This window comes from Hyphobacterium vulgare (genome assembly GCF_042643335.1).
Taxonomy (GTDB): Bacteria; Pseudomonadota; Alphaproteobacteria; order Caulobacterales; family Maricaulaceae; genus Hyphobacterium; species Hyphobacterium vulgare.
Genome location: NZ_JBHRSV010000001.1, coordinates 1 through 113,996, shown reverse-complemented (window position 1 = coordinate 113,996; position 113,996 = coordinate 1). Strand labels below are relative to the sequence as shown.

The window sequence follows — 113,996 nt, the reverse complement described above, 5'->3', positions numbered from 1 at the left end:
CCGCTGCTGGGCGTGTTCGACGGCGCGGACGGGCTGAAGACCGGCCACACATCGGAAAGCGGCTACGGCCTGGTGGGGTCGGCGGTGCGCGACGGTCAGCGCCGGATCATCGTGTTCAACGGCATGGGATCGGAACGCGCCCGCGCCAGCGAAGCCGAGCGGCTGATGCGGGCATCCTTCGCCGAATTCGCCGTCTACGACCTGTTCGAGGCCGGGGCCGAAGTCGGCCGGGCCGAGCTGTTCATGGGGCGCGAAGCCGATGTCGCCCTGGTCACGTCCGAGCCGATCTCGGTCGGCCTGTCTCGCGCCGCGCGGCGCGAGATGAGTGTCGCCGTGGTCTATGAGGGCCCGGTGCCGGCGCCGGTCGCGGAAGGCGATGTGATCGCCCATCTGGTTGTCGAGGCCCCGGGCTATGACACGCAGCGTTTTCCGCTGGTCGCCGCGGCGGGCGTCGATCGCAAGGGCATGTTCGGCCGCGCCGCCGATGCGCTCGTCCATCTGATCCGCGGCTGAATAATGTCGACAGGACTATTTATAACACTTGAAGGAGGAGAGGGGGCCGGTAAATCCACCCTCGCTCGAGCGCTCGCTCACCACTTCGCGAGGTATAATATTCGTGTCGATTTAACACGAGAGCCTGGCGGAACTTTAGATGCCGAACAAATTCGAAATTTATTGGTAAGTGGAGAAACCGGTCGTTGGTCGGTAATGGAAGAAACATTATTGTTATATGCTGCGCGCTCCAATCATGTGCGTAACCGCATATTACCAAATTTGAGGAATGGAACGTGGGTCATTTGTGATCGGTTTTTTGATTCTTCGATTGCATACCAAGCAAAGATTAAAACTAATGGTGAATATTGGAGTGAGTTTTTTCAGCTCCACAACATCGTTATGAGTGGTTTTGAGCCGCATGTTACGTTAATTTTAGATATCGATCCGCGTTTAGGGCTAAATCGCGCGCATTTTCGTGGCGAGACTCAAAGTAGGTTCGAAAAATTTTCGCTCGATTATCACGATCAAGTTCGTCAGGCGTTTCTTGAGGTCGCACAAACCTATCCACACCGGTGTCGGGTTCTAGACGCTAGCCGTCCTCAGCACGAAGTTTTTGTGGATGCTCTCAATCAAATTTATTCGCTTTACCCTGCAACTCGATCGCTCGAGTTTCAGAAATGAGTGAAACCGACCTTCCAGACGAACCCGATCGCCGGCCCGGATGCCCGCATCCGCGCGAGCGCTACGATCTCGCCGGGCATGAGGCGGCCGAAGCCGAGCTGGCGTCTGCGATCACGTCGGGCCGCCTGCATCACGGCTGGCTGATCACCGGTCCGTCGGGCGTGGGCAAGGCGACTTTGGCCTATCGCGCAGCACGGCGAATGCTCGGCGCGGCACCGGACGGTGAGGGGCTGTCAGCGAACCCGTCCGACCCGAATTGCCGCCGGATCGAGGCGCAATCCCATCCCGGTCTTCTGGTGATCCGTCGGCCGTGGGATGACAAGACCAAGAAGTTCAAGTCGGTGATCACCGTCGACGAGCTGCGCCGGGTCGGTGAATTCTTCTCGCTCAGTGCCGGGGCCGATGGCTGGCGGATCGCGATCGTCGACAGCGTCGACGAGATGAACCCCAATGCCGCCAATGCGCTTTTGAAATCATTGGAAGAACCGCCACGGCGGACGATCCTTTTCCTCCTGACCCACACGCCTGGAAAGCTGTTGCCGACCATCCGGTCGCGCTGCCGCCGCCTGACGCTGCGCGCGCCGGGCATCGACGCCACGGCGGCTTGGCTGACACGGCAAAGCGGTGTGTCCGATCCGCTGGACTGGGCGCGGCGCGGCAAGGGATTGCCGGGCGAGGCGCTGGCGATGGCGCGCTCGCCGGTGCACGACATTGCCGAGACCCTGGACGGTCTGCTGTCCGGCCTGCCTCGACTCGATGCGTCCCGGTCGCGTGCCCTGGCCAACCGGATGAACGGCAAGGACAAGGATGCCGCCCGCGACGCGTTCAATAGCCACATTCTGGCCTGGACGATGGAACGCGCACGCGCCTCCGGCCGGGCCGGGCAGGACCCCGAACCCTGGACCGCCGCCTGGCGCGACCTGAGGGCGCTTGCCGGGGCGGGCGAGGGGCTCTATCTCGACCCGAAACAGGTGGCGCTGAGCGCGCTTCACCGCTTGCAGGAAGCCGCCCGGACCGCCGATGCTGGTCGATAGTCACGTCAATCTGCATGGCGAAAGCTTCGCCGGGGACCTCGACGCCGTGATCGAGCGTGCGCGTGCCGCCGGCGTCGCGCGTATGGTGACGATCTGCTGCGAACTGAAGGATTTTCCTGCGGTTTCCGCGATCGCCGAACGATACGACGATATCTGGTGCACTATTGGTGCGCATCCGCACCACGCCAAGGACCGGCCGGACATCACGGCCGGCGAACTGGCCGAACTGGCGCAGCATCCGCGCGTGGTCGGAATTGGTGAGACCGGGCTCGACTTCCATTATGGCTATAGCCCCGAGGCCAACCAGGTCGCGAGCTTTCTGGCCCATGTCGAGGCGGCGCGCCGCACCGATCTGCCGCTGGTGATCCATACGCGCGAAGCCGACGCGATGATGGCGGACATCCTCGATGACGAGATGGGGAAGGGGGCATTCCGCCCGCTTTTGCACTGCTATACCAGCGGCGCGGATCTCGCGCGGCGCGGCGCCAGGCTCGGTGCCTACTTCTCCGCGTCCGGAATTCTTACCTTCAAGAAGGCGGAGGACGTGCGCGCCGTGTTCCGCGACATCGTTCCGGACGACAAGGTCATGATCGAGACCGACTGTCCGTATCTGGCCCCGGTGCCGCATCGCGGCCAGCGCAACGAGCCGTCTTTCCTGCCGGCGGTCGCCGACGGTCTCGCGGCGGTGAAGAACTGGTCGCGCGAAGAGTGCGAACAGCGCACGACGGACGCGTTTTTCGCGCTGTTCGACAAGGTTCCGAGGCCGTGATTATCCGCGCGACGATCCTGGGATGCGGGTCGTCCGGCGGCGTGCCGCGTCTCAATGGCGACTGGGGCGCGTGCGATCCTGCGAATCCGAAAAACTATAGAAGACGTTGTAGTTTGCTGGTGGAAGCTGCGGCAACGTCTGAGGCTTTTGGCGCGGGTGCAACCACGAATATCCTGGTCGATACTTCACCGGATCTGCGCGTCCAGATGCTGATGACGCGCACGACGCGGCTCGACGCGGTGCTGATCACGCATGACCATGCCGACCAGACGCATGGCATCGATGATCTGAGGCCCTTTGTCTACACGGCGCGTCGCCGCATGCCGGTCTGGATGACGGATTTAACGCGGCGCTCGCTCGAAACGCGCTTTGAATATGCGTTCAAGGGCAAGGGGCCGCATTACCATTCGATCCTTGAAGCCGTCGAATTGCCGCACTGGGGCGAGAGTTTCATGATCAGCGGTCCGGGCGGCAAGGTGCCGGTCACGGCGTTCGAGCTCGAGCACGGCAAGATCATGTCGGCCGGATTCCGCTTTGGCGCGATCACGTATTCGCCGGACGTGAACGGCGTGCCGGATGCGGCGTTCGACAGTCTGCGCGGCGCTCAGGTCTGGATCGTCGACGCGCTGCGCGAAACGCCACATCCGACCCATGCGTCTGTCAGTGACGCGCTCGGTTGGCTGGAGCGGTCCGGTATTCCCGAAGGCGTTCTGACGAACCTTCACATCGATCTCGATTACGATACGCTCGCCAGCAAGCTTCCAGAGGCTGTGCGGCCGGCCTATGACGGTCTCAGCGTTATGTGGAATGGCGAGAAACCACGCTATTCCACCCATCCATATGTCTCATAATATTCATTATGCGCCTTTGATGTCGGTGCGCATCGGAGCCATTGTTTGAATTGACGGCCCGCTCCCCTGCGGTTCCAATCGCTATTCCAGCGGTTTTCCGGGGGGCACATGCGTATCATCATCCTGCTCGCCATAATTGGCTGCGCCACCAGCGCGTGCGCGCATCCGCGTTCAGAAGTCTCAGGTGCACCAGCGGATCAGCCCTGGCCGCGACTGACGCAGTTCGGGTCAGACGAGGCTTTTGCCACTTGGGTGACCGAGGTTGAAAAAAACAGGCTAGCTGACGGTTATTGGTCGACACGCTTCAGGCCGATCCCGGACTTCCCGGACACGAAACAGGAAGTCTATCAACCGCCCTGCGATCCGCTGTACGAAAACTGCGATGACGTGAGATCCGAAGATTCGGTGATCGTCACGGGAAGCCGAATTGCCGGACCGATGACGTCGATCACCAACAATCAACACGCTGCGGTCGACGAAGGCGATGTCGTCAAGCGGATCGGAGACCACCTGATCGTGCTGCAGGATGGCCGCCTGTTTGCTGCCGCGATCCGGGAGGATGGTGAAGCCACCCTCTCCTTTGCCGACCGGATCGACGTCTATGACGATCCCGGGATCGACACCTGGTATGACGAGATGCTGGTGTTCGGCCGGCGCATTCTGGTGACCGGCTACTCATATGACCGCGCTGCCGCCGTGTACGAAATCGTCCGTCTCGACGAGGATGGCCGGTTCGAACACGAAGCGCGGTACCTGCTGGAGGGTAACGACTACTACAGCGGTGAGAACTACGCTTCCCGCATCGTCGGCAACCGCTTTGTTACCTACATGCGATTCGACTTCTGGCTTTTTCGCAACAGCGAATTGTCGCCGCTCCCGATAATCCGTAACGAAAATGAGAGCGCCAACCGGTCGTCCCATCCTTCCTATGCCGACATCTACATGCCGCTTCAGCATATCGAAGAGCCGACCATCTATATGATTTCGGTGTGCGACCTTTCTCGGGTCGAACTGGAAGGATTCGACTGTGAAACGACCTCAGTCGTCGCAGGCAATCATGCCGAATTTTACGTCACCGAAACCGATGCCTATCTCTGGACCGCGCGGTCCGACTGGGACATCGCCAACGAATTCGCCGCGCGCTCTCCGTTTGAGCTCGGTCTGGAGGCAAGGCGGTCGGATCTCACGCATCCGGTATATCGGCTGAATTTCGCGACCGGTGAATTGGCCGTTGCCCGCGTCGAGGGTACGCCGCCCAACCAGCTGGCGATCGATGGGACGGACGCCGACTTCCGTGCGCTGACAATCGTCGAATACCCCATTCAGGACGAGGAAACGGGGCGTATCAGAGACGAATTTCGGGTCGGGTATCTTTCGTTTGATTTGTCCGAATTCGACAGAGAGTTTCGTCCGGTACCGTTAGCTGCCTACACGCGGCTTCCCGACGTAGAGCATGGCTATCCCTATCTCGAGACCCGTTTCGTGGGGGATTGGCTGGTTTACGGTGAAGTCGATTCGTGGTCGCCGCCCCAGGACGATGATGAGCCATTGAACGGTTCGGTCATTTTTGTTCCGACGTCCGTACCGGCGGAGTTTATCCGGCTCCCGTTGGGCTTCTCTCCGCTTCGCGTTGACCAGGTCGACGGTCACCCCGTCGTTACCGGTTATCGCGATCAGGCCGGGCTGCGCGTGGGCTGGTTCGATCTCGACCCCCTTCCCTCGCTCGTATCTTCCGCACTGCTGGATGATCGCTACGAAAGCGAAAACCGGTCGCATGCCTTCAACGGAATCGGAGTGGAGGACAGCGCCATTCTCGGAATCCCGACGGTCCGCCGGCCGGAGGATGCCGGGCGCTGGTGGTGGGAGAGCGATGCCTCCGATCTCAGCTTCCTGACCTTCACGGAAAGTGCCGGGCTCGCAGACGCCGGCGAAATTGCCGGTTCGGAGAACAATGTCGCGCCGGACTATGCGTGCGAGGTGTCGTGCATCGACTGGTATGGCAATTCGCGGCCGATCTTCACGGATGGCCGCATTTTCGCGCTGTCCGGCGCGGAGATTGCCGAAGCGGAACTGGTGGACGGACAGATCCGCGAAATCCGCCGTGTGAACCTCACCGGAGCGACAGTGCGCTGACCGCGGCGTTTACACCGGGCGGTTGCTGGTCTAGCCGGAGACCTCCGCTTCGCAAGGCTTTCCCATGTCCGATACGCACGCCCTCGCCGACCTTCTTGCCGTCATGGCGAGACTGCGTGACCCGGAGACCGGATGTCCATGGGATGTGGAACAGACGTTCGAGACGATCGCGCCCTACACGATCGAGGAAGCCTATGAGGTCGAGGACGCGATCCGGCGCGGCGATCCGGCCGAGATCAAGGACGAACTGGGCGACCTTCTCCTGCAGGTCGTCTTTCATGCCCGCATGGCCGAAGAAGCCGGCCTGTTCGATTTCAACGATGTCGCGGCGTCGATCCGCGACAAGATGATCCGCCGCCATCCGCACGTCTTCGGCGACGCGTCCTACGCCAATTCGACCGAGCAGACGCAGGCCTGGGAGGAGATCAAGGCGGCCGAACGCAAGGACACAAAGGGCGCGGAAAGCCTGCTCGACGATGTACCGCTCGGCCTCCCTGCCCTGAAGCGCGCGCAAAAGTTGCAGAAGCGCGCCGCGACGGTCGGGTTCGACTGGCCGGATGCGGAACGGGTCTGGGACAAGGTCGAGGAAGAACTGGCCGAAGTGCGCGAGGCCGCAGCCAGTGGTGATGCCGATAAGACCGCCGAGGAAATCGGCGATCTGCTTTTTGTTATCGTGAATTACGCGCGAAAGCTGAAGCTTGACGCGGAATCCTCTGCGCGGGATGCGAACGCGAAGTTCGAGCGCCGTTTCCGGCATATCGAACAGCGCCTGTCGGAAGCCGGACGCAAGCCGGAAGACACGACGCTCGACGAGATGGAAGCGCTCTGGGTCGAGGCCAAGAGGCTCGAACGCTGACGCTCAGAATTCCCGGCCAAGCTCCGGGAAGGCCACGGCGAACCGGCCCGCATCTTCCGGGGTCAGCCGCACCGTCATCGAGATCGCACCGGTTTCGCTGTTCGACGTCTCGCGCAGCACTGCGCCATGTCTGTGCAGCCAGGCATGGGCCTTGCCCTCTCCCGGCCCGAGTTCGACGGTCAGCACGCGCGCCCGTTCGAGCAGCGCCCGCTCGATCGCGGCCATGAAGCGTTCCGTGCCCTCGCCGGTCAGGGCCGACATGGCGATGGTCTCGAACACGCCCTCGCCCTTTTTCGGCGGGGCCTCGTCGAGGTCGTCGTCCCAGAGATCGATCTTGTTGAAGACCTCGATCACCGTCTGGCCGTGATTCACGCCGGCTTCGAGATCATCGAGGATTGTCTCGACCGCCGTGCGGTGAAGGTCGAAATCGGCCGCTGAAACGTCCATGACATGGATCAGGACATCGGCATCCCTCACCTCCTCCAGCGTGGCGCGGAAGGCGGCAATCAGTTCGGTCGGCAGGTCGATGATGAAACCGACCGTGTCGGACATCAGCGCCTTGATCCCGTTCGGCGTCTCGAACGCCCGGACCGTGGTGTCGAGCGTGGCGAAGGGCATGTCCTTGGCCAGAACGCTGGCGCCCGTGATCCGGTTGAACAGGGTCGACTTGCCGGCATTGGTGTAGCCGACGAGCGCAACGAGCGGATACGGCACGTCCTGGCGCTGCTTGCGGTGCAGCGCGCGGGTCCGGCGGACGTCATCCAGTTCGCGGCGCAACTTGGCCATCTTGTCGTCCAGCAGGCGCCGGTCGGTCTCGATCTGGGTTTCGCCCGGACCGGCGAGGAATCCGCCGCCGCCGCGCTGGCGTTCGAGGTGGGTCCAAGTGCGCACCAGGCGCGAACGTTCATAGGCGAGCCGGGCCAGTTCGACCTGAAGCCGCCCTTCCTTGGTCCGGGCGCGCCGTCCGAAGATTTCAAGGATCAGTCCTGTCCGGTCGACGACCTTGACGTTCCATGTCTTCTCGAGATTGCGCTGCTGGACCGGGGAGAGCTTGGCATCGACGACGCAGACCGCGGCGTGCTCCTCCTCCAGTTTCAGGCGGATCTGTTCCGCCTTGCCGGATCCGAAGAAGCGCCCGGGATCAATGGCGCGGACATGGGTGACATCGCCGCCGGCGAGTTCAAGGTCGAGCGCTTCAGCGAGACCGCACGCCTCCTCGAGGCGTGCCTGGACGTCATAGGTCCGCCCGCTGATCTGCGGATGGATGACGTAAACCCGGTCGGCCGGCGTTTCGGTTTCGATCAAGCCTCGCCGTCCTGATCACCGTCATCGCGCTCGCCCTCGAACAGAGAGACGGGTTGTGACGGCATGATGGTCGAAATCGCGTGCTTGTAGACCAGTTGGGACTGGCCATCGCGGCGCAGCAGCAGGCAGAAATTGTCAAACCAGGTGACGATGCCCTGCAGCTTCACACCGTTGACCAGAAAGATGGTCAGCGGGGTCTTCGATTTCCGGACCGCGTTCAGAAACACGTCCTGCAAATTTTGTTTTTTTTCCTGGGACATGCCTTCTCTCCCCGCGACTCGCGCGGCTCACACTCTCAATGGCGTCAAGGTATACGCCGCTTCGCCTTGCGCGCAACCAGTGGACCGGCCGCTCGATGGTGCAGCGCAACAGAATTTTGCCGCGCTGCGGAAAGATAGGCCTTTCGCAGGCCCATGGCCACCGGACCCGGCTTGCCGTCTCCGACCTTGAGCCCGTCGATGGTGACAACGGACGTCACATGCGCCGAGGCGGAGGTGACAAAAGCCTCCTTCGCCGCCAGTGCTTCGTCGCGGGTGAAGGCGCGTTCCTCGAAGGCGAGCTTCTCGCCGCTGGCTGCATCGATGACGGCCAGCCTGGTGATCCCGTTGAGGATCGAATTCGACGCCGCGCGCGTGACGAGCACATGGTCCGGAGTCACGATCCAGGCGTTCGAGGACGAGCCTTCGGTGATCGTTCCGTCCGGATCGATCATCCATGCCTCGCCGGCACCGGCCTCCTTCGCGGCCTGCTTGGCGAGGGCGTTCGGCAACAGCGACACAGTCTTGATGTCCCGCCGGCCCCACCGGATGTCCGGCAGGGTGATGACGCCGATTCCCCTGGCGGCCTTGGCCTCGGCGGCCGCCAGATCAGTGCGCTTGGCCGTGATGATCACGGTGGGCAAGGCGGCGGGCGTTGGAAAGGCGTGGTCGCGCGGGGCCACGCCGCGCGAGATCTGCAGATAGATCAGACCGTTGCGCAACCGGTTGCAGCGGACAATCTCGTGCAGGACGAGGGTCAGCGCGGCATCGCTCATCGGCACCGCGATGCGAAGTTCACCGAGCGAGCGGCGCAGGCGTTTCAGGTGTCCTGGCAGATCGAGCAGCCCCCCTGCCCGCACCGCCCAGACCTCATAGACCGCGTCGGCGAACTGGTTGCCCCGATCCTCGATATGAATGGCGGCGTCGGCATGCGGCAGATAGGCACCGTCGACATAGGCAATGCGGGGCATGAGACGTCAGTCCTTTCGCAGGATGGCAAGCAGCGCCGCGGCACCGGCCATGATTTCCAGCCGCCCGAGCACCATCACGACGATGAACAGAATCTGGTTTGGCGTCGAGAAGACGGCCCAGCTTTGCCCGCCCTCGGCGCGATCGAACAAGGGGCCCGCATTTGCTATCGCGGCCATCGAGGCGGTCCAGCCCTGTTCGAAGCCGTCGCCGAGCGCGGACCCGATCACCGTCGAGATCGTCACGGTCGCGACGAAGGCCAGGACCGTGGTCCAGAGCGCGGTGAAGCCGCCGCTGCGCGCATCCTTGTTGCGATAACGCATGTTGAGCACGCTCGATGGGTGCGACAGCCGGCCGAGATCGGTAAAGATCTGGCGCCATAGCAGAACAAAGCGCGAGACCTTGATCCCGCCCGTGGTCGAGGCAGCGGATCCACCCACGAGCGCGACAAACAAGGCGGCGACGGGCAGGAAGCCGCTTTCGGCGCTGGCGGTGAACCCCGTCGTGGTGATGGCGAAGATGGCCTCGGCCAGCGTCGAGAACGGGTGCGCGGCATCGACTGACACCATCGAGATACCCCAAAGCGCGAACAGGAGTCCGAAGAAGCCGATCATTTCGGGGTCGGGCCGCCAGTCATGGCCGCGATTGAAGGTCCACACGACCGCGATGTTGATCGACGCCACGAGGCAGGCCCCGCACAGCACGACAGTGGCCATCGCCGGATAGTGGACCGTCAATGGCCCGCCCACCGGGCTGTAGCCTCCGGTCGAGAGTACCGAAAGCGACAGGCAGAGCGCATCAAATGCCGGCACGCCGGTGATCAGCAGCAAGACGAAGCAGCCGAGTGTCAGAAGCGCGTAGACCGCGAATATGCGCCCCGCCGCCACGTGCAGGTGGGAAAAGACGTTCTCCGGGTCGATGGTCAGGAGGATGGTCTTGCGGAGCTGCTGGGCCCCGCGATCGAGCACGGCCAGGAGGCCTGCGGCAAACACCAGTGTTGCGAACCCGCCGGTGAAGCTCATCACGCAGCGCCACAGGACGATTTCGCGGCCGGCGTCATCCGGCGCGAGCAGGATCGCTCCGGTCGTCGTCAGTGCGGAATAGGATTCGAACACCGCGTCCATCGCGGTGAATTCCGGGACCAGCAGCGCGAATGCCGGAGCGGCGAACAGTGGCGAGATCGCCCAGGCAAGCGCGACGAACGCGGATACGTCGGCGCTTCTTGTGCGCGTTCCCGACTGGCTGGTGGCGAGCGCGACAACCCCGCCGACCAGAAGCGGAACAAGCGCCGTCACGGCATAGGCCACCGCAGCCGCCATCAGCGAAAACACCAGTGCCAGGAGACTGGCGGCGATCATGAAGATGCCGAGAGCGATCCAGCTGAGCCCCAGGGGCCGGAGAAAGGCGAGGCTGTCCACGCCGGAACGTCAGAAGTATTCGAGGCTGACCCGGAACAGCTGCTCGACCTTGGTCACGAGCGCTGTTTCCGCGAACAGGAGGACGCGGTCGTTTTCCCGGATGGTCTCCCCGTCGCCCGGCATCAGAACCTTGTCGCCCCGGACCACCGCGCCGAGGGCGACCCCGTCGGGCAGGTCCATTTCGTCGATCGACTTGCCGACGAGCGGAGACGTTGCCAACGCCACGCCCTCGAGGGCCTCGGCCTTGCCGCCGCCAAGAGACTGCAGGCCGGTGATCCGGCCGCGGCGGATATGCTGGAGGATGGTCGAGACGGTCGTCGAGCGCGGGTCGATGAAGGCATCGATCTCGAGCGGTTCACGCAGGTCGGCGAAGGCCTGTTCATTGACCAGGCAGATGGTTCGGGCCGCCCCTTCCCGCTTGGCCATGACAGCGCTCATCAGATTGACCTTGTCGTCATTCGTGACGCAGACGACCAGTTCGGCCCGGTCGGCTGCCGCCTCACGCAGCAATCCCGGCGAGAGGCCGTCGCCATGAAGCACCACGGTCTTGCGCAACTGGTCCGCAGCGGCCTCGGCCTTTTTCTTGTCGGCCTCGATCAACCGGACCTTCAACCCGCCCAGGCGTTCCAGCGAGCGGGCCACGTAGACGCCGATATTGCCTGCGCCGACGATGACAACGCGCCGCACCTTTTCGCTGGCACGGCCGAAGATGTCGAGCACGCGATCGAGCCGGGCAGGCTCGATGACCAGATAGGCCTCATCTCCCGCCAGGATCGGGTCGGAGCGGTCGGGAATGAACAGCTTTCCGTCGCGGTCGATGCCGACAAGCGTCAGGCGCAAATCCGGGAAAAGTTCACGCAACTGGTCCGGCGAGGATCCGGCGACCGGCGAATTCTCGTCGACCTGAAGTCCGAGAAGCTGGATCCGGCCGCCTGCGAAGAGGGCCGTCGTGAAGGCACCGGGTGTCTCGACGCGCTGCAGGATGGCGCGGCCAACCTCCAGTTCCGGCGAGATCACCACATCGATCGGCAGATGCCCCGTGGTGAACAGATCGCGCCAGGCCGGCTCCAGATAGCTCTGCGCCCTTACGCGGGCGATCCGCATCGGCGTATTGAACAGCGAGTGGGCCACCTGGCAGGCGATCATGTTGGTTTCGTCGGAATAGGTCACGGCGACGAGCAATTCCGCATCGGCGGCCCCGGCGCGTTCCAGCGCGTCGGGGTGCGAGCCGTGCCCGACGATGCCGCGCACATCGAGGTCGGTGGTGACCTTGTTGATCAGCTCGGCCGACCAGTCGACCACGGTCACCGAATTGCCTTCACGCGACAGGGCGCGGGCGATCCCGTATCCAACGCGGCCCGCGCCGCAAACGACAGCTTTCATCGGAAATCTCCCGCGATCTCTACTCGATCATATCGTCGAGATCGGCTCGTGCCGAGGCGGGCGTCACACCCAGTGATTTGAGCTTCCGGTGCAATGCCGAACGTTCCATGCCGATGAAGGCCGCGGTGCGCGAGATATTGCCGCCAAACCGGCTGATCTGGGCCTTCAGATATTCGCGTTCGAAATTCTCCCGTGCTTCGCGCAGCGGCAGTGCGATCATGCGCTCGGCGTCGAAACCGGCGTCGCTGGTTTCCCGGCCTGCAACTTCCGACGGAAGAGAGTCGAGCGTGATCGGCTGGTCGTCGTCCCCCGCTGCGAGAATCAGCAGGCGTTCGACATTGTTGCGAAGCTGGCGGACATTGCCGGGCCAGTCGTGAGCCTGCAGTGCCGCCATCGCATCATCGCCGATCTGGCGTCGCGACAGGCCCGACATCGAGGTGATGCGCGTGATGAAATGATCGACCAGCAGGGGGATGTCCTCGCGGCGATCGGCCAGTGCCGGAATCTGGACGGGAACCACGGCGAGGCGGTGATAGAGGTCTTCGCGGAACCGCCCCTGCCCGATCAGATCGCGCAAATCCTTGGACGAGCTCGAAACGACGCGGACATTCACCTGAACGTCGGTCGTCCCGCCGAGCCGGTGGAAGCGCTGGTCGATCAGCATGCGCAGTAGCTTGTTCTGCGACGCCGTCGGCATGTCGCCGATTTCGTCGAGAAACAGCGTGCCGCCATGCGCCCGTTCAAGCAGGCCGACCCGGGTGACGCTTCCGTCCTCGCCCTCCTGGCCGAACAATTCCTGCTCGACCATCTCGGGCACCATACCCGCGGCATTGACCGCAACGAAGCCGGCGTCGGCGCGCGGCGAGCGGGCATGAATGAGGCGCGCGACCAGCTCCTTGCCGCACCCCGCCGGCCCGGAAATCAGGACGCGGGAATTGGTCGGCGCGACGCGGTCGACGAGATGCCGCAGCTGAGCGATCAGGGGCGACTTGCCGACCAGTTCGGTTTCGAGGTCGACCTTGGTGCGCAGTTCGGCGTTCTCGCGGCGCAGCCGGGAGGTTTCGAGCGCGCGTTCGACCGTCACGAGCAGCTTGTCGCTCTTGAAGGGCTTTTCGAGGAAGTCGTAGGCCCCTTTCCGGATCGCCGCGACCGCCGTTTCGATCGTGCCGTGACCCGAAATGACGATGACGGGCAGGTCCGGGTCGGTCTTGCGGATCAGGTCGAGCAGTTCGATTCCGTCGAGCCGGCTCCCCTGCAGCCACACATCGAGAACGATCAGTGACGGCTTGCGCGACCGGATCGCCTGCAGCGCCCCATCGGCATCAGCCGCCTCGCGGGCCTGATAACCCTCGTCTTCAAGAAGTCCCGAGATGAGGTCGCGAATATCGTCCTCGTCATCGACGATCAGGATGTCTTTCGCCATGACGCACTACTCTCCTGTACCGGCAGTTTCGCCATAGGCGTCTGCCGCTTCGGTCAGCGGGAAGTAAAGACGGACAACCGCTCCAGGTCCGGCATCGGGAACGTCGAGTTCCAGACGGCCCTGGTGGTCCTCCATGACGCGTTTCACGATCGCAAGACCGAGGCCGGTCCCCTTTTCACGCGTCGTCATATAGGGTTCGGTCAGGCGTTCACGGTCGGGTGTCGGCCAGCCCAGCCCGTTGTCGCACACCTCGATCACGGCAAATCCGCGATTGGAAACCAGGGTGACGGCGATGCGGCCCGGAACCGTCTTGCCACCATCGCGGTCGCAGCGGGCGGTGACGCTTTCCGCGGCGTTCTTCAGGATGTTGGCCAGTGCCTGGACCGCAAGTCGCTCATCGCACAGGGCGCGCACCGGTTCGCCGGACGCCGCGAACTCGACCTTCAATTCGGGACTGGCGACGCGCTGGGCGAAGACCGCGCTCTGGACCATCGACGTCATGTCTGTCGCTTCGACTCGCGGCGTCGGCATGCGGGCGAAGGACGAGAACTCATCGACCATGCGGCCGATATCGCTGACCTGGCGCACGATCGTATCGGTGCAGCGGTCGAAGGTCTCGACATCGTGATCCTCGACATGCTTGCGGTATTTCCGGCGCAGGCGTTCCGCCGACAACTGGATCGGGGTCAGCGGGTTCTTGATCTCGTGCGCGATCCGGCGCGCGACATCGCGCCAGGCGGCGTTCCGCTGAGCGGCGACGAGACGGGAAATATCGTCGAAGGTCAGGACCAGGCCGGCATCGGAGGTCACCGCCGCCCGGACATTCACGGTCAGGGCGGTCTCGTCCGAGGATTCAATGTCGGTCTGAAGTTCGGCAACTTCGCCCGGACGCCGCCGCGCAGCCTCGACCGCTCCAAGCAGGGCCGGGGCGACTTCGCCGATCGAATGACCGACCAGCTCCCCCTCCTCGCGCTCCAGAAGGGCGCAGGCCGACCGGTTGACCAGGGTGACGCAATTGTCCTCGTCGAGGCCGATGACGCCCGCCGTCACACCCGCCAGCACGGCCTCGGTAAAGGCCCGGCGGCGTTCCGACTGGGCGTGCGACGCCACGAGCTCGCGGCGCTGGCCGCGGAGCTGGCGCGTCATGCGGTTGAAGGCCAGGCCGAGGGTCGCGATCTCGTCATCCTCGCGTTTGACCTCGACTCTGGCATCCAGGTCGCCGCGGCGGACGCGTTCCGCCGCTCCCACGAGGTTGGAGACGGGCCGGACGATCCGGGTCGCCGCGCCGAGCGCCAGCGAGATTGCCGCCAGCACGATCAGGAGCGCCGTCTCGAGATAGACGAGGATATAGATCGGGCCGAGCTGGGCTTCGCGCTGACCGGCGTTGCGCAGTTCGACGATCGCCGTCTCGGCGCGCTGCAGCACCGACAGGTCGATGTTGAGGAAGACGTAGAGATACACGTCCTCATAGGCCGTCATCTGCATCAGGGCCCGCATCGATGCATCGCCCACACTCGCCTGCTCCGGCGTCGAAACGCCGATATCGCCATCGCGAGCCAGTTCGTACAGACGCGGGGATGGCGGAATGAAGTCGGGACTGTCGGGCGTTTCGGCCCGCGCCAGAACGGTGCCCTGCCCGTCAACGATATAGGAGGCCCGGAAGCCGCGCACGATCGTCTGTTGACGAAGATATTGCGTGTACTGGATCCGGGCGTTGGAGAAGGCCGTGACCGCATCGGGCTGGCTGAGGTCGAGCGCCATCAGCCGCATCTGTTCGGAGGCCTCGTCTGCCTCACGCTCCACCACCTCGCGCGCCGCACTGGCAGCCCCCTCGACCACGGCGCTGACGCGTTCACCGAACCAGTATTCGACACCGCGGGTGAGCACGCCGCCGAGAAACACCGCGACCAGGATGGTCGGGATCGCGGCGGCGACGGTGAACATCGTGATGAAGCGCAGATGCAGGCGCGGTGCCGGTTCGCCAAAACGGCGGCCTGTCAGACGACGGGCGACGCGCCAGCCAACGACCACGGCCAGACCTGCGATGATGACGATATTGACGTAAAGCAGAACGCGAAGCGGCGAGGACCCGCCCGACCCCGCTTCATTTCCCAGAATGAGCTGAAACGCCGCCGCCGCGAGAATGACGATCGCCATCGCAAAGCCGCCGCCTACCAGGCTCGAATAGAGGCTGGGAGGCGTGATGGCGCGGCGCGCGGCGCGGGAAGACGATGCTGAACTTGCGGTCACGAAGGGAGAGTAAACCCGCCTGTTGCCCGGAATCAACAGTCATGTGTTGTTCTCGCAACAGGGCGTCAGGCTGCAGCTTTCGACGGGGCTGGCACCAGGCAGGCATCCAGCGCGTGCAGGGCTTCTGTTTCGGTCGAGGCGCGGCATAGCGCCGAACGCAGAACCGGTTGGTCGGTCGCCGGAAATTCCGCCTCGACGAAAGAAGCGAAATGCTTGCGCATCATCCGGATGCCGATGTGTTCTTCATAGAGTGCGATCGAGTCGCGGAGTTGTTGCGCCAGCGCCTCGATCTTTCGGTCAAGCGTTATCCGGACGGTCTTGCCCGCCAGTTCAGCGGATATCTGCCCGGGCAGCCAGGGCAGGCCCTGCGCAGCGCGGCCAATCATCACCATGTCGGCACCGGACGCCGCCAGGGCGTCCCGGGCGGCCTCGGTCGTGCCGATATCGCCATTGACGACGAGCGGAATAGTGATGGACTCCCGAACTGCCCGAACGGCAGCCCAGTCCGCGCTTCCCTTGTAGAATTGTTGCCGGGTTCGGCCATGGACGGTGACCATGTGAATCCCGGCATCCTGGGCACGACGGGCGAGTTCCGGCGCATTGATCGAGTCGTGATCCCAGCCGAGGCGCATTTTCAGGGTGACGGGCACGCCGGCTGCGCCGACCGTGGCCTCGATCAGGGTCATGGCATGATCGAGATCGCGCATCAGGGCGGACCCCGACAGGCCGCGTGTCACCTGCTTGGCGGGGCAGCCCATATTGATGTCGATGATGTCGGCCCCGGCCGCGGCAGCGAGTTCGGCCCCGACCGCCATCCATTTCGCTTCGCGGCCGGCGAGCTGGACGATGTGCGGGCCACCGCCCGTATCGTCGCGCGCCATGCGCCGGATCACATCGTCGCGCCCCTGCGCGAGGCTTTCGCTGGCGACCATTTCGCTGAACACGAGTCCGGCGCCGAAGGCCCAGGCCTGTTTGCGGAACGGCAGGTCGGTGACGCCGGACATCGGCGCCAGAAGCACGGGCGCGCGCACGACATGGTTTCCGATCTTCACCGTCATGGGCTGGACTCTGGGCCGTTCCTGTCTGAAATCGGCGCGGACCCTATTGAAACCTGCCCGGAGCCGCAATGCCCCGCACCGCCGCCATCATTGTTGCCGCAGGACGCGGTGAACGCGCCGGAGGCGGTATACCCAAGCAATACCGGATGCTCGGCGGCGTCGCGGTGTTGCGCCGGACGGCGGAGGTTCTCGACCGGCATCCGGGTGTGGACTCGCTCGTCGTCGTCATCAATCCGGACGACGCGCGACTGGCCCATGAGGCTCTCGGTGACATCGAAGCCGTCCTCGTTCCTGGCGGGGCAACACGAACCGCGTCTGTCCGGGCCGGACTGGCCGCTCTTCCCGGCAACGCCGAACTGGTTCTGATCCATGACGCAGCGCGGCCTTTCGTGTCTGCAGCCCTCATCGACCGTGTGATCGACGCGCTGGCGCGGTGCGAAAGCGCCCTGCCCGTCCTGCCGGTTTCCGACGCGCTGTGGCGGGGTTCAGAGGGATTGGCCGAAACCGCCATCGACCGGTCGGGCCTGTTCCGGGCGCAGACGCCTCAAGGTTTCCGCCTCGATGCGCTCTTGGCCGCCTATGATCGCCTGCCCGACGATACGGCGATGGCCGACGATGCCGAAGTGGCGCGTGCGGCGGGGCTGAGTGTGGCGACGGTCGCGGGCGCGGAGGAGAATTTCAAGCTGACACTCGCAAGCGATTTCGAACGGGCGGAGCAGATCTTGACCAGCGGCGATTGCGTGACGGGAAGCGGGTTCGACGTTCACCGACTGGAGCCGGCCGACCACATGATGCTGTGCGGCGTCCGCGTCGAGGAAGGTCTCGGCCTCGTGGGGCATTCAGATGCCGATGCCGGGTTGCACGCGATCACCGACGCGCTGCTCGGTGCGATCGCCGCCGGCGATATCGGACAGCATTTCCCGCCCAGTGATCCGCAATGGCGAGGTGCGTCTTCTGACCGCTTTCTGCAGCACGCGGCCGGGCTGGCCCGGTCCGCAGGCGCGGATATCCGCCATGTTGATGTGACACTGATCTGCGAACGCCCGAAGGTCTCGAAATACCGGGACGCGATGCGGGCGCGGATCGCGGATATCCTCGATATTCCGCTGGCGCGCGTCAGCGTTAAGGCCACGACCACCGAAGGGCTGGGCTTCACCGGGCGCCGCGAGGGTCTGGCTGCACAGGCCAGCGTCACCGTTCGGCGCGGTATCGGCACCCTGCCCGCGCCGTCATTGCGCGAACTCGCCAACGAAGTACTGGAGCGCGCCCGGAATGCAGGCGTGAAAATCGCGACTGCGGAAAGCTGCACAGGCGGCCTCATTGCCGCCAGCCTGACAGAGATCGCGGGAAGCTCTGACGTCGTCGATCGCGGTTTCGTGACGTATTCGAACGACGCGAAGAACGAGATGCTGAGTGTGCCGTCCGAGCTTTATGGCAACGGTGGTCCCGGGGCGGTCTCGGAAGACGTTGCCCGCGCAATGGCCTCCGGTGTGTTGAAAAACTCGAAGGCGAAATTCGCCGTGGCCGTCACCGGTGTTGCCGGTCCGGGGGCGTCGGAGAACAAACCGGAAGGTCTCGTCTGGTTTGCACTGGCGGGGCCGGAGGGCGTGATGGCTTACAAGAAGGAATTCGGGGCACTCGGCCGCTCGCAGGTCCGGACCGAAACGGTGCGCTTCGCGCTTCAGCTACTGCGCGACGCGGTCGGCTGACCAGTCATAGCTCTCGGAACCGACGGTTTGGTAGCGCCGGCCGGCCTCGGCGCGAAAGGCGTTGATGATGAAGTGCACCGCGCGTTCCTTGTTCGCGGCCAGCAGCGTCTGAAGCAGCGGATTCGAGAATTCGAAGTCGATCATGAAATCGACGAGGGTCGAGCCGTCGCCGAGCCTGTGAAAGACCCACGCATTCTCCAGCGTGTTGAACGGCCCTTCGATCAGCTTCACCTCGACACCGAGCGCGTCACGGTCGAGCGTCACCGCGGTGACAAAGCGTTCGGTGACGAAACGGTAGCGGGCGACCGCTTCGGTCTCGAGAAACGTGACCGAACCCTCGCTGCGCTCCTTGCGCACGCGCAACGCACTCAGATACTTGATGAATTGCGGGTAGCGGCGCACGTCGGAGACGAGTTCGAACACGTCTTCCGGCCGATGCCGGATACGCATGCGTTCGTCCAACCGGCTGCTCACGCCTTCGCGAGCTCCGCCTCGCGCGCGGCGCGGAGCCGCTTGAAATCGTCGCCGGCGTGATAGCTGGACCGGGTCAGCGGCGTCGCCGAGACCATCAGGAAGCCCTTGGCCCGGGCGATGGTTTCATAGGCGCGGAATTCTTCCGGCGTGACAAAGCGATCGACCGGGGCGTGCTTGCGCGTCGGCTGCAGGTACTGGCCGATGGTCAGGAAGTCGATACCGGCGGACCGCATGTCGTCCATGACCTGCATCACCTCTTCCTTGGTCTCGCCGAGGCCGACCATGATGCCGGACTTGGTGAACTGGGAGGGGTCACGTTCCTTCACCCGCTCGAGTAGGCGCAGGGAGTGATAATAGCGCGCGCCCGGCCGGATCGAGAGATAGAGCCGCGGCACGGTTTCGAGATTATGGTTGAACACGTCGGCGCGCGCATCGACGACCTGTTCGAGCGCCCCGGCCTTGCGCAGGAAGTCCGGCGTCAGGATCTCGATCGTCGTCTTCGGCGAGGCATTGCGGATCGCGTTGATCACGTCCTCGAAATGCTGCGCACCGCCATCGTCGAGATCGTCCCGGTCGACCGAGGTGATCACCACGTGTTCCAGACCCATGGTGACGACGGCCTCGCCGATCCGGCGCGCTTCGTCGTGATCGACCGGCGCGGGCATGCCCGTCTTCACATTGCAGAAGCTGCAGGCGCGGGTGCAGGTGTCGCCGAGGATCATGAAGGTCGCGTGCTTCTGCGACCAGCATTCGCCGATATTCGGGCAGCCGGCCTCCTCGCACACGGTGACAAGACCATTGTCCTTCACCAGCTTCTTCGTCTCGGAAAACACTTCGCCCACAGGCGCCCGCACCCGAATCCAGTCCGGCTTGCGCTGGATGGGCGAGTCGGGACGCTTCTGCTTTTCCGGGTGACGGGCAGCACGCGCCTTGGCGGCTTCGGAGAGATTATCGATCAGGGTCGCCATATCGCGGCGGAAAATGGCGCTGTTGCGCGCTCACTTCAAGCCGGGTCAGCGGTCGGGGAAGTCGACCCTGCCCGAACCGCGCCGTCCGGGCACCTGAAGAATCGTCCGGACCGTTTCGCCGCGGATCACATTCGTCATGTTCGCCTGATCCGGAAAGGCGTCGATCAACAAGCGATTGTCGATAGTTACGCCATCATATTCATCCGGCATCGGCGTCACGTAGTAGATCCAGGCGAACTGCCCATCGACCTCCGCTCCGACATAGTCGAGTTGCAGGCTTGCGCCATCGATCCCGATCGCAAAGCGGTCGCGGACATAGCGATCGGCGGAATCAAGCCAGATTTCGCCGAGCGGCGGCGCCTCGTCGTCCATGCCGGATTCGATCAGGGCCACTTCCAGATCGTGGAAAAAGACGCGGTGGACAATCTCCAGTTCGCCGGTGTTTTCATTGGGGCGAACCTCGGTCAATGCGGAATGAATGCGATGCGCTGATGCGGAGGGTGCGGCGGCGAGCGCAAGGCCCGCCGCCAGACCGCAACAAAGGGCGCGAATCCGCATCATTCCTCGTCGTCACCACCGCGCTCGGGGCGGGTGTCGAGACTGTCTTCCGTGACTGTCAGGTCCATGTCCTGAAGCGTGTTGCTGGACTGGGACGACCGGAACAGCTCGATGCGCGAGCGGCGGATTTCCGGCGGGAAGACGTTGTCCGACCGGTCGGCGTCGGCAATCTCGTGCAACGGGTCGATCTCCAGGCGGACCAGTTCGCGGTCGGTGGCGAATTGCCAGGTGACCTCGTTCGCATTGCGCCGCCAGATCTGCGCCGGGATGCGGATGTGCTCCGTGGTCCCGTCGGAGAAGCTGAGATCGAGGATGATCGGCATCACCACCCCACCGTCATTGCGGAAGGTCATCAGATAGATGTTGGTGCCGCTGTCGAGGAATTCGCGCTCCCAGTCCTCGAGCCCCTCGAGATAGCGCTCATAGGTACGGCGCTGGGCATTTGTGACGATGTGCTCGTCATTGAGGCTGTAGAAATCGACGACTTCCGGGTTGCGCTGCGCATAGGTCTGCAGCCCGGCTTCGCGGTTGTTGCGCTGAGTCAGCGATTCCGGCAGCGCGTCCTCTTCCGCTCGAGCCAGCGCGTTCTCGATCTCCGGATTGCCTGTATCGACCTGAGCCAGAACGATCGACTCGAGGCCAATGTCGACGTGCTCGGTGGAATAGAACCAGCCGCGCCAGAACCAGTCGAGATCATGACCTGACACCTCTTCCATCGTGCGGAAGAAGTCGTAGGGCGTTGGCCGCTTGAAACGCCAGCGCCGGGCATAGGTGCGGAAGGCCTCGTCGAACAATTCGCGGCCGAGAATCGTCTCGCGCAGTATGACCAGCGCCGTCGCGGGCTTGGAATAGGCGTTCGGGCCCAGCGCCGTCACGGCATCGGACTGCGTCATGATCGGCTGCTGGTTGGACGAGGTCATGTAGCCGATGATGTTGTCAGGCTCGGCCTCGTTGGTTGGATAGTCCTCTTCCCACAGGCGCTGGGTCATGAAGTCGAGGAAGGAATTGATACCCTCGTCCATCCAGGTCCACTGGCGCTCGTCGGAATTCACCGTCATCGGGAAGTAGATGTGACCGATTTCGTGCGCCACGACCCCGATCAGGAAGGTCTTGGTGCCGCGCGAATAGGTGATGTTTCCATCCTCGTCTCGGACCGTGCGCGGCCCGTTGAAGGTGATCATCGGGTATTCCATCCCGCCCACCGGCCCGGACACGGACTGCGCCGTGGGATAGGGATAGGGGAAGGAGAAGCTGGAATAGACATCCAGCGTGTGCTCGATCACCCGCGTCGAATAGGCCGACCAGATCGGCTCGTTCTCGTTCGGGTAGAAAGACATGGCGAGCACGGTGTCGGGATATTCCCCCTCACCGTCCTGCTGAACACCGAGCGCGTCCCAGATGAATTTGCGCGAACCGGCCCAGGCGAAGTCGCGGACATTCTCCGCGCGAAATTGCCAGGTGGCCGTGTCGTCCGTGCCTTCGCGCTCATTGGCCAGCGCTTCCTCGCGCGTGACGACGAAGACGGGCTCCTCGGCTGTCAACGCCTGTTCCAGGCGGTCGCGCTGGGCCTGCGTCAGCACGTTGTCCGGGTTCTGCAATTCCCCGGTCGCGGCGACGATGAAATCGGCGGGAACGGTGATCGCGACCTCGTAATTGCCGAATTCCAGCGTGAATTCGCCGCTGCCGAGGAATGGCAGGTTGTGCCAGCCCTCATAGTCGGTGAATGCGGCGGCGCGCGGGAACCATTGCGCCACGAGATAGATGCAGTCGCCGTTCTCGGTCTCTTCCTCGAAACATTCGTAGCCGGCACGGGCGCCAACCACGTTCTCCTCGGGCAGATTGTATTCCCACGAGATGGTGAGGGAGACCTGTTCGCCCGGTTGCAGCGCGTCGGGCAGGTCGATTCGCATCAGCGTGTCGACGAGGCGCGTCTGAAGCGCGCGGCCTTCGGAATCCGTCACCGTGCCGACATCGAAGCCGCCTTCCCATTCCTGCATGCGCATCATGCGGCGGGCAGCGGTCGACGAGATCTGATCGGTGCTCGACACCGTGCGGGTGAGATTGTCCCAGCTGTCGCGGCGGAAACGGTTCTGGTCCATCAGGAACCAGAGATAGTCGAGCGCAAAGGGCGAGTTGTTGTGATAGGTGATCTCGGCAATGCCGCTGATGCGCCGGGCGTCCTCATCGAGGCGGACATCGATCCAGTAATCGACCTGCTGTTGCCAGTATTCCGGACCCGGCGCGCCGTGGGCCGGCCGAATCTCGTTCGGCGTCGGCCAGTCCTCGTTCTCGAGCTGACGGAATGCGTCGCGATAATCGCTGACGGTCTGACGGATGGTCTGGGCCTCGGCGGTCGCCGATACGGCCGACATGGCCAGAACGGCCAGCAGCAAATGTCTCAAAACTGTCTCCCCCGGAGGCGCAGCATTGCCTCCGGGGGAAATATACGAGGCGAACCCGGGGTCGTCACGCAGCGGGCTGCGTTACAATCGGTTCACGTTTTCCGAGCGCAAACAGCCAGGCACCCAAGCCAATCCAGGTCAGGACGCACCAGCCGATCACGCCTAGTGCGGGCTGGATCCAAAGTGCCGCCGCGAGAACCAGGACACCCAGAGTCGTCAGCAGCCTCATGCCCAGACCGAGCCCGGCCCCCTTCCGGTTGAAGACGAGATCGCCGATCGCCGCTGCACCGAAGGGATAGGACAGCGAGAGAACCAGGGCGACGGCAAGCAGCCAGAACGGGATCAGCAGGATGCCGACAATGGTGATCGAGAGCAGGACCGTCCCGACCGCGAAAATGATCGGCCAGAACGCCCAGGTCACGAAACCGATCAGCGGGGCCACGACCGGGCGCGAACGGAATTCTCCGACAAGGCGAGTGACGCCCTTGGGCATCAGCGCCGACGCCAGCATGAAGAGCAGGAAGTAGAAACCGACGAAGAAGGCACCGATCACCGGCGCGGCGGGCACGAAATCAAGGTCGAGGTCGAGACCGTCGAAATCGATATCGTCGATATAGATCGCGTTGGTGTATTCCACCCCGCCGCCGATCGTGGCACCGGCTCCGACATCGGGCTCGTTCGGGCCGCGGTGACGAAGCACGCCGGTGATCGAAGCGCCGGGAGCAATGCGGACATAGTCGGCATAGGTCTCGACGTCGCCGTTGATCGTGCCTTCGATCGTGACATCGTCTCCGGTCAGGTCGGCATTGCCCGAGACAGTGCCGCGAATGATCATCCGTTCGGCCGCGAGATCGATGCCGTTGCCGCCACTGAATCCGGTATCGAGTTCGACCAGACCGCCAGCGGCGCTGACCCGGCCGGACACCGGCGAATTGAGGTGCACGACACCGCCGGCGAGATCGGCATCGCCGGACACGACAGCCGTGATATCAAGCTCGCCGCCGGCGACGCTGAGATCACCGCCAACCGTACCGCTCACGTGGACATCGCCGCCGACGATATTGGCATCGCCGCCAATGTCAGCGTCGACATTCATGTCACCGCCGATGGCACGCAATTCGCCGCCGATACGGCCGCGGACATCGACCTCTCCGGCGAAAATCGACAGGTCGTCGTCGCGATCGACCGTCATGTTGACGGATCCGCCGATCACCTGGGCGGCCGCCGGCGCAGCGAGGGCGACAGCCAGCCCTGCAGCGAGGATGAGTTTCTTCAGGAACATCGGTAACTCCCTTCGCCCCCCGGCGTGACGGGAACAGATGATGCGGGGTTCATTCAAAGCCGTTCGAGATCGTCGAAAATGTCGTCGCAATCGCGGCCATTGCGTGCCTCGTAGACGAGATCACCGATCGAGGCTTCGTTTGAAATCTCGGGTTCGGCGTCGGCCCAGACGCGCAAGGGCCCGGCGATCCGGGCATTGCGCAGAATGTCGACGCGCCGGGCGCAGACTTCGACAGCACCGCCCATATCGCCCGCCAGTTCAACCCGGCCTTCCGGGTTTCCGGCCCGCGCGCCGTCCTCGTCGACTTCGGCACGCCAGCTCAGACCGCGGCGTTCATGCGGGTCAGCCATCAAGCGCGCGCCGCCATCGACCTGGCCACGCACAAGCAGAAATGCTGCAAAGGCCTCGAGTGTTCCGGCGACCCGGCCGTCGAACCGGATGTTGGCCGCGGCCAGCTCGGCGTTGCCGCCGATTTCAGCGCCTTCGAGGATTTCAAGTTCGCCGCTCGCCGCTTCAAGATTGCGCGCAATGCGCGCGTCGATCACCAGATTGCCGCCGGCGATTTCCAGATCGTCCATCACTTCGGCTTGCCAGGTGATGTCGCCGCCGGCGATTTCGGCCTTCCGGCCAATCGTGCCGCTGACGTCAAGGTCGCCGCCCGCGACCGACAGCTCGCCTCCGATGTCGAGATCGAGGTCGATATTGCCGCCGACGAGGTTGACGTCGCCGCCGACACGTCCGCGCAAATCCATATGACCGCCGATCAGCGAGAGATCGCCGTCCTGGTCCAGGGTGCGATTCATGTTGCCGCCGATGGCCATGGATTGGGCGTGAGACACGCCGGTGCTGTGGGCGACAGCGACATCCATACAGCCCGCCGTGCTGAACATGGCCAGCGCAGCAGCGCCCAGAGAAAGGGTTCTCATAAACCGTCTCCAGTCGTGGACCGCCTTGGCGATCCTACGCTCCCCAGCGTTGATTCAGCGGTAGCATATCGAAATTCGATATGGAAGCGATTTTTCGTTTTTCGATAAATTTTTTGCAGTGAACTGACCTCCTGTTTCTGCCCTTCCTTCCGGGCTTGCGCTTGAATAACCTGTCCGAACAAAAGGTCCGGAAAACAGGGCCGCACGGGAGACACAGATGAATGACGGAACCGCATCGGCCTTTGCGCCGGAGGGTGTGGCAGTGGACGGCCCGCTCGATCCGATGAATGCCCCGGACACTGCCCTCACCCGCGTTTCGGGACCGGAATTCGCGCGCAGCCGCTACAACCGGTCGATTTTCGACGCGCTGCTTCGCTCACGGTCGAAAGCCGGGGGTTCCCGGATCTGCCTGATCGATGCCGACGGCCGCGAACTGACCTATGACCAGCTGGTCCAGGGCGCGTTCGCGCTCGGCAATGCGTTGAAGGCGCACGCCCGCAAGGGCGAAAAGGTTGCCGTGCTCCTGCCGACCGGCGCAGGGGCGGCGATCGCCTTCTTTGCGCTGCAGGCCTATGGCCGGATTCCTGCCATGCTGAACTTCACCGCCGGACCGCGGGCTCTCAAGGCAGCGTGCAGGGCGGCGGAGGCCAAGACAATCGTGACGGCCCGCAAGTTCATCGAGCTCGGCGGGCTCGAATCACTCGCCGAAACGCTCGGGGAGACGCTGAATCTCGTCTATCTCGAGGACATCCGGGACAATCTGACCTGGAAGGACAAGGCGATGGCCGCGGCCGGGTCCTACCTGCCCTTCCTGGTCGCCGCACATCCCGATCCCGACGACACGGCGGTGGTGCTGTTCACCTCGGGCACCGAAGGCGATCCCAAGGGCGTGGCGCTGAGCCATGTCAATCTCGTCTCGAACTGCGAACAGGCCGCCGCCCATGTCGACATCTTCGAGACCGATATCTGTTTCAATCCGCTTCCGATTTTCCATTGCTTCGGCCTGACTGGCGGCCTGCTCCTGCCGCTTCTGGTCGGGATTCCCGCCGTGCTTCACCCTTCGCCGCTGCAGGCGAAGACGATCGCCAAACGGGTGGGCGAAACGAAGTCGACCATCCTGTTCGCGACCGACACCTTCCTGAACCAGTATGCCCGCAATGCCGATCCGGAGGACCTGATCTCCCTGCGCTTTGCGGTGTGCGGTGCGGAACGGGTGAAGGACGAGACGCGGGCGCTGGTGCGCAAGATGTTCTCGCTCGACATCCTTGAAGGCTATGGCGCAACAGAGGCTTCTCCCGTCATCGCGGTGAACCAGCCTGGCCGCAACCGGCCGGGCACGGTCGGCACACTGCTTCCGGGGATGGAAGGCAAGCTGGAGCCGGTCGAAGGCATTTCGGGCGCAGGCCGTCTGTGGGTGCGCGGGCCGAACATCATGTCCGGCTATATCTACACGACCGAGCCCGGGAAGATCGTCGAACCGGCCGGCGGTTGGCACGATACGGGCGATATCTGCTCGATCGACGAGGACGGCTTCATCGCCATCCGTGGCCGGATGAAGCGCTTCGCCAAGATTGGCGGGGAGATGGTCTCGCTGGCCGTGGTGGAGAATTGCGCCACGTCGATCTGGCCCGACGACCTGCACGCGGCGGTCACCCTGCCTGATGCCCGCAAGGGCGAGCAGATCATCCTGCTGACGGCGTGCAAGTCCGCGGACCGGGCGGATTTCGTCGCCTTCACGCGCAGCCATGGCGTCGCGGAATTGTCGATCCCGAAGAAGATCGTGGCGGTGGACGAAATTCCGGTGCTCGGCACCGGCAAGATCGACTATGTCGCCGTCGAGAAAATGGCCAAGGCGGCCATCGGCGGATAAGTGAAAGGGCGGCTGCCACAGGCAACCGCCCTTCCCGTTCCTGACAGTCCGGCAGCAGCCCTAGCGGCACTCTTCTCCGCCGCGTTCGACAAAGCGGATGTTCGCGCTGTCGAAGCCGGCCGGGTAGTCGGGCGCCTCGTCGGCGGTGACGGTCAGCGTGCCGCTGACCGATGCGCCGGTCTCGAAGATAACTTCGTGGGCGCAGACCGCGCCGCCAGCCTCGATACTGCCGCTGATCGTCACTTCGCTGCGGTCACGGCGATTGAACATGCCGCGGCGGCGCTCGGCGTTGATCTCGATCGGACCTGAGGCAACGCCGCTGAATTCGGCGTCACCGACATCCGCGGTCAGCCGGCCTTCCACGCGTCCGGCGAAATGCAACGCGCCGGCCGCAATCACGACATCGCCGGAGAAGGTCGAACCCCGGTCGACCTCGGCGGCACCGGCATTGATCTCGACGTCGGCGGCGAACTCGCCTTCGACATCCACGGCGCCGCCATTGAACTCGGCGTCACCGGTCACCGAACCCCGGAAATCGATCGCGCCACCATCGGCGGTCAGACGGCCGCCCACCTCGGCGCGGGCATCAATCGCCGCGCCGGACAGGACCAGATTACCGCCGAACGTGCCGTTGACGTCGATGGCTGCGGCGGAAAACTCGCCATTGCCTTCAACGTCGCCGGACCAGTCGACGACGATGCCGGACATGTCGACCGAACGGGATTGCGCGAAAGCGGTCTCACCGACGAGCGCGGTCAGCGCGGCGGCGGTCATCAGAACGTATTTCATTTGCCAGCTCCTCCTGAGCACAGAAAAGGAGCCCCTTCCGGGGATCCATCGTCCCCATCGGGATGCATTTGGCAAGAGGTTTGGATGCGGGCCTAGATGTGAATGACCCGGCCGTAGGCGTCCAGCACGCTTTCGTGCATGGCCTCGGACACGGTCGGGTGCGGGAAGACGGTGTGCATCAGCTCCGCCTCCGTCGTCTCCAGCTGGCGGCCGACGACATAGCCCTGGATCATCTCCGTGACTTCCGGGCCGACCATGTGGGCACCCAGAAGTTCGCCGGTCTTCGCGTCGAACACCGTCTTGATCAGCCCCTGGTCGTCGCCCATCGCAATCGCCTTGCCGTTTCCGACGAGCGGGAAGCGGCCAACCTTGACGGTGTGACCGGCCTCTTTCGCCTTCGCTTCGGTCAGGCCGACCGAGGCGATTTGCGGGTGACAGTAGGTGCAGCCGGGGATGTTCGACTTGTCGAAGGCGTGCGGCTTCTCGCCCGCGATTGCCTCGACGCAGATGATGCCCTCATGGCTCGCCTTGTGGGCCAGCCAGGGCGCGCCGGCGACATCGCCGATGGCGTAGAGGCCCTTCACATTGGTCTTGCCGTAGCCGTCGTTGACGACATGGCCGCGGTCCATCTTCACGCCGAGGGCGTCGAGGCCCATGCCCTCGGTGTTGGCGACGATACCGATGGCGAGGATGACGCGTTCGGCCTCGATGACCTCCGTCTTGCCGGCCTTGGTCCTGACGTGGACCTTCACCGAGGACGCGCCCTTGTCGAGCTTCTCGACCTGCGCGCCGGTGTGAATCGTCATGCCCTGCTTTTTGAAGGCCTTCTCGGCGAATTTCGAGATTTCCTCGTCCTCGACCGGCAGGACGCGGTCCATCATCTCCACCACCGTCACGTCCGCGCCGAAAGTGCGGTAGACGCTGGCGAATTCGATGCCGATCGCGCCCGAGCCGATGACCAGGACCGATTTCGGCATGGCGTCGGGCACCATCGCCTCACGATAGGTCCACACGAGCTTGCCATCGGGTTCGAGACCGGCCTGCGGCACGGTGCGGGCCCGCGCGCCGGTCGCGAGGATGACGTGTTTCGCGGCGTAGGCCGTGTCCTTGCCGTCCTTGCCCTTGACGGTCACTTTCGGGGCGTCACCGCCCTTTTCGAGGCGGGCCGTGCCCTTGATCACGGTGATCTTGTTCTTCTTCATCAGCATACCAACACCGCCCGACAGGCGTTCGGCAACCTTGCGCGAGCGCTGGACGATGGCCTTGGTGTCGAAGCCGATCTTTTCCGCGCTGAGGCCGAAATCGGCGGCATGCTGCATCAAGTGATAGACCTCGGCGGAGCGCAGCAGCGCCTTGGTCGGGATGCAGCCCCAGTTGAGGCAGATGCCGCCCAGCTTGTCGCGTTCGACGACGGCGGTCTTCATGCCGAGTTGCGCCGCGCGGATCGCGGCAACATAGCCGCCTGGTCCGCCGCCGATCACGATCACGTCGAATTGTTCCGCCATGGCGCTCATCCTCTCATGGGACTTCCGTCGAAACGGTGATGGACGGGGGCCGCAGCAAAATCAACTACGCCAGTGAACTACGGGCACGCACGGCCGGGATGCACGAATGCGGGCTTGGGAAAACCGCGCGCTCCGGTCATTCTGCCTGCAACATGGGAGGACGGGCATGATCGACGCTCTGCGCACGCCGGAAGACCGCTTCATCGGGCTGCCGGACTGGGACTATGAACCCCACTACATTGACGACCTGCCCGGTTATGTGGGGCTGCGCGTCCACTATGTCGACGAGGGGCCGAAAGACGGTCCGGTGTTTCTCTGCCTGCATGGCGAGCCGAGCTGGGCCTATCTCTACCGCAAGATGATCCCGGTCTTCCTGAAGGCTGGCGGGCGCGTGATCGCGCCGGACTTTCTTGGCTTCGGGCGTTCGGACAAGCCGGTCGATGACGCGGACTACACCTTCCACTTCCACCGCAATTTCCTGAAAGCCTTCCTTGAGCGGATGGACCTCTCCGACATCTGCCTCGTCTGCCAGGACTGGGGCGGTCTGCTCGGCCTGACCCTGCCGATGGATTACCCGGACCGGTTCACGCGGCTGATCGTGATGAATACCGGGATTGGTGTGGGCATGGACCCGGGCCCCGGCTTCATGGCCTGGCGCGACTATGTCGCGACCAATCCCGAATTCAATGTCGGCGACCTGATGAAGCGCGCGACTCCGATCCTGAACGAGGCGGAAGTCGCGGCCTATCAGGCCCCCTTCCCCGATCCGCGCTATATGGGCGGCGTGCGGCGATTCCCGGCGCTCGTCCCGATCAACCCGTCGATGGACGGTGTCGACACCGGCATGGCTGCGGTGAAGTTCTGGAGCCAGGACTGGAGCGGCGAGAGCTTCATGGCGATCGGCATGCAGGACCCGGTGCTCGGCCCGCCCGCGATGAAGATGCTGCGCAAGATCATCAGGAACTGCCCGGAACCCATGGAAATCGCCGATGGCGGCCATTTCGTGCAGGAATGGGGTCAGCCCATCGCCGAAGCGGCGTGCAAGAAGTTCGGGATGTTGTAGTCCCCCTCACCCGGCCCTTCGGGCCACCCTCTCCCTCAAGGGAGAGGGAAGGAAACGCCGAACCTGATTCCCTCTCCCTTCAGGGAGAGGGCCAGGGTGAGGGGTCTTAGATATCCTCAACCACCGCGGTCAGATCACCACCCGCATCGCCGGTATTGACCACGCCTGCCCGTTCGAGCAGCAGCATATGGACAGGCCCCTCCTCGACCACCGGGCGGTGGCGGACGCCTTTCGGGATCACGGTCATCTCGCCGGGGCCGAGAATCGCCGGGTTGGCATTCTCGATCTCGATCCTGAGGCGGCCCTTCGTGACAAGGAAAAGCTCGTCCTCGTGCTCGTGATGGTGCCAGACGAATTCGCCCTCGGCCTTGGCCAGCTTCACCTCGTAGTCGTCGAGCCGCGCGATGCGCTTCGGCGACCAGGTCTCGGTGAATTGCGCGTGCTTGTCCGCGAGGTTGAGAACGGGCGGGGTTTTCATTCGGATACCGCGTTCGGGCAGTGGTTCTGGAAAATCTCGAAATAGGCCTCGTTGTATGCCGACGACATGGCCCATGCACCTCCGAACGTGATTGCTAACGGCAGGACAACCAACGCGGTCTTCAGGAAAAGCCGCCGATTTCGATGCCAGATGATCAATACCAGGGCCGCAACCACGAACAGGATTCCGCCCCAGAACAGAGCCTCAAATCCCGCCGCTTCGATAGGCGTCAGAAAATGGCCCGTTCGAAATCCCTCGTCGAGCCAACATGTCTGATCGGGATCATTTGACGCGGCGCGCAATGCGAGGATCGGGGCAGCGATGAAGTAGGCGAAAGGCAGCCAGTACGCCGCGTAGAGACTGCCCCAAAGCCACTTCATCTGATCACCGTCACATCAACAACGTCATCGGGTCTTCGACGAAGCCCTTGAAGGCCGCGATCCAGCGCGCGCCCGTCGCGCCGTCGACGACGCGGTGATCGCAGGTCAGCGTCACCGTCATGACCGTCGCCTTGGCGAGCGCGCCGTCGGTGATGACCGGGCGTTCCTCGCCCGCGCCGACCGACAGGATCATGCCCTGCGGCGGGTTGAGGATCGAGGCGAAGGACTTGATCCCCATCATGCCGAGATTGGACAGGGAGAAGGTGCCGCCCTGGAATTCCTCGGGCTTCAGCTTGCGCTCGCGGGCGCGGCTGGCGAGGTCCTTCATCTCCTTCGAGATCTGGACCAGACCCTTCGCGTCGGCGTCGCGGATGATCGGGGTGATCAGCCCGCCCTCGATCGCCACGGCGACCGACACGTCGGCATGCTTGTGGCGGGCGATGCGGCCGTCCTCGATCCAGCTGGAATTGGCTTCCGGCACCTGTTTCAGGGCGACGCCGGACGCCTTGATCAGGATGTCGTTGACGGAGACCTTCACGCCATCGGGCGCCTTGTCGTTGATCTGCTTGCGGAAAGCCAGCAGCGCGTCGAGGCGGATATCGACCGACAGCGGGAAGTGCGGCACGTCGCGGAAGGAGTCGGTCAGGCGCTTCGCCGACACCTTGGTGATGTTGTCGGCCTTCTCGATCTCGTAGCGGTCGCGCGCGATCCCGGCCTTGGCCAGCGGATCGTCAGCGTCCACCGGTGCAGCCTGCGGGGCGTCCTTCGCAGCGGGCTTTTCTGTGGCGGCGGTGGGCTTGGCCGCGCCGGCGTCAAAGTCCTCGATGTCACGCTTCACGATACGCCCGCTCGGCCCGCTGCCCTTGACCGACGACAGGTCGATGCCCGCCTGCTCCGCCATGCGCCTGGCGAGCGGCGAGGCCTTGATGCGGCTGTCGGCGCTTTCGCCTTTCGGCGTGGGCGCGGACTTCGATTGCCCCCCACCCTGGCCCTCCCCCGAGGGGGGAGGGTTTTGCGCTGGCGCTTTGTCTCCCTCCCCTTGAGGGGAGGGTTGGGGTGGGGTGGGCGCTCCTTCAGGCTTGAGGCCTTTGAGCGCGTCCTTGCCCTCGCCCTCTTCGAGCAGAAGCGCGATGACGGCGTTGACCTTCACGCCCTCGCTGCCTTCCGCGACGAGGAGTTTGCCGACCGTGCCTTCGTCGACGGCCTCGACTTCCATCGTCGCCTTGTCGGTCTCGATCTCGGCGATCAGGTCACCGGAGGAGACGGTGTCGCCCTCCTTGACCAGCCATTTCGAGAGCGTGCCCTCCTCCATCGTGGGAGACAGGGCGGGCATGAGGACTTCAATCGGCATGGGCGTGTTCCCGTCTGGCAAGCGGCCAAAACAAATGTGTCTGGAATGGGCGGATCATCAATGCGCCTCCGCCATGTCCGGATTGATGGAGGCGATGCTGGCTTCCCAGTTCGCGCCGTCGAACGGCTCGATCCTGCCTGACAGGCCCTGATCGGCGTCGAAGCAGCGCAGATTGACCGACCAGGCGTCCGGGTGCGAGCGCGGCCGGTAGAAGCTCTTCACCCCGCACGTCTTGCAGAACAGGTGCTGAGCCGTGCCGGTGTTGAAGCGGTAGTCGGTCAGATTGTCCGCCCCGCTTTCCAGGTGGAAATCCGCCTCCGGCACGATGACATGGATGAAGCCCGTCATGGCGCAGATCGAGCAATTGCACGACAGCGCCGCGACAGAATCGGGCAGGTCGGCGGTGAAGCGCACCGCGCCGCAATGACAGCCTCCGTGGCGGGGTTTGGTTTCCACGCTCACCGGATTACTCCACGTAGCAGACCTGCTTGGCCGCCTTCACGATGTCGTCCTTGCCCGGCAGAGACAGGGCTTCGAGATTGGCGGCGTAGGGCAGCGGCACATCCTTCTGGAAGACGCGGGCGGGCGGCGCGTCGAGATAATCGAACGCCTCGGCCACCACGCGCGCGGCAATTTCCGCACCGACACCGTGCTGGCCCCAGCCCTCCTCGGCGCAGACGATGCGGTTCGTCTTCTTCACGCTCTCGATGATCGTGTCGGTGTCGAGGGGCCTGAGCGTCCGAAGGTCGATGACCTCGGCGTCGATGCCCTGTTCCGCCAGTTCCTCGGCCGCCTTCAGCGCGAAACCGACCATGCGCGAATGTGCGGTGATGGTGACGTCGCTGCCCTCGCGGCGGATCTTCGCCTTGCCGATCGGCAGGACAAAGTCCTCCATGTCCGGCACGTCGAACGTCTCGCCATACATCAGCTCGTGTTCGAGGAAGACGACCGGGTTCGGATCGCGGATCGCGGCCTTGAGGAGGCCCTTGGCGTCGGCGGCGTCCCAGGGCGCGATGACTTTCAGGCCCGGCACCTGCGCATACCAGGCGGAATAGTCCTGGCTGTGCTGCGCGCCGACGCGGCTGGCCGCGCCGTTCGGTCCGCGGAACACCATCGGACAGCCCATCTGCCCGCCGGACATGTAGAGCGTCTTGGCGGCGGAATTGATGATGTGGTCGATCGCCTGCATGGCGAAGTTGAAGGTCATGAATTCGACAATCGGCTTCAGGCCGCCGAACGCCGCACCGACGCCCAGACCGGCAAAGCCGTGCTCGGTGATCGGGGTGTCGACGACGCGCTTCGACCCGAATTCCTGAAGCAGGTTCCGGGTGACCTTGTAGGCGCCCTGATACTCGGCGACTTCCTCGCCCATGACGAAGACGGTCTCGTCGCGGCGCATCTCCTCGGCCATCGCGTCGCGCAGCGCGTCGCGCACCGTGGTCGGGACCATGTCGGTGCCTTCGGGGATTTCGGGGTCGCTGGCGGCGCGCGGGGCGGCCTTGGATTGCCCCCCACCCTGGCCCTCCCCCTTGGGGGGAGGGATCTGCGCCGGCGTTTCTTCTCCCTCCCCTTGAGGGGAGGGTTGGGGTGGGGTGTCAGCCCCCTTCGCGTCGTAATTCTCCAGATCGCCCTTGTCTTCGCCCTCTTCGAGCAGTAGCGCGATGGGCGAATTGACCTTCACCCCTTCGGTGCCTTCGGCGACGAGCAGCTTGCCGACCCTGCCCTCCTCGACGGCCTCGACCTCCATCGTGGCCTTGTCGGTCTCGATCTCGGCGATGACATCGCCGGAAGAGACGGTGTCGCCTTCCTTGACCAGCCATTTGGCCAGCGTGCCCTCTTCCATCGTCGGGGACAGGGCCGGCATGAGAATTTCGATAGGCATCAGGCGGCTCCCGAAAACGGCAGGACTTGCAGAAGGATCAGGATGATGCCCGCGAGACCGGCGGCCCACGCCAGCGTGCGCAGCCAGGGCACGCCGAACCAGTAGAGCGGCGCGTAGATGATCCGCGCGGCGAGAAACAGCCCGGCGCCAATCTCTGTCATGCCGTTGAAGCTGCCGGTGATCGCCGCAACCAGCACCAGCGGCACAAACATCAGCATGGCCTCGACCATGTTGGCATTGGCCCGCCGGGCCCGGCCGAGCATCACGCCCTTGTCGGTGATGGTGTCCCGTGCGCCGGCCATGTCGGCCAGCCTGTTCTGGCCATTGGAGAGAACAGCCTGGAAGGCGATCATCACCATGTAGAGGATGACCGCCGAGACGAGATAGGAGAGTTCGAGCGCCATTATGCCGTTTCCTTGTTGAAGGCGAGCGCGTGATCGCGCATCCGCGTGGCAAATTCGATCAGCGTGTTGAGGGGGCGCGTCAGGACTTCGATCCGCACCATGCGGCCGTCGGGGCCGAGCGTGATCTTGTCGATCCCGACCAGGCCCTTGCCGTCCACCGTGCCGGTGAATTCCAGGATGATGTCATTGCCGTCGACCCATTCCTGGCGGTAGGTGAAACCGTCGACCAGATCGATGACGCCCTGCAGTATGTGCATCAGATAGGCCTTGTCGGCGGTGGGTTTCCAGACGACGGGAGAATTCAGCTCGCAGCCCTCGGCAATGATGGAGTCCATCAGCGACGCGTCGCGCCGGTCGACGGCCTCATGCCATTTTGACAGGAATTCGGCAGTCGTCATGGCTCAGCTTTCCACCAGCACGTCGGTGTAAAGCTCGGACGGATCGGGTTCCGGGCTTTCCTTGGAGAATTCGGCCGAGGCACCCACGATCTCCTTGATCTCCTTGTCGAGCTTTTTCAGATCGTCCTCGGAGGCATGCTTTTCCTCGAGGATGCGCGCTTTCGCCCCTTCGATTGGGTCGTGGTGCGAGCGGATGTCGTCGACTTCTTCGCGGGTGCGGTATTTCGCCGGGTCGGACATGGAGTGGCCGCGATAGCGGTAGGTCTTCATCTCGAGGATGAAGGGCCCCTTGCCCTCGGCAGCATGCTTGCGCGCCTTGGCGGCGGCTTCGCGCACGGCAATCACGTCCATGCCATCGACCTGTTCGCCAGGAATGCCGAAGGACGCGCCGCGCTTGTAAAGCTCGGTCTCGGACGAGGCGCGCTTCACGCTCGTGCCCATGGCGTACTGATTGTTCTCGATGATGTAGAGGACGGGCAGATTCCAGAGCTTCGCCATGTTGAAGCTCTCATAGACCTGGCCCTGATTGGCCGCGCCGTCACCGAAATAGGTCGCGCAGACCTTGCCATTATTCTTGTAGAGGTTGGAAAAGCCGAGCCCGGTGCCGATCGAGACCTGCGCGCCGACGATGCCGTGGCCGCCGAAGAATTGCTTCTCGCGGCTGAACATGTGCATCGAGCCGCCCTTGCCCTTGGAATAGCCGCCGGAGCGGCCGGTCAGCTCGGCCATCACACCATTCGGATCCATGCCGCAGGCCAGCATGTGACCGTGGTCGCGGTAGCCGGTGATGACCTGATCGCCCTCTTCGAGCGCCGCCTGGACACCGACAACGACCGCTTCCTGACCGATATAGAGATGACAGAAACCGGCGATCAGACCCATGCCGTAGAGCTGGCCGGCTTTCTCCTCGAAGCGCCGGATCAGCAGCATGTCGCGATAATAGGTGAGCAGCTGGTCCCGGGTGACCTTGGCTTTCGGCCCGACAGCGGGCTTCGATGCGGTGGTCGCGGTACGGCCGGCCTTGTCGGCCGAAGCCTTCTTCGTCGCCATCATTTCACACGCGAAGTATTTCCTTCGCGCTCCCTTGCACGTTGCTCGGGCCTTACCAGACCTCGCACTGCAACAGCAAGAGAGGGATGACGGTTTCTAGCGCTCGGCAGGCGTGTCGAGGCGGACGATGAAGTCGCGCGGATGGGCGACGTTGAGGATCGTGCGCGCACGTTCCTCGACATAGTCGAGATCGAGACTGTCGGAACGAAGGCGCAGCGCCGTGGCTTCCAGCGCCTCGCGCTCGGCGACCGTGGCGGCCAGTTCAACCTCGGTCTCGGCGATGCGGTTCTTCACGACGATCCAGTTCAATATGCCCTGTTCGCCATTCATCGCGTGATAGCCGAAATAGGTGATCAGGCCTGCGAAGAGGACGGTCGGCACAAGTCGCTTCAGGTAGTCCATCGTGATCTCACCCCATCCGGCTGCGCCTGTTTTCAGGTCTTCAGCGTCGATGGAGGGATTAAAAACGATCAGCGTGAATCAAGGGTTACCGGGCCAATGCGAAGCGTCATTCCCGCGAAGCCACCTCAGGAACGGGATCCTCATGGGGTCCCCATGAAAATGGGGACCTGAAGCTTGTACCCGGCTTCGGATTCCCGCTTTCGCGGGAACCCCGGAATTATAGCTCCTTCTCAGGACAGGCCTTCGCGCATCGCGTCCAATTCGCCTGTCCTGAGGAGGCCCGGACAAAGTCCGGGGCGTTTCGAAGGGCGGCAAATGAGAACCTAGACCGCCAGGCCATCCCGGCCGGCATAGCGCGCCTGATCGCCGAGTTCGGCTTCGATGCGGAGGAGCTGGTTATACTTCGCCGTCCGGTCGGAGCGGGCCAGCGAGCCGGTCTTGATCTGTCCGCAATTGGTCGCGACGGCGAGGTCGGCGATGGTCGCGTCCTCGGTCTCGCCGGACCGGTGGCTCATCACCGCGCCGTAGCCTGAGCGCAGCGCCAGATCCACGGCTTCCAGCGTTTCGGTCAGCGTGCCGATCTGGTTGACCTTGATCAGGATGGCGTTGGCGGCCGCTTCCTCGATCCCGCGCGCCAGGCGCTTCGGGTTAGTCACGAAGAGGTCGTCGCCGACCAGCTGACAGGTGTCGCCGACCGTCTCGGTCAACGTCGCCCAACCGGCCCAGTCATCCTCAGCCATGCCGTCCTCGATCGACAGGATGGGATAGGCCTGCGTCAGCTTGCCGAGATAGGCGGCGAAGGCGTCCGCATCATAGGTCTGCCCAGCGCCTTCGCAGACATATTTGCCGCCCTTGAAGAATTCGGTGGAGGCAACGTCCAGCGCGAGAGCCACGTCCTCGCCGGGCGTATAGCCCGCCGCCTCGATCGACTTCATGATGACGTCGAGCGCCTCTTCGGGGCTTTTCAGGTTCGGGGCGAAACCGCCCTCGTCACCGACATTGGTGTTGTGTCCGGCCTGCTTCAGCGCGGCCTTCAGCGAGTGGAAGACTTCGGCGCCGCAGCGCAACGCTTCGGAGAAACTGTCCATGCCGACCGGCATGATCATGAATTCCTGGAAGTCGATCGGATTGTCGGCGTGGGCGCCGCCATTGATGATGTTCATCATCGGGGTCGGCAGGACGCGGGCATTGATGCCGCCGACATAGCGGTAGAGCGGCAGGCCGCGCGACTGCGCCGCCGCCTTGGCGGTCGCCAACGACACGCCGAGCAGCGCATTGGCCCCGAGACGCGACTTGTTCTCCGTACCGTCGAGCGCGATCAGCGTGTCATCGAGATGGCGCTGGTCTTCGGCATCGAGCCCGCCGATCGCGTCGAGGATCTCGCCTTCGACCGCATCGACCGCGTCGCGCACGCCCTTGCCGCCATAGCGCGAACCGCCGTCTCGCTTCTCGACCGCTTCATGCGCGCCGGTCGAGGCGCCGGACGGCACCGCGGCGCGGCCCATCGAGCCGTCTTCCAGAACCACGTCGACCTCGACCGTCGGGTTGCCCCGGCTGTCGAGAATCTCGCGGGCGATGATGTCGATGATGGCGGTCATGGAGGGCGCTCCCGGACAGGGGTGAAATTTCGCGCCCGTCATAGCCGAGAGTCGCGCGGGCGCAAGCCCGGCAACGGGAGAGCACGCGCGAAAACGCCCCGCTCGAAGCCGAACGGGGCGTTCAAAACTTCAACCGGGTCAGACCGGGATCAGTCTGCCTTCGGCGTCAGGACCTGCTTGCCGCGATACATCCCCGTCTTCAGGTCGATGTGGTGCGGACGGCGCAGTTCGCCGGAATCCTGATCCTCGATATAGGTCGGCGCAGCAAGCTTGTCGTGAGCACGGCGCATGCCACGCTTGGACGGAGTGGTTTTTCTTTTCGGGACCGCCATGGGTCTCTCCCGTAATCTCGTCAGAATCCTGGACGCGGCATGCAAGGCATGTCGCAGAGCCGCGCCGTATAACCGCTCCCCTGCCCGGGCGCAACCGGACTTTCCGCTCTCGCCGTGACGATTTCAGCGTTTCGGTGTATGGTGCCCCCTCGCGGTCTCGCCGGGGACCAGACGGCATCGCGTCCGAAGAGAGCTAGCCAACGGCCGTAACGGATCACCGGCGGAGACCGCTTTTCTCCTTCAGGTCAGCGCTAGACCAGACGGCTCTGCTCCATGGCCGCGGCGATGAAGCTGGCGAAGAGCGGGTGCGGCTCGAAGGGGCGCGACTTGTATTCCGGGTGGAATTGCACGCCGATGAACCAGGGATGGTCCTCGATCTCGACGATTTCCGGCAGCACGCCATCGGGTGACAGGCCGGAGAATCTCAGGCCCGCCGCTTCCAGCCGTTCGCGATAGGCGATGTTCACCTCGTAGCGGTGGCGGTGGCGCTCCTCGATGTTCTCGGTGCCGTAGATTTCGCGCACCCGGCTGCCTTCGGCGAGTTTCGCGGGATAGGCGCCGAGGCGCATCGTACCGCCGAGATCGGACTTCTCGTCGCGGGTCTCGACGCGGTTGCCGCGCATCCATTCGGTCATCAGGCCGATGATCGGCTCGGACGGTTTGCTGAACTCGCTCGAACCGGCACCGGGTATCCCGGCGAGATTTCGCGCCGCTTCGATCACCGCCATCTGCATGCCGAAGCAGATGCCGAAATACGGCACCTTGCGTTCGCGCGCGAAACGGACCGCAGCGATCTTGCCCTCTGCGCCGCGCTCGCCGAAGCCGCCCGGCACCAGGATTCCGTGGACGTCCTCGAGCGGGCTGGTTTCGCCATCATCCTCGAACTGGCTGGATTCCAGCCATTTCAGGCGGACTTTCACATTGTTGGCGATGCCGCCGTGATTGAGCGCCTCGATCAGCGACTTGTAGGCGTCGAGCAGGCTGGTGTACTTGCCGACCACGCCGATCGTGACCTCGCCATCGGGCTCGTTCACCGCCTTGGAGATGGCGTTCCAGCGCGACAGGTCCGGTTCCGGCGCATCGTCGATCCGGAATCGTTTCAGCACTTCGGTATCGAGACCGCGCGCGTGGTATTCCAGCGGAACGTCATAGAGCGAGGACGCGTCCCTTCCCTCGATCACGGCGGATTCCGGGACATTGCAGAACAGCGCGATCTTGCGCCGGTCGCCTTCGGCGATCGGGATTTCGCAGCGGCAAAGCAGAATGTCGGGCTGGATGCCGATCGACAGCAATTCCTTGACGGAGTGCTGGGTCGGCTTGGTCTTCATCTCCCCGGCGGCCTTGATGTAGGGCAACAAGGTGACATGCAGGAAGAGCGCATTGTCGCGGCCGAGCTCCTGGCCCAGCTGACGCAGCGACTCGAAGAAGGGCAGACCCTCAATATCGCCGACCGTGCCGCCAACCTCGCAAAGTACAAAGTCGACATCGCCGGCATCCGACAGGACGAAGGCCTTGATCCGGTCGGTGACGTGCGGAATCACCTGCACGGTCGCGCCGAGATAGTCGCCGCGGCGTTCGCTGTCGATGATGGTCTGGTAGATGCGTCCGGTCGTGATGTTGTCGGACTGCCGGGCGGGAACGCCTGTGAAGCGCTCGTAATGGCCGAGATCGAGATCGGTCTCCGCCCCGTCATCCGTCACATAGACTTCGCCATGCTGGTATGGCGACATCGTACCCGGATCGACGTTCAGATACGGGTCCAGCTTGCGCAGGCGGACCTTGTACCCACGGGCCTGGAGCAGGGCTCCAAGGGCGGCGGAAGCGAGGCCTTTTCCAAGCGAGGAGACCACGCCGCCGGTGATGAAGATATATCGCGGCATGGGAAGCCTGAATAACGCAGATTCTCCGGCGCCGGAAGCGCCGGATCACCGCCAAATGTCACAAATGTGTCTAGTCGTCGGTCGGAACGGCCGGTTCGTCGGGCGTTTCGTCCTCGGGGACCGGGATTTCGATCGCTGCGTCGTCGAGCTGGTCGAACACGCTGGACGAGCGGTTTTCCGCACCCAGCATCAGTGCCAGAACGACCGGCATCACGAAGAAGGCCGCGCCGAGCATCATGGTCAGGCGGGTCAGGATGTTCGCCGCGCCGCGGCCACTCATCATGCCGCCGGCACCGCCGCCAATGCCAAGCGCGCCCCCTTCGGAGCGCTGCATCAGAACGACAGCGACCAGGGCCAGCGTGATGAGAAGGTAGATGACCAGAAGAACCGTCGTCATGAGAATATCCGCCGAATGCCTGTCGTGAGTGCCCGTCAGGGTGCGGGATCAGCCCGCCGCGGCGGTATTTAGCGTAGCACCGGACAAAGCGCCACCACCGTGTCCATCGCGTGACAGTAGGCGTTTGCGCAGGGTTGCGACGGTCTTGTCGATTTCATCCTGCGAACGCTCGATCGACTCGCCGTTGGCATAGGCGGCATACGCCCCGACAGCGAGCTCCTTGGCGAGCCTGAAATTGCTCGCCGAGCATTCGTCCTTGCGCTTGAACGCCCGGACCTGTTCGAGCAGGGCTTCGGCGACCTGCAGCGCTTCGATCCGGCCGGCGCCCTCAAGGGTCTCACGGAGCTCGCGAGCGGTGCGGATCACATCCGCCAGATCCATCGCCGCAGTACGCGCGGTTGCCGGGTCAGCCTGCAATTCCATCGCCACGACGATACGCATGGCGAGGCGGCGAACGCGTTCGGATTCAACCGTCTTGCGGGCCTCGTTGATCCATCCCTTGGCGCGCGCCAGGGCTTCTTCATCGCCCTCCACCGTGGCCTGCAACGTATTGGGAACGCGCACGACAGGCGCATCGGACGGGCGTTTGGAATCCTCGCGCCGGTCCGGCCCGATATAGTCGCTGGTCACGACAAAGGGTTTGCGGCTCCTGATCAGCGTGCGGATTCGCTCCTCGGCAAAAGCCGTGGAAAACGGGCGCACGATGACGTCATCCGCACCGCTGGAGATCGCGCGGCGCACATGCGCCCCATCGCGGATCCAGCTGGTCAGGATCATCGTCACGAAGGGGTTGGGCATCACCTTGCCCTGCCGGACATTGCGGATCATCGGCAGGATGTCGACGCCCGGTGACGCGCATTCCGCCACAATCAGGGCCGGGCTGTTCTCGCGGATCGCCTTCTCGAACTCCTTCAGGTTGGAGTGCGAGTCGATCTCGCGGAAACCGATCTCGTGCAACGCATATCGTGTCGTCCTCAGGTTCACGTGAACCGGGTCGAACAGGCATACACTTGCCTTCGTGTAGTCGACTTCAGCCATGCTGGCTGGCCCCCGGCGCTTGCGAACTGTCTCAACGGAGCAGTCTGCCCGTTAATCCTTGCCAAGCACTTACGTGGACCGTTCGGATTCTTGCGAATCAGACAGATTTTGCAATGTCGGCAAAGCTGGCCGGATCCAGGCTGGCACCGCCGACGAGCGCGCCATCGACATCGCTCAGCGCGAGGATCGCGGCCGCATTCTCCGGTTTGACCGAGCCGCCATAGAGAATGCGGACCTGCTCGCCGTCCGGGACGGACGACCGGATGAAGGCATGCATCGCGGCGATGTCGTCGCTGGATGCGGTGCGGCCCGTGCCGATCGCCCAGACCGGTTCGTAGGCGACAACGAAGTCTGCAGGGCCGAAGACGCCCGGGATCGAGCCGGTCAGCTGGCCGGCGACAATCCCGTTTTCCTGTCCGGCTTCGCGTTCGGAGAGCGTTTCACCCACGCAGATGATCGGCGTCAGGCCGGCGGCCCTTGCCGCCCGGGCCTTCGCGCACACGAGCGCGTCGGTCTCGCCATGATCGCCGCGACGCTCGGAATGGCCGACGATCACATAGTTCGCGCCGGCGTCGCGGAGCATGGCCGCACTGATATCACCGGTGTGCGCGCCGCTGGTCCCGGTGTGACAATCCTGTCCGCCGATCGCGATGCCGTGGATCGCGGCGCGTGCCGCTGCCGCGGCGACCAGGGTTGCTGGCGGGCAGACGAGAATCTCGCGGCCGTCCGCAACCACGCCGGCCGCGGCAAGCGCGTCGAAATATCCGAGCGCGTCCTTCAGGCCGTGCATTTTCCAGTTTCCGGCGATCAGAGGCGTTCTCGGCATTAAAAATTCCGTCGGAGTGTGGGCGCGCGGCTGCGCATCAGGGGTGCGCGACAATGCAGGCGCGCTTGCCGCGTGTAAACGCCTTGGGTAGGGTCCGCCCGCTTCCATTCCAACCATCAAAGTTGTTCCATGCTCTCAGCCATTCGCGCCCTCGCCCGCAACCCGATCGCGCTCGCGCTCATCCTCGGCCCGCTCATCCTGGGCTTCATGATTTTCGGCGTCAGCGATGTGTTCGTTCAGAGCGGAAGTTCCGTCGCCACGGTTCAGAACCAGCGCGTCTCGGCGATGGACTTTTCCGAAGCTTGGGAATTCCGTCTGCGCGAAGTGCAGCAGGAGCAACCCACCCTGACCTCCGACCAGGCACGCGAACTGGGCCTGGCTGATGCGGTGCTGAACCAGCTGGTGATCCAGGCGCAGCTGCGCGCGGTGTCCGACAATATGGGACTCGGCGTGTCGGCCCGGCAGGTGGCCAACGAGATTGCGGGATATGGCGCCTTCATTGATCCGGTGACGGGCCGTTTCGACCAGGATTCCTATCGTCAATTCCTGGCCGAACAGCGGATGACCGAAACGCGCTTCGAAGACAATGTTCAGCGCGACCTGCTGTCGCGTCAGCTGATCGACGCGCTGTTTGCCGGAATCGATGTGCCCGACGCCTTTGCGCAGCAGCTTTACCAGTACAGCTATGAAGAGCGCGTCATCCGCGGCCTCGTCATTCCCCCGGAAGCCGCCGGTGATATCGACGATCCAACGGACGAACAGCTTCAGAGCGTCATCGATGACACGCTGAACGACGACACGCCGGCGAATGATTTGTTCTTCCAGAACCCGGAGCGCCGTTCCTTCACCCTGGTACGCTTCCGCGTCGATGATTTCACCCGCGATGTCGAGGTGTCGGACGAGGATATCCGTGCACAGTACGACTACGAGGTCGAGGGCGGCGAGCTGGGTGAGCCCGCTCTGCGCAGCTATGTGCAGATCCGCGTCGATGACGAGGAAACCGCCGTGGCCGTGGCCGAGCGCCTCGCAGCCGGCGAAGATCCCGATTCCGTGGCCGAGGCTGTCGGCGGCGACACGCCCTTTGCCGAAACCGAGCGCCAGTCCTACCAGATCCCGGATGATGCCCTTGCCGACGCCCTGTTCTCCATGGAGACCGGCGAGGCTCGCGCCGTGGAAGGCGCGTTCGGCTGGTTTGCCGTTTCGGTCACCGACGGCCGCGAAGCGACCATTCCGACCTTCGAGGAACGCGAATCCGAGATCCGTCAGCTGCTGGCGCGCGCCGAGGCCGAAGACGCCATGTACGAGGCGATGGGCCAGTTCGAGGAAGCCCGGGGCGGCGGTGCGACGCTGGAAGAAGCATCCCTTCTGGCCGAAACCTTCTACGAGGCCTTCCAGCCGATCACGCGCAATGCGCGTAACAGCGAAGGTTATCCGGCCGGCACGCTGCTGGATGAGAACGATCAGGCGGCGCAATACTTCTCCTTCTTCCTCGACACCGAGACGCAGCCCGAAATCCTCGAATCCGTGTTCGACCAGCTGGCCGGCTATGCCACCGAGCTTCAGCCCTATGGCGATGGCGACTATTTCGCGGTTCGGGTCGACGAGGTCCTGCCCGCAGAAATCCTGCCGCTCGACGAGGTCCGCGAGGACGCCGAAGCGCTGTGGCGTATCCAGTCGGTCGATGAACGTCTGACCGCGTTGGCCGAAACCGCGCTGGACCGCGCGCGTGCCGGGGAATCGCTCGATGCCATCGCCGCCGACATTCCCGGCGCGCGGGTCGAGACCACGACGGTCACCCGCGGCGAGAGCGCCGCGCCCTTTGGCCGCGAAACGATCGGCGTGGCGTTCCAGATCGATCCCGGCACATTCGAACATGCCGGCGCCGTCGACCGCCGCTCGCACATCATCCTGACGGTTGACGAGGTCATTGCGCCGGAAACGGTTGTCGATGCCGATCTGGCCGCCCTCACCGAGCAATCGGATACGCGCTACAGCCAGGATATTGATGCCGCCTTCGTTTCGGCCCTGTCGGAACGTTACCCGGCGACGATCAATCCGACGCTGCGCGACCAGGTGCTCGGCGTGAATGCTCCGAACGCCAGCCGGTGATCGAGCGGTTTCCGTCCCGGGAGGATTTCGCCAGGGCGTTCGAACGCGGCGAAACCGTTCTGGCCGGGGCACGGCGGATCGACGACCTTCTGACGCCCGTTGGCGCCTTCATGGCGCTGGCAAAGGGTCGGCCTGACGCCTACCTCCTGGAATCGGTCGAGGGCGGGGCGTGGCGCGGGCGGTTCTCGGCCATCGGCTTCGATCCCGATTTCCGGTGGGAATTGAGGGACGGTGTCCCTTTCGTTCAGCATGGCGAAGACAACCCGGTTCAGGACGGGGATAATCCCCTCGCCTCGCTACGCCGCGCGATCGCTGCGATGCGGATTGACCTGCCCGAGGGCACGCCTCCGATCGCGGCTGGCCTGTTCGGCTATCTCGGTTACGACCTGATCCGCGCCGTGGAACGCCTCCCCGGCAATGCGCCCGATCCGCTCGGCCTGCCGGACGGCGTGCTGATTCGTCCGCGCGTGGTCGTCGTTTTCGATGCGCTCTATCAGCAGATCACGGCCTATACGCCGGTCCGCCCCGGCGCGGCCGTCGACGCCGATACGGCCTGGCTCGACGCACAGGACCGGCTGGGCCGGGTGATGACCGCGCTGGACGCCGGAGCGCCCGCGCATGGGCCTGCGGCCGCTCCGCCTGCCGAAGTCGAAGCCCGGGCTTCGATGGTGCCGGCCGACTTCCACGCCATGGTGGAACGGATCCGCGCGCACATCCGGGCCGGAGACATTTTCCAGGGCGTGGCGAGCCAGCGTTTCACCCTGCCCTTCAACCACGATCCGCTCGCCTTCTACCGCTCACTACGGCGGCTGAATCCGTCGCCCTTCCTGTTCCTGTTCCAGTTCGACGGCTTCGCCATTGCCGGATCGAGCCCGGAAATCCTCGTCCGCCTGCGCGACGGAACCGTCACCGTCCGCCCCATTGCGGGGACCCGCAAGCGCGGGGCAAATCCGGCTGAGGACGATGCGCTCGAAGCCGACCTGCTGGCCGATCCGAAGGAACGCGCCGAACATCTGATGCTGCTTGATCTCGGGCGCAATGATGTTGGACGCGTCGCGAAGGCGGGCAGCGTGCGGATCACCGATCGCGAGGTCGTGGAGCGCTACAGCCACGTCATGCACATCGTCTCGAATGTCGAAGGCGAACTGGCCGACGGCGAAGACGCCGTTTCGGCGTTGCTCGCCGGCTTTCCGGCCGGGACCGTGTCAGGAGCGCCAAAGGTGCGCGCCATGGAAATCCTTGACGATCTCGAGCCGCACCGGCGCGGCGTCTATGCCGGCGCGGTCGGCTATTTCAGCGCCAATGGCGACATGGACACCTGTATCGCCCTGCGCACCGGCGTCCTGAAAGACGGCCAGCTGCACATTCAGGCAGGCGCCGGAGTGGTGCTCGATTCAGATCCGGAGTCAGAACGCCAGGAGACCGAGAACAAGGCCCGGGCGCTAGTCCGAGCCGCCGGGGAAGCCTGGCGCTTCGCCTGAAGATGCCAGGCGGACGGGCTCGCGGGTTTCGGCCAGCCAATCTCCCAGGGTCACGAAACGGAAGCCATCCGCCTCGGCTTGCGGAATCCAGGCTTCGAGCGCCTGCAGCGTGAGGTCCCGGGGATGGCCAATCGCGATGGCGTGGCCACGCGTTTCGGCCTCAAATTCGATCGCCCGAAGCTGGGCTTCAATGGCGTCCAGCTCGTTCACATGGTCTATGAAGATATCCCTGGAAGCTGCCAGTATACCGTGGTTTTCGGCCATCTCCGCGGCAATCGATTGCGGTGCTGTCACCGAGTCGAGAAAGTAGAGGCCGAGCGTCTCGGCCTGTGTGAACAACACGTCCATTGCGGCAACGTCGAGGGTCAACGCGCTGCCCATGTGATTGTTGAAGCCGCGCGCGCCGGGCACGCGAGAGATTGCCCATTCGAGCACGGAACGGACCTGGTCTTCCGATTGACCCGCCATCAGGGCGTTCGGCCCGGGATCACCGTCTCCCTGCGGCTGCATCGGCATGTGGATCAGGGCTTCCCTGCCGCGCCCCCGGACCGCCACGGCGAATTCGGGCGCGAGTTCGGTATTCGGCAGGATCGCGAAACTGATGTCGGCCGGCAGGTCGAGCGCACGCATGGAACGCGCTTCTTCGGCGCCGATGTCGTCCATCACAAGGATGATGACCGGACCATCGCCGCGTCCGGTCGCAGTGGTGACCGCCGGTTCGGCGAGCCGGGTGAAGGTTTCCCGGTCCGTCGGCTCGAAAACGTCGCGCGTCGGCAAGCCGGTGAAGACCGGGGCTTCGATCCGCTCGGCCTCGGCGATCTCGACGGCCAGCGACAGCCCGCGCCGATAGCCGGCATCGTGCGCGATCGCACCCATGGCAAACGCCATCGCGGCAATTGAGCCGGCGAGGATCGGCATCGCGGAATTGATGGAACGGCGTGGCATGGGCTTCCGGGAATCAGAGGACGTCGTTGCGGAATTGCCGCCCGCGCGGGGTAAAAGCGGCGTTAACCGCGCCACGCCTGCAAGCGCGCTGGACTTGATCTTCCCTTCCCTTACCTTCCGGCCTTCCTCACAACGGCCGGACGCGATGCTGCTGATCATCGACAATTACGACAGCTTCACCTTCAACCTCGTGCACTATTTCCAGGAGCTCGGGGCGGAGACGCGTGTCGTGCGCAATGATGCGATGAGCACGGCGGAAGCGGTTTCCAGCGGCGCGTCGGGCATCGTCATTTCGCCCGGACCCGGCCGTCCCGCGGACGCCGGGATCTGCCCGGAGCTGACCCGGATGCTTCCCGAAACCCTGCCGCTGCTGGGCGTGTGCCTGGGCCACCAGGGGATCGGCGAGGCGTTCGGCGGCAAGATCGTCCAGGCCAAGTCGATCATGCACGGCAAGACGAGCGCAATCACCCATGACGGGACGGGCGTCTTCACCGGCCTCCCCTCGCCTTTCGACGTCACGCGCTATCACAGCCTTGCCGTCGAGGAGGCGAGCCTGTCCGGCGAGATCGTCGTCAATGCACGCACGGCGGACGGCGAGATCATGGGGCTGCGCCACCGCGAACGGCCGATCCATGGCGTACAATTCCATCCCGAATCCATTGCCTCGCAATATGGTCACGAGATTCTGGCGAATTTCCTGTCGTTCTGCGGCGTGCGTCCGAAGGTGGCGGCATGAGCGCGCTTCTGAACTGCATTCAGGCCTTCACCCATGGCGAGCGGCCGTCGCCGGAGGACATCGAGGGCGCGTTCGGCGTCCTGATGGAAGGTGAAGCGGGCGATGCCGAGATCGGGGGTTTCCTGGTGGGGCTTGCCGCACTCGGCGAGACGCCGGACGACCTCGCCGCCGGAGCCCGCGCGCTGCGCGCCCGCATGACGGGGCTGACTGCGCCAGACGGTGCGATCGACACCTGCGGTACGGGCGGCGACGCCAAGGGCACCTACAACATTTCCACCGCCGCTGCGCTGGTCGCGGCAGGCGCCGGCGCGACCGTCGCCAAACACGGCAATCGCGCGGCGTCATCCAAGTCCGGCTCGGCCGAGGTGCTCGCCTCGCTGGGCGTGGCGCTCGATGCGACGCCGGACCGGGTCGAACGGGCGCTGACCGAGGCGCGCGTCGGCTTTCTTTTTGCACCCGCTCACCATTCCGCCGTGCGCCATGTTGCCGGTGCGCGCAAGGCGTTGCGGGCGCGCACCGTGTTCAACCTGCTGGGACCGCTCGCCAATCCGGCCGGGGCGAGGCGCCAGTTGCTTGGCGTGTTTGCCGAGCGTTGGATCGAACCGGTAGCAATGGCACTGCGCGATCTCGGCGCAGAGCGGGCCTGGGTCGTGCGCGGCCGCGACGGGCTCGACGAATTGTCGATTTCCGGCCCGTCGGATGTCGCGGAACTGAGCAAAGGCGAGATCCGCCGCTTCACCGTTTCGCCGGGCGATGCGGGTCTGGCCGAACACAAGATCGAGGCGATCATTGGAGGCACGCCGGACGAGAACGCCGTCGCCCTGCGCGGCGTCCTTTCCGGATCGCCCGGCGCCTACCGCGACATTGTCATCCTCAATGCAGCAGCCGCGCTTGTTGTCTCGGGTCACGCCGCCGACCTGATGGACGGTGCGGAGCAGGCCGCCCGGTCGATCGACAGCGGCGCGGCTCAGGCCGCGCTCGACACGATGGCGAAAATCTCACGGGACGAAGCGTGAGCGCGCTTGCCCGGATCGAGGCCTACAAGCGCGAGGAGATTGCCAGCCGGAAGGCGGCGATGCCGTTCGCCGATCTCGAAGCCGCGGCGCGCGATGCCTCGCCCGTGCGGGGATTTGCCGATGCGCTGACCCGTAAATTCAAAGCGACCGGCACGGCCCTGATTGCCGAAGTGAAGAAAGCCAGTCCGTCGAAAGGCCTGATCCGGGCCGATTTCGATCCGCCGGCTCTGGCGAGAGCCTATGAGGACGGCGGTGCGGCCTGTCTCTCCGTTCTGACCGATGCGCCCAGCTTTCAAGGCCATGAGGATTTCCTCAAGGCCGCGCGCGCCGCGACCGCCCTGCCCGTCCTGCGCAAGGACTTCATGCTCGACCCCTGGCAGGTGGTGGAGGCGCGAGCGATGGGCGCGGACGCAATCCTTGTCATCATGGCGAGTGTCGATGACGCGCTCGCGGCCGAGCTGATCGCCGCGGCGTCAGAATGGGGCATGAATTCGCTGATCGAGACGCATGACGCCGAGGAGCTGGAACGCGCGGTCGCCCTGCCCTCGCCGCTGATCGGCGTGAACAACCGGAACCTCAAGACGTTCGAAACGTCCCTCGAAACCTTCGAGGTCCTCGCCCCGAAGATCCCGGCCGATCGATTCGCGATTGCCGAAAGCGGGATATCGGACGCATCGGACATAGCCCGGCTAAAGCGCGCCGGCGCGAAAGGCTATCTCGTTGGCGAAAGCCTGATGCGGCAAGGCGATGTGCGCCGGGCGACCGAAGCGCTCCTGGACGTTTCCGCGTTTACTTGACGTTTACCCGGAACACTCATAGAACATTTCAGAAGTTTCTGATTTGTTCCGTCCGTCCGGGAGGCCAGTCATGCTCACGAAGAAACAGCACGAGCTGCTGCTTTTCATTCACCGCCGCCTGTCGGAATCGGGCGTTTCGCCCTCGTTCGACGAGATGAAGGACGCGCTGAACCTGGCGTCCAAGTCCGGGGTTCACCGTCTGATCACCGCACTGGAGGAACGCGGCTTCATCCGCCGCCTCGCTCACCGGGCGCGCGCGCTCGAAGTGCTGAAACTGCCGGATTCGGCGGGAGCTTCCGCACCAGCGCGCGATCTCGGACCGAATGTGGTGCGCGCCGACTTCAACAGCCGCGCCGATGATACCCAGGGCGTCGACATTCCGGTGCTCGGACGCATTGCCGCCGGTGTGCCGATCGAGGCCATCCAGCACGAAACCGACCGCATCCTGCTGCCGCCGACCCTGGCGGGAGGATCGGGCGACCATTTCGCGCTCGAGGTCAGCGGCGATTCGATGATCGATGCCGGCATTCTCGACGGCGACATCGTGATCATCGAGCGGGCCAATACCGCGCAAACGGGCGACATCGTCGTCGCGCTGGTCGACCGCGAAGAAGCCACACTCAAGCGGCTGCGCAAGAAGGGTGGATCGATCGCTCTGGAAGCCGCCAACCCGGCCTATGAGACGCGAATCTTCGGCCCCGACCGGGTCGAGGTTCAGGGCAAGCTGGTTGGCCTGATCCGCCGCTACAACTGATCGCCGCGTGCGGTCCACGGGCGCTCGCCGCGAACCGCGTCGACGCTTTGAGTCCCGAGACGTCCGTCCGGCCCGAACCAGAGGGCCAGAGCCCCGCTTTCGTTCAACTGGCGCGCGTCGATCAGCCGGGCCTGGCAGGCGGAGCGATCCGTCCCGCGAACCGGGAAGCGCGTGACGACGAGATCGGCGTGCCGGCAATCATCGGACAGAAATTCGGGACTGTCCGGGAATGCAATGACCCGCCCCGATGCGCGTCCCATGCAGCCTGAGTAATCGCATATCACGCCGGATGCGGGGCTTTGCCCGCGTTCCTCGCCCGAGCGCTCGAGGAAGACATGGGCCGCGAAGCGCGACCGCCGCGTATTGCTCGCGCTCCAGGTCTCGGCTTCGCCAAAGCGCGCAATCATCACTCCGCCCTCCGTGATCAGCGCATCGGGTTGATCGGCGAATGCCCAGATGATCAGGGCCAATCCCATTCCCGCTGCCCCGGCCAGCCGGATCAGGCCGCGGCCGGCGGCGAGAAAGACAAATCCCGCCCCATAGATCGCCAAAGCGAGCCCGGGTGCAGCCGCAGCGGGGGTCAGGGAGCCCGGCAGACTCTCGGTGAAGCTGGCGACCGCAATGACCCAGCTCAATCCCTTGTCCATGGCCCAGAGGGCCGGGGCATCAAGCCCGAGCGGCATCAAAAGGAGCGCGATCGCTCCGGCGGGCATGACGAGCAGCGAGAAAACCGGCATGGCCGCCAGGTTCGCACCGAAGCCGTAGGCCGCGAGGCGGTGGAAGTGGAATGCCGCGAAACCGCCGGTCGCCGACCCGGCGACGAGCGAAGATCCCGCCAGCGCGCCCCAGAATCCCGCGAAGCGGGACAGAAGGCCGCGCGGCCCGGCGGGCCTCCGGCGCGCGAGATTGAAGGCAGCCACAAGTGCGATCGCGGCCGCGAAAGACATCTGGAAACCCGGCGTGACGACGCTTTCCGGCTGAAAGACCAGCACGGCGAGCGCGGCAATCCCCACCATGTGCATGGAGGCGGCGCGCCGGCCCGCCAGAACCCCCAGCAGGACCGCACCGGTCATCACGAAGGCGCGCTGCGTCGGGATCGCCGCGCCGGACAGGAGAAGATAGGCGCAGGCGGCAAGCAGGGCGGCGATCGCAGCGGGCTTGCGCGGATCGATCGCGCGAGCGAGCGGCTCGATCCGGGCGATCACCCAGGTGGCCGCAAAGAAGACGCCGCCGGCCATGAGCGCCATGTGGAGTCCGGAGATTGCGAGAATGTGACCGAGACCGGATGCGCGCAAACTCTCCGCCACATCCGGGTCGATGCCGGAACGATCGCCGGTCAGGAGCGCAGCGGCGACCCCGCCCGTGCGCTCCGGCATTCGCGCCCGGATGCGTTCGGCGATCGACCAGCGCCACGCTGCGAACCCCCGCGCAAAGCCGTGACCGGACACCTCCGCGGCTTCCGGCCGGCTGACCGCGAATCCGGTTCCGCCAATGCCGGAGAACCAGGCCGCAAAACCGGAATCGTAACTGCCCGGAACGGCAGGCCGCGGCGGCGGTCCGAGTACGGCACGCAGGCGGATTGCGTCTCCGGGTACGAACTCGCCGCGCGAGGCGGTCACACGGACGCGCGGAGGCGGTATGTCAATGCCCTCGATTGCATCGACCCGGATGATCAAGCGCTCGCGTGAGGTCGAGCGCTGCACCTGCTCGATCCATCCGGTAACCACGCGAGCGCGGTCGCTGTCGGCGATCACGGTGTGGGCGACGCCCGCAGTCCGCAGGTCGGAGCGGGCAAAGCCGGCGAGGCTCATCGCCGCGATCAGCAAGGCAATCGGCCAGTAACGTTGCCGCCGCGCCGATGCGAAGGCCAATCCGGCGCACATGGTGGCCGCCACGGAAAGCGGCAACCACATCCAAGGATGCGGCTCTGACGGCAGAGCGTAATAGACCACCGCCCCCACGCCGAAGGCGGCCGGAAGGGCGATGGAGAGGGGCAGGTCACCCCAGCCGAGGCGAGCGAGCAACGGTGAAATCCGTCGCATCGCCCGGAGCGGCAAACCCTGCCCCACTGCGGGATATCGCAGCGGTGTATCGGTCACATTCGATACCCTATCCCTGTCCCGGCACGCATGCTATCACGCATCCGGACACCGCAGCGCAGCATGGTTTTTCGCAGGTGCAATAGTTGAACGATCAGGTCATCACTCGCTTCGCCCCCTCGCCGACCGGCTTTCTGCATATCGGTGGCGCGCGGACGGCATTGTTCAACTGGTTGTTCGCGCGCGGCCGCGGCGGCAAATTCCTCCTGCGTATCGAGGATACCGACCGGGCGCGTTCGACCCAGGACGCGATTGATGCGATTCTCGACGGGCTCACCTGGCTCGGTCTCGACTGGGACGGTGACCCGGTTTCGCAATTCTCGCGCGCTGACCGCCACCGCGAAGCCGTAGACGAACTGGTGAAACGCGGCCGCGCCTTCCGGTGCTATTGCAGCCCGGACGAAGTCGAAGCGCTGCGCGAAACCGCCTTTGCCGAGGGCCGGGCCCTTCGCTCGCCCTGGCGCGACAAGGATCCGGCGGACGCACCGGCCGATGCGCCCTACACGATCCGGTTCAAGGCCGGCGAAGACGATGTCGTCGTCCACGACGAGGTCCTGGGTGATGTGCGGTGGGCGGCGAAGGAATTCGACGATCTGATCCTTTTGCGCAGCGACGGCGTGCCGACCTACAATCTCGCCGTCGTGGTCGATGATCACGACATGGGTGTGACCCACATCATCCGCGGCGACGACCATCTGACCAATGCGGCGCGCCAGAGCCAGATCTATGCCGCGCTTGGCTGGGACATCCCGGTGTTCGCGCACATTCCGCTGATCCACGGCCCGGACGGCAAGAAGCTGTCGAAGCGCCATGGCGCACTCGGCGTCGAGGCATACCGGGACATGGGCTATCTGCCCGAGGGTCTGCGCGCCTATCTCCTCCGCCTCGGCTGGGCGCATGGCGACCAGGAGTTTTTCACTGACGCCGAGGCGAAAACAGCGTTCGGCTTCAGCGGTCTCGGCAAGGCGCCGGCACGGCTCGATTTTGACAAGCTGGCGCACATCAACGGCCTGGCGATGCGCGAAGCCGACGATACGCGCCTCGTCGATCTGCTGATCTCGAGACTGTTGTCGGATGCCACGCCGCCCAGGCTTGACGAAGCCGTCCTGCGGGACCGGTTGGGCGCCGCGATGCCGGCGCTGAAAACGCGAGCATCCAGCCTCGCCGATCTCGCCGATCAGGCCTATTTCCTCTACGCTGAAAGGCCGTTTCGAATCGATGGCAAGACGGCGAAAGCGCTCGACGACGACGCCCGCTTCCGCCTCGGCCGCCTCGCAATCGTGCTTGGCGCCCTGCCTGAGTGGAACGATGCCGCGCTCGCCGCGGCCCTGAAAGACTTCGCCGAGACCGAGCAGGTCGGTTTCGGCAAGGTCGGCCAGCCGCTTCGCGCCGCCCTCACCGGCGGTGCACCGGCACCCGACCTCTCCGCCGTGATGGCATTCCTCGGCAAGGAGGAATCGCTGTCACGCATCAAGGAACACTGTCTGCCGTCCGATACGGCATGACATCGGACACGATTGGGGAATGACGATGGAAAGCAAAGCGAAACCGGCCCGAAGCGCCACGCTGTCGATTGACGGAAAGTCCTATGAACTGCCGGTCTACAAGGGCTCGGTCGGTCCCGACGTGGTCGATATCCGCAGCCTGTACAAGGATGCCGGTGTCTTCACCTATGACCCGGGCTTTACCTCGACCGCGAGCTGCGAGTCGCAGATCACCTATATCGACGGTGATGAGGGCGTCCTGCTCTATCGCGGCTACCCGATCGACGATCTGGCGGAGAATTCCAGCTTTATAGAGGTCGCCTATCTGCTGCTGCACGGTGAGTTGCCGAACAAGGACGAGCTGAAAGGCTTCGACCAGACGATCCGGTATCACACGATGCTGCACGATCAGTTCGACCAGTTCTTCCGCGGCTTCCGCCGCGACGCGCACCCGATGGCGGTGATGGTGGGTACGGTCGGCGCCCTGTCGGCCTTTTACCACGACTCGACCGACATCAACGATCCGCGCGCCCGGGTAATCGCCAGCCACCGCATGATCGCGAAAATGCCGACGATTGCGGCGCGCGCCTACAAGTATTCGGTGGGCCAGCCCTTCGTCAGTCCGCGCAACGAACTCGATTTCGCGACGAATTTCCTGCGCATGTGTTTCGCGGTTCCGGCCGAAGACTTTGTGGTCAATCCGATCCTGTCACGCGCGATGGACCGGATCTTCATCCTGCACGCCGACCACGAACAGAATGCCTCGACCTCGACCGTGCGCCTGGCCGGTTCGTCGGGTGCCAATCCGTTCGCCTGTATCGCAGCGGGCATTGCTTCGCTTTGGGGTCCCGCACATGGCGGCGCAAACGAAGCCGCGCTGACCATGCTCGAGGAAATCGGCGATGTCTCGCGCATCCCGGAATTCGTTGCGCGAGCCAAGGACAAGAATGACCCGTTCCGCCTGATGGGCTTCGGACACCGCGTCTACAAGAATTACGACCCGCGCGCGAAGGTGATGCGGACAACCTGCCACGAAGTGCTGAACGAGCTCGGTGTAACGAATGACCCGCTCCTCGCCGTCGCGCTGGAGCTGGAAAAGATCGCGCTCGAGGATCCGTATTTCGTTGAAAAGAAGCTCTACCCGAACATCGACTTCTATTCGGGGATCACGCTGCGCGCGATGGGTTTCCCGACCTCGATGTTCACGGTGCTGTTCGCGCTGGCCCGCACGGTTGGCTGGATCGCGCAGTGGACCGAAATGCTGGAAGACCCGTCGCAGAAGATCGGCCGACCGCGCCAGCTCTTCACCGGTTCGCCGGAACGCGACTACATCCCGCTGGACAAGCGCTGATCGCGAAGTCCGCCGGACCTAGTCCGGCAGGTATTCGCACACCACGGAGGCCGCGCGATGCGCGGCCTTTCCGTCTCCACGCATCTGCTTCGTCGTTGCGATCAGCTTGCGCGAGACGTCTGCACGGCGCGCCGGGTCGTCGAGCCAGGCCTGGCATTCCCGCGCCAGCTTCGGACCGGTCGTCTGGGTCTGGACCCGTTCGGCAAGCAATTCCTCATCGGCGGCCAGATTGACCAACGCGATATATTTCGCGCGCAAAAGAAACGCGCGCAACAGGAACCAGGTCATCCAGCCGAGCCGGTAGCCGATTACGGCCGGTACGCCGAGCGCGGCCAGTTCGGTCGTGACCGTGCCGGAACAGGCGAGCGCCAGATCGGTCGCAGCGAAAGCGTCGGACTTTTCGTCCTCGCTGCACAGGACAACCCCCTGCATGCGCGGATCGCTGGCGATCCGTTCGCGCGCGACGGCGTCGATCGGTCCTGCGAGTGGCGTGATCACGGCGAGGTCAGGATTGTTGCGGCGGAGGATGTCCACAGCCTGCACAAAGGGTTCGTAGATGCTTTTCAATTCCGCGGACCGGCTTCCGAACAGGACGCTGAGCACGGTCGCGGTTGGCGCAATGCCATGGCGGGTGCGGAAAGCGTCGCCATCACCATCCCATTCCCGTTCAAGCGCCGGATTGCCGACGAAGGTCGTCTTGAGGCCATGGGCCTCGAACATCGGGGCATCGAAGCTGTGTATGGTCAGAAGGCGGTCGACCGTTGCGGCCAGCGTCTTGGCGCGGCCGGCGCGCGTCGCCCAGATCTGGGGGCCGACATATTTGACGACCGGCAGATCGGGCAGGCGCTTTTTCAGACGCTGCGCGACACGCAAGGTAAAGCCCCAGGAGTCGATCAGCACAGCGACGTCCGGCCGGACCCGTTCAGCCAGATCGGCCACATCGTCGGCGCGCTTGACGACGCGGGGATAGGCCGACACCGCCTCGAAAAGGCCGAGCACGGACAGTTCGGCGATGTCAAAGGTCGAAACGAAACCCTCGGCGGCCATTGCGCTTCCGCCGGTCCCGAAGAATTCCAGTTCACGATCATTGCAGGCGGCTCTCAGGGCCCGGATCAGTCCGGCTCCCAGACGGTCTCCGGACGATTCCGCCGCGACCAGGAGAATGCGTGCCGGCCGGGTCATTCGCCGTCCACGGACACCGCGATCAGAAACAGGCCGGCCGCATCGGCCGCGCGCAGGGTCGCCTCGCGGTCCACCAGCAATGCGCCGCCCGCTTCAACCGCGATCCCGGCCAATCCGGCCGCGGCGGCGCCTTCAATCGTCTTCACGCCCACGACCGGCAGGTCGATCCGCCGCTCCTGAACCGGCTTCGGAGCCTTGGCCAGAACACCCCTGCGCGCCTTGCCATTGCCCCGGATCTCTTCCGGCAGCGACGCCACCCGCGCGAGCATCGCGTCGGTACCTTCCTGCGCCTCGACGGCGAGAACGAGGCCGCGGCAGACAACCGCCCCCTGCCCGACATCCAGCGCGCCGATCGTGTGCGCGATCGAAATCGCCTTTCGCGCATCGGCGATGTCATCTTCCGACGGCTCGATCGTGCCGAGCGTTCCGGCGTCCGGCGTGGCGGCCTGCATCACGTCGTCAGCCCCGACGACACGGAAGCCCTTGTTCTCGAAGGATCCGAGAAGCACGCGCAACAATGCATCATCGCCCTGTTTCGCGGCACGCAGAAAGGCGGGCAGCAACATCGCCGACGTCGCATCGAGTCCGGTCAGCGCCGAAAGGTCGGGGCGTTTCACCACCCCCGCGAAACATACCGCGTCGCAGCCCGCCTGTTTCAGATGCTTCTGGGCGCGGCCGATCGACGTGACCGGAACGCTGACGGTGTCGAAGCCGGAAAAGTCGGCATCCGCAAAACCGTCGACCTGCAGCACGAAGGGGGGATGCCCGCCCGAGCGCTCGGCTTCCGCCACGCTGAGCGGCAATTGACCACCACCGGCGATCACGCCGAGGCGCGTCCAGCGATGGGCGGTCTCAGGCATGGGGATGGCAGAGCGGGCGGCTTGACTCGGCATTGATGAAATCGAGGATTTCGCGCACCGGGGCGTAGTCCGAATACGTGTCCTCGACGCGTTGCACGCGCGCGGCAAACACGCCTTCCCCCTGGAACAACTCGATATAGGCGGCGCGCATCGCATGTATTGTCTGGCGGTCGAACCCGCGACGCTTCAATCCGATCACGTTAAGCCCGTCGAGACGGGCATGCGCTCCGTGCGCGATCGCGTAGGGAATGATGTCTGACACGACGGCGGTGATGCCTCCGATGAAGGCATGACGACCGATCCTGGAGTGCTGGTGCACGCCCGAAAGCCCGCCGAGAACGGCGAATTCCCCGACCGTCGAATGTCCGCCGAGCGTGGCGTGATTGGCCATCGTCACCTTGTTGCCGACGATGCAGTCATGCGCAATGTGGGCGCCGACCATGAAGAATCCGTCGTCGCCGACCCGGGTCTCACCGCGGCCGACACCGGTCCCGGCATGCATCGTCACATGTTCGCGCAGGATGTTGCGATTACCGATCCTGAGATGGGTCTTCTCGCCCTTGTACTTGAAGTCCTGCGGCGGACCGCCCAACACGGCATAGGGATAGACGAGGCAGTCGGTCCCGATCTCGGTATGACCGAGCACGGTGACATTGTTCATCAGCCGCGTTCGCTCGGCGATCACCGCATCCTTGCCGATATGGCACCATGCGCCGATCTCGCAATCCGCACCGAGCTGGGCGCCATCTTCGACGATGGCCGTTGGATGAATGCGGGCGGTCATACGGTCGGGCCTCCCTTGGCCGCGAAATCGAACTCGGCGACCAGAGCGTCGCCGACGAAAGCCTTACCATGAAACTTGAATATGCCGCGCCGGCTGAAAGAGACTTCCACCGGCATGCGAAGCGTGTCGCCGGGCAGCACCGGGCGACGGAAGCGGACACCGTCTATGCCCATGAAATAGATCGCCGTCTTGGCCGGATCGGCATCGAGTGTGGCCGACATCAAAAGCGCGCCGGTCTGCGCCACGGCCTCCACGATCAGCACGCCCGGCATCACAGGATTGCCCGGGAAATGCCCCGGAAAGAAGGGCTCGTTCACCGTGACATTCTTGATGCCGACGACGGAGCGGCCGGCGATGTAGTTCTCGGCCCGGTCAATCAGCAGGAATGGATAGCGATGCGGGAGACGGGCGAGGATTTCCTTGGGGCCGATCTCCTGCCCGGATTCGTGTTCTGTCACGTGTCTTTCCCGCGCTTCGAGGAGCGCCGTTTAACGCCTGACTTCATGCGAATCCAGGCGATCTGCTTCAGATGCTGTTTGTGCGGGATCGCCGGGACACCGCCCCAGGTTTCTCCCGCCGGCACGTCTGCGAGCACGTTCGAACCGGATGCGAGAACGGCATCATCGCCGATGACGGCATGGTCAAGCACCGCGACACGCCCGCCAAACACGACATTCTTCCCGAGGATTGTGCTGCCTGAGACCGCGCCATAGGCCGCGAGGATACAGCCATCGCCGAGCACGGCGTTGTGGGCGACGTGGCAGAGATTGTCGAACTTGCAATGGTTTCCGATCACGGTCGGGCCGAACATGCCCCGGTCGACGCCGCAGACCGCGCCGATGCGAACACCATCACCGATCCGCACCGAACCGAAATGCGGCATCTCGACCGGGTCAGATGGCGTCTGCGCAATGCCGAATCCGGCTTCCCCGATCACGCTTCCCGAATGCATGTCGAAATCACTGCCGATATCGGCGCAGATGATCGTGCAATTCCCGCCAATCGTTGCGCGGGGTCCGATCGTCACACCGGTTCCGATCACGCAATTGGGGCCGATCCGGCTGCCCGCCCCGATTTTCGCGCCGGCACCTATCGCCACGCCCGGCCCGAAGCTGCAGCCCTCCCCGATTTCAGCAGTCGGGTCGATCCATTCCTCCGATGTCGTCGGCGGACGCAGCCGGAACAGATGCTTCGCCGCCCGACCGAATGCCGGGCGGGGCTGGTCGGCGACAATCGCCGCAACACCGGCCTCGACCGCAGCCGCTTCCGCGCTCGGTGGAATGACGAAGACCGCGCCTTCCGGTAGCTGCGGCAGCGGTCCGGGCGGCAGACGCTCGATATAGGTCAGCGCCCCGGCACGCGGCGCAGACAGCGGTGCGACTCCCTCGACCGGCAGGGAAAGGGGCGCGCCCGATGCCGGACGCGCCCCCGCCAACTCTGCCAGTGACTGGAGAGAAACCGGACCCAGCTTCTCGAAGAAGCGCGGATCGAGCACCCCGTTCGTCACCCGACTGATTACTGCTGAGCCGGTTGCTGTTCGCCTTGCGGCAGACGCACGCGGTTCACCGCGGTCGTCGGCAGGCGCTGGTTCAGACGCTCGATCACCGAGTCGGAGATGTCGATTGCCGGATCGGCATAAACCACCGCGCTGCGGTCGATCAGGATCTGCGCGCCACGCTCGGCGACGACTTCCTGCAGAACCGCCTGAAGCGCTTCCAGAACCGGGCGCATGGCCTGGCGCTGGGTCGCCTGCAATTCCTGGGCGAGGCGCTGACGCAGGGCTTCCGCCTGCTGGGCCTGGGCGTTGAGCGTCTGGATGCGCTGCATCAGGTCCGGACGGGCCTGGATCGCTTCCGGCGTCAGCGACGCGGTTTCGGCGTTCAGACGGTCGCTTTCTTCCTGGATCGGCGTCAGGAGAGCCTGAAGCTCGCCATCCATTTCGGCGCGGATCGCCTGCATGCGGGTCGCGATGTGCTGACCCACCTGGCTGTCCGCAACAATGCGTTCCTCGTTCATGATGAGGATGTTGGTCTGCGCGTTGGCCGGCGCAGCCATCGCGATGAGCGCCGCGGTCAACGCAACGATCAGGGCGGGGAGGTGTTGAACTTTCATGTGATCAGAATCCTGTACGTGTGCTGAAGCGGAAGAATTCGGTGCGGTCGTAGTCCTCGTTCACGAGGGCCTCCGCAATATCGAAGCGGATCGGACCGAAGGGCGAGTCCCAGAAGACGCTGACGCCTGCGGAGACCCGCGGTGCCAGTTCGTCGACGGTGAAAGCCGCGCCGGTGACTTCATCGATGCTGCTCTCTTCGTCGAGCAGACCCACCGTACCGAAGTCGGTAAAGGCGCTGGCGCTGACCCCGTACTCCTCGGGCAGGCCGAGCGGGAATGTAACTTCCAGAGTGCCGATCGCATAGAGGCGGCCGCCGAGCGCGTCACCCGCGCGCAGCGCGCCGGTTGTTGCATCGCGCACCACGACACGCGGACCGACACCGGCGGTTTCGAAGCCGCGGAAGGAGTTGCCGCCCTTGAAGAAGCGGTCGTTGATGCGGACGTCGTCGCCGCCCCATCCGAGAACGAAGCCCGACGAGAAGGTGAATGACGCAACCACATCCTCCCAGATGCCGCGATAGACCGAGCCCACAGCCTCTGTGCGGACATAGCGAACATCTCCGCCAAATCCGGCGAAAGATTGAGTGAATTCCGCCCTAAATCCGCGCGTCGGTTCGATCGGGTCGTTCGTGCGGTCCCACCGCAGCGTGTAACCCGCCACGGACGTGATGCGTTCACCGGCCTGCGAGCGCAGCGCGGTGTTGGCACCGGCGAACACCTGAACGTCATCATTGCGCAGCGTATAGGTCAGACCCAGTTCCGAGGAACGGGTCACCGGGAAGCCGGCGCGAAGACTGAAGCCGGTCGATTCGGTCTGGAAGTTCGCCTCTCGGGCGAAGTCCGACCGGACCTGGAAGAGGTCGAAACCGGCCGCCATGTTCCGGCCCAGGAAGCGCGGCTCGGTAAAGCGGATGTCGACCTGCTGGCGGCGAGAGGACGCCGAGATGCGCAAGCGCAGGAATTGTCCCCGGCCACGCAGGTTGCGCTCGGAGATCGACAAATCGATCAGGAATGAGTCGGTCGAGGAGAAACCGGCACCAAATGCCAGTTCGCCGGTCGGCTGTTCGGTAACCTGAACGGACAAATTGGCGCGGTCGGGAGAATTGCCCTGCGCCTCGACGATTTCCACTTCCTCGAAGAAGCCGAGGCGGCGGATACGGGCGCGCGAGCGGTCGATCAGGACGCGGTTGAAGGCATCGCCCTCAACGAGTTCCATCTCGCGGCGGATCACATAGTCGAGCGTCCGTGTATTCCCGACCACGTCGATGCGGTCGATGTAAACGCGCGGGCCTTCGTCGATGACGAATTCGACGTTCACGGTGCGGCTGTCGCGGTCCCGGTCAAGGCGCGGACGGATGGTCACGAAGGCATAACCCGACGAACCGGTCGCAAAGGTCAGCGCATCGACGGCTTCCTCGATCGCGTCGGCGCGATACAACTCGCCCGATTGCAGCGGCAGAACGCCCTGCAGGAATTCCTCCGAAATGTCCGGCAACTGGCTGTTCACCGTGATGTCGCCGAAGGTGTAGACGTCGCCCTCATCCACGGTGAAGGTGACGTAGAAATCCTCCTGGTCCGGCGTCAGTTCGGCGACGGCCGATACGACGCGGAAGTCGGCATAGCCTTCGTTCTGGTAGAACTGGCGCAGCAGCTCGCGATCATATTCGAGGCGATCCGGGTCGTAATTGTCATTCGACGAGAAGAAGCGCCACCAACGTGATTCCTCGGTCACCAGTTCGCCGCGCAGGCGGCGGTCCGGGTAGCGCTGGTTGCCAATGAAGTTGATGCGCCGGATCCCGGTCACGGGACCTTCGGAGATTTCGAAAATCAGATCGACGCGGTTCTGCGGCAATTCCGCGATGCGCGGGGTGACCTGCGCGGCGAACCGGCCGGACCGGCGATAGACCTCGATGATGCGCTGCACGTCGGCCTGCACGCGGGCGCGCGTGAAGATCGCGCGCGGCTGGGCCTGGATTTCCTCGCCGATGCGTTCGTCGTCGAGCGTGCTGTTCCCCTCGAGAATGACGCGGTTGATGATCGGGTTTTCCGCGACATAGACGACGACGATGCCGCCGCGATCCTCGATTCGCACGTCCGAGAACAGGCCGGTGGCGAACAGGGTCTGGATCGACAGGTTGACCGAGCGCGCATCGGCGACCTGGCCCGGCTGGATCAGCAGGTAGGATATGACGGTATCCGCCTCGACGCGCTGATTGCCCTCGACGAGGATCTGCCGGACGGGCACTTGCTGCTGCACCTGGGGCGCAGCCGGAGCCTGAGGCTCGACCTGGTCCTGCGCCACGGCCGGAGCCGCCAGCGGAGCGGCCAGCACAAGGGCCATGCATGCTTTACGAAGGAAACTCGGTACCATTCGGGGTCCGCCGTCGGATTGGCGCGATCAGAAGAAAACCGTCCGCGCGTAATTCAGATCATTCCAGGTCGCTACAAGCATCATCCCGAGGACGAGTGCAAGCCCCACGCGGAAGCCGATTTCCTGCATTTTTGCACTCATCGGACGCCGCGCGACGGCTTCGTATGCGTAATAGACCAGATGGCCGCCGTCGAGTATCGGGATCGGCAGAAGGTTCACCAGACCCAGTCCGATGGACAGGATTCCGGCGAGCCCGATCAGGTTCAGCGTGACGGTTCGGAGGCTCTCCGACGTGGTCTCACCGGATTCGAGGCTGGAATTGGCCAACTGGCCCGCCGCCGTGACAATGCCGATCGGACCGTTCAGCAATTCCGGAGATGCCCGCCCTGTAACGACGCGGCCTATGTAGTTGCCAGTCGAAGCGACGACCGACCAGACCTGTGACAGGCCAGCGCCGAGCGCTTCGACGGGTCCATAGCGAACGTAAATCACCTCATTGGTCCGCTCGAGACCGACCTGGGCGATCTGACGTTCGCCGCCATAACGGTCCGTGACAGTTTGAAGGCGCGAGGCAACCTCGATCTCGATCTGCCGTCCGTCGCGGTCGACAAGAAAGATTACTGGCTCGCCAGGACGATAGAAGAGTTCGGCCGTGATCTGGTTGAAGAAGCGGATGTCCTGGCCGTCAATGCTCACGACCCGGTCGCCGGGCTCGAATCCGGCTGCTTCGGCAGGCGAGCCGTCCTGTACTCCGGCGACGATCGGCGGATGTCCGCTGGCCCCGATCGACATCGCGAGGAATGTGAAAATCACGATCGCCAGGATGAAGTTCGCGATCGGACCCGCCGCCGTGATGAAGGCGCGTTGCCAGACCGGCTTGAAATGAAAGCAGCGCTCCGCGTCGGGCCCGATCTCGGCGCGCAGCTTCGCCAGCGCCTCCTGATCCGGAGCGCTCGCCGCATTCGCATCGCCGAGGAATTTCACATAGCCGCCGAGCGGCAGGGCGGCGACACGCCAGATCGTGCCCTTCCGGTCTCGCACCGCGAACAGGGTCGGCCCGAAGCCGAAGGAGAAGACTTCGGCATGCACGCCGCACATGCGGCCGGCATAGAGGTGGCCCAGCTCGTGAATCACGATGACCAGCCCGATCACGAAGACGAAGGCGATCGCCGTCACGGCGCCGAACTGAAAGATTTCCGCCATCGTCACTCCTATGCGCGCTTCGCGGTCAGACGTTTGACGACCCCGCGCGCCACATCGCGCGTGCGCAGATCGGTCGCGATCGCCTCGTCTATATCCGCAAAGCGTTTGGGAAGCGTTTCAGCCCCGTCCACTTCGTCCAGAGAGTCCGAAACCACTGCGATCATGTCAAGAAAGCCGATATGATCGTTCAGAAAGGTCTCGACGGCGATCTCGTTGGCGGCATTCAGGGCCGAGGTCATCCCCTCCCCGTGCATCAGCGCCGTACGCGCCAGCGCGAGCGCCGGGAAGCGCGCCTCATCGGGCTTTTCGAAATCCAGCTTCGCGATACGCGCCAGATCCAGCCGCTCGGCCGGCGTGCGCATGCGCTCTGGCCAGGCCAGCGCCGAGGCGATCGGAATGCGCATGTCGGGCGCGCCGAGTTGTGCCAGCACGCTGCCGTCTGAGTATTCGACGAGGCCGTGGATGATGGATTGCGGGTGGACGACGACCTTCACCTGTTCCGAGCGCAGATCGAACAGGCGGCACGCCTCGATCACTTCCAGCCCCTTGTTCATCAGGGTTGCGGAATCGATCGAGATTTTCGCGCCCATCGACCAGACCGGATGCGCCAGCGCGTCCTTGCGGGTCGCGCGCGCCATCTCGTCCAGCGACCAGGTCCGGAACGGGCCACCCGAAGCCGTGAGCGTGACGGAGTCGACATAGCCGCGGTGATCGTCGTCGAGCGCCTGAAACAGGGCATTGTGTTCCGAATCGACCGGCAGGACGGTCGCGCCGACGTCGCGCGCGCGGGTCATGAAGAGATCACCGGAACAGACAAGACATTCCTTGTTGGCCAGAGCGACCACCCGGCCCGGAGCCAACGCCGCCAATGTCGGAGCCAGCCCCGCCGCGCCGACGATCGCGGCCATGACCCAGTCGGCGTCGCGGGAGGCGGCCTCGACGAGGGCTTCAGGACCCGAGGCGGATGCGATACCGGTTCCCGCCAGCGCGTCCTTCAGTGCCGCAGCCTTGGACGGATCGGCAATGACGGCAATCTCCGGCCGGTAGCGCCTTGCGAGTTCGGCGAGCGCCTCAGCGTTCGAATTCGCGGTCAGGGCAACGATCTCGTACCGGCCCGGTTCTGCGCGGCCAACAAGATCGAGCGTCGCCAGTCCGACCGAGCCGGTCGCGCCAAGAATGGAGATGCGGCGCGCGCTCATGGCCAGATCCCCGGCAGGACAAGTCGGGCGAGGCCCGCCACGATGACGGCGAGCATCAGCGCGTCGACCCGGTCCAGCACGCCACCATGACCAGGAATGATCTGACCGCTGTCCTTGACGCCGAAGCGGCGCTTGAACAGCGACATGGCCAGATCGCCCGCGACCGAGGCCACGGCGAGCAGTCCGGCCAGAAGTACCAGCGGCGCCATCACGGTTCCGGTCGCTGCGGCAAAGCCCGCCCCCGCACCGCAACCGGCTGCGATCCCGGCGACGAACCCGGTCCAGGTCTTGTTCGGGCTGGCCTTGGGCCACAGTTTCGGACCGCCGAGCCAGGTGCCGACGAGATAGGCCGCGATGTCGGCCGCCCACACGACCGACAGCAGGAAGGCGACGGCAAGCAGACCGCCCTCCTCATTGCGCAGGATCACCAACAGGCCCGCAGACGCTGCGACGTAAAGCAGGCCGAACGGGCCGCGCCAGCGCCGCGCGGCAGGGGCGTCGCCGGGGAAGGTCAGGCCGATGGCGCCGGCGAGCGGCCAGGCCACGGCCCAGAACAGATCGACCTGCCCGGCAAACAGGATCGCCCCGGCCGCCGAGACCGAGGCGATGGCATAGCTGCGCGTCGGTGCATCGGGTTGGGCCATGCGCAGCCATTCCCACGCCATCGCTGCGGCGAAGGCAGCGACATAGGCGGTAAAGGCGGTCTCTCCGCGCCAGAGAAGAAAGACCGAGATCGGTCCGAGAACCAGCGCCGAGACTATGCGCGGCACCAGGGCCGGGTCGCGGCGGCGCGGCGGGCGCCCGGGCACGGTCTCAGCGGTCATCGACGCCCCCGAAGCGGCGGCGGCGCCGGCGGAACTCGCCGATCGCGCCCTCCAGATGCTCACGCCCGAAATCGGGCCAGAGCACGTCGAGGAAGACGAGCTCGGCATAGGCCGCCTGCCACAGCAGGAAGTTCGACAGGCGCTGCTCGCCGCTGGTCCGGATCACGAGGTCGGGATCGGGCAGGTCGGCGGAGTCGAGATGCGCGGCAAAGATGCGCTCGTCGATCGCATCCGCCGGCAGGTCGCCGCGAACCGCTTCGGCGGCGATCTGTCGGACGGCGCGGACGATCTCGTCGCGGCCGCCATAATTGAAGGCGATGTTGAGAAAGAAGCGTGAGTTGTGCGCGGTCCGGGTTTCGGCCCGGTCAATGATCTCGACCAGATCGTCGCTGAGCCCGTCGCGCCGGCCGAGAATGCGGATCCGCACGCCGTCATCGGCCAGGCTCTCAAGATCGGCATCGACGAAACGCCGGAGCAAGCCGAACAGCGCCTCGACCTCTTCGGCCGGGCGGCTCCAATTCTCGGTCGAGAATCCGAACAGGGTCAGGCAGGGCACGCCGAGATCCGCTCCGGAACGGACGACAGCGCGCACGGCCTCGACCCCCTGCTGGTGGCCAAAGGCCCGCGGGCGGCCGCGCGCCTTCGCCCACCGGCCGTTCCCGTCCATGATGATGGCGATATGGCGGGGGCCGTCCTCTGTCCGACCAGTGTCGGTCACGGGAATCCTCCCCGCATGCGGTCTGTCTAGACCTGCATGATCTCTTCTTGCTTGTGCTTCAGCGCCGCGTCGATCGATGCGATTGTTTCGTCGGTCATCTTCTGGACGTCGACCGATTCCGACTTGTGCTCGTCCTCGCTGATCAGGCCATCCTTTTCCGCCTTCTTCAGCTGCTCCATGCCGTCGCGGCGCACATTGCGCACGGCGACGCGGGCGTTTTCGGCATAGCCGCCGGCTGCCTTGGCCAGTTCGGCGCGCCGCTCCTCGTTCAGCGGCGGGATCGGAATCCGGATCATCGTGCCTTCAACGACCGGGTTGATGCCCAGTGCGGAATTGCGGATCGCCTTTTCCACCGCCGGAGCGAGATTCTTGTCCCACACCTGGATGGTGACCATGCGCGGCTCGGGCACGGATACGGTGCCGACCTGGCTGATCGGTGTCGGTGAACCATAGGCCTCGACCCGGATGGGATCGAGCAGCGCCGCGCTGGCCCGCCCGGTGCGCAATCCGCCGAATTCCTTCTTCAAGGCGTCGACGGCGCCTTCCATCCGGCGCTTCAGGTCTTTCTTGTCGAACTTATCGCCGCTCATAGCGAACCTCCCCGTTCGATTTCTAGCCGGCCGGCAGTTCCGGCCGCTTGCCGATCACCGTCGCGCGGCCCTGTCCGGCCAGAACGCGTGCGAGACCGCCCTTGTCATGAATGTTGAAGACGACGATCGGAATGGCATTTTCGCGCATCAGCGTGACCGCCGCCGCGTCCATCACCTTCAGGTCGCGCGCAAGCACTTCAAGATAGTCGAGCGTGTCATAACGCTCTGCATCAGGATTCTTGCGCGGATCGTCGGAATACACGCCGTCGACCTGCGTGCCCTTGAACAGCGCATCGCAGCCCATTTCCGCCGCGCGCAGAGCCGCAGCGGTATCGGTCGTGAAGAACGGATTGCCGGTGCCCGCCGCGAAGATCACGACGCGGCCCTTTTCCATGTGCCGGATCGCCCGGCGCCGGATATAGGGTTCGCAGATCGTGGTCATCGGGATGGCCGACTGCACCCGGGTCGGAACGCCGATGCGTTCCAGCGCGGTCTGCATCGCCAGCGCATTCATCACCGTGGCGAGCATGCCCATATAGTCGGCCGCGGCCCGGTCCATGCCCTTGGCCGCCGCGGACAGGCCGCGGAAGATGTTGCCGCCGCCGATGACGAGGCAGACCTCGACGCCCGACGTCACGGCCGCGGACACTTCGCGCGCGACGCGCTCGGCCGTGTCCATCTCGATTCCGTATTGCTGGCCGCCCATCAGGGCTTCGCCCGAAATCTTCAAAAGCACCCGCTTGTAGACGGGTTTGGCGACTTCGGGGTCGGTGGGGGAGCTGGAATCGGTCACGGCGCTGACACTAGACGAAGCGCGCCGGGGCGGAAACGCCCCGGCGCGGTATCGCTGTCGTTTTACTTCTTGCCGGCCATCGAGGCGACTTCCGCCGCGAAATCGGTCTCCGGCGCTTTCTCGACGCCTTCACCGAGGGCAAGGCGGACGAAGGCCGTGATCTTCACCGGACCGCCGACACTGGCTTCGGAGTCCTTCAGAAGCTGCTCGATCGTCTGGTCCGGGTTCATGACGAAGACCTGCTTCAGCAGCACGACTTCCTCGTAGAACTTGCGCAGACGGCCCTCGACCATCTTCTCGATGATGTTTTCCGGCTTGCCGGACTCGCGCGCCTGGGCGGCGAACACTTCACGTTCCTTGGCAATCGCTTCCGGATCAAGCTCCTCGGTCGAGACCGACAGGGCCGGAGCCGGCGATGCCGCCGCGACATGCATCGCGATCTTGCGGCCGAGATCGGCGAGCTTGGCCTGGTCGCCGGAGGATTCCAGCGCCACCAGAACGCCGAGACGGCCGACATTGTCGCCCGAGGCATTGTGGATGTAGCTGGCCACGACACCTTCGGACACCGACAGGACGGCCGCGCGGCGCAGCGTCATGTTTTCGCCGATCGTCGCGATCAGATTGGTCAGGTGATCGGCAACGACCGTACCGTCCTTTGTCTTCGCCGCTTTGAGCGCCTCGACATCGCCGCCCTCGGTCAGGGCCAGCGCGGCGAGGTCCGCCACCGCCGCCTTGAAGGTGTCGTTGCGTGCCACGAAGTCGGTTTCCGAGTTCAGCTCGATTGTCGCGCCGGTCTTGCCGTCGGACGACACCGCCACGCCGACGAGGCCTTCGGAAGCCACGCGGTCGGACTTCTTCGCTGCCTTCGACAGGCCCTTGGTCCGCAGCCAGTCGATCGCCGCATCGAGGTCGCCGCCGGTTTCGGTCAGCGCCTTCTTGCAGTCCATCATGCCCGCGCCGGTGCGCTCGCGCAGTTCCTTGACGAGGGCCGCCGTGATCTCAGCCATCGGTGTTCTCCTGTTTTCTCTGTCTGTGCGGAGGCCACGCCTGCCCGGTTGGCAGACGTGGCCCCGTTGAATCGGTTTGACGCAGCGAGCCTTATCGCCCGCCCATGTGACACTTACGCGTCGGCATTCTCGGACTTGGTTTCGGCTTCGGCGTCGGCTTCGACCATCTCGGCTTCACCCGCATCCTCGGCGGTCAGTGCCGGTTCGACCGGGTTTTCCGACTCGCCGAGATCCACGCCCATGTTGACGGCGCCCTGCGAGATACCATCGAGGACGGCGTCCGCGACCAGATCGCAATACAGCGACAGCGCGCGGGCCGCGTCATCATTGCCCGGGATCGGGAAAGTGACGGCGTCCGGGTCGCAATTGGTATCCACGATCGCAACGACCGGGATGTTCAGCTTGCGGGCCTCCAGGATCGCGATCGCTTCCTTGTTGGTGTCGATCACGAACATCAGATCGGGAATGCCGCCCATATCCTTGATGCCACCGAGCGAGAGTTCGAGCTTTTCGCGCTCGCGGTTCAGGTTCAGCAGCTCTTTCTTGGTGAAACCCGACTGTTCCGGATTGTCGCCCTCAAGGAGCGATTCCAGTTCGCGCAGCCGCGCGATCGAGTAAGAGATGGTGCGCCAGTTGGTCAGCGTGCCGCCGAGCCAGCGGTGGTTCACATAATACTGCGCGCAGCGCTTGGCCGCCGTCGCGACCGGGTCGGACGCCTGACGCTTCGTGCCGACGAACAGGACGCGGCCGCCCTTGGCCGCGACTTCGCGGATCTGGACGAGCGCCTGGTGCAGAAGCGGAACCGTCTGCGACAGGTCGATGATGTGGATGCCGGAGCGCTGACCAAAGATGTAGTCGCGCATCTTCGGGTTCCAGCGGTGCGTCTGGTGACCGAAGTGAGCGCCAGCCTCAAGCAGTTGGCGCATGCTGAAATCAGGGAGTGCCATCGTCGTTTATCCTTCTCCGGTTGGCCTCCGTGGAACAGGGTCCCGGACCGAATGGACCGGAACACCGGAATGGGCGAACGGGATGTCTCCCCGAAACGTCCGTGTTCCACGTGCGTGATGGAGCGGGCTTATACGCGGGATGGGTGAAAACGCAAGCGCGACGCGGCTCCCGCCCGCAGTCACGCTCGCCACGCCCTGCCCCGCGCCACCGGCTTTAGGAAACCGGTCAGACGAGTTCGACGCTCTCCACGCCGCGCACAGCCTTGATCGCAGCCTGCACAACGGCATCGCAGGGCATGCGCCGAGGCAGTTTCAATTCAGCCTCGCGCCCATGGGCGACCGGAAGAACAAGGTGAACCTCCCCGCCCTCCCCGCCAGCACGCGCGGCCGCGCGCTCCAGCCGGATGCGCACGCCCTCGAGGGCTTCCGGCGACAAGCGGATTCGCATGCCGGCCGCCATCGGCGCGGCATCAAGCGTTTCCACGCTGTCGGCAAAGAAGCGTAGCTCCTCGTCGCGGCTGTCAACGCGTGTGGTCACGATGACCGACGCCCCGGCCTCGAGCGCGTCGCGCGCATGCCGGAGGGTTTCGGGCGGAACGAGGATTTCGAACTCGCCGGTCGGGTCCGACAGGGTCACGAAGGCAAACCGCTCGCCGGACTTGCTCGACACGCGTTCCTGGCGGCGGCGGACAACGCCGGCCATGCGCAGCGCCGAGGCCCCCTCCGCGACGCGCGCCTGGGCATCGGCGTAGAGCACCACGCCGCGCGCGGCGAGCGCGTCGGTCTGGTCGTCGAGCGGATGGCCGGACAGGAAAAAGCCCACCGCAGCCAGCTCGTTGTCGAGCCGCTCGGTCGCAATCCAGGGATCGCATTCGGGCATTGGCGGATGCGCCAGCCCGCCATCGCTCGGCGCGGCACCGCCGAACAGGCTCGACTGCGCGCTCTCGCGCTGCTCGAGCGCCGTATTCGACAGTGACATGAGCACCGGCGCGGCGGCGAAGGCCTTCGCCCGGTCCGGTTCAAGACTGTCGAATGCCCCGGCACGGGCGAGGTTTTCCATGGTGCGCTTGTTGACGAGCTTGGGATCGACGCGTTCGGCAAAATCGTAAAGGTCCCGGAACGGACCGCCCGACCTGCGGATCTCGACGAGATGCTCCATCGCGGCGAGCGAAACGTTACGGATCGCGCCGAGGGCATAGCGAACAGAACCGTTCTCGACCGAGAAATCGGCCTGGCTGGCATTCACGTCGGGAGGCAGGACGGTGACCCCGATCTTGCGCGCTTCCTGGAAGAACAGGGCCAGCTTGTCGACATTGCTGCGGTCGAGGCTCATCAGTGCAGCGAGGAATTCCACGGGGCGGTGCGTTTTCAGCCAGGCGGTGCGGTAGGCGATCGCGGCATAGGCCGCAGCGTGCGACTTGTTGAAACCGTAGCCGGCGAACTCGTTGACGAGTTCGAAAATGTGGGCCGCCTTGCCCTCGCTGACCTCGCGTTCGACCGCTCCTTCAATGAAGCGCACGCGCTGGCGGTCCATCTCCTCCTTCTTCTTCTTGCCCATGGCGCGGCGCAGGAGGTCGGCTTCGCCGAGCGAGTAACCGGACAGGATCTGGGCGATCTGCATCACCTGTTCCTGATAGATGATCACGCCATAGGTTTCGGACAGGACGTCCTGCAGCTTCGGGTGAAGATAGTCGACCTTGGCGCGGCCGAATTTCCGGTCGACATAGACGTCGATATTCTTCATCGGACCGGGACGGTAGAGCGAGATGAGCGCGATCAGATCCTCGATCTGGTCGGGCTTCATCTTCTTCAGCGTGTCGCGCATGCCGGTGGATTCCAGCTGGAACACACCGATCGACGCCCCGGTGCCGAGCATCTCGTAGACACGCGGGTCGGCAAAGCCGTCGGCATCGAGGTCCGGCACCTCCTCGCCCTGCAATTCGATATATTTCAGCGCGCGGGCAATGACGGTGAGCGTCTTGAGGCCGAGGAAGTCGAACTTCACCAGGCCCGCCGGCTCGACCCATTTCATGTTGAACTGGGTGGCGGGGATGTCGGACCGCGGGTCGCGATAGAGCGGCGTCAGTTCGACGAGGCTGCGATCACCGATCACCACGCCGGCGGCATGGGTCGAGGCGTTGCGGTAGAGACCTTCGAGCCGGAGCGCGGTCTCCAGCAGTTTGGCAACGGCGGGGTCGTCGTCGCGCATCTGCTGCAGCTTGGGCTCGCCCTCGATCGCCTGCGACAGCGTCACCGGATTGGCCGGGTTGGCGGGGACGAGCTTGGCGATGCGGTCGACGAGGCCGAGCGGCAGCTGCAGCACGCGGCCGACATCGCGCACGACGGCGCGCGCCTGCAGCGTGCCGAAAGTGATGATCTGGGCGACATGGTCGGAGCCGTAGCGCTCCTGCACATAGCGGATCACCTCGCCCCGGCGCTCCTGGCAGAAGTCGATGTCGAAGTCCGGCATCGAGACGCGTTCGGGATTGAGGAAGCGCTCGAACAGCAGGCCGAAGCGCAGCGGGTCGAGGTCGGTGATGGTCAGCGCCCAGGCGACCACGGAGCCGGCACCGGACCCCCGGCCCGGGCCAACGGGAATGTCACGCGCCTTCGCCCACTGGATGAAGTCCGAGACGATCAGGAAATAGCCCGGAAAGCCCATCTGGCGGATCACGCCGATCTCGTAATCGAGCCGTTCGCGGTATTCCGCTTCCGGCGCCGCCGGTTCGATCGTTTTCAGCCGCTCGGTCAGACCTTCATGGGCCCGCGCGGCCAGCTCGTCGGCCTCGTCGCGGCCGCCGGCCGTCTCGAAACGCGGCAGAAGCGGCGGCGAAGTTACCGGGCGGAAAGCGCAGCGCCGCGCGATCTCGATCGTGTTATCGAGCGCTTCTGGCAGATCCTCGAAACGTGAGACCATCTCTTCCGCGGTGGCGAAATGGTGGTCCGGCGTGACGCGCCGGCGATCCTCGACGGAGAGATAACTGCCTTCCGAAATGCACAGGAGCGCGTCATGCGCGGCATGCATGGACGGGTCGGGGAAATAGGCTTCGTTGGTGGCAACGAGCGGCAGGTCGCGGGCATAGGCCTGTTCGACCAGCCAGTGTTCGGCCTCGAGCTCCTCGCGGCGGCCATGACGCTGCAGCTCGACATAGAGCCGGTCGCCGAAAATCGCCTGAAGCGTGGACAGAAACTGATCGGCGTCGCCCGTGCGGCCATTGACGATGAGCCGGTTCAGCACGCCGTCCGGACCGCCGGTCAGCGCGATCAGGCCCTCGCCGTGCAGTGTCAACCGTTCGACCGTGATGTGGGGCATGTCGGTCGGGCCGACATCGAGGAAGGCGGCGCTCGAAAGCGCCATGAGATTGCGGTAGCCGGCCTCGCTCTGGGCGAGGAGGACAATCGTTCCGTCCGGTTCGATGCGCTCGCCGGGCCGGCCTTCGAAGACCGCGAGCGAGAGCGTGCAGCCAACGATAGGCTGAATGCCCGACCCGGCCATGGTCTCGGAGAATTCCAGTGCGCCGAAGAGATTGTTGCTGTCGGTCAGCGCCACCGCCGGCATGGCGTATTCGGCGCAGAGCGAGGCCATGTCCTTGATCTTGATCGCCCCCTCCAGCAACGAGTACGGCGAGCGCGTTCGCAGATGGATGAAGGCGGGCTGACCGGTGGTGGGCATGGCGTGGTGAGCCTCTTTCGGCGCGGGAGAAGGCGCGCCGTTCAGCGCGCCCCCGAGTCAGCCGCGAGACTAGACGATGGCGGGCGCGGAAAGAACCGATCCCCACACCAGAACGACCCAGGAAAAACCCACAAGGGCGATGGCGGCGGAAATGTCGGCGATGGTGCGGCGCATGGTGAACTCCCCTGTCCTGACATTGTGTTTCACAGTTCGTGTTTTGTTCTTTTTCACGTTTTGTTCCGCTCGTCAACTGGAAACGAACCGGCCCGGAAAAATCGTGGATATCAGGCGGCGGGGTGTTCGATCCCGGTCCAGGGAATGACACGGCCCTCGCGCAGGGTGATGGCACGATCCATCCGGTCGGCCAGAGCGAGGTTGTGAGTGGCAACCAGAGCGGCAACCCCCTCCTCGCGGGCGGCCCGGAAGAAGGCCTCGAAGACGGCATTCGACGTCCTGGGGTCGAGATTGCCGGTCGGTTCGTCAGCGAGGATGATGCGCGGCTTGTTGGCGAAGGCGCGGGCGATGGCGACGCGCTGCTGTTCGCCGCCGGACAATTCGGCCGGCCGATGGTCGGCGCGCTCGGTCAGCCCCATCAGGCCGAGCAGGCGATCGGCTTCTGCGATGGCCGACTTGCGAGACTTTCCGGCGATCAGTTGGGGCAGGACGATGTTCTCGCGCGCGTCGAATTCCGGCAGCAAATGGTGGAATTGATAGACGAAGCCGATCATCGACCGGCGCAGCGCCGTGCGCTCGGAATCCTTCCTGGTCAGCCCGTCATGCCCGGCGACGGTCACCGTCCCGGCCTGCGGCTCCTCCAGCAAACCGGCGACATGCAGCAGCGAGGACTTGCCCGAACCCGACGGTCCGACAAGGCCCACGACCTCGCCCGGGACGAGATGGACTGTCGCATCCTTCAGGACGGTCAGCGGCTTGGCGCCCGCATAGGTGCGCTCGATGCCCTGAAGCGAGAGAACGGCCTCACTCATAGCGCAGCGCCTCCACCGGATCGAGACTGGCCGCGCGCCAGGCCGGCGGGATCGCCGCGAGGAAGGCCGCGCCGAGTCCGAAAATGGCCGCGAACATCACTTCCGCCCAGTCGAGACGAGCGGGCATGTTGACGAGGAAATAGACTTCCGGGTTCCAGATTTCCGTGCCGGTGACGAGCGAGACGAAGGCCTGAACCGCGTCGATGTTCACGACAAGGATGATGCCGAGCAGGATGCCGCCCACGGCCCCTACCCCACCGATCATCAGCCCGATCAGCATGAAGACCCGCATCACGCTGGCCTGCGTCGACCCCATCGTGCGCAGGATGGCGATGTCGCGGCCCTTGTTCTTCACCAGCATGATCAGGCCGGTCACGATGTTCAGCGCGGCGATGAGGATCACGACCGCCATGATCATGCGCATCGCCACGCGCTCGACCTGCAGCGCGTCATAGAAGCTGCGGTTCTGATCGCGCCAGTCCGAGATGATGCCGCGTCCGGCGACCGTATTCGTGATCTCGGCACGAAGGTCATCAAGGTCGTCGGGATCCTCGACGCGGATCTCGATCCGCTCGGGTCCGTCGAGCGCGAAGAAGAGTTGCGCCTGTTCCAGCGGCATGAAAACGACAATCTGGTCGAACTCGTAGATGCCGACGGAAAAGACACCGCCGACCTCATAGGCCTTGCGAATATTGACCATGCCGGTCGGCGTCACTCGGCCCGCCGATGAAATGAAGGGCACGACATCGCCGGGGATCACACGCAGCGCACGAGCGAGTTGCTGGCCCATCAGCACGACATCGCCGCCGTGCCGGCCTTCGCCGAAGCCGTCCATGCTGCCGAGCTGCAGCCCCGTATCCTCACCGGGTTCCGGCATGCCGGACACGCGATTGATCGAGAGGAGCTCTTCCCGGGTCAGGCCGATGACGCGGGCCGGGGCGGCATTGCCGTCCACATTGAGCAAGGCTTCGCCATTGATCCGCTGACCGGCACTGACCACGCCCGGGATGGCCGAGATTTCGGCGGTCAGCGTGTCAAGCTCGTCCTGGCTGAGGGCTTCCTGGTTGCCGTAAAGCTGCGGGCGGACATCAACATAGACATGCGACTGCACGCCAAGGAGCTGGCTCATCAGCTCGTATCGAAAGCCGTTCATGATCGACATGATCGTGATCAGGGCCGCGACGCCGAGCGTGATACCGAGGAAGGAAATGATCGCGATCAGGGCGATGCCGCCATCCTTCCTGCGGGCACCCAGATAGCGCAGGGCGAGCGTGAACTCGAAGGGGCTGAGCGGGTGCGCGCCCTTGCCGAGCCGCGCCTCAGCCATTCGAGAAGGCTCCTTCGGCGAGGCGTGCGATCGCGTCGTCGAGCGACAGTTCGTGGCGCTCGCCGGTCTTGCGGATTTTCACCTCGGCCTTGCCCTCTTTCAGACCGCGCGGGCCGATGACCAGCTGATACGGCAGGCCGATCAGGTCCATCGTCGCGAATTTCCCGCCCGGACGCTCATTCGTGTCGTCGAGCAGCGGCTCCTTGCCGGCGGCGGTGAGCGCGTCATAGGCCTTCGCGCAGGCCGCGTCGGTGTCGGTGTCGCCGGCCTTCAGATTGACGATGCCGACGCCGAAGGGCGCGACCGATTCCGGCCATATGATGCCGTTCTCGTCATGGCTGGCCTCGATGATGCCACCGACCAGGCGCGACACGCCGATGCCGTAACTGCCCATATGGACAGGCCTGGACGATCCGTCGGGATGGGTGACCTCGGCCTTCATGGCGTCGGAATACTTGGTGCCGAAATAGAAGATGTGGCCGACCTCGATGCCGCGGGCGGACAGGCGCTTGGCCTCCGGCACTTCGGCCTCGAAGCGCGCGGCCTCGTGCATTTCCTCGGTCGCGGCGTAGAGCGCAGTGCGCTGGTCGACGAGGTGCTGCAGATCGCCTTCGAAATCGACATCGCCCGGCGCGGCCATCTCGACCAGGTCTGAGTGGCAGAAGACCTCGCTCTCGCCGGTTTCGGCGAGGATAATGAATTCGTGGCTGAGATCGCCGCCGATCGGGCCGGTGTCGGCGCGCATCGGAACGGCCTTCAGACCCAGGCGGGCGAAGGTGTTCAGATAGGCGATGAACATCTTGTTGTAAGCTGCTCGTGCAGAAGCCTCATCCAGATCGAAGGAATAGGTGTCCTTCATCAGGAATTCGCGGCCGCGCATGACGCCAAAGCGGGGGCGGATCTCGTCGCGGAACTTCCACTGGATGTGGTAGAGCAGTTTCGGCACGTCCTTGTAGGAACGGCAATAGGCCCGGAAGATCTCGGTGATCATCTCCTCATTCGTCGGCCCGTAGAGCATCTCACGGTCATGCCGGTCGGTGATGCGCAGCATCTCCTTGCCATAGGCGTCGTAGCGATTGCTCTCGCGCCACAGATCGGCGGACTGGATGGTCGGCATCAGCAGTTCGACCGCGCCCGCCCGGTCCTGCTCCTCGCGGACAATCTGGGAAATCTTCTGCAGCACGCGGTGACCGAGCGGCAGCCAGGCGTAAATGCCCGCCGATTCCTGGCGCATCATGCCGGCGCGCAGCATCAGCCGGTGCGAGGCGATCTGCGCATCGGCAGGGGTTTCCTTCAGGACAGGCAGGAAATAGCGGGACAGGCGCATGGGAGGGGAAACCGTCGTGAATTGTTGCGTTGCACCAGCATTAGACGGCAGCGCGGGGCGGAGCAAGGCAAGCGTCATGTGCCAACGGGGAACCTGAGCAGACCGCGAAGGGTTGCACCTCCAATGGCAGCGAAAAACACCCCTCTCACCCTCGCCCAGCTGATCGGCGGCATGGCGACGTTCGGCTCGGCGACGCCCGTGTCGAAAATCGTGACGCAGGCCATGCCGGTCTTTGTCGGATCCTTCCTGCGGGTCGGGATTGGCGCGCTGGCGCTCGCGCCTCTGGCCTGGAGCAAGCTGGGCACGATCCGGGCGATGTCGCGCGGCGACTGGCTGCGCATTTCCGTCATCACGCTTTTTGGCATGTTCGGGTTTTCCGCCCTCATGCTCTACGGAATGAGCCTGGTGTCCGGCGTGGCCGGAGCCATCGTGATGAGTACCGCCCCGGCGGTGACGGCCGCAGCCTCCATGCTGTTTCTCGGCGACCATCCGACCTGGCGGAAGCTGACGGCGATCGCTCTGGCGGTATGCGGCGTGCTGGTCCTGCATCTGGGCGGTGGATCAAGCGGCGAGGCCGGTGGAAACCTCCTGCTCGGAACGATCCTCGTCTTCGCGGCGGTCTGCTGCGAGAGCGTCTACACACTCGTCGGCAAGACCGCGTCGGAGCGGGTTGATCCGGTGCTGGTTGCCTTCCTCGCGGCGGTGATCGCCCTGCCCGTCTTCCTGCCCTTCGCCATCTGGCAATGGCTCAGCTTTGACGTTTCAGACGTCGAGCCGGGTGCCTGGATGGCGCTCCTCTGGTATGGCGCGGGCACGCTCGCGCTCGGCAGCTGGCTCTGGTATGCGGGCGTGAAGAAGGCCGAAGGCGCGGTTGCCGCCGCCTTCATGGGCGTGATGCCCGCCTCGGCCCTCATTCTCAGCTATGTGCTGCTGGGTGAGCCCTTCCGCTGGGTGCACCTTGCCGGATTTGCCATCGTCTTTGCCGGCGTGCTCGTCATGAGCTGGGAGCACGCCAGAATGAGCCAGGACGAAACCGATCAGTAGCTGTCGAAGCCTTCCGGGTTCGGCAGGAAGGGGATGGCGTCGAGCGGGATCGGCTGGAACTCGATCAGCACGAACAGGACCAGCCAGACACAGCTGGCGATAACGGTCGTGAGCCACGCCTTCTTCTTGAGATCCGGCAGCACCGGCGCGCCGGGCTCGGTTCCCTCGACCACCTCGCCCTGCTCGGCCTGACTGCGCACGCCGAGCGGCAGTGTCATGAACAGGACGATCCACCAGGTGATCAGGAAGACGACGAGGCCGGTGACGAAGCCGATGCCTTCACTGGGCAGGAAGAGTTGCGCCACCCAGAGGACGAAGGTCAGGGCGACGGCGAGATAGCCGAGTATGCGTCCCATCGTTCAATGCTCCGGTTTCGCCATCAGTTCGACGAGCACGCCATGCGTGTCCTTGGGGTGGACGAAGATCACCGGTACGCCGTGCGCGCCGATATAGGGTACGCCGGTACCCAGAACAGTGGCGCCGCGCTCACGCATGGCATCGCGGGCGGCGATGATGTCATCGACCTCGAAACACATGTGATGCTGGCCGCCCTTGGGGTTCTTTTCCAGAAACTTGTTCACCGGGCTGTCCGGTCCGAGCGGCTGCAGCAGTTCCAGCTCGGTATTCTCGATCGACACGAAGCAGACCTTCACGCCCAGCTTCGGGAAATCCTTCACCGGCGTGGCGGCATCGGCGCCGTAGAGCGCGGCATAGGTATCGCGGGTCGCCTCGATGTCAGGCGTGGCAATGCCGATGTGGTTGAGACGGCCGATCCGCATTTCAGACCTCTAGCACGGTGACGTCGACAATGGGCTTCTTGCCCCAGATTTTCGTGGCCTCGCGGCGCACATCGCGGCGCACGGCTTCCTCGATCATGTCGGGATCGCGCCGGTCGCGCTTGCCGAGGCGCTCGAACGCGCGCTCGGCCGCATCGGCGAGACCGTCGAGGAAGTCCTCGACCGAGTATTCGCGGTCTTCCGGCAGGCCGGCCGTGCGCACATCGGGTCCGGAGACCAGCTTGCCCGCGCCATCGACCGCCAGCGCCACGCCGATATAGCCGGCAAAGGACAGCTTGCGGCGCTCGCGCATGGCCTCGCCGTCGGCCGGCGTGATGAAACTTCCATCGACATGCAGGCGGCCGGACGGAACCTCGTCCACGACCTCGACGCCTTCGCGCGTGATACGGATCAGGTCGCCATTGCGCGGCGCGATGCCATGCGGCACCTGCATCGACTTGGCAAAGCGCGCATGCTCGATCAGATGGCGGCGTTCGCCATGGACCGGGATGGCGATGCGCGGCCGCGCCCAGTTGTACATGGCGCGCAATTCCTCGCGGCAGGGATGACCGGAGACGTGAATGTCGCGGTCGCTGTCGGTGATGACGTGGACGCCCTTGTCCGCCAGCTTGTTCTGAAGCTCGAAAATGCCGATCTCGTTGCCCGGAATGACGCGAGAGGAAAAGATCACCGTATCGCCCTGTCCCAGGGAGACGTTGCGGTGCGTGCCTTCCGCGATGCGTGACAGGGCTGCGCGCGGCTCGCCCTGGCTGCCGGTGCACAGGTAGAGGATTTTCTCGGCCGGGAAGTAGGCGGACTGTTCCTCGTCGATGAAGGGTTTGACGTCCTGCAACAATCCGACGGCCTTCGCCGCGGCGGTCATGCGGTGCATCGACCGGCCGACCAGGCAGACGCGGCGGTCATTGGCCTCGGCGGCGCGGATCGCGGTTTCGATCCGGGCGACGTTGGACGCAAAACAGGCGATCGCGACCTTGCCGGTGGTGTGCTCGCCGACCAGCTCGATCAGGTGTTTGCGGACCTCGCCCTCCGACCCCGATACGCCTTCGGAAAAGACGTTGGTGGAATCGCAGACGATGGCCAGCACGCCCTCATCACCGAGCCGGTTCATCGCCTCGACATCGATCGTCTCGCCGATCAGCGGATCAGGGTCGATCTTCCAGTCGCCGGTGTGCAGGATCAGGCCCTCCGGCGTGCGGATGGCAAGCGCGTTCGGCTCGGGGATCGAATGGGTCAGGGTGACGAACTCGATGTCGAACGGGCCGAGAGTCAGGCGGCCGGCGAGCGGAATTTCGTGCAGCTCGACCTCACCCAGAAGCCCCTTTTCCTTCAACCGGTCGCGCACCAGCCAGGCGGTGAAGGGCGTGGCGTAGACCGGGCAGCGGAAGCGCTCCCAGAGATGGGCGAGCGCGCCCATATGGTCTTCATGCGCATGCGTCAGAACGATGCCGAGCAGATCCTGCGCGCGCTCCTCGATATAGGCCGGGTCGGGCATGATGATGTCGACGCCCGGCGTCGTCAGGTCGCCGAAGGTCACGCCGAGATCGACCATGATCCATTTGCGCGCCTCTTCCGGCCCGTAGCCGTAGAGGTTCAGATTCATGCCGATCTCGCCCGAACCGCCGAGCGGTAGGAAGTAGAGGCCGTTGTCTGCCGGGTTCACGCCTGCCTGCCCTCGTTCCGCTTCCAGACTTCCAGCAGGCCGCGAATGGTCAGGTCGGCGTCGAAATGCTGGATTTCGGACGATGCCCCTTCGAACAGCGAGGCGACACCGCCGGTGGCGATCGCGGTCAGTGGCTGGCCGTATTCCTTGCGCACGCGGCGGATCAGCCCGTCGATCAGTTCGATATAGCCCCAATACACACCCGCCTGCATGGCGCCGACCGTATTACGGCCGATCACCCGGTCGGGGCGCTGGATCGCGATGCGCGGCAGCTGCGCGGCGGCAGTGTGCAGCGCCTGCATGGACAGGTTGATGCCCGGGGCGATGATGCCGCCTTTGAACACGCCGTCGGCGGAGATGACGTCGAACGTCGTCGCCGTACCGCTGTCGATGATCAGCAGCGCACCGTCATAGGCGACGCGGCCGCCAAGCGCGTTGACCAGGCGGTCGGCCCCGGCTTCCTGCGGGCGCTCGATATCGACGCCGATGCCGAGGTCCACGCCGGGTTCTCCGATCACCATCGGTTCAACATGAAGATAGCGCCGCGCCAGATTGCGCAGGTTGAACAGGGATTGCGGCACCACGGTCGAGACGATGCAGGCCGTCAGATCCTCGAACTTCAGACCCTGCAATGCCAGGAGCTGGGCCAGCCAGACCGCATGTTCGTCGGCGGTACGTGTGGCATGGGTGGCGGTGCGCCACTGGGCGCGCCAGTCCGTCCCGTCATGGACGGCAAACAGCGTATTGGTGTTGCCGCAATCGATCGCGAGAAGCATGGGCCAGCCTTTACCCCGGAATGCCGGGAAAGAATACGTCGCCCGCTGAGATAAGGCGGCGCTGTCCGTTCGCCATGTCGAGCCGCAGAGCGCCATCGGGCATCAGGTCGGCGAAAACGCCTTCCAGCGTCTCGTCCTGAAGCCGGGCGATGCAAGGCTCGCCAATCCCCCAGGCGCGGGCAAGCCAGGCATCGCGCAGCGGACCAAAGCCGTGCGTTCGCCAGCGCTCGAGCCAGGCCGAGAAGCTGGAAGAAATACGCTCGAGCGCAGCGTCCTGCGAGAGCACCCCGCCCTCCTCAGCGATGTCCGTCGCCGGACGTTCGACATCGCGCGGATGGCTGGCGAGGTTCAGCCCTATTCCGACGGCCAGCCAGAGCCCGCCGCCCGGTGCGCTGCCGGATTCCAGGAGCACGCCGCAGACCTTCTTTCCGCCGATCAGCACGTCATTCGGCCATTTGAGGCGGACGCGTTCGCGGTCGATCACCGCCTCGCAGGCTTCCGCCGCCGCCAGTGCCGCGGCGAAGGAGAGTTGTGCCGCTTCGCCCGGCTTCGCGTCGAGGACAAAGAGGCCGGTCGTGTAGAGATTGCCGGTCAGATCGGCCCATTGCCGGCCACGCCGGCCGCGGCCCGCGCTTTGCCGGCGCGCGGCGATCCACAACGGACCGCGTTCACCTGCCAGGGCACGGCGGCGGGCCTCCTCATTGGTGGAGTCGGTCTCGGCCAGCCATTCGGTGCGCACACCGCCCGGCATCGCGTCAGATCAGACCGATCGACGCTCCGCGCGCCCACAGGAAGACGATCGCCGCCACGGGAACCAGCAGAACGGTTGCGAGGCCCGACAGGTTCGCCACCAGACCGACCGGAGTCGGCGCCGTGACGAATTTCTGGGTCGGCTCGTTGAACCAGATCACGCGGACGATGCGCAGATAGTAGGCCGCAGCCACCACGCTCGCGAGCGCGGCGATCACGACCAGCCAGATCAGACCCGCCTGCACCGCGGCGTAGAAGATAAAAAGCTTGCCGAAGAAGCCGACCAGGAAAGGCAGGCCGCCGATCGAGAACATGATGCCGGTCATCGACCAAGCCAGGCCCGGGCGCGTCTGCGACAGGCCGGAGAGATCATCGACCTCTTCCACCATGCCCTCCGGTGTGCGCATGGCCAGGATCACGCCGAATGCACCGATCACGCCGACCATGTAGAGGATCATGAAGGCGAGTAGCGCCCACAGTCCGGTCTCGCTGGCCGCCGCGACGGCGACGAGCGCGTAGCCCATATTGCCGATCGAGGAATAGGCCATCAGGCGCTTGATGTTGTTCTGGGTCAGTGCTCCGAAGGCACCGACCGCCATCGACAGCGCGGCGATGATCCAGATCACCTGCTGCCAGCTGTCCACGGCATTGCCGAACGGTTCGTAGAGGAGGCGCGCTAGCAGGATCATCGCGGCCATTTTCGGCGCGGTGGCGAAGAAGGCCGTCACCGGTGTCGGCGCGCCTTCATAGACGTCCGGCGTCCACATGTGGAAGGGCGCGGCAGAGACCTTGAAAGCCAGGCCGCAGATCAGGAAGACGAGGCCGAAGACGAGGCCGACGGACGGGTCGTCGCCGACCGCAATCGCGATCTCGTTGAAACCGGTCGATCCGGAAAAACCGTAGACCAGCGACGCCCCGTAAAGGAGCAGGCCGGACGACAGCGCGCCGAGGACGAAATATTTCAGGCCGGCTTCCGAGGCGCGCAGGCTGTCGCGGTTGAACGCGGCCAGCACGTAGAGCGCCAGCGATTGCAGTTCGACGCCCATATAAAGCGATATCAGGTCGTTGGCCGATACCATCATCGCCATGCCGAGCACGGCGAGCGCGACCAGGACGGAGAATTCGAACCGGGCGAGGCGTTCCGCCTTCAGATACGGACCCGCGAGGAAGAGCGCGAGCGCGGCCGCGCCGCAGATCGCCACTTTCGAGAACAGGGCGAAGGGATCGAAGACAAAGGCGCCGCGGAACGCCGTTCCGCCAGCAACCGGGACGAGGAAAAGCGCCGCCGCACCCGCGGCCACCAGCAGTCCGATGGTCAGGAGAGAGACCCATTTCGCGGCCGTCTCGTCCTTCCTGATGAAGACGCCGACCATGAGCAGCGTCATCGCACCGACGGCGAGCAGGAGCTCCGGCGCAAGCAGCGTGAGGTCGGTGGCGAGTATGTCGTAGGTCACCGTCCGGTCCCCGTCAGTTGGCCGCGGCGGTGGTGGCCGCGGTGAAATCGGAAATCAGCTGGTTCACGGACGCGGCCGTCACGTCCGTTACCGGCGTCGAGAAGAAGCCGAGGAAGATCGTGCCGGCGACCAGCGGGATGAAGATGATCCATTCGCGCGTATTGATGTCGGTGATGGCTTCCAGCTTGGGATTGGTCAGTTCGCCGAACACCACGTTGCGATACAGGGTCAGCATGTAGACCGCCGAGAAGATCACGCCGAGCGCCGCGCCCATCGCCGTCCAGGTCGAGACCTGGAAGGTGCCGGCCATGGTCATGATCTCGCCGACGAAGCCCGAGGTTCCCGGCAGGCCGACATTGGCCATCGCGAACAGGGCGAAGATCGCGGCATAGACCGGCATGCGGTGCACCAGGCCGCCATAGAAGGCGATCTCGCGGGTGTGCATGCGGTCATAGATCACACCGACGCAGAGGAAGAGCGCGCCGGAGATCAGGCCGTGGGACAGCATCTGGAAGATGGCGCCCTGCACGCCCAGCTCGGTCATCGCGAAAATGCCCATGGTCACGAAGCCCATGTGCGCGACCGAGGAATAGGCGATCAGCTTCTTGATGTCGGTCTGACGGAAGGCGACGAGCGAGGTGTAGACGATGGCGATCACCGACAGGGCAAAGACCAGCGGCTGGAACAGCACGCTCGCGTCCGGGAACATCGGGATCGAAAAGCGCAGGAAGCCGTAGCCGCCGAGCTTCAGGAGAACACCGGCCAGGATCACCGAGCCCGCCGTCGGCGCCTCGACGTGCGCATCGGGCAACCAGGTATGGACCGGCCACATCGGCATCTTCACCGCGAAGGAGGCGAAGAAGGCGAGCCACAGCCAGGTCTGCAGATTGGCGGCGAATTCGGTCTCCAGCAGGACGGTGATGTCGGTCGTGCCCGCCTGCAGGAACATGGCGACCATGGCGACCAGCATCAGCACCGAGCCGAGCAGGGTGTAGAGGTAGAATTTCATCGAGGCGTAGACGCGGTTCGCGCCGCCCCAGACCCCGATGATGATGAACATCGGGATCAGGCCGCCTTCGAAGAAGATGTAGAACAGCACCAGGTCCAGCGCGCAGAACACGCCGACCATCATCGTCTGCAGGATCAGGAAGGCGATCATGTAGTCGGTGACGCGCTTCTTGATGTTCCAGCTCGCCAGGATGCAGATCGGCATCAGGAAGTTGGTCAGCAGGATGAACAGGACGGAGATGCCATCCACACCCATCCGGTAGCCGAGTCCGAATTCCGCGAACCACGGGATTTCCTGGTAGAATTGGAAGTCCGGGTTGGACGTGTCGAAGCCCATGACCAGCACAACGGTCAGGAACAGCACCGCCAGCGTTGTCATCAGCGACACGCCGCGCGCATTGCGGTCGAGCCAGGTCGAGTCCTCGGCGCGCATCATGAACTTCATCGCCGCCAGGAAGACCGCGACAGCCGCCGGGATGAAGGTGATCGCCGTGAGGATCGGGAGGGATTGGAAGATCGCGGTCATCTACTGCCCCCCGGCACCGGCAACGACCCACAGGGTCAGGAGAACCACGCCGATCAGCATGATGAAGGCGTAGTGATAGAGGTATCCGGACTGCACCTTGGACAGGCGGCGCGCCGCGTTCATGGCCGCACCGGCAAAGCCGTTCGGGCCAAAGCCGTCGATGATCCGGCGGTCGCCGACCTTCCAGAACAGGTCGCCCAGCTTCTCCGTGCCGCGCACGAAGATGAAGCGATAGGCCTCGTCGAAATACCACTTGTTGTACAGGAAGGCGTGCAGCGGTCCGCCGCGCGCGGCGATGCGGGCCGGCAGGCCTTCATGGCGGATGTAGAACAGCCAGGCCACGATGAAGCCGGTCACGGTCGCCACGAAGGGAGCGAACAGCACCCACATCGGCGGGTGGTGTCCGCCGCCGTGGTCGCCCTCGCCTTCGCCATGCGCGTCAGCCGGAGCGGCATGATCGTCCGCAACCTCGGCGCCGTGATCGTCACTTTCGGCGGCCACTTCGTCATACGGCGAGGTGTGTTGCTGGTCGCCATAGTTGGCGATGGCATACGGCCCCGGCGTCAGCGAGTCGCCCCAGAAGGCGAAGGAATCGCGTCCGACGAAGCTGTCCTTGAACGCCGCGCCGGCGAACACCGCACCGACCGCCAGCAGGATCAGCGGAACCAGCATGACAGGCGGGCTGTCATGGGCGTGGTCGAGCACTTCCTTCTTGCCGCGGTATTTGCCGTGGAAGGTGAAGAAGATGAGACGCCAGGAATAGAAGGATGTCAGCAACGCGGCGAAACAGCCGACCCAGAAGGCGATCATGCCGAAGGGCGCGCCTTCCTGCCCGGCCATGAAGGCCCCTTCGATGATCATGTCCTTCGAGAAGAAGCCGGCAAAGCCCCAGCCCAGAAGCGGGATGCCGACACCGGTCAGTGCCAGCGTGCCGATGATCATCAGCATCCAGGTCCAGGGCAGCGCGTGGCGCGTTCCGCCCATGTTGCGCATGTCCTGCTCGTCGTGCAGGCCGTGGATGACCGAGCCCGCGCCGAGGAAGAGCAGCGCCTTGAAGAAGGCGTGCGTGAACAGGTGGAACATCGCCGCGTCATAGAGTCCGAGGCCGGCGGCGAAGAACATGTAGCCGAGCTGCGAGCAGGTCGAATAGGCGATGACGCGCTTGATGTCGTTCTGCACGACGCCGATCGTCGCGGCGAACAGCGCCGTGATCGCGCCGATGACCGTCACCACGGTCGAGGTGTTCGGCGCGAGGTCGAACAGCGGCCAGCAGCGGCAAACGAGGAAGACGCCGGCCGTCACCATGGTGGCGGCGTGGATCAACGCGGACACCGGCGTCGGGCCTTCCATCGCGTCGGGAAGCCAGACGTGGAGGAAGAACTGGGCCGATTTGCCCATCGCACCGATGAACAGCAGGAAAGCGACCAGTTCGAGCGCCTGGAAGCTGGCCGGGCCGAAGGTCCAGACCGTGTCGACCATCGCCGGCGCCATGGCGAAGATTTCGTCGAACTGGATCGTGCCGAAGATGGCGAAGACCGCCATGATGCCGAGCGCGAAACCGAAATCGCCGACGCGGTTTGTCACGAAGGCCTTGATCGCCGCGTCATTGGCCGACTTCTTCTTGTACCAGAAGCCGATCAGCAGATAGGAGGCCAGTCCCACGCCTTCCCAGCCGAAGAAGAGCTGAAGGAAGTCGTTCGCGCTGACCAGCGACAGCATCGCGAAGGTGAAGAGCGACAGATAGGCAAAGAAGCGCGACCGGTGCGGGTCGTGGGCCATGTAGCCCCAAGAATAGACGTGGACGAGCGAGGACACGCTGGTCACGACCACGAACATCACCGCCGTCAGCGTATCGAGCCGGATCGACCAGGTCGCCTCGAACTCGCCGATCCGCATCCAGGTGGCGAGCGGTATCAGCTGTTCGTTGTGCTGGATGGCCACGTCGAAGAAGACGAAGACCGACAGGATGGCCGACAGGATCAGCAGTCCGGTCGTGATGGTCATCGCCGCGCGGTCGCCGATGAAGCGCCCGAACAGTCCGGCGATGATCGCGCCGACCAGTGGTCCGAAAACGATTATGACAGGCATCGGACGGCTAGCCCTTCATCATGTTGATGTCTTCGACCGCGATGTCGCCACGGTTGCGGAAGAAGACGACGAGAATGGCGAGACCGATCGCGGCCTCGGCGGCAGCGACGGTCAGGACGAACATGGCGAAGACCTGTCCGGCGAGGTCGCCGAGATAGGAGGAGAACGCCACGAGGTTGATGTTCACCGCCAGCAGCAGAAGCTCGATCGACATCATCAGGATGATGACGTTCTTGCGGTTCACGAATATCCCGAACACGCCGATCGTGAACAGCAGCGCCGCGACGGCGAGATAATGGGCGAGACCGATCTCAAGCATTAGCCAATCCCCTCACCCGATTTGATGTCCTGCAGTTCGACGGCGGTCTTGCGGTCGCGGCCGATCTGCACATGCGCCTGCTGGCGCTTCACATTCGGGCGGTGGCGCAAGGTCAGCACGATGGCGCCGATCATCGCGACCAGCAGCACCATGCCGGCGGCCTGGAAGAAGTAGACGTATTCGTCATAGATCAGGTGGCCGAGCGCCTGGACGTTGTTCATGTCGGCCGGTGTCGCCGTGACCTCGGATCGCGCGGCAATATCGGCGGCGTTCCAGGCCGAGCCGACCAGGATCAGCTCACCGGCCAGGATCAGCGCCACGAGACCGCCAAGCGGCAGATAGCTGAGGAAGCCCTGTTTCAGCGACGCGAAGTCGACGTCGAGCATCATCACGACGAAGAGGAACAGCACGGCGACCGCGCCGACATAGACGACGACCAGCAGCATGGCGAGGAATTCGGCGCCGAGCAGCACGAAGAGACCGGCCGACGAGAAGAAGGCCGTGATCAGCCACATCACCGAGTGGACCGGATTGCGCGCTGCCACGACGAGAAAGGCGGACAGGACCGCCACCGTCGCCAGCGCATAGAAGGCAATCACCTGAAGCATGGTTCGGCCTGTTCCTTACGTCCCCGCGCCCGCGCTTAGCGGTAAGGCGCGTCCAGTTCCAGATTGCGCGCGATCTCGCGTTCCCACCGATCGCCGTTCTCAAGGAGTTTCGCCTTGTCGTAGTAGAGTTCCTCGCGGGTCTCGGTCGCGAATTCGAAATTCGGACCTTCCACGATGGCATCGACCGGGCACGCCTCCTGGCAATAGCCGCAATAGATGCATTTGGTCATGTCGATGTCGTAGCGCGTGGTGCGGCGCGAGCCGTCGGCGCGCGGTTCGGCCTCGATCGTGATCGCCTGCGCCGGGCAGACTGCCTCGCAGAGCTTGCAGGCGATGCAGCGCTCTTCGCCATTGGCATAGCGGCGCAGTGCGTGCTGGCCACGGAAGCGCGGGCTGAGCGGACCCTTCTCGAAGGGATAGTTCACCGTCGGCTTGGGGCGGAAGAAATACCGCATGCCGAGGACGAAAGCGCCCCAGAAGTCCAGGAGCAGCGCGCCGCGGATGGTCTGTTCGATACGTCCCATCTCAGTTGGCTCCGTAAGCGATGTAGGCCCCGACGAGGACGACCGCACCAAGCGAGGTCGGCAGGAAGATTTTCCAGCCCAGACGCATCAGCTGGTCGTAGCGGTACCGGGGAACGAGGGCCTTCACCATGGCGAACATGAAGAAGAAGAACACCACCTTGATCGCGAACCAGAAGACCGGCGGGATCCAGGTGAAGGGCGCGAAATCGAACGGGGCGTGCCAGCCACCGAAGAAGAGGATGGTCGTCATCGCGCACATCAGCACGATGTTGAGATATTCCCCGATCATGAAGAGCAGGTAGGGCGTCGAGGAGTATTCGACCTGGTAGCCCGCAACAAGTTCGGATTCGGCTTCCGGCAGGTCGAAGGGCGGGCGGTTGGTTTCTGCCAGCGCCGAGATGAAGAACACCCCCGTCATCGGGATCATCACGAGGAACATCGGCCAGGGCAGCGAGTGCGCGGCCAGCAGATTCCAGTTCCAGAAGCCGCCCGCCTGCATGGTCACGATGTCACTGAGGTTCATCGACCCCGCGAACAGCAGGACGGTGACGATCACGAAGCCGATCGAGACTTCGTAGGACACCATCTGTGCCGCGGAGCGCAGCGAGCCCATGAAGGGGTATTTCGAGTTCGAGGCCCAGCCGCCGATGATGATGCCGTAGACGCCGAGCGAGGAAATCGCGAGCAGGTAGAGGACGCCGACATTGAGGTCGGCAATCACCCAGCCCGGCGCGACCGGCACCACGGCCCAGCCGATGAAGGCGAGGATGAAGGTGATCAGCGGCGCGAGCAGGAAGAGGACGCGGTCCGCGCCCGCCGGCACGACGATTTCCTTGAACACGAATTTCAGGAAGTCGGCGAAGGACTGAAGCAGGCCGAAGGCCCCGACCACGTTCGGGCCCTTGCGCATCTGCACCGCCGCCCAGACCTTCCGGTCCATCAGCAGGAGGAAGGCCAGCGACAAGAGCAGCACGACCATGAATCCGAGGACCTGGCCGAGCACCGCGACCGTGCCCCACACCGGGCCCCATTGCTGGATAAAGTCACCCATCGCGTCAGTCCCCGTCCCCGCCAGTGTCTGAATTCGCCGCGTCTGAATCGGTCGGGCCCGCGTCATCGCTTCCCGCTTGAGAGAAAGCAACGCCCAAGGCCACACCGAAGGCGGCACCGAGCGCCACGCCCATGGCGATATTGTCCATGGCAACGCCGATCGCGGTGCCGACACCGATGCCGATGGCGATGCCGGAACCGGCACCCTGGGCGGTGATGCGGGGTTTGCGTGCCATGCCCTACTCCGCTGCCTGCGCCGCGGGGGCGTGCTTCAGCGCCGAGCATTCGGCCATCGTCTTCGAGGCGCGCGCCACGGCGTTCGTCAGGTAGAAGTCCTTGACCGGCGACACGAAGGGCTTGTCGGTGACCTCGCCCGCCTCGCCGATCGCCGCCACGTCGAACGTGCCCGCGCTGGCCGAACCCGGCGCATGGTCGAGACCGCCCAGAACCGGGTAATCGGCGATCATCTTCGCGCGCAGCTGGTCGAGATTGTCGTAGGGCAAAGTGCGGCCGAGCTTGGCGGACAGGGCGCGGAAGATGGCCCAGTCCTCTTTCGCCTCGCCCTTCGGGAAGAGCGCGCGATCATTCATCTGCACGCGGCCCTCGGTGTTGACCCACATGCCGTATTTTTCGGTCCAGGCCGGTGCCGGCAGGATCAGGTCGGCGCGGTGCGCCCCGGCATCGCCGTGGTGACCAATATAGATGACGAAGGCGTCGCCCAACTCGGCGGTGTCGATCTCGTCGGCGCCCAAGAGCACGACGGTTTCCATGTCGCCCTTCTTGGCGGCCTTGAGGATGCCGGCCGTGTCCTTGCCGCCCTTGCCCGGCAGGAAGCCGAGATCAAGCGCGCCGACGCGCGCGGCGGCGGTGTGCAGCACGTTGAAGCCGTTCCAGCCCTCGGCGACAGCCCCGACCTTCGCGGCGAGTTCGCCCGCCGCGCGGAGCACCTTGCCGCCATCGGCGCGGGTCAGCGCGCCCATGCCGACAACGATCATCGGCTTCTTCGCGTCTTTCAGCGTCTTGATGAAGCCGGAACGCTTGCCGCCCAGCTCCGTCAGCGTCTTGCCGCCCGCGCCGAGATGTTCGTAGGGATAGGTCAGATCGGCATTCTCGCCGATCACGCCGACCTTGACGCCGCGCTCCAGCCAGGCGCGGCGGATGCGGGCGTTGAGCACCGGCGCTTCGAGGCGCGGATTGGTGCCGACCAGCAGGATGGCATCAGCCTCGTCGATGCCGGCGATGGTCGAGTTGAAGAGGTATTCCTCGCGCGCGCCGCCGCCGATCTTCGCGCCGTCCTGGCGTCCGTCGATCGAGGTCACGCCGAGTGAGGTGAAGAGGTCTTTCGCGGCCTTCAGGTCTTCGAGCGCGCAGAGATCGCCGGCGATGACGCCGATCTTCTTCGCATCACCCGACAGCTTGTCGGCGGCGATCTTCAGAGCCTCGTCCCAGCCGACCGGCTGAAGCTTGCCCTTCACGCGGGCATAGGGCTTGTCGAGGCGCTGGCGCTGCAGGCCGTCCCACACGAAGCGGGACTTGTCGGACAGCCACTCCTCATTGATGTCGTCATTGACGCGCGGAAGGATGCGCAGCACCGAGGTTCCGCGCACGTCGACGCGCGTCCAGGCGCCCATCGCGTCCATCACGTCGATGGTTTCGGTCTTGCGAAGCTCCCACGGGCGGGCGTTGTAGGCGTAGGGCTTGGAGGTCAGCGCGCCGACCGGGCAGAGGTCGATGACATTGCCCGACAGTTCGGAATGCACCGCGCTTTCCAGATAGGTCGTGATCTCGGCATCCTCGCCGCGATTGATCATGCCGATCTCCGGCGAACCGGCGACTTCGGTCACGAAGCGGACGCAGCGCGTGCACTGGATGCAGCGGGTCATGATCGTGTTGATCAGCGGGCCCATATACTTGTCTTCGACGGCGCGCTTGTTCTCCGCGAAGCGGGTCTGCGGGCGGCCATACATCAGGCTCTGGTCCTGCAGGTCGCATTCGCCGCCCTGGTCGCAGATCGGGCAGTCGAGCGGGTGGTTGATGAGGAGGAACTCCATCACCCCTTCCCGCGCCTTCTTCACCATCGGTGACAGCGTGTTCATGGCCGGCGGTTCACCATTCGGCCCGCCGCGCATGTCGCGCACATTCATGGCGCAGGACGCGGCCGGCTTGGGCGCACCGACCAGCTCGACCAGGCACATGCGGCAATTGCCGGCGACCGACAGGCGCTCGTGATAGCAGAAGCGCGGGATTTCCCGGCCCGCCGCCTCGGCGGCCTGCAACAGCGTGTAGGAGTTCGGAACCTCGATCTCCTCGCCATCGACGATGATTTTGCGAAGGTCTTCGCTCATGCCGCAGCTTCCATTGCTTGAGTAGTTTTAGGCTCACGGAGCCAGAAGACGGTGCCCCATGCGAGGCCTGCGATGATCACCTCGGCCCAGAACGCTCCCCAGGTGAGGAGGTCGACTACAGCGTTCGCGCCATTGGTCAGTGCCGCGTAGCCGATGCCAATCACGACACCAGCGGCCGCCGCGATCAGAACACCCGATAGCGCCGCCGCGACAAGAGAACCAAACAGTTTTGCCGGGCTTAGCACGCGCGTCGCGGCAAACCAGACGAGGCCCAGACCGACGAAATACCCCGCCGCGCGGAACCCGAATTCCATCACCGGGTTGAGCGCTGCTATCGCGCGGTACTCGCCGCCAGCGATTCCACCGATTAACTCGGCATGCCGCCCGCCGCTGAGGATCAGCGTAACAAGCAAGCCTGCTGCTGCGGCGGCCAGAACGTATGTGATCAGCGTCCTCATGCAGGCAGCGCCTCCGCGCGGCGCGGCTCACGGAGCCAGAAGACGGCACCCCAGATCGCGCCCGGGATCGCAGCCAAGGGCAGTAACATCAACCCAGGGATAAGAGCGAAGAGCCCGAACTGAATTTCATTTTGATGATCAGCCGACCGCATCGTTTGAACGTGTGCAGCATATTCCGGTCCGAAGAGCGGAACGGTAAGCAACAGGGAAAACCCAGCAAAAACAGCACTCGATCTGATGATCGTCCACCAGGTGCGATTTCCCCAATTGAGGAAATGGCGAGCGCCTGAGGCAATAACGAACCAGATCAGTGAACCGGCGACAGCCCAAAGCCCGAACCAAAGCAACGCAAGGTCGGGCAAACGTTCAATCTGCCATGCCTCGGGACTCAGCCCGGTCAACATGCCGACTGTCATGGTCGCTGCGGCCAAAGCCGCCAGAACGTATGTGAGCAGCGTCCTCATGCGGGCTGCACCTCCGCGCGCCGCGGCTCGCGGAGCCAGAAGACGGTGCCCCAGATCGCGCCTTCGATCAGGCCAAGAACGATGAAAACTCCGACCTTGCTGAGTTCAATCAAGCCGGTCGCGACAAATGCAACAGAGCAGATGATCCGCGCAGCGAGACCAGTGGCGATGCCCGCCCCGACCAGATTTTCGGAGTCGATTTTCGGCCAATAGCGTCTCAGGACGGTCACGCCGAACCAACCGGTCACGCCGTAGGCAAGCGCAATCAGCAGGAAATTGCCGATTGAGGCGATCATTGCTTCGTAGATCCCGCCGGCCAGAATGTTCGGGGTGAAATCGAACAAGGTCGTCGACGCGTACAAGCGCGAACCAACGACAACCGCAAGCGGAACCGAAGCGGCGAGCGCTGCAATCACAACGGTCTTGATCGAGTAGCCTGAATTTTCCTGCCGATCACGCCGCGCCGCGAACCAAGCAATCGCCGCGAATACCAGTCCAATGATGACCGCCGTTGCCATCACCCAAGTCGAGCCAGACCATGCGAACAGGTTCGAATAGATGACCCCTTCCGAATGGCTGACGGCGCTCCAGTCATAGCTGTAGCTTCGCGCGGTCAATGCGACCGCGGCGTTTTGGGTGAAATACCACCCGAACCCGAAGGCCAAAGCCGCCAGAACGTATGTGAGGATGGTTCTCACGCGTCCCCTACTCCGCTGCCACGGCCGAAACGGCGACCGGCTTGCCGGCGCGATAGGCGTTGATGCGGGCTTCGATCTCGGGGCGGAAATGCCGGATCAGGCCCTGGACCGGCCAGGCCGCCGCGTCGCCGAGCGCGCAGATGGTGTGACCCTCGACCTGGCTTGCCACATCGAGCAGGAGGTCGATCTCTTCCGTCGAGCTCTCGCCGCGCGCCATACGCTCCAGAACCCGCCACATCCAGCCCGTGCCTTCACGGCAGGGCGTGCACTGACCGCAGCTCTCGTGCTTGTAGAAATAGCTGATCCGGGCGATCGCCTTCACCACGTCGGTGGACTTGTCCATGACGATGACGGCGGCGGTGCCGAGACCGGACTTCACGTCGCGCAGCGCATCGAAATCCATCAGCACGTCGTCGCAGATATCCTTCGGGATCAGCGGAACCGACGAGCCGCCGGGGATGATGGCCTTGAGATTGTCCCAGCCGCCGCGCACGCCGCCCGCATGCGTCTCGATCAGCGTCTTCAGCGGGATCGACATCGCCTCTTCGACATTGCACGGCTTGTTCACATGGCCGGAGATCGAGAAGATTTTCGTTCCCGTGTTGCCCTTGCGGCCGAAGCCCGCGAACCATTCCGCGCCGCGCCTGAGGATGGTCGGCGCCACCGCGATGGATTCGACGTTGTTCACCGTTGTCGGGCAGCCATAGAGGCCGGCATTGGCCGGGAATGGCGGCTTCAGACGCGGCTGGCCCTTCTTGCCTTCAAGGCTTTCGAGAAGCGCGGTTTCCTCGCCGCAGATATAGGCCCCGGCGCCGTGATGGACGTAGAGGTCGAAATCCCAGCCGTGGATGTTGTCCTTGCCGATCAGCTTCGCCTCATAGGCCTGCTTGATCGCGGCTTCGAGGCGGTTGCGCTCGTGGACGTATTCGCCGCGGATATAGATGTAGCAGGCGTGCGCCTGCATCGCGAATGAGGCGATCAGGCAGCCTTCGATCAGGAGGTGGGGATCATTGCGCATGATCTCCCGGTCCTTGCAGGTGCCCGGCTCGGATTCGTCGGCGTTCACAACGAGATAGTGCGGACGCGCACCGACTTCCTTCGGCATGAACGACCATTTCAGGCCGGTCGGGAAACCCGCGCCGCCGCGGCCGCGCAGTCCGGAGGCCTGGATATTGGAAATGATCCAGCCGCGGCCCTGGTCCAGCATGTCCTTCGTGCTGTTCCACGCGCCGCGCTGCTTCGCGCCTTCCAGGCCGAAATCATGCCGGCCGTAGAGGTTGGTGAAGATGCGGTCCCTGTCCTGCAGAAGCTGGGTCATTCGGGCGACTTCCCTGAGGATTTTCCAACGCGCGGCAGGACGATGCCGCCGATGATCGCGGTCACCATCGTCGCCATGGCAAGCAGGACTTCCGGAGTTCCGGTGGTGATGAACTCGTAGAGCCAGTAGCCGGCTAGTCCGAGCGAGACGAGGAGGACGACGATCTGGACGATCCGCATGACTACGCCTCCGCCTTGGCCGTGTTCGGCAGCTTGATGGTCTTCGCCGCCGAGCCGTCATAAAGCGACTTGTCGGTCAGCGTCTTCGCCTCGCCTTCCGGCGCGGAACAGTCGCGGCCATTCTGCGGTCCCGGCGTCACCGGCTTGCCGGCTTCGAGACTGTCGAGAATGGCTTCGAGGCTCTCCGCCGTCAGGTCCTCGTAATACTCATCGCCGTCCTTGTTCGAGATCTGGACCATCGGCGCATTGGCGCATGCGCCCAGGCATTCGACCTCGTTCCAGGAGAATTTGCCATCCTTCGAGACGACGCCCTTCTTGCCGATGCGCTTCTCGCAAACCTTCTTCAGATCGTCCGCGCCGCGCAGCCAGCACGGCGTGGTGCCGCAGAGCTGGACGAAGTGCTCGCCCGCCGGGGCGAGGTTGAACATGGTGTAGAAGGTCGCGACCTCATAGACGCGGATGCGCGGCATGCCGAGGCGTTCGGCGATATGCTGGATGGCGGGTTCCGAGACCCAGCCTTCCTGCTTCTGCGCGATCCACAGCATCGGGATTACCGCAGATGCCTTCTTGGCTTCCGGGTATTTGTTCAACCAGAATGTCACCAGCTTTTCGCTCGCCTTCGTGAAGGCGAAGCTGCCCGGTTGCTGGTCGGCAAGGCGGCGCACACTCATTGCGCGGCTCCATTCTCAGAATTGCCGGACGCGGGGACCGGCTGAATAACGTGCATGGTCTGGATGAGGCCATCCTCGACCGTGTAGATCGCGACGAGTTCGACACAAGGATTGTCGCGGCCGTCGAGGCAGAGCTGCTCCTCGTCGATAACGCGGTTGCCAATCACCGTGCGATGCGTGATGTCGGCGACGAGGTCCGGGCGCTCGGCGAAGCGCGCGCCCCAGATCTCCGCCACCGTTTCGCGGCCCTCGACCAGCACCTGGCCGTCGAGCGACAGGAAGGTGACGTCTTCGGCCATCGTCGCGAGGAAGGCACCCAGATCATGCGCATTGTGCGCATCGAGCGCCGCCTGCACGACCGCCTCGGCATCCGGCGTAAAGCCGTCGTCCTGGCCCCAGAGGAGCGTTATGGCTGCGAGGAATTCGATCACCGGTCGATTTCCCCGAACACGATGTCGAGCGAGCCGAGGATCGCCGAGACGTCAGCCAGCATGTGGCCGCGATTGAGATGGTCCATCGCCGCGAGGTGCGGGAAGCCCGGCGCACGGATCTTCACCCGGTACGGCTTGTTGCTGCCATCGGAGATCATGTAGACGCCGAATTCGCCCTTCGGCGCCTCGACACAGGCATAGGTGTCGCCTTCGGGCACGTGGAAGCCCTCGGTGTAGAGCTTGAAGTGGTGGATCAGCGCTTCCATCGAGCGCTTCATCTCACCGCGGCGCGGCGGCGCGAACTTTGAATTCTCCGGCAGGACCGGGCCGGCATTTTCCGGCTTGGCGAGCCATTCCACGCATTGCTTCATGATCTTGCAGGACTCGCGCATCTCTTCCATGCGGCAGAGATAACGGTCCCAGCAGTCGCCATTCTTGCCGACCGGAATCTTGAATTCGAGCTCGTCATAGACGTCGTAGGGCTGCGAGCGGCGCAGATCCCAGGCCATGCCCGAGCCGCGCACCATCACGCCGGAGAAGCCCCAGGCGAGCGCGTCTTCCTTCGACACCACGCCGATATCGACATTGCGCTGCTTGAAGATGCGGTTTTCCGTCAGAAGCGTGTCGATGTCGTCGAGCGCCTTCGGGAAGTTGTCGCACCACGTGCCGATGTCCTCGATCAGCTGCGGCGGCAGGTCCTGGTGAACGCCGCCCGGCCGGTAATAGTGCGCGTGCATGCGCGAACCGGAGGCGCGTTCGTAGAAGATCATCAGCTTCTCGCGCTCCTCGAAACCCCACAGCGGCGGGGTCAGCGCGCCGACATCCATCGCCTGGGTCGTCACGTTGAGGAGGTGGGAGAGGATGCGGCCGATCTCGTTGTAGAGCGTGCGGATGTATTGCGCGCGCTTCGGCACCGGGATGCCCGCCAGGCGCTCGATCGCGATGCAGAAGGCATGTTCCTGGTTCATCGGCGCGACGTAGTCGAGGCGGTCGAAATAGCCGAGCCCTTGCAGATAGGTCTTGTGCTCGAGCAGCTTCTCGGTGCCGCGGTGCAGCAGGCCGATATGCGGATCGACGCGCTCGACGATCTCGCCGTCCAGCTCCAGCACAAGGCGCAGAACGCCGTGCGCGGCCGGGTGCTGCGGGCCGAAATTGATCGTGAACTTGCGATCTTCGATAGGTTCGGTCACGGCCATCTAGGCGCCCTCCCCCTTGGCTTTCTCGTCGCCGGGCAGCACGTATTTCGCGCCTTCCCACGGGCTCATGAAGTCGAAATCGCGATAGTCCTGGACCAGCTCGACCGGTTCGTAGACGACGCGCTTCTGTTCCTCGTCCCACCGCACCTCGACATAGCCGGTGAGCGGGAAATCCTTGCGCAGCGGATGACCTTCGAAACCGTAGTCGGTGAGCAGGCGTCTGAGGTCCGGATTGCCGTCAAAGGCGATGCCGAACATGTCGAACGCCTCGCGCTCGAACCAGCCGGCGACCGGGAAGACCTCGACGACGCTGTCGACCGGCGTGTCCTCGTCGGTCGAGAGCTTCACCCGGATGCGCTGGTTCAGGTGCATCGACAGGAGGTGATAGACGACCTCGAAGCGCTCGGCGTCGCCCGGCCAGTCGACCCCGCAGATGTCGATCAGCGTGGTGAAACGGCAGGTCGGGTCGTCGCGCAGGAAGCGCAGCATATCGACGATCCGGTCGCGATGGATGGTGATCGTCAACTCGCCATGCGTCACGGTCGCCTCGCGCACCGCGGTTTCCTGCACGGCGGCAATGTGATCGCCGAGATCCTTCAGGGCCGCACTCATCGTTCGATGCTCCCTTCCCGGCGGATTTTCTTCTGCAGCTGCAGAATGCCGTAGACCAGCGCTTCCGCGGTCGGCGGGCAGCCCGGCACGTAGACATCGACCGGCACGATCCGGTCGCAGCCGCGCACGACCGCATAGGAATAGTGATAATACCCGCCGCCATTGGCGCAGCTGCCCATCGAGATGACGTAGCGCGGCTCCGGCATCTGGTCGTAGACCTTGCGCAGGGCCGGCGCCATCTTGTTGGTGAGCGTGCCCGCGACGATCATCACGTCGGACTGGCGCGGCGAGGCGCGCGGCGCGAAGCCGAAGCGCTCGACGTCGTAGCGCGGCATGGACGCCTGCATCATCTCGACCGCGCAGCAGGCGAGACCGAAGGTCATCCACATCAGCGAGCCGGTACGCGCCCAGGTGATCAGGTCGTCGGTCGCAGCAACCACGAATCCCTTGTCGGCCAGCGCGTCGGACACGCCGTCGAAGAAGGGATCATGCTTCTTCGGATCATAGTGCGGCGTCGCGGCGCGGGCGCCAGCGAGTGCGGGGGTGCGGATTGTGTCAGCCATATTGCCTACTCCCACTCCAGCGCGCCTTTTTTCCACTCGTAGACGAAGCCCACGGTGAGAACGCCAAGGAAAACCATCATCGACCAGAAGGCGAACACCCCGGTCTCGCCGAGCGTCACCGCCCAGGGGAAGAGGAATGCCACTTCGAGGTCGAAGATGATGAACAGGATCGCGACCAGATAGAATCGCACGTCGAACTTCATCCGCGCATCGTCGAAGGCGTTGAAGCCGCACTCATAGGTCGAGACTTTTTCGGGGTCCGGGTCGGACGGGGCGAACACGAAGGCCGCCAGCATGAATCCGATCCCCATCGCCGCGGCAATGCCGAGGAAGATCAGGATGGGAAGGTATTCCAGAAGCAATGCGTCCATCGCCCGGGAGTCCTCATCAGGAGTGGCCGAACCGGTTTGAGGCGGGAACGCCGAGACGGGATGAAAGAATCCCGTGACCAGCCCCCGCTCAGTCGGGCCGGAAGCTAGAGCGATGACTCCCGGGCCGCAAGGCGCAATGACGGCTTTTTAAGCAGCCCGTCAGGTGCCAAGTTATTGTTCTGCGAACCGTTCTTAACTGGACCGGTTTTGCTTGCCCTCGGGCCTTCCGTCTGCTGACACTCGCACCCTCAATCCAAGGGGAGTTACATCATGTCCGACAAGACGCCCGGCGCGGCGCCTGCCGAACATCAGAAGGGGATACTGGGTCTCATCGAACGGACGGGCAATCGCCTGCCGGACCCGGTCTTCATCTTCTTCTATCTCATCATCGCGATGGCGATCGTCTCGATCGTCGCGGATTTCGCCAACATGGCGGTCGAGCACCCGACGCGGGTCGACGATGCCGGCAATCCGGTGATCGTCGACGCGATCAGTGTCTTCAGTCCCGATTCGATCCGACACCTGCTGGTCGAGATGCCGGAAATCTTCACCGGCTTCCATCCGCTGGGCTATGTGCTCGTCGTGATGCTGGGCGCCGGCGTCGCCGAACGGGCTGGCCTGTTCGGCACGGCGATGCGCGCCGCGGTGCGCGACGTGCCGAAATTCCTGCTGACCCCCGCCGTCGCGCTGGTCGCCATGATGGGCAATCTCGCCGCGGACGCGGCCTATGTGGTGCTGATCCCGCTCGCCGCGGTGATCTTCGCGGCCGCCGGCCGGCACCCGATCGCCGGGATCACCGCTGCCTTCGCCGGCGTGTCCGGCGGCTTCTCGGCCAACCTTCTGCCCGGCCAGCTCGACGCGCTGCTGTTCGGCATTACCGAAGCCGTGGTGCAGCCGCTCGATCCGGGCTGGGTGATGAATATCGCCGGCAACTGGTATTTCATCGCCGCGATGACGATCCTGTTCACGCCGGTGATCTGGTATGTCACCGACCGGATCATCGAACCGCGTCTGGGCAAGTGGACCGGCGGAGCCGTCCTCGGGTCGACCAATCCGGACGACGATGCCAGCGCCGAACTCACGGCGGGCCAGAAGAAGGGCCTTGCCCATGCCGGGATCGCCGTCCTGGTGATCGCGCTGGTCTGGATCCTTCTGACCGTCGACGTGCTCGCGCTGGTGACGGGCGGATCGGCGTCGCTCTATGGCGGCAATGCTCCGCTGTTCAGCGCCGACACGAGCCTCAGCGCCACGCAGCGCCTGGTGCCCTTCTTCTCGTCGCTGGTGGCGGGCTTCATGCTGCTCTTCATCTTCGCCGGCATCGCCTATGGCCGCGCGGCGGGCACGATCCGCAACCACCGCGACATCGTCGACATGATGGCCGGCGCCATGAAGGACATGGGCTATTACCTCGTCCTCGCCTTCTTCGCCGCCTATTTCGTCGAACTGTTCAACCAGTCGCAGCTCGGCCTGATCTTCGCGGTCAACGGGGCCAACGGGATCGAAAATTCCGGCCTGCCGCTGCCGATCGTGCTCGGTCTGATCGTGCTGTTCGCGGCCGTGCTGAACCTGTTCGTCGGCTCGGCAAGTGCGAAATGGGCGCTGCTCGCCCCCGTTCTCGTGCCGATGCTGATGCTGCTCGGCGTCAGCCCGGAAATGGCGACGGCGGCCTACCGCGTCGGCGACAGCGGCACCAACATCATCACCCCGCTGATGGTGTATTTCCCGCTGATCCTCGTCTTCGCGCAGCGCTGGGTGCCAAGTTTCGGCCTCGGATCGCTGACGGCGTCGATGCTGCCCTACTCGATCTGGCTGCTGATCACCGGCATCGCCATGACGGTGCTGTGGGTCTTCCTCAACCTGCCGCTGGGGCCGGGCGCGACGGTGCAATACGTCCTGCCCGGAGCTGGCTGACGGTTTCAGGCCAGACATGAAATGCGAGCGGCCGCCCCTGGAGGGCGGCCGTTTCGTTTGCGGGAGCGTTCACGTCGCGCCAGCCGGGTTTCTGGCATATCGTGCCCGCGGAGACAGGGAGTTTACCCATGCCGACCCGCCGCCAGATCCTTACCGCACTCGCCATGACTGCCATGGCACCGTCCGCCTTCGCGCAGTTCGACAATGCCGCCGGGATACGCCAGATGCTGATCGCCGGGACGCGCGCCGCGACGACGCGGCTCGGGCGGCGCGACGGCTTCTTCGGCGACTCGCTGGTGCGCATCCCCCTGCCCGGCATTTTGCGCACCACGCAGCAACAGCTTCGTCCGCTGGGCCTTGCCGGACCGCTCGACGATCTGGAATTGCGGATCAACCGCGCCGCGGAAAGCGCGATGCCGGAGGCGCGCGATCTGGTCGTCAGTGCGATCAACCGTATGACCTTGTCGGACGGAATGGGCATTCTGACCGGCGGCGATACGGCGGCGACGGATTACCTCGAGCGCGAGACCTCCACTCCCCTCGCCCGCGTCCTGCGCCCGCCGATGCAGCAGACGCTGACCCAGTCCGGGGCCTATTCCGCACTCGACAGCGCCGCGTCGGCCATCGACCGGTCGGGATCAGGCTCGGCGCTCGGTCAATTCCTTGGGCGCGGCCGCGGACAATCGGCGTCTGCGAGCCTGCGCGACGAAGTCACCGACTTCGCCGTCACCAGGGCGCTCGACGGCGTCTTCCACTATGTCGGTGAGGAAGAGCGCAGCTTCCGCCGCGATCCGCTCAACCGCGGCGGCGACGTGCTGCGCGGCATTCTCGGCGGACGCGGCTCGGGCGGGATTTGAGGGGCGCTACCTGGTGAAGTGAAACGTCAAACCGGCCTCGCTCTGCCTGGCACTCATCCCCGATGCCTCATGCTGAACGCGTATTGGCAAAATCATTCAGCCCACCCGGTATTTCTTTACATCGCACCGGCCCGCGAATAAAATCCTTGGTTGTGCTATGGGCAATTCATGGGGGATCCAATGATCCGCACAATCCTTGTTGCACTCGCAGCCGTCACGATTCCGGCAGGCGCCTTCGCTCAAGGTGTTGGAATGCGCGAATTTCCGGAGCAGCCCCGGATTGGCGCACCCGAGCAACGCGCTTCCGTTGAACGTCTGCGTGTCGTTGACGTGTTCGCGCCGGGGACCGGACTGGTTCAACTGGTGATCCGTGGAAACGAGGTGATCACCGGAGCGTTCATCCCCATCTCGCAGATGTCACAAAGCGAGATTCTGCAGAGTCAGTACGCTTCTGACGGCGGCATTCCAAATTCAACCGTTGTCATCGACAACGAGACGATCACCGTGATCCAGTTGACGTTTCCTGACGGTAGCGTGGTCTTTGTGGTTATTCACAAGGAAAGCGGCACAATGACCGTGATCGAGGACCCCGACGGTCCATAGGGATTCCGTTTTGTGTCAGACGCGGTCAACTCAGGACGGAATTCGTCACGCCGATCGGATTTCGGGTCGGAGCCGTACGCAAACGCACCGCCAAACATCTGATTTCAGGAAAAGTGAATGGCGCGAGTGACGGGACTTGAACCCGCGGCCTCCGGCGTGACAGGCCGGCGCTCTAACCAACTGAGCTACACCCGCTAGGGCCATTCGTGGTCCGTTCTTCGAACGGAGCACGGTGTCTAAGGGAGGCGGCGGGGCCGGTCAAGCGGGTTTGCACCGCTTTGCAGCGCCTCTTGCACTTCGCGCCGAGCCGTTACCCAATAGGCGTAGGGAGGCCGCCGCCATGATCCGTATCCTGAGCCTTTGTGCCGCACTCGCCCTCGCTGCCTGCGGCGCGGAATCGCCCGAGCGCACCGTCACCGCCGTGATCGCGACCGAGGCGGGCGACATCACGGTGGAGCTCTACCCGGACCGGGCGCCGCTGACGGTGGCGAACTTCATCGCCCATGCCGAGGCCGGGCATTTCGACGGCGGGCGCTTCTACCGCACCGTGAGGGCCGACAATGACCGGCAAGAGGCGCGGATCGACGTGATCCAGGGCGGGGTTGATTTTGACGGCCTGCCCGGTGCCGAACCGATCGCGCATGAACGTACGGACGTTACCGGCCTCACACACCGGCGCGGCGCGATCTCGATGGCGCGCGACGGACCGGGCACCGCCTCGACCGAATTCTTCATCGTCATCACTGACAGCTTCATCCTCGATGCCGGCCCGGACGGCCGCCACCCGGACGGGGAAGGCTTTGCGGTGTTCGGCTATGTCACCGGCGGCATGGACGCCGCCGAGGCAATCTGGTCCGCCCCGACCGGCGGCGATGACGCGCCCGAGGGCTTCACCGCGCAATGGCTCGACCCGGCGGTGGGGATTACGGGGGTGGCGGTGGAGCGTTAGCGCGCCTTCCACTCGATCGCCGCACTCAATGGATCACCGAATTCCGGCAGGTCGAACTCGCCGGGACGATCATCCTGGTAAAGCCTGAGCTGACCGTCGCCCTTCTCGTTCTCGTGTCTGAGGGTCGAACCGAGGAATTTGAGTGCCAGCTGCAGCGCCTGGAGCGCATCGACACCATAAACCTTGCGGCGGTTGAAATTCTGGTTCGGTCCATTCAGGGAAAGCTCGCAAATCCAGTCGCTGTCGGGATTTTCCGAATCCCGCACGTAGGGCATGAACACCGACAGCTCATAGACCGTCCGGCCCGTCTGATCGACGATACTGCGCGAACCGATGAGCGGGGCGAGTGTCATATCTTACTTGGAACTCGCTATCGATGTCCGTAGTCGGGGCCAACAACGCCTCTGTATTCACGTTTCATTACCAGACGGGTGCGCTGCAGCTCGGGCGGATAATCCGGCAAGACCGGCACGACAGAACAGTCGTGTTCGACATAGATCGAATTCCCGACAGCGAACGGTGGTGCGTAACCCTCGCGGATCGTGTCTTCGTGTAATTGCGACAACGATAACAAAAACTGCAACATTAGCCGCTCGTTCTCTGAAACGCTGATTTCAGCGGTGCCCCAGCCCTCGAACGCGATCACCGAGAAGCAGGTCGACGCGCGATCTTCCTCAGCGCATGCACCCAGCATAGCAAAGAGGATCGCCGAGCCGATAGAGTGGCGCGCCAATCGGCCGAGTTGGTCGTTGGTTCTCATGGCGAGAGATTAGCGCGGATTCAACCGGAACGGGAAGCCGTACCGGGTTGCCCAGGATGGCTGACGAGATTTGGCGACGCCAACACTCGGCTGATTCAGCCATGAGCGTTTGCAGCGCTGCATTAGCGCCGGTTGGATTCGGTTCGGCCGGGTGAGTGGGACGACGGCGCGCCCGACCGAGCGGAGCGAGGGAGGATTGGAAAAATGGTGGGCGGTGAGGGGTTCGAACCCCCGACCCTCTCGGTGTAAACGAGATGCTCTCCCAGCTGAGCTAACCGCCCGTCCCTGCCCGTTTAGCGCGCGCCCTCCGCTTCGTGAAGCACGGATGTCGGCGCCAGCCGGTCCGCGCCGTAGCAGCCGAGCACACGCAGGCGCCTGGCATGTCCCTCGACCGCGGCGAGCGCACGAGCGCAGGCCGGATCGCTCTGATGGCCTTCGAGATCGAGGAAGAACATCTCCTCCCACGGCGCACCGCGCACCGGGCGGCTTTCGAGCCGGGCGAGATTGATCCCCTCGTCGCGGAAGGCGGCGAGCACGTCGACCAGCGCGCCGGGCCGGTGTGCGGTGGCGAACACGATGGAGGTCTTGCACGGCAGGTTCGGTGCTGGCGGCACGGCCTCGCGCGCGAGTGCCACGAAGCGGGTGTAATTCTCCGCCGAGTCAGCGACGTCCTCCTCGGCGATCACGTTGAGGCCGAACAGGCGCGCCGCGTCGGCCCCGGCGATGGCGGCGACGGACGGCCCCTCCTCCATCGCGTGCTCCAGCGCGCGAGTGGACGAGGAGGCAAAGCGCTGGGTCACGCCGGGCATCTTGGCCAGGAAGCGGCGGCACTGGGCGAGCGCCTGCGGGTGGCCGTAGACGGTGGTGACCGTGTCGGGATTGGCGGCCCGCCCCACGAGGCAGTGGCGCACGCGGTAGTGATGCTCTCCGACCAGCGTCAGCGAAGTGTCGAGGAGAAGGTCGTAAACCTCGTTGATGCTGCCCGTCGTCGTGTTCTCGATCGGCAGGAAGGCATAGTCGGCCTCGCCCTCCTCCACCGCCTTCACGATGGATCCGAAATCACGCTTCACGACCGGGGCGACAGCGGAATGGCGGCCGGCGAAATGGGTCTGCGCGGCGAAATGGGAATAACTGCCCGGCCCGCCGAGATAGGCGACGCTCGCCTCCCCGCCCGTCCCCGCGGCGCGGGCGTCGAGCTCGGCGCGCTGACCCTTGAGCGACAGGTCGATCAGCGTCTGGTAGAGGCGTTCGACCGCCGCACCGTCGAGCCCGATCGCCTCACCCGCCTCGATCGCCGCCTTCAGCACCTGGCGTTCGCGGGCCGGATCGCGCACCGGCTCTCCGGCGGCGGCCTTGGCCCGGGCGATCTGGCTGCCGAGCGCGGCGCGATGCGCGCCAAGCCGCAGGATTTCGCGGTCGGTCTCGTCGATATCGGCGCGCAGCGCCTCGATGCTCTGCCTGTCCATTGCCATTCCCTTTCAGGCCATAAAAAAACCCCCGGGGCTTCCGGGGGCTTTCAGTCGTCGTTGGCGGATTTCCTAGCGCAACGCGAATGAGCCGCCCCCGTCAGGGACGCCAAAAAACGCGTAATAGAAAAAGGCCGCCGATGTGATCATGCGGTGCAGCATGAAGTTCGGCGGCCCTGGGGTCAATCGGCGATTGCCGGGGTCAGTGCGCGACGGGCTGGCCTTCGCCGGCGGGCCGTTCGGTGATCGCGGCGAGCGCGGCTTCGTCGGCCTCGGTCCATTCGACCGCGACGACCGGGCGGGCCAGCGCGTTCTCCAGCACTTCCTCGACGGTGGAGACGGGGATGATTTTCAGCCCCTCCTTCACATTGGCGGGGATTTCCTGAAGGTCCTTCTCGTTCTCCGACGGGATCAGGACGGTCTTCACGCCGCCGCGCAGGGCTGCGAGCAGCTTTTCCTTGAGCCCCCCGATCGGCAGGACACGGCCGCGCAGTGTGATCTCGCCGGTCATGGCGACATCCTTGCGCACCGGGTTCTGCGTCAGCACCGAGACGATGGCGGTCATCATCGCCACGCCGGCGGACGGACCGTCCTTCGGCGTCGCGCCCTCCGGCACGTGGACGTGGATGTCCGTGGCGCGGAAGACGGTCGGCTTGACGCCGAGCGACGGTGCCCGGGCCTGAACGAAGCTGTTCGCCGCCGAGATGGATTCCTTCATCACGTCGCGCAGATTGCCCGTCACGGTCATCTTTCCGCGACCGGCCATCTTCACCGCCTCGATGGTGAGAAGATCGCCGCCGACCTCGGTCCAGGCCAGGCCGGTGACGACACCGATCTTGTCCTCGCCCTCGGTCTCGCCGAAGCGGTATTTCTTCACGCCGGCGAAATCATTGAGATTGTCGCCGTTGATGGTAACGGATTTCGTCTCGCCGCTCTCGATCTTGCGAACCGACTTGCGGGCCAGGTTGGCGATTTCGCGTTCCAGATTCCGCACGCCCGCCTCGCGGGTGTAGTAACGGATCAGGCCGCGAATGGCGCTTTCCTCGACCGTCCATTCCTCGTCCTTCAGCACATGGTCGCGGCGCTGCTTCGGGATCAGATGGCGCTTGGCGATCTCGACCTTCTCGTCCTCGGTGTAGCCCGCGATCCGGATGATCTCCATCCGGTCGAGGAGCGGCTGGGGCATGTTGAGCGTGTTCGCCGTGGTGACGAACATGATCGAGGAGAGGTCGTAATCCAGCTCCAGATAGTGGTCGGCGAAGGTGGAGTTCTGCTCCGGGTCGAGCACTTCCAGCAGCGCCGAGGACGGGTCGCCGCGATAGTCCGCGCCGAGCTTGTCGATCTCGTCGAGCAGGAAGAGCGGATTGGCCGATTTGGCCTTCTTCAGCGACTGGATGATGCGGCCCGGCATGGAGCCGATATAGGTCCGCCGGTGACCGCGGATCTCGGCCTCGTCACGCACGCCGCCGAGCGACATGCGGACGAATTCACGGCCCGTGGAGCGCGCGATCGAGCGGCCGAGCGAGGTCTTGCCGACGCCGGGCGGGCCGACGAGGCACAGGATCGGGCCTTTCAGCTTCTTGGAACGCGACTGGACCGCGAGATATTCGAGAATGCGTTCCTTGACCTTCTCGAGGCCGTAATGGTCCTCGTCGAGAATGGTCTCGGCTGCCTTCAGGTCGGACTTCAGGCGCTTCTTCCGGTTCCAGGGCAGCGCCAGGATCCAGTCGAGATAATTGCGCACGACGGTGGCTTCGGCCGACATCGGGCTCATCTGCTTGAGCTTCTTGAACTCGGCCTCGACCTTGGCTCGGGCATCCTTGGGCAGCTTGGCGTCGGCGATGCGGCGTTCGAGTTCGGCGACTTCCTCGCGCGACTCCTCGCCCTCGCCCAGCTCTCGCTGGATCGCCTTCATCTGCTCGTTGAGGTAATATTCGCGCTGGGTCTTCTCCATCTGGCGCTTCACCCGCGAGCGGATCTTGCGCTCGACCTGGAGAACCGAAATCTCGCCTTCCATCAGGCCCAGAATGCGCTCCAGACGGCGCGCGACGCCCAATTCCTCCAGCAATTCCTGCTTCTCGCCGATCTTCACCGCCAGGTGCGCGGAAATGGAATCGGCCAGCTTGGCCGGCTCGGTGATCTGACCGATGGCGGTCTGAGCCTCGGGCGGCACCTTCTTGTTCAGCTTGACGTAGTCGTCGAACTTCTCCGACGCGGCGCGCATCAGCGCCTCGGTCTCGGCCGAGTCACCGGTGTCGTCGGAGAGGATTTCGGCCTCGGCCTCGAAATAGGCATCGTTGGCGGTGAATTGGAGCAGCTTCACGCGCCGGCCGCCTTCCACGAGGACCTTCACCGTACCATCGGGCAGCTTCAGGAGCTGCAGCACGGACGCGATGACACCGATCTCATGGATCGCGTCGGTCTTCGGGTCGTCGTCGCCGGCATTCTTCTGGGTGGCGAGCAGGATCTGCTTGTCGCCCCGCATCACTTCCTCGAGCGCGCGCACGGATTTCTCGCGGCCGACGAAAAGCGGCACGATCATGTGGGGGAATACCACGATATCGCGGAGCGGCAGGACGGGAAGCGTCTTGTTTTCTGACATGGTCTCTTTCGTCTCCATGGCCGCCGCGGAACCGGCAAGGCGCCGGATCGTCGAACGTCACACTGACGCGATTCGAGGCGCCGGGGCGGTCATCCGTTGCAGGGCGGCAGGTCCGCCCGTCGAAGAGTCAGTTGGATATGCAAACGGCGCGCGTCAAGGCGCGCGCCGCTGCGAATTGCTGCCCTGCAAACAGGCCGAACGCCGCGTCAGGCGCCCTTCTTGGCGCTGGCGGCTTCTTCCTTGTTCTTCCGCTCGGCATAGATGTAGAGCGGCTTGGCCTTGCCATCGACGACCTCGGCATTGACGACGACTTCCTCGACGCCATCCATGCCCGGCAGGTCGAACATGGTGTCGAGCAGAATGCCCTCCATGATCGAGCGAAGACCGCGCGCGCCGGTCTTTCGGGTAATCGCCCTGCGGGCAACCGCCGCCATGGCGTCTTCGGTGAAGGTCAGGCCGACGCCTTCCATGTCGAACAGGCGCTGATACTGCTTGACCAGCGCATTCTTCGGCTCCGTCAGGATCTGGATCAGCGCGGCCTCGTCGAGATCCTCGAGCGTGGCGATGACCGGCAGACGGCCGATGAATTCCGGGATCAGGCCGAAACGAACGAGATCGTCCGGCTCGACCTCACGCAGAACATCGCCCGTACGGCGGTCGTTGATCTCGCGCACATCGGCGCCGAAGCCCATGGCCGAGCCCTTGCCGCGCTGCGAGATGATCCGCTCGAGACCGGCAAAGGCGCCGCCGACGATGAACAGGATGTTGGTCGTGTCCACCTGCAGGAATTCCTGCTGGGGATGCTTGCGGCCGCCCTGGGGCGGGACGGAGGCGACCGTGCCTTCCATGATCTTCAGAAGCGCCTGCTGCACACCCTCGCCCGACACGTCGCGGGTGATGGAGGGGTTGTCCGACTTGCGCGAAATCTTGTCGACCTCGTCGATATAGACGATGCCACGCTGGGCGCGCTCGACATTGTAGTCGGCAGCCTGCAGCAGTTTCAGGATGATGTTCTCCACGTCCTCGCCAACATAGCCCGCCTCGGTCAGCGTCGTGGCGTCGGCCATGGTGAAGGGCACGTCGATGATGCGCGCCAGCGTCTGGGCCAGCAGCGTCTTGCCGCAACCGGTCGGGCCAACCAGCAGGATGTTCGACTTCGACAGTTCGACATCGCCGTTCTGGTTGCCGTGATTGAGGCGCTTGTAGTGGTTGTGAACCGCGACCGAGAGCACGCGCTTGGCCTGTTCCTGGCCGATCACGTAGTCGTTGAGGACGGCGAAAATCTCCTGCGGGGTCGGCACGCCCTCTTTCGACTTCACCAGCGAGGTCTTGTTCTCCTCGCGGATGATGTCCATGCACAGCTCGACGCATTCATCACAGATGAACACCGTCGGGCCCGCAATCAGCTTGCGCACCTCGTGCTGGCTCTTGCCGCAAAACGAGCAGTAGAGCGTGTTCTTCGCGTCGCTGCCGCCGCCGCTCGATGTCTTGCTCATGACCGCTCCCGTCCGTGCCCGTCATGGAGGGCACCTGCTTCGCTGCTACCGTCCAATCCAGCAAGATCGGTGCCGAAAGTTGGCGAAAGGTTTCCGCAGCACACTTATTCGATCACATCGCAACAGGGGCGATCAAGCACGCAGCACCGCTGGGTGCTGCTAGTCCTTGCTCTCGCCGACGGTATCACGGCTCGTGAACACGTCGTCGATGAGACCCCATTCCTTGGCTTCCTCGGCCGACATGAAGGTATCCCGGTCGAGCTTGCGCTCCACCTCTTCATAGGTCTGGCCGGTGTGATGCACGTAGATTTCGTTCAGCCGGCGCTTGGTCTTGATGATGTCCTCGGCGTGGCGCTCGATGTCCGAGGCCTGACCGCGGAAGCCGCCCGAGGGCTGGTGCACCATGATGCGCGCATTCGGCAGCGCGATGCGCCGGCCGGCCGCCCCGGCGGTGAGAATCACCGACCCCATCGACGCCGCCATGCCCATACAGACCGTCGAAACGGGGCTGCGGATGTATTGCATCGTGTCGTAGATCGCGAGGCCGGAATGGACGTGGCCGCCCGGCGAGTTGATGTACATCGAGATCTCTTTTTTCGGGTTCTCCGACTCCAGGAAGAGCAGCTGGGCGCAGATCAGCGACGCCATGCCATCCTCGAACGGTCCGGTCAGGAAGATGATCCGCTCCTTCAGCAGGCGGGAGAAAATGTCGTAGGCGCGCTCGCCGCGGCTCGACTGCTCGACCACCATCGGCACGAGGTTCATCATCACATCCTGAGGATCACGCATCGGAAGTCTCCCGGCTGAACGCTGGCGAATCTGCACGGCGGAGGACCCGCCAGACCGATTCACTTGGAAAGGCCCGTGCAATATCGCGAGGCGTTTTCAAAGGCGCAAGGCACCCCCCGCCATGTTAACCAGTAAGGCAGGACTGCGGGCCGCGGCTCGCTGAATCGAAACGGGGCGGCCACTGGCCGCCCCGCTCGTGAATTCGCGCTATCCCGAAAGGGATCAGGACTTCTTCTTCGCGGCCGTCTTCTTGGCGGGAGCCTTCTTGGCGGCAGGCTTGTCGTCGCCCGCATCCTTCTTGGACGCGGCGGCCTTCTTCGCCGGAGCCTTCTTGGTTTCGGCCTTGGCCTCGTCCTTCTTGGCCGGAGCCTTCTTCGCAGCGGCCTTCTTGGCCGGCTTCGCGGGGGCTTCGTCCTCGTCGTCGAACAGGGCCTCGCGGCTCACCGTCTTTTCCGAGACATTGGCCAGTTCGAGGATGTAGTCGACGACCTTCTCTTCATAGATCGGCGCGCGGATCTGAGCGACGGCGTTCGGATTCTTCTGGAAGAATTCGACGACCTGGCGCTCCTGGCCCGGATATTTCTGGGCTTCCTGGTTGATCGCGCGGGAGACTTCCTCCTGCGTGACCTGAACATTGGCGCCCTGGCCGATTTTCGCCAGCACGAGACCGAGGCGGACGCGGCGTTCTGCGATCGCCCGGTATTCTTCCTTCAGCTGGTCTTCGGACTTGTCCTTGTCCTCGTCTTCCAGGTGACCGTGTTCGATCGCGTGGGAGACTTCCTGCCAGATGGTGGCGAATTCCTGTTCCACCATGGAGGGCGGCAGGTCGAAGCTGTGGGCGGCATCGAGCTGGTCCAGCAGGTCGCGCTTGGCGCGCAGGCGGGACTGGGCGTTGTGCTCGCGCTCGAAACGCTTCTTCAGCGCGTCCTTGAGGGCGGCGAGGTCTTCGAGACCGAAATTCTTCGCCAGCTCGTCGTCGATCGTCGTCTCGGCCGGGGCCTCGATCGACTTCACCGTGGTTTCGAAGATGGCTTCCTTCCCGGCGAGGTGCTTGGCACCGTATTCCTTCGGGAAGGTGACTTTCAGTTCGCGCTCTTCGCCGGCCTTGGCGCCGGTCAGCTGTTCTTCGAAGCCCGGGATGAAGGCGCCGTCGCCGATCACCACGCGGGCGTCAGTCGCCGAACCGCCTTCAAAGGCTTCGCCGTCGATCTTGCCGACGAAGTCGATAACGACGAGGTCGCCCTCTTCCGCCTTGGCGGTCTTGGCGGTCTTCGGCTTGAACGACTTGTTCTGCGCGGCCAGTTCGGCCAGCGCGTCCTCGACCTGCTGGTCCTCGATCGCGGCGACCGGGCGCGTGACCTTCATCGTCTTGGGGTCGGCCGGTTCGAAGGCCGGCATCACCTCAACGGAAACCTCGAACTGGAAATCCTTGCCGCCCTTGCGCACTTCGGCCGGGTCGGACTTGACCTCGATCTTCGGCTGGGTGGCCAGTTCCAGGCCACGCTCCTGCATCGTGTCCTGAACCGCCTTCGGCATCATTTCCTCGAGCACGTCGCCGAGGATGGAATCGCCGAACACCTTCTTGATGTGGCTGGACGGCACCTTGCCCGGGCGGAAACCCTTGAGGCGGACCTGCGGGCGGATTTCTTCGATCTTGGCGTCCAGGCGAGCCTGCAGGTCCTTTGCGGGGACCACGATCTCGAACGTGCGGCTCAAGCCTTCGGAAGACGTCTCGGTAACGTTCATCAGTCGGTATCCGGTCAAGCGTTGGCGGGGGCGGCGCGCCGCCCCGGGCGTCAGGAAGCGCGCGTTATGTCACGCGTCCTGCCCGCACGCAACGGCATCAGCAGGCGCGGCGCAGTGCACAGTCGGAAACACCGAATACGCACCGCACCGAAGCCTTGGCGTATCGCTCGCTTTCGGTCACAACGCTGCACCATGCGGGTGTGGCGGAACTGGTAGACGCGCTGGATTTAGGTTCCAGTGGAGCAATCCGTGGGGGTTCGAGTCCCTCCACCCGCACCAGAGCTTCAGTCCGACACCAATTCAATTTCGATTCGACACCCTAGCAACCGTTCGAGTAGCTCAACCTTTCGCGATCTACCCAAATCCACCTGCACAGAACCATTCAGATTCTGATAGCGCTTCATACGTTGCCCTTCTCCACGAGTTCCCGTGGGCCGCAGCGCGGCTATCCGCACGCTTGCGCAACTCAGCTTGAATACCAGCGGCCGAGATTCCGGCTTGGGCCATTGTGCGTAACTCAACCTTGATATCTTCCAGTTCGACAGCCGAATGGGTGGCGTATAGTTCCGCTAATTGGAATGTCTCGAAGTGCGCAACGATCCGCCGTTGTTTGATCACATCCCAACCGGCCGGTGGCAGGGCATCAAAAACAAGGGTTGCAGGCGCCGTTTCTTGCACGGTAGCGAAAAGCCAACGACCATCATCAGCGTCTTCGAAATATGGATGAAATACCTGTTCAGCCGCCTGACCGGCCTCCAAGGCAAGCTTGATATGGTTGCACTCACCACAAGATGGCACCAAATTTAATGGGGTGACCGCAACATTTGGATGCTCAGCTTTTGGCAGATAATGGTCGAGTTGCGAAACCGTGCGCTGCGAACATAATGGACATATGTCGTTTCTAGGTGTGGCTTTAATCGTCCCATATATGCCCCTCGTGCGCGCACTTCGGACAAATGTCCGTTCGTATACTCGCGTCATCTCTTGCGTACTTATCTGACCAGCCACTCCATCCGTACCGGGAATTTCGAAAAGTGTGGCTTGTTCTCCATGCACAACGTATTGCGCTTCGGCCGCAATAATTGCGGGCAACGCAGTTAGCAATCGTCCGGTCAATTGATCGTTTCTAATACTTTCGACACATCTCTGTATCACCTCTGCAGAGGTGGCGGTCGGTTGAGGCAGCCGTCGCATTTTAAGCCCTGTCGCGTTCAGCAATTAATGCTTGAACAATGGCCCGTGATTCCATTCCCAACTGCTCGTCAAATCGTTCAAGGACACCATTGACCCAGCCCCCTGATCCGGGCCGTGAGTTAGTAGAGTCTGTTCGCCTTTCTTTCTGGGTTGGTATGGGTGGTCAAGGCCCGGTGAGCGGAGCCATTGCGTAG

Annotated in this window: 108 protein-coding genes and 3 tRNA genes (1 of these 111 running past the window's edge); 24 read left to right on the top strand and 87 right to left on the bottom strand. The window is 64.3% G+C overall.

Annotation, left to right across the window (positions count from 1 at the left end; genetic code table 11):
- The 7 genes from ACFOOR_RS00555 to mazG form a co-directional block, all read left to right on the top strand.
- A protein-coding gene (locus ACFOOR_RS00555; protein WP_343163696.1) for a D-alanyl-D-alanine carboxypeptidase family protein crosses the window boundary here: on the top strand, positions 1-513 show its final stretch. 621 nt of this gene lie to the left of the window's left edge; only the last 513 of its 1,134 coding nucleotides appear in the window; its start codon lies beyond the left edge, outside the window; its stop codon occupies positions 511-513.
- A gap of 3 nt (positions 514-516) precedes the next feature.
- A complete protein-coding gene (gene tmk / locus ACFOOR_RS00550; protein ID WP_343163697.1) occupies positions 517-1,176 on the top strand; it encodes a dTMP kinase in 660 nt (219 codons plus the stop codon).
- Complete coding sequence (locus tag ACFOOR_RS00545; protein WP_343163698.1) at positions 1,173-2,210, top strand: DNA polymerase III subunit delta'; 1,038 nt, start codon at positions 1,173-1,175, stop codon at positions 2,208-2,210. Before tmk ends, ACFOOR_RS00545 begins: the two co-directional genes overlap by 4 nt.
- On the top strand, positions 2,197-2,979 hold the full coding sequence (locus tag ACFOOR_RS00540; protein ID WP_343163699.1) for a TatD family hydrolase: 783 nt from the start codon (positions 2,197-2,199) through the stop codon (positions 2,977-2,979). The genes ACFOOR_RS00545 and ACFOOR_RS00540 overlap by 14 nt, the downstream gene beginning before the upstream one ends.
- Before the next feature lie 119 nt (positions 2,980-3,098).
- Positions 3,099-3,830 carry an MBL fold metallo-hydrolase gene (locus ACFOOR_RS00535; RefSeq protein WP_343163808.1) on the top strand — a complete coding sequence of 244 codons (732 nt, stop codon included), beginning with the start codon at positions 3,099-3,101 and terminating at the stop codon, positions 3,828-3,830.
- A gap of 387 nt (positions 3,831-4,217) precedes the next feature.
- Positions 4,218-5,963, top strand: coding sequence for a beta-propeller domain-containing protein (locus ACFOOR_RS00530; protein WP_343163700.1), 1,746 nt, complete (start codon positions 4,218-4,220; stop codon positions 5,961-5,963).
- A gap of 64 nt (positions 5,964-6,027) precedes the next feature.
- Complete coding sequence (mazG, locus tag ACFOOR_RS00525) at positions 6,028-6,819, top strand: nucleoside triphosphate pyrophosphohydrolase (protein ID WP_343163701.1); 792 nt, start codon at positions 6,028-6,030, stop codon at positions 6,817-6,819.
- A 3-nt stretch (positions 6,820-6,822) separates the two neighbouring features.
- Here the strand turns inward: mazG and hflX are convergent, their stop codons facing one another.
- The 8 genes from hflX to dusB form a co-directional block, all read right to left on the bottom strand.
- Entirely contained in the window at positions 6,823-8,124 is a 1,302-nt protein-coding gene (gene hflX, locus ACFOOR_RS00520) for a GTPase HflX (protein ID WP_343163702.1), read from the bottom strand.
- The gene (hfq, locus tag ACFOOR_RS00515; RefSeq protein WP_343163703.1) at positions 8,121-8,384 is read right to left on the bottom strand and encodes an RNA chaperone Hfq; all 264 of its coding nucleotides are present in this window, start codon (positions 8,382-8,384) and stop codon (positions 8,121-8,123) included. The genes hflX and hfq overlap by 4 nt, the downstream gene beginning before the upstream one ends.
- 44 nt (positions 8,385-8,428) lie before the next feature.
- The gene (locus ACFOOR_RS00510) at positions 8,429-9,352 is read right to left on the bottom strand and encodes a D-amino-acid transaminase (RefSeq protein WP_343163704.1); all 924 of its coding nucleotides are present in this window, start codon (positions 9,350-9,352) and stop codon (positions 8,429-8,431) included.
- Between the two features lie 6 nt (positions 9,353-9,358).
- Positions 9,359-10,768 (bottom strand): potassium transporter TrkG, encoded by a 1,410-nt coding sequence (locus ACFOOR_RS00505; protein WP_343163705.1) that lies wholly within the window; start codon positions 10,766-10,768, stop codon positions 9,359-9,361.
- A gap of 9 nt (positions 10,769-10,777) precedes the next feature.
- Positions 10,778-12,151, bottom strand: a complete 1,374-nt coding sequence (gene trkA, locus ACFOOR_RS00500) for a Trk system potassium transporter TrkA (RefSeq protein WP_343163706.1) — start codon at positions 12,149-12,151, stop codon at positions 10,778-10,780.
- Positions 12,152-12,170: 19 nt separating this feature from the next.
- On the bottom strand, positions 12,171-13,574 hold the full coding sequence (ntrX, locus tag ACFOOR_RS00495; RefSeq protein WP_343163707.1) for a nitrogen assimilation response regulator NtrX: 1,404 nt from the start codon (positions 13,572-13,574) through the stop codon (positions 12,171-12,173).
- A gap of 6 nt (positions 13,575-13,580) precedes the next feature.
- Entirely contained in the window at positions 13,581-15,824 is a 2,244-nt protein-coding gene (locus tag ACFOOR_RS00490; protein ID WP_343163708.1) for a sensor histidine kinase NtrY-like, read from the bottom strand.
- A 65-nt stretch (positions 15,825-15,889) separates the two neighbouring features.
- Complete coding sequence (gene dusB / locus ACFOOR_RS00485) at positions 15,890-16,882, bottom strand: tRNA dihydrouridine synthase DusB (protein ID WP_343163709.1); 993 nt, start codon at positions 16,880-16,882, stop codon at positions 15,890-15,892.
- Between the two features lie 68 nt (positions 16,883-16,950).
- Here dusB and ACFOOR_RS00480 point away from each other — a divergent pair, with 68 nt between their 5' ends.
- Positions 16,951-18,591: a bifunctional 2-C-methyl-D-erythritol 4-phosphate cytidylyltransferase/2-C-methyl-D-erythritol 2,4-cyclodiphosphate synthase gene (locus tag ACFOOR_RS00480; protein WP_343163710.1), complete on the top strand. Its 1,641-nt coding sequence runs from the start codon at positions 16,951-16,953 to the stop codon at positions 18,589-18,591.
- Here the strand turns inward: ACFOOR_RS00480 and ACFOOR_RS00475 are convergent.
- From ACFOOR_RS00475 to ACFOOR_RS00450, 6 genes are all read right to left on the bottom strand, one after another.
- Positions 18,568-19,041: a type II toxin-antitoxin system RatA family toxin gene (locus ACFOOR_RS00475; protein WP_343163711.1), complete on the bottom strand. Its 474-nt coding sequence runs from the start codon at positions 19,039-19,041 to the stop codon at positions 18,568-18,570. The genes ACFOOR_RS00480 and ACFOOR_RS00475 overlap by 24 nt on opposite strands.
- A 20-nt stretch (positions 19,042-19,061) precedes the next feature.
- The gene (gene lipA / locus ACFOOR_RS00470) at positions 19,062-20,033 is read right to left on the bottom strand and encodes a lipoyl synthase (protein WP_343163712.1); all 972 of its coding nucleotides are present in this window, start codon (positions 20,031-20,033) and stop codon (positions 19,062-19,064) included.
- Between the two features lie 45 nt (positions 20,034-20,078).
- Positions 20,079-20,591 (bottom strand): DUF6702 family protein, encoded by a 513-nt coding sequence (locus ACFOOR_RS00465; protein ID WP_343163713.1) that lies wholly within the window; start codon positions 20,589-20,591, stop codon positions 20,079-20,081.
- Positions 20,591-22,963, bottom strand: coding sequence for a M1 family metallopeptidase (locus ACFOOR_RS00460; RefSeq protein ID WP_380213811.1), 2,373 nt, complete (start codon positions 22,961-22,963; stop codon positions 20,591-20,593). Before ACFOOR_RS00460 ends, ACFOOR_RS00465 begins: the two co-directional genes overlap by 1 nt.
- A 94-nt stretch (positions 22,964-23,057) precedes the next feature.
- Positions 23,058-24,275, bottom strand: coding sequence for a hypothetical protein (locus ACFOOR_RS00455; RefSeq protein WP_343163715.1), 1,218 nt, complete (start codon positions 24,273-24,275; stop codon positions 23,058-23,060).
- Between the two features lie 53 nt (positions 24,276-24,328).
- Positions 24,329-25,201 (bottom strand): hypothetical protein, encoded by an 873-nt coding sequence (locus ACFOOR_RS00450; RefSeq protein ID WP_343163716.1) that lies wholly within the window; start codon positions 25,199-25,201, stop codon positions 24,329-24,331.
- Positions 25,202-25,418: 217 nt separating this feature from the next.
- Here ACFOOR_RS00450 and ACFOOR_RS00445 point away from each other — a divergent pair, with 217 nt between their 5' ends.
- Positions 25,419-27,071, top strand: a complete 1,653-nt coding sequence (locus tag ACFOOR_RS00445; protein WP_343163717.1) for an AMP-binding protein — start codon at positions 25,419-25,421, stop codon at positions 27,069-27,071.
- 60 nt (positions 27,072-27,131) lie between these two features.
- On the opposite strand, the gene ACFOOR_RS00440 is transcribed toward ACFOOR_RS00445, so the two are convergent.
- Positions 27,132-27,860, bottom strand: coding sequence for a hypothetical protein (locus ACFOOR_RS00440; RefSeq protein WP_343163718.1), 729 nt, complete (start codon positions 27,858-27,860; stop codon positions 27,132-27,134).
- 92 nt (positions 27,861-27,952) lie between these two features.
- Entirely contained in the window at positions 27,953-29,365 is a 1,413-nt protein-coding gene (gene lpdA / locus ACFOOR_RS00435) for a dihydrolipoyl dehydrogenase (RefSeq protein ID WP_343163719.1), read from the bottom strand.
- 166 nt (positions 29,366-29,531) lie between these two features.
- Here lpdA and ACFOOR_RS00430 point away from each other — a divergent pair, with 166 nt between their 5' ends.
- A complete protein-coding gene (locus ACFOOR_RS00430; protein ID WP_343163720.1) occupies positions 29,532-30,428 on the top strand; it encodes a haloalkane dehalogenase in 897 nt (298 codons plus the stop codon).
- Positions 30,429-30,534: 106 nt separating this feature from the next.
- Here ACFOOR_RS00430 and ACFOOR_RS00425 read toward each other — a convergent pair whose 3' ends face one another.
- The 15 genes from ACFOOR_RS00425 to tpiA form a co-directional block, all read right to left on the bottom strand.
- Entirely contained in the window at positions 30,535-30,906 is a 372-nt protein-coding gene (locus tag ACFOOR_RS00425; protein WP_343163721.1) for a cupin domain-containing protein, read from the bottom strand.
- Complete coding sequence (locus tag ACFOOR_RS00420) at positions 30,903-31,286, bottom strand: hypothetical protein (RefSeq protein WP_343163722.1); 384 nt, start codon at positions 31,284-31,286, stop codon at positions 30,903-30,905. The genes ACFOOR_RS00425 and ACFOOR_RS00420 overlap by 4 nt, the downstream gene beginning before the upstream one ends.
- A 10-nt stretch (positions 31,287-31,296) precedes the next feature.
- Positions 31,297-32,637, bottom strand: a complete 1,341-nt coding sequence (locus ACFOOR_RS00415) for a pyruvate dehydrogenase complex dihydrolipoamide acetyltransferase (RefSeq protein ID WP_343163723.1) — start codon at positions 32,635-32,637, stop codon at positions 31,297-31,299.
- Positions 32,638-32,694: 57 nt separating this feature from the next.
- Positions 32,695-33,099 (bottom strand): GFA family protein, encoded by a 405-nt coding sequence (locus ACFOOR_RS00410; protein ID WP_343163724.1) that lies wholly within the window; start codon positions 33,097-33,099, stop codon positions 32,695-32,697.
- 4 nt (positions 33,100-33,103) lie between these two features.
- Positions 33,104-34,519, bottom strand: a complete 1,416-nt coding sequence (locus tag ACFOOR_RS00405; RefSeq protein ID WP_343163725.1) for a pyruvate dehydrogenase complex E1 component subunit beta — start codon at positions 34,517-34,519, stop codon at positions 33,104-33,106.
- Positions 34,519-34,923 (bottom strand): MAPEG family protein, encoded by a 405-nt coding sequence (locus ACFOOR_RS00400; RefSeq protein ID WP_343163726.1) that lies wholly within the window; start codon positions 34,921-34,923, stop codon positions 34,519-34,521. The genes ACFOOR_RS00405 and ACFOOR_RS00400 overlap by 1 nt, the downstream gene beginning before the upstream one ends.
- On the bottom strand, positions 34,923-35,321 hold the full coding sequence (locus ACFOOR_RS00395; RefSeq protein ID WP_343163727.1) for a nuclear transport factor 2 family protein: 399 nt from the start codon (positions 35,319-35,321) through the stop codon (positions 34,923-34,925). The genes ACFOOR_RS00400 and ACFOOR_RS00395 overlap by 1 nt, the downstream gene beginning before the upstream one ends.
- A 3-nt stretch (positions 35,322-35,324) precedes the next feature.
- Positions 35,325-36,371 (bottom strand): pyruvate dehydrogenase (acetyl-transferring) E1 component subunit alpha, encoded by a 1,047-nt coding sequence (gene pdhA, locus ACFOOR_RS00390; RefSeq protein ID WP_343163728.1) that lies wholly within the window; start codon positions 36,369-36,371, stop codon positions 35,325-35,327.
- Positions 36,372-36,467: 96 nt separating this feature from the next.
- The gene (locus ACFOOR_RS00385) at positions 36,468-36,773 is read right to left on the bottom strand and encodes an FtsB family cell division protein (protein ID WP_343163729.1); all 306 of its coding nucleotides are present in this window, start codon (positions 36,771-36,773) and stop codon (positions 36,468-36,470) included.
- A 323-nt stretch (positions 36,774-37,096) separates the two neighbouring features.
- On the bottom strand, positions 37,097-38,371 hold the full coding sequence (gene eno / locus ACFOOR_RS00380) for a phosphopyruvate hydratase (protein WP_343163730.1): 1,275 nt from the start codon (positions 38,369-38,371) through the stop codon (positions 37,097-37,099).
- A 149-nt stretch (positions 38,372-38,520) separates the two neighbouring features.
- Positions 38,521-38,703: a 50S ribosomal protein L32 gene (gene rpmF, locus ACFOOR_RS00375; RefSeq protein ID WP_343163731.1), complete on the bottom strand. Its 183-nt coding sequence runs from the start codon at positions 38,701-38,703 to the stop codon at positions 38,521-38,523.
- 251 nt (positions 38,704-38,954) lie between these two features.
- Entirely contained in the window at positions 38,955-40,583 is a 1,629-nt protein-coding gene (locus ACFOOR_RS00370; protein WP_343163732.1) for a CTP synthase, read from the bottom strand.
- Between the two features lie 70 nt (positions 40,584-40,653).
- Positions 40,654-40,980, bottom strand: coding sequence for a preprotein translocase subunit SecG (gene secG / locus ACFOOR_RS00365; protein WP_343163733.1), 327 nt, complete (start codon positions 40,978-40,980; stop codon positions 40,654-40,656).
- Positions 40,981-41,028: 48 nt separating this feature from the next.
- Positions 41,029-42,018, bottom strand: coding sequence for a response regulator receiver protein (locus ACFOOR_RS00360; RefSeq protein WP_343163734.1), 990 nt, complete (start codon positions 42,016-42,018; stop codon positions 41,029-41,031).
- A 97-nt stretch (positions 42,019-42,115) separates the two neighbouring features.
- Positions 42,116-42,844, bottom strand: a complete 729-nt coding sequence (gene tpiA, locus ACFOOR_RS00355) for a triose-phosphate isomerase (protein WP_343163735.1) — start codon at positions 42,842-42,844, stop codon at positions 42,116-42,118.
- A gap of 129 nt (positions 42,845-42,973) precedes the next feature.
- On the opposite strand from tpiA, the gene ACFOOR_RS00350 reads away from it, so the two are divergent.
- Both ACFOOR_RS00350 and trpE read left to right on the top strand, forming a co-directional pair.
- A complete protein-coding gene (locus ACFOOR_RS00350; protein ID WP_343163736.1) occupies positions 42,974-44,953 on the top strand; it encodes a peptidylprolyl isomerase in 1,980 nt (659 codons plus the stop codon).
- Complete coding sequence (gene trpE, locus ACFOOR_RS00345) at positions 44,953-46,434, top strand: anthranilate synthase component I (RefSeq protein WP_380213809.1); 1,482 nt, start codon at positions 44,953-44,955, stop codon at positions 46,432-46,434. The genes ACFOOR_RS00350 and trpE overlap by 1 nt, the downstream gene beginning before the upstream one ends.
- Here the strand turns inward: trpE and ACFOOR_RS00340 are convergent.
- Complete coding sequence (locus ACFOOR_RS00340; RefSeq protein WP_343163738.1) at positions 46,396-47,379, bottom strand: divergent polysaccharide deacetylase family protein; 984 nt, start codon at positions 47,377-47,379, stop codon at positions 46,396-46,398. The genes trpE and ACFOOR_RS00340 overlap by 39 nt on opposite strands.
- A gap of 145 nt (positions 47,380-47,524) precedes the next feature.
- Between ACFOOR_RS00340 and ACFOOR_RS00335 the strand changes: the two genes are divergently transcribed.
- The 4 genes from ACFOOR_RS00335 to lexA all read left to right on the top strand — a co-directional run bounded on the left by ACFOOR_RS00335 (position 47,525) and on the right by lexA (position 50,682).
- Positions 47,525-48,115: an anthranilate synthase component II gene (locus tag ACFOOR_RS00335; RefSeq protein WP_343163739.1), complete on the top strand. Its 591-nt coding sequence runs from the start codon at positions 47,525-47,527 to the stop codon at positions 48,113-48,115.
- Positions 48,112-49,131, top strand: coding sequence for an anthranilate phosphoribosyltransferase (gene trpD / locus ACFOOR_RS00330; protein WP_343163740.1), 1,020 nt, complete (start codon positions 48,112-48,114; stop codon positions 49,129-49,131). Before ACFOOR_RS00335 ends, trpD begins: the two co-directional genes overlap by 4 nt.
- Positions 49,128-49,928, top strand: coding sequence for an indole-3-glycerol phosphate synthase TrpC (gene trpC / locus ACFOOR_RS00325; protein WP_343163741.1), 801 nt, complete (start codon positions 49,128-49,130; stop codon positions 49,926-49,928). The genes trpD and trpC overlap by 4 nt, the downstream gene beginning before the upstream one ends.
- Before the next feature lie 70 nt (positions 49,929-49,998).
- The gene (gene lexA, locus ACFOOR_RS00320) at positions 49,999-50,682 is read left to right on the top strand and encodes a transcriptional repressor LexA (RefSeq protein ID WP_343163742.1); all 684 of its coding nucleotides are present in this window, start codon (positions 49,999-50,001) and stop codon (positions 50,680-50,682) included.
- Here the strand turns inward: lexA and ACFOOR_RS00315 are convergent.
- Positions 50,673-52,706, bottom strand: coding sequence for a ComEC/Rec2 family competence protein (locus ACFOOR_RS00315; protein ID WP_343163743.1), 2,034 nt, complete (start codon positions 52,704-52,706; stop codon positions 50,673-50,675). The two genes, lexA and ACFOOR_RS00315, sit on opposite strands and share 10 nt — an antisense overlap.
- 161 nt (positions 52,707-52,867) lie before the next feature.
- Here ACFOOR_RS00315 and gltX point away from each other — a divergent pair, with 161 nt between their 5' ends.
- Together gltX and gltA are read left to right on the top strand one after the other, a co-directional pair.
- The gene (gltX, locus tag ACFOOR_RS00310; protein WP_343163744.1) at positions 52,868-54,286 is read left to right on the top strand and encodes a glutamate--tRNA ligase; all 1,419 of its coding nucleotides are present in this window, start codon (positions 52,868-52,870) and stop codon (positions 54,284-54,286) included.
- 25 nt (positions 54,287-54,311) lie between these two features.
- On the top strand, positions 54,312-55,616 hold the full coding sequence (gltA, locus tag ACFOOR_RS00305; RefSeq protein ID WP_343163745.1) for a citrate synthase: 1,305 nt from the start codon (positions 54,312-54,314) through the stop codon (positions 55,614-55,616).
- A gap of 18 nt (positions 55,617-55,634) precedes the next feature.
- Here gltA and lpxB read toward each other — a convergent pair whose 3' ends face one another.
- From lpxB to proS, 19 genes are all read right to left on the bottom strand, one after another.
- Complete coding sequence (lpxB, locus tag ACFOOR_RS00300; RefSeq protein WP_343163746.1) at positions 55,635-56,798, bottom strand: lipid-A-disaccharide synthase; 1,164 nt, start codon at positions 56,796-56,798, stop codon at positions 55,635-55,637.
- Entirely contained in the window at positions 56,795-57,658 is an 864-nt protein-coding gene (locus tag ACFOOR_RS00295) for an LpxI family protein (protein ID WP_343163747.1), read from the bottom strand. The genes lpxB and ACFOOR_RS00295 overlap by 4 nt, the downstream gene beginning before the upstream one ends.
- Positions 57,651-58,442, bottom strand: a complete 792-nt coding sequence (gene lpxA / locus ACFOOR_RS00290; protein WP_343163748.1) for an acyl-ACP--UDP-N-acetylglucosamine O-acyltransferase — start codon at positions 58,440-58,442, stop codon at positions 57,651-57,653. Before lpxA ends, ACFOOR_RS00295 begins: the two co-directional genes overlap by 8 nt.
- A complete protein-coding gene (gene fabZ / locus ACFOOR_RS00285; RefSeq protein WP_343163749.1) occupies positions 58,439-58,900 on the bottom strand; it encodes a 3-hydroxyacyl-ACP dehydratase FabZ in 462 nt (153 codons plus the stop codon). Before fabZ ends, lpxA begins: the two co-directional genes overlap by 4 nt.
- The gene (lpxD, locus tag ACFOOR_RS00280) at positions 58,897-59,937 is read right to left on the bottom strand and encodes a UDP-3-O-(3-hydroxymyristoyl)glucosamine N-acyltransferase (protein WP_380213489.1); all 1,041 of its coding nucleotides are present in this window, start codon (positions 59,935-59,937) and stop codon (positions 58,897-58,899) included. Before lpxD ends, fabZ begins: the two co-directional genes overlap by 4 nt.
- 20 nt (positions 59,938-59,957) lie before the next feature.
- On the bottom strand, positions 59,958-60,554 hold the full coding sequence (locus ACFOOR_RS00275) for an OmpH family outer membrane protein (protein ID WP_343163751.1): 597 nt from the start codon (positions 60,552-60,554) through the stop codon (positions 59,958-59,960).
- Between the two features lie 4 nt (positions 60,555-60,558).
- Complete coding sequence (gene bamA / locus ACFOOR_RS00270) at positions 60,559-62,895, bottom strand: outer membrane protein assembly factor BamA (protein WP_343163752.1); 2,337 nt, start codon at positions 62,893-62,895, stop codon at positions 60,559-60,561.
- A 57-nt stretch (positions 62,896-62,952) separates the two neighbouring features.
- Positions 62,953-64,128 carry a M50 family metallopeptidase gene (locus ACFOOR_RS00265; RefSeq protein WP_343163753.1) on the bottom strand — a complete coding sequence of 392 codons (1,176 nt, stop codon included), beginning with the start codon at positions 64,126-64,128 and terminating at the stop codon, positions 62,953-62,955.
- Positions 64,129-64,136: 8 nt separating this feature from the next.
- Complete coding sequence (dxr, locus tag ACFOOR_RS00260) at positions 64,137-65,327, bottom strand: 1-deoxy-D-xylulose-5-phosphate reductoisomerase (protein ID WP_343163754.1); 1,191 nt, start codon at positions 65,325-65,327, stop codon at positions 64,137-64,139.
- A complete protein-coding gene (locus tag ACFOOR_RS00255; RefSeq protein ID WP_343163755.1) occupies positions 65,324-66,151 on the bottom strand; it encodes a phosphatidate cytidylyltransferase in 828 nt (275 codons plus the stop codon). The genes dxr and ACFOOR_RS00255 overlap by 4 nt, the downstream gene beginning before the upstream one ends.
- On the bottom strand, positions 66,141-66,869 hold the full coding sequence (locus tag ACFOOR_RS00250; RefSeq protein ID WP_343163756.1) for an isoprenyl transferase: 729 nt from the start codon (positions 66,867-66,869) through the stop codon (positions 66,141-66,143). The genes ACFOOR_RS00255 and ACFOOR_RS00250 overlap by 11 nt, the downstream gene beginning before the upstream one ends.
- Before the next feature lie 26 nt (positions 66,870-66,895).
- Positions 66,896-67,459, bottom strand: a complete 564-nt coding sequence (gene frr, locus ACFOOR_RS00245) for a ribosome recycling factor (protein WP_343163757.1) — start codon at positions 67,457-67,459, stop codon at positions 66,896-66,898.
- A gap of 22 nt (positions 67,460-67,481) precedes the next feature.
- Positions 67,482-68,252: a UMP kinase gene (gene pyrH / locus ACFOOR_RS00240; RefSeq protein ID WP_343163758.1), complete on the bottom strand. Its 771-nt coding sequence runs from the start codon at positions 68,250-68,252 to the stop codon at positions 67,482-67,484.
- 62 nt (positions 68,253-68,314) lie between these two features.
- Positions 68,315-69,259, bottom strand: coding sequence for a translation elongation factor Ts (tsf, locus tag ACFOOR_RS00235; RefSeq protein ID WP_343163759.1), 945 nt, complete (start codon positions 69,257-69,259; stop codon positions 68,315-68,317).
- Between the two features lie 113 nt (positions 69,260-69,372).
- Positions 69,373-70,206, bottom strand: coding sequence for a 30S ribosomal protein S2 (rpsB, locus tag ACFOOR_RS00230; RefSeq protein ID WP_343163760.1), 834 nt, complete (start codon positions 70,204-70,206; stop codon positions 69,373-69,375).
- A 226-nt stretch (positions 70,207-70,432) separates the two neighbouring features.
- The gene (gene dnaE / locus ACFOOR_RS00225; protein WP_343163761.1) at positions 70,433-73,879 is read right to left on the bottom strand and encodes a DNA polymerase III subunit alpha; all 3,447 of its coding nucleotides are present in this window, start codon (positions 73,877-73,879) and stop codon (positions 70,433-70,435) included.
- Between the two features lie 284 nt (positions 73,880-74,163).
- Positions 74,164-74,865: an ABC transporter ATP-binding protein gene (locus tag ACFOOR_RS00220; protein ID WP_343163762.1), complete on the bottom strand. Its 702-nt coding sequence runs from the start codon at positions 74,863-74,865 to the stop codon at positions 74,164-74,166.
- On the bottom strand, positions 74,858-76,192 hold the full coding sequence (locus ACFOOR_RS00215; RefSeq protein WP_343163763.1) for a lipoprotein-releasing ABC transporter permease subunit: 1,335 nt from the start codon (positions 76,190-76,192) through the stop codon (positions 74,858-74,860). The genes ACFOOR_RS00220 and ACFOOR_RS00215 overlap by 8 nt, the downstream gene beginning before the upstream one ends.
- On the bottom strand, positions 76,185-77,519 hold the full coding sequence (proS, locus tag ACFOOR_RS00210) for a proline--tRNA ligase (RefSeq protein WP_343163764.1): 1,335 nt from the start codon (positions 77,517-77,519) through the stop codon (positions 76,185-76,187). The genes ACFOOR_RS00215 and proS overlap by 8 nt, the downstream gene beginning before the upstream one ends.
- A 123-nt stretch (positions 77,520-77,642) precedes the next feature.
- Here proS and ACFOOR_RS00205 point away from each other — a divergent pair, with 123 nt between their 5' ends.
- The gene (locus tag ACFOOR_RS00205; RefSeq protein WP_343163765.1) at positions 77,643-78,563 is read left to right on the top strand and encodes a DMT family transporter; all 921 of its coding nucleotides are present in this window, start codon (positions 77,643-77,645) and stop codon (positions 78,561-78,563) included.
- On the opposite strand, the gene ACFOOR_RS00200 is transcribed toward ACFOOR_RS00205, so the two are convergent.
- The 25 genes from ACFOOR_RS00200 to ACFOOR_RS00080 are packed head-to-tail and all read right to left on the bottom strand — an operon-like array spanning position 78,557 to position 99,429.
- Complete coding sequence (locus ACFOOR_RS00200; protein WP_343163766.1) at positions 78,557-78,919, bottom strand: DUF1467 family protein; 363 nt, start codon at positions 78,917-78,919, stop codon at positions 78,557-78,559. The two genes, ACFOOR_RS00205 and ACFOOR_RS00200, sit on opposite strands and share 7 nt — an antisense overlap.
- Before the next feature lie 3 nt (positions 78,920-78,922).
- On the bottom strand, positions 78,923-79,342 hold the full coding sequence (mce, locus tag ACFOOR_RS00195; protein ID WP_343163767.1) for a methylmalonyl-CoA epimerase: 420 nt from the start codon (positions 79,340-79,342) through the stop codon (positions 78,923-78,925).
- Position 79,343: 1 nt separating this feature from the next.
- Entirely contained in the window at positions 79,344-80,960 is a 1,617-nt protein-coding gene (locus ACFOOR_RS00190) for a ribonuclease J (protein ID WP_343163809.1), read from the bottom strand.
- Positions 80,961-81,016: 56 nt separating this feature from the next.
- Entirely contained in the window at positions 81,017-81,796 is a 780-nt protein-coding gene (locus ACFOOR_RS00185) for a type III pantothenate kinase (protein ID WP_343163768.1), read from the bottom strand.
- Between the two features lie 10 nt (positions 81,797-81,806).
- Positions 81,807-82,535 (bottom strand): biotin--[acetyl-CoA-carboxylase] ligase, encoded by a 729-nt coding sequence (locus ACFOOR_RS00180; RefSeq protein ID WP_343163769.1) that lies wholly within the window; start codon positions 82,533-82,535, stop codon positions 81,807-81,809.
- A 16-nt stretch (positions 82,536-82,551) separates the two neighbouring features.
- A complete protein-coding gene (gene nuoN, locus ACFOOR_RS00175; protein WP_343163770.1) occupies positions 82,552-84,000 on the bottom strand; it encodes an NADH-quinone oxidoreductase subunit NuoN in 1,449 nt (482 codons plus the stop codon).
- Positions 84,001-84,013: 13 nt separating this feature from the next.
- Positions 84,014-85,534, bottom strand: coding sequence for an NADH-quinone oxidoreductase subunit M (locus ACFOOR_RS00170; protein ID WP_343163771.1), 1,521 nt, complete (start codon positions 85,532-85,534; stop codon positions 84,014-84,016).
- Entirely contained in the window at positions 85,535-87,622 is a 2,088-nt protein-coding gene (gene nuoL, locus ACFOOR_RS00165; protein WP_343163772.1) for an NADH-quinone oxidoreductase subunit L, read from the bottom strand.
- A gap of 7 nt (positions 87,623-87,629) precedes the next feature.
- Positions 87,630-87,941: an NADH-quinone oxidoreductase subunit NuoK gene (gene nuoK / locus ACFOOR_RS00160; protein ID WP_343163773.1), complete on the bottom strand. Its 312-nt coding sequence runs from the start codon at positions 87,939-87,941 to the stop codon at positions 87,630-87,632.
- Positions 87,941-88,549 (bottom strand): NADH-quinone oxidoreductase subunit J, encoded by a 609-nt coding sequence (locus tag ACFOOR_RS00155; protein ID WP_343163774.1) that lies wholly within the window; start codon positions 88,547-88,549, stop codon positions 87,941-87,943. Before ACFOOR_RS00155 ends, nuoK begins: the two co-directional genes overlap by 1 nt.
- 35 nt (positions 88,550-88,584) lie before the next feature.
- Positions 88,585-89,073, bottom strand: a complete 489-nt coding sequence (nuoI, locus tag ACFOOR_RS00150; protein WP_343163775.1) for an NADH-quinone oxidoreductase subunit NuoI — start codon at positions 89,071-89,073, stop codon at positions 88,585-88,587.
- Between the two features lies 1 nt (position 89,074).
- Positions 89,075-90,124 carry an NADH-quinone oxidoreductase subunit NuoH gene (gene nuoH, locus ACFOOR_RS00145; protein WP_343163776.1) on the bottom strand — a complete coding sequence of 350 codons (1,050 nt, stop codon included), beginning with the start codon at positions 90,122-90,124 and terminating at the stop codon, positions 89,075-89,077.
- Between the two features lie 4 nt (positions 90,125-90,128).
- Positions 90,129-90,359: a hypothetical protein gene (locus tag ACFOOR_RS00140; RefSeq protein ID WP_343163777.1), complete on the bottom strand. Its 231-nt coding sequence runs from the start codon at positions 90,357-90,359 to the stop codon at positions 90,129-90,131.
- Between the two features lie 3 nt (positions 90,360-90,362).
- Positions 90,363-92,468 carry an NADH-quinone oxidoreductase subunit NuoG gene (nuoG, locus tag ACFOOR_RS00135; RefSeq protein WP_343163778.1) on the bottom strand — a complete coding sequence of 702 codons (2,106 nt, stop codon included), beginning with the start codon at positions 92,466-92,468 and terminating at the stop codon, positions 90,363-90,365.
- Positions 92,465-92,926 (bottom strand): hypothetical protein, encoded by a 462-nt coding sequence (locus tag ACFOOR_RS00130; protein WP_343163779.1) that lies wholly within the window; start codon positions 92,924-92,926, stop codon positions 92,465-92,467. Before ACFOOR_RS00130 ends, nuoG begins: the two co-directional genes overlap by 4 nt.
- Positions 92,923-93,390: a hypothetical protein gene (locus ACFOOR_RS00125; RefSeq protein WP_343163780.1), complete on the bottom strand. Its 468-nt coding sequence runs from the start codon at positions 93,388-93,390 to the stop codon at positions 92,923-92,925. Before ACFOOR_RS00125 ends, ACFOOR_RS00130 begins: the two co-directional genes overlap by 4 nt.
- A complete protein-coding gene (locus tag ACFOOR_RS00120) occupies positions 93,387-94,088 on the bottom strand; it encodes a hypothetical protein (protein WP_343163781.1) in 702 nt (233 codons plus the stop codon). Before ACFOOR_RS00120 ends, ACFOOR_RS00125 begins: the two co-directional genes overlap by 4 nt.
- Before the next feature lie 7 nt (positions 94,089-94,095).
- Positions 94,096-95,406, bottom strand: a complete 1,311-nt coding sequence (nuoF, locus tag ACFOOR_RS00115) for an NADH-quinone oxidoreductase subunit NuoF (RefSeq protein WP_343163782.1) — start codon at positions 95,404-95,406, stop codon at positions 94,096-94,098.
- Positions 95,403-95,585, bottom strand: coding sequence for a hypothetical protein (locus ACFOOR_RS00110; protein ID WP_343163783.1), 183 nt, complete (start codon positions 95,583-95,585; stop codon positions 95,403-95,405). The genes nuoF and ACFOOR_RS00110 overlap by 4 nt, the downstream gene beginning before the upstream one ends.
- A 2-nt stretch (positions 95,586-95,587) precedes the next feature.
- The gene (gene nuoE, locus ACFOOR_RS00105; protein ID WP_343163784.1) at positions 95,588-96,256 is read right to left on the bottom strand and encodes an NADH-quinone oxidoreductase subunit NuoE; all 669 of its coding nucleotides are present in this window, start codon (positions 96,254-96,256) and stop codon (positions 95,588-95,590) included.
- Positions 96,253-96,687: a nuclear transport factor 2 family protein gene (locus ACFOOR_RS00100; protein ID WP_343163785.1), complete on the bottom strand. Its 435-nt coding sequence runs from the start codon at positions 96,685-96,687 to the stop codon at positions 96,253-96,255. Before ACFOOR_RS00100 ends, nuoE begins: the two co-directional genes overlap by 4 nt.
- Positions 96,684-97,883 (bottom strand): NADH-quinone oxidoreductase subunit D, encoded by a 1,200-nt coding sequence (locus tag ACFOOR_RS00095; protein ID WP_343163786.1) that lies wholly within the window; start codon positions 97,881-97,883, stop codon positions 96,684-96,686. The genes ACFOOR_RS00100 and ACFOOR_RS00095 overlap by 4 nt, the downstream gene beginning before the upstream one ends.
- Entirely contained in the window at positions 97,884-98,495 is a 612-nt protein-coding gene (locus ACFOOR_RS00090) for an NADH-quinone oxidoreductase subunit C (protein ID WP_343163787.1), read from the bottom strand. It abuts the gene before it with no gap.
- Positions 98,492-99,058 (bottom strand): NuoB/complex I 20 kDa subunit family protein, encoded by a 567-nt coding sequence (locus tag ACFOOR_RS00085; RefSeq protein ID WP_343163788.1) that lies wholly within the window; start codon positions 99,056-99,058, stop codon positions 98,492-98,494. The genes ACFOOR_RS00090 and ACFOOR_RS00085 overlap by 4 nt, the downstream gene beginning before the upstream one ends.
- Before the next feature lie 5 nt (positions 99,059-99,063).
- Positions 99,064-99,429: an NADH-quinone oxidoreductase subunit A gene (locus ACFOOR_RS00080; RefSeq protein WP_039710907.1), complete on the bottom strand. Its 366-nt coding sequence runs from the start codon at positions 99,427-99,429 to the stop codon at positions 99,064-99,066.
- 270 nt (positions 99,430-99,699) lie between these two features.
- Between ACFOOR_RS00080 and ACFOOR_RS00075 the strand changes: the two genes are divergently transcribed.
- The 3 genes from ACFOOR_RS00075 (at position 99,700) to ACFOOR_RS00065 (ending at position 102,800) form a co-directional block, all read left to right on the top strand.
- Positions 99,700-101,340, top strand: a complete 1,641-nt coding sequence (locus ACFOOR_RS00075; protein ID WP_343163789.1) for an AbgT family transporter — start codon at positions 99,700-99,702, stop codon at positions 101,338-101,340.
- Between the two features lie 128 nt (positions 101,341-101,468).
- The gene (locus ACFOOR_RS00070) at positions 101,469-102,197 is read left to right on the top strand and encodes a DUF4197 domain-containing protein (RefSeq protein WP_343163790.1); all 729 of its coding nucleotides are present in this window, start codon (positions 101,469-101,471) and stop codon (positions 102,195-102,197) included.
- Between the two features lie 180 nt (positions 102,198-102,377).
- Positions 102,378-102,800, top strand: a complete 423-nt coding sequence (locus tag ACFOOR_RS00065) for a hypothetical protein (RefSeq protein WP_343163791.1) — start codon at positions 102,378-102,380, stop codon at positions 102,798-102,800.
- Positions 102,801-102,918: 118 nt separating this feature from the next.
- Here the strand turns inward: ACFOOR_RS00065 and ACFOOR_RS00060 are convergent.
- A tRNA-Asp gene (locus ACFOOR_RS00060) sits at positions 102,919-102,995 on the bottom strand.
- Between the two features lie 145 nt (positions 102,996-103,140).
- On the opposite strand from ACFOOR_RS00060, the gene ACFOOR_RS00055 reads away from it, so the two are divergent.
- On the top strand, positions 103,141-103,749 hold the full coding sequence (locus ACFOOR_RS00055; RefSeq protein WP_343163792.1) for a peptidylprolyl isomerase: 609 nt from the start codon (positions 103,141-103,143) through the stop codon (positions 103,747-103,749).
- On the opposite strand, the gene ACFOOR_RS00050 is transcribed toward ACFOOR_RS00055, so the two are convergent.
- The 8 genes from ACFOOR_RS00050 to tig form a co-directional block, all read right to left on the bottom strand.
- Positions 103,746-104,102 (bottom strand): DUF6968 family protein, encoded by a 357-nt coding sequence (locus ACFOOR_RS00050; RefSeq protein ID WP_343163793.1) that lies wholly within the window; start codon positions 104,100-104,102, stop codon positions 103,746-103,748. The genes ACFOOR_RS00055 and ACFOOR_RS00050 overlap by 4 nt on opposite strands.
- Positions 104,103-104,119: 17 nt before the next feature.
- Entirely contained in the window at positions 104,120-104,509 is a 390-nt protein-coding gene (locus ACFOOR_RS00045) for a hypothetical protein (protein ID WP_343163794.1), read from the bottom strand.
- Positions 104,510-104,714: 205 nt separating this feature from the next.
- A tRNA-Val gene (locus tag ACFOOR_RS00040) sits at positions 104,715-104,790 on the bottom strand.
- Positions 104,791-104,802: 12 nt separating this feature from the next.
- The gene (pheA, locus tag ACFOOR_RS00035) at positions 104,803-105,975 is read right to left on the bottom strand and encodes a prephenate dehydratase (protein ID WP_343163795.1); all 1,173 of its coding nucleotides are present in this window, start codon (positions 105,973-105,975) and stop codon (positions 104,803-104,805) included.
- Between the two features lie 202 nt (positions 105,976-106,177).
- Complete coding sequence (gene lon, locus ACFOOR_RS00030) at positions 106,178-108,577, bottom strand: endopeptidase La (protein WP_343163796.1); 2,400 nt, start codon at positions 108,575-108,577, stop codon at positions 106,178-106,180.
- Between the two features lie 206 nt (positions 108,578-108,783).
- Positions 108,784-110,073 carry an ATP-dependent Clp protease ATP-binding subunit ClpX gene (clpX, locus tag ACFOOR_RS00025; RefSeq protein WP_343163797.1) on the bottom strand — a complete coding sequence of 430 codons (1,290 nt, stop codon included), beginning with the start codon at positions 110,071-110,073 and terminating at the stop codon, positions 108,784-108,786.
- Between the two features lie 159 nt (positions 110,074-110,232).
- A complete protein-coding gene (locus ACFOOR_RS00020) occupies positions 110,233-110,862 on the bottom strand; it encodes an ATP-dependent Clp protease proteolytic subunit (RefSeq protein WP_343163798.1) in 630 nt (209 codons plus the stop codon).
- Between the two features lie 222 nt (positions 110,863-111,084).
- Positions 111,085-112,608 carry a trigger factor gene (gene tig / locus ACFOOR_RS00015; protein WP_343163799.1) on the bottom strand — a complete coding sequence of 508 codons (1,524 nt, stop codon included), beginning with the start codon at positions 112,606-112,608 and terminating at the stop codon, positions 111,085-111,087.
- Between the two features lie 194 nt (positions 112,609-112,802).
- On the opposite strand from tig, the gene ACFOOR_RS00010 reads away from it, so the two are divergent.
- Positions 112,803-112,887, top strand: a tRNA-Leu gene (locus tag ACFOOR_RS00010).
- 75 nt (positions 112,888-112,962) lie between these two features.
- Here the strand turns inward: ACFOOR_RS00010 and ACFOOR_RS00005 are convergent.
- Positions 112,963-113,724 (bottom strand): hypothetical protein, encoded by a 762-nt coding sequence (locus tag ACFOOR_RS00005; protein ID WP_343163800.1) that lies wholly within the window; start codon positions 113,722-113,724, stop codon positions 112,963-112,965.
- Positions 113,725-113,996 lie beyond the last annotated feature (272 nt).

Bases quoted from the DNA above. Each gene is read 5' to 3' on its own strand.
- tmk (WP_343163697.1), top strand. From the start codon at position 517: ATGTCGACAGGACTATTTATAACACTTGAAGGAGGAGAGGGGGCCGGT.
- ACFOOR_RS00545 (WP_343163698.1), top strand. From the start codon at position 1,173: ATGAGTGAAACCGACCTTCCAGACGAACCCGATCGCCGGCCCGGATGC.
- ACFOOR_RS00540 (WP_343163699.1), top strand. From the start codon at position 2,197: ATGCTGGTCGATAGTCACGTCAATCTGCATGGCGAAAGCTTCGCCGGG.
- mazG (WP_343163701.1), top strand. From the start codon at position 6,028: ATGTCCGATACGCACGCCCTCGCCGACCTTCTTGCCGTCATGGCGAGA.
- hfq (WP_343163703.1), bottom strand. From the start codon at position 8,384: ATGTCCCAGGAAAAAAAACAAAATTTGCAGGACGTGTTTCTGAACGCG.
- ACFOOR_RS00510 (WP_343163704.1), bottom strand. From the start codon at position 9,352: ATGCCCCGCATTGCCTATGTCGACGGTGCCTATCTGCCGCATGCCGAC.
- trkA (WP_343163706.1), bottom strand. From the start codon at position 12,151: ATGAAAGCTGTCGTTTGCGGCGCGGGCCGCGTTGGATACGGGATCGCC.
- ntrX (WP_343163707.1), bottom strand. From the start codon at position 13,574: ATGGCGAAAGACATCCTGATCGTCGATGACGAGGACGATATTCGCGAC.
- dusB (WP_343163709.1), bottom strand. From the start codon at position 16,882: ATGACGGTGAAGATCGGAAACCATGTCGTGCGCGCGCCCGTGCTTCTG.
- ACFOOR_RS00480 (WP_343163710.1), top strand. From the start codon at position 16,951: ATGCCCCGCACCGCCGCCATCATTGTTGCCGCAGGACGCGGTGAACGC.
- ACFOOR_RS00475 (WP_343163711.1), bottom strand. From the start codon at position 19,041: ATGCGTATCCGGCATCGGCCGGAAGACGTGTTCGAACTCGTCTCCGAC.
- lipA (WP_343163712.1), bottom strand. From the start codon at position 20,033: ATGGCGACCCTGATCGATAATCTCTCCGAAGCCGCCAAGGCGCGTGCT.
- ACFOOR_RS00465 (WP_343163713.1), bottom strand. From the start codon at position 20,591: ATGCGGATTCGCGCCCTTTGTTGCGGTCTGGCGGCGGGCCTTGCGCTC.
- ACFOOR_RS00460 (WP_380213811.1), bottom strand. From the start codon at position 22,963: ATGTCGGCCGTATCGGCGACCGCCGAGGCCCAGACCATCCGTCAGACC.
- ACFOOR_RS00455 (WP_343163715.1), bottom strand. From the start codon at position 24,275: ATGTTCCTGAAGAAACTCATCCTCGCTGCAGGGCTGGCTGTCGCCCTC.
- ACFOOR_RS00450 (WP_343163716.1), bottom strand. From the start codon at position 25,201: ATGAGAACCCTTTCTCTGGGCGCTGCTGCGCTGGCCATGTTCAGCACG.
- ACFOOR_RS00445 (WP_343163717.1), top strand. From the start codon at position 25,419: ATGAATGACGGAACCGCATCGGCCTTTGCGCCGGAGGGTGTGGCAGTG.
- ACFOOR_RS00440 (WP_343163718.1), bottom strand. From the start codon at position 27,860: ATGAAATACGTTCTGATGACCGCCGCCGCGCTGACCGCGCTCGTCGGT.
- lpdA (WP_343163719.1), bottom strand. From the start codon at position 29,365: ATGGCGGAACAATTCGACGTGATCGTGATCGGCGGCGGACCAGGCGGC.
- ACFOOR_RS00430 (WP_343163720.1), top strand. From the start codon at position 29,532: ATGATCGACGCTCTGCGCACGCCGGAAGACCGCTTCATCGGGCTGCCG.
- ACFOOR_RS00425 (WP_343163721.1), bottom strand. From the start codon at position 30,906: ATGAAAACCCCGCCCGTTCTCAACCTCGCGGACAAGCACGCGCAATTC.
- ACFOOR_RS00420 (WP_343163722.1), bottom strand. From the start codon at position 31,286: ATGAAGTGGCTTTGGGGCAGTCTCTACGCGGCGTACTGGCTGCCTTTC.
- ACFOOR_RS00415 (WP_343163723.1), bottom strand. From the start codon at position 32,637: ATGCCGATTGAAGTCCTCATGCCCGCCCTGTCTCCCACGATGGAGGAG.
- ACFOOR_RS00405 (WP_343163725.1), bottom strand. From the start codon at position 34,519: ATGCCTATCGAAATTCTCATGCCGGCCCTGTCCCCGACGATGGAAGAG.
- ACFOOR_RS00400 (WP_343163726.1), bottom strand. From the start codon at position 34,923: ATGGCGCTCGAACTCTCCTATCTCGTCTCGGCGGTCATCCTCTACATG.
- ACFOOR_RS00395 (WP_343163727.1), bottom strand. From the start codon at position 35,321: ATGACGACTGCCGAATTCCTGTCAAAATGGCATGAGGCCGTCGACCGG.
- pdhA (WP_343163728.1), bottom strand. From the start codon at position 36,371: ATGGCGACGAAGAAGGCTTCGGCCGACAAGGCCGGCCGTACCGCGACC.
- ACFOOR_RS00385 (WP_343163729.1), bottom strand. From the start codon at position 36,773: ATGGACTACCTGAAGCGACTTGTGCCGACCGTCCTCTTCGCAGGCCTG.
- eno (WP_343163730.1), bottom strand. From the start codon at position 38,371: ATGACCGCCATCATCGACATCATCGCCCGCGAGATTCTCGACAGCCGG.
- rpmF (WP_343163731.1), bottom strand. From the start codon at position 38,703: ATGGCGGTCCCGAAAAGAAAAACCACTCCGTCCAAGCGTGGCATGCGC.
- ACFOOR_RS00370 (WP_343163732.1), bottom strand. From the start codon at position 40,583: ATGCCGCGATATATCTTCATCACCGGCGGCGTGGTCTCCTCGCTTGGA.
- secG (WP_343163733.1), bottom strand. From the start codon at position 40,980: ATGACGACGGTTCTTCTGGTCATCTACCTTCTCATCACGCTGGCCCTG.
- ACFOOR_RS00360 (WP_343163734.1), bottom strand. From the start codon at position 42,018: ATGGCTGAAGTCGACTACACGAAGGCAAGTGTATGCCTGTTCGACCCG.
- tpiA (WP_343163735.1), bottom strand. From the start codon at position 42,844: ATGCCGAGAACGCCTCTGATCGCCGGAAACTGGAAAATGCACGGCCTG.
- ACFOOR_RS00350 (WP_343163736.1), top strand. From the start codon at position 42,974: ATGCTCTCAGCCATTCGCGCCCTCGCCCGCAACCCGATCGCGCTCGCG.
- ACFOOR_RS00340 (WP_343163738.1), bottom strand. From the start codon at position 47,379: ATGCCACGCCGTTCCATCAATTCCGCGATGCCGATCCTCGCCGGCTCA.
- ACFOOR_RS00335 (WP_343163739.1), top strand. From the start codon at position 47,525: ATGCTGCTGATCATCGACAATTACGACAGCTTCACCTTCAACCTCGTG.
- trpD (WP_343163740.1), top strand. From the start codon at position 48,112: ATGAGCGCGCTTCTGAACTGCATTCAGGCCTTCACCCATGGCGAGCGG.
- lexA (WP_343163742.1), top strand. From the start codon at position 49,999: ATGCTCACGAAGAAACAGCACGAGCTGCTGCTTTTCATTCACCGCCGC.
- gltA (WP_343163745.1), top strand. From the start codon at position 54,312: ATGGAAAGCAAAGCGAAACCGGCCCGAAGCGCCACGCTGTCGATTGAC.
- lpxB (WP_343163746.1), bottom strand. From the start codon at position 56,798: ATGACCCGGCCGGCACGCATTCTCCTGGTCGCGGCGGAATCGTCCGGA.
- ACFOOR_RS00295 (WP_343163747.1), bottom strand. From the start codon at position 57,658: ATGCCTGAGACCGCCCATCGCTGGACGCGCCTCGGCGTGATCGCCGGT.
- lpxA (WP_343163748.1), bottom strand. From the start codon at position 58,442: ATGACCGCCCGCATTCATCCAACGGCCATCGTCGAAGATGGCGCCCAG.
- ACFOOR_RS00275 (WP_343163751.1), bottom strand. From the start codon at position 60,554: ATGAAAGTTCAACACCTCCCCGCCCTGATCGTTGCGTTGACCGCGGCG.
- bamA (WP_343163752.1), bottom strand. From the start codon at position 62,895: ATGGCCCTTGTGCTGGCCGCTCCGCTGGCGGCTCCGGCCGTGGCGCAG.
- ACFOOR_RS00265 (WP_343163753.1), bottom strand. From the start codon at position 64,128: ATGGCGGAAATCTTTCAGTTCGGCGCCGTGACGGCGATCGCCTTCGTC.
- dxr (WP_343163754.1), bottom strand. From the start codon at position 65,327: ATGAGCGCGCGCCGCATCTCCATTCTTGGCGCGACCGGCTCGGTCGGA.
- ACFOOR_RS00255 (WP_343163755.1), bottom strand. From the start codon at position 66,151: ATGACCGCTGAGACCGTGCCCGGGCGCCCGCCGCGCCGCCGCGACCCG.
- frr (WP_343163757.1), bottom strand. From the start codon at position 67,459: ATGAGCGGCGATAAGTTCGACAAGAAAGACCTGAAGCGCCGGATGGAA.
- tsf (WP_343163759.1), bottom strand. From the start codon at position 69,259: ATGGCTGAGATCACGGCGGCCCTCGTCAAGGAACTGCGCGAGCGCACC.
- rpsB (WP_343163760.1), bottom strand. From the start codon at position 70,206: ATGGCACTCCCTGATTTCAGCATGCGCCAACTGCTTGAGGCTGGCGCT.
- dnaE (WP_343163761.1), bottom strand. From the start codon at position 73,879: ATGCCCACCACCGGTCAGCCCGCCTTCATCCATCTGCGAACGCGCTCG.
- ACFOOR_RS00220 (WP_343163762.1), bottom strand. From the start codon at position 74,865: ATGAGTGAGGCCGTTCTCTCGCTTCAGGGCATCGAGCGCACCTATGCG.
- ACFOOR_RS00215 (WP_343163763.1), bottom strand. From the start codon at position 76,192: ATGGCTGAGGCGCGGCTCGGCAAGGGCGCGCACCCGCTCAGCCCCTTC.
- proS (WP_343163764.1), bottom strand. From the start codon at position 77,519: ATGCGCCTGTCCCGCTATTTCCTGCCTGTCCTGAAGGAAACCCCTGCC.
- ACFOOR_RS00205 (WP_343163765.1), top strand. From the start codon at position 77,643: ATGGCAGCGAAAAACACCCCTCTCACCCTCGCCCAGCTGATCGGCGGC.
- ACFOOR_RS00200 (WP_343163766.1), bottom strand. From the start codon at position 78,919: ATGGGACGCATACTCGGCTATCTCGCCGTCGCCCTGACCTTCGTCCTC.
- mce (WP_343163767.1), bottom strand. From the start codon at position 79,342: ATGCGGATCGGCCGTCTCAACCACATCGGCATTGCCACGCCTGACATC.
- ACFOOR_RS00190 (WP_343163809.1), bottom strand. From the start codon at position 80,960: ATGAATCTGAACCTCTACGGCTACGGGCCGGAAGAGGCGCGCAAATGG.
- ACFOOR_RS00185 (WP_343163768.1), bottom strand. From the start codon at position 81,796: ATGCTTCTCGCGATCGATTGCGGCAACACCAATACGCTGTTTGCCGTC.
- ACFOOR_RS00170 (WP_343163771.1), bottom strand. From the start codon at position 85,534: ATGACCGCGATCTTCCAATCCCTCCCGATCCTCACGGCGATCACCTTC.
- nuoL (WP_343163772.1), bottom strand. From the start codon at position 87,622: ATGCCTGTCATAATCGTTTTCGGACCACTGGTCGGCGCGATCATCGCC.
- nuoK (WP_343163773.1), bottom strand. From the start codon at position 87,941: ATGCTTGAGATCGGTCTCGCCCATTATCTCGCCGTCGCGGCGCTGCTG.
- ACFOOR_RS00155 (WP_343163774.1), bottom strand. From the start codon at position 88,549: ATGCTTCAGGTGATTGCCTTCTATGCGCTGGCGACGGTGGCGGTCCTG.
- nuoI (WP_343163775.1), bottom strand. From the start codon at position 89,073: ATGGGACGTATCGAACAGACCATCCGCGGCGCGCTGCTCCTGGACTTC.
- nuoH (WP_343163776.1), bottom strand. From the start codon at position 90,124: ATGGGTGACTTTATCCAGCAATGGGGCCCGGTGTGGGGCACGGTCGCG.
- ACFOOR_RS00140 (WP_343163777.1), bottom strand. From the start codon at position 90,359: ATGGCACGCAAACCCCGCATCACCGCCCAGGGTGCCGGTTCCGGCATC.
- nuoG (WP_343163778.1), bottom strand. From the start codon at position 92,468: ATGAGCGAAGACCTTCGCAAAATCATCGTCGATGGCGAGGAGATCGAG.
- ACFOOR_RS00130 (WP_343163779.1), bottom strand. From the start codon at position 92,926: ATGAGGACGCTGATCACATACGTTCTGGCCGCCGCAGCAGCAGGCTTG.
- ACFOOR_RS00125 (WP_343163780.1), bottom strand. From the start codon at position 93,390: ATGAGGACGCTGCTCACATACGTTCTGGCGGCTTTGGCCGCAGCGACC.
- nuoF (WP_343163782.1), bottom strand. From the start codon at position 95,406: ATGACCCAGCTTCTGCAGGACAGGGACCGCATCTTCACCAACCTCTAC.
- ACFOOR_RS00110 (WP_343163783.1), bottom strand. From the start codon at position 95,585: ATGCGGATCGTCCAGATCGTCGTCCTCCTCGTCTCGCTCGGACTAGCC.
- nuoE (WP_343163784.1), bottom strand. From the start codon at position 96,256: ATGAGTGTGCGCCGCCTTGCCGACCAGCAACCGGGCAGCTTCGCCTTC.
- ACFOOR_RS00095 (WP_343163786.1), bottom strand. From the start codon at position 97,883: ATGGCCGTGACCGAACCTATCGAAGATCGCAAGTTCACGATCAATTTC.
- ACFOOR_RS00090 (WP_343163787.1), bottom strand. From the start codon at position 98,495: ATGAGTGCGGCCCTGAAGGATCTCGGCGATCACATTGCCGCCGTGCAG.
- ACFOOR_RS00085 (WP_343163788.1), bottom strand. From the start codon at position 99,058: ATGGCTGACACAATCCGCACCCCCGCACTCGCTGGCGCCCGCGCCGCG.
- ACFOOR_RS00080 (WP_039710907.1), bottom strand. From the start codon at position 99,429: ATGGACGCATTGCTTCTGGAATACCTTCCCATCCTGATCTTCCTCGGC.
- ACFOOR_RS00075 (WP_343163789.1), top strand. From the start codon at position 99,700: ATGTCCGACAAGACGCCCGGCGCGGCGCCTGCCGAACATCAGAAGGGG.
- ACFOOR_RS00070 (WP_343163790.1), top strand. From the start codon at position 101,469: ATGCCGACCCGCCGCCAGATCCTTACCGCACTCGCCATGACTGCCATG.
- ACFOOR_RS00065 (WP_343163791.1), top strand. From the start codon at position 102,378: ATGATCCGCACAATCCTTGTTGCACTCGCAGCCGTCACGATTCCGGCA.
- ACFOOR_RS00055 (WP_343163792.1), top strand. From the start codon at position 103,141: ATGATCCGTATCCTGAGCCTTTGTGCCGCACTCGCCCTCGCTGCCTGC.
- ACFOOR_RS00050 (WP_343163793.1), bottom strand. From the start codon at position 104,102: ATGACACTCGCCCCGCTCATCGGTTCGCGCAGTATCGTCGATCAGACG.
- ACFOOR_RS00045 (WP_343163794.1), bottom strand. From the start codon at position 104,509: ATGAGAACCAACGACCAACTCGGCCGATTGGCGCGCCACTCTATCGGC.
- pheA (WP_343163795.1), bottom strand. From the start codon at position 105,975: ATGGACAGGCAGAGCATCGAGGCGCTGCGCGCCGATATCGACGAGACC.
- lon (WP_343163796.1), bottom strand. From the start codon at position 108,577: ATGTCAGAAAACAAGACGCTTCCCGTCCTGCCGCTCCGCGATATCGTG.
- clpX (WP_343163797.1), bottom strand. From the start codon at position 110,073: ATGAGCAAGACATCGAGCGGCGGCGGCAGCGACGCGAAGAACACGCTC.
- ACFOOR_RS00020 (WP_343163798.1), bottom strand. From the start codon at position 110,862: ATGCGTGATCCTCAGGATGTGATGATGAACCTCGTGCCGATGGTGGTC.
- tig (WP_343163799.1), bottom strand. From the start codon at position 112,608: ATGAACGTTACCGAGACGTCTTCCGAAGGCTTGAGCCGCACGTTCGAG.